Genomic DNA, 107897 nt, shown 5'->3' on the forward strand with positions numbered 1-107897 from the left:
ATAATTGCTGTGGCTCTTGACTTAATTAATCCGAAACATCTTAAAAACTGGTTTACTAATTGCTGCTACTGTACCTCATAACATCCGGAAGTGCTGTATTAGGAACAGGCAAGATGCCTGTTCCACGACATATTAAATTTTTGTGGGGCGGGCATCTTGCCCGCCCATGAAAGTGACAAATGGGATAACTGCGAACCTAATCTATCCTTTCCATCACAATTCCATCAACTATTTCATAACCCCAATTAAAATGTCGATTTGCCAACTGCTGGGCTATGTCATATTCGCCCAAATTGCAGAGTTCAACTAACTTTTGATATCCTTCATCTCTTTCTCGCTGCAATCTTGACCGCCGCAGTTTTTCTCTCTCTTCCTCAGAAGGATTTTGTCGCTCTTCTCCCAGCGGATTAATCTCGCTAATTCGTTTCATATCAGCCTCATTAAAAAGGGATTGATTCGACTATTTCACCGTCAACTATTTCGTAGCCCCATTCGGGGTTAGCACCGATTTGTTGTTCAACTATACTTCTGCCGAGAGGAGTTTGGTAAGCTTTTTGCAAAGAGAAAATAGTGGGGATTTCGGCTGCGGTTGGCAGCTCTTTTTGTTCGAGTTTTGCCGGTTCAGCAATTGTTTCAGATGTGGATTGATTGAGGGCTAATTGCGGCGCGATCGCCCCTAACTTCCGCATAACGCTATCCTTGGTGATTTGCGGTTTTTCGTTGAAGGAAGAGGGCAGATATGGTGTGTCAACGCCCTGGTTTTTGGCTTTGAGTGCATCATCGGCAAGGCGATCGCACTTTCGCAAAAATCCCTCCCACAAATCTTTGCCCAAAACCGGGTTTCTCAAATCAGCACGGGCTTTAGAGACTGCTGCTTCTAGCGGTTCGCCTTTGTGCACGTAATACTGAATTCGCTCCTCTTCAAAAGCAGGATAAGGCACTTCCGGTTCGATTTCCCAATCTCGCTTAACTTTCTGACTTTCTCCTAAAGGAATTCCGGCGATAAATTCCTCCCAAAAAGTCGAGGTTAAGCCTTTTGTCATGCTGTCAATAATTTTAAATGCCCATCCAGAAGGATTGCCAAATCCTAAGCTGTGCTCTTGAGCATATGCTTCTAAAGCTCGCTGAAAGTTGTGCAGTTCTTCTTGGGAATTCCAAGGGCCGCTAAATCGGTAATGAGGGGTGACAGCAACGGCTATTTGCTGGCGGGGTTGCCCGAAATATTTGTCGGTTTTAACTACATGATTTGGGGGTGATGTTTCGCGGAAGATTTCTACAGGGTGATTGTGACTTTCGCGGCTTATCTGTGTTATAATATCTGGCGGATTCGGTGTCCAAAAGTTATTAAGTTTTTCCTCGAAAGCATCAATGTCAGCCCAGAGTTCTAGGGTGTCCGTGTTGGGATTTGTTAATTTTTCTTTCAGGAGCGATCGCACTTTGAGCAGGCGTCTCGCGAGTTCTTGTTCTTCGTGATTTAAACCGGTGGCTTTTTCAATTTCGCTGCTGTTGGTTTTTACCCATTCGCCGGAGTTGGAATGTTGTGATTGCCATTGCAATAATTGGCAAAGAAAAATACTCGCCGCGACTCCGCCGGTAATTGTGGCGAGTTTGGGATAGTAGATGGCGGGGTTTCCTAGATTTCCTAAAAATATTCCTATTTTCATTGTGTATATTCCTAAGTCCCGTAATAGTAGGGTACACCTCGGCGCACCTTACCTCGACTAAACTAGCATTGAGAAACTTAAGATTTTCTTTAAGCTTCTGTCTATTCCTGACTGAATGGAGTTTCTAGAGTAAAAACGGGGATCGCTTATTCGATCGCCTGATTGACAGGACTGAGTTAAACGTAATAATAAATTATTTACTGTACAGCTTCTGCCAAAATGAATCCAGAACGCCAAGAGGCTTATTTGAACTTAATCGAGCGAGTGCTTACTTGTCCCAACGGCCAAGAACCAGAGGTTTTGAGCTCGCGTTCCGATTTAATTGATGCGGGATTTGTGCAAATGCTAATCCAGATATCGGCTTCAATGGCGCGCGAAGGTGACGAAGATACTGCTAATTTTTTAGTGCAACTTGCTCGTTTGCTGGGGAAATCTTTGGGTTTGTCGCCGGATTTGAGGCCGGCTGGGTACAGTAGTGCAAAGGGGTAGAGAAGAGTTGCGATCGCCTCGTTGTATCATGTTTTGAGAAATGAGGGCGATTCCCTACCCTTCGGGATAGCTTTGCTTCACCTAATTTTTAAATGCAGCTATGGCTTTAAAGTTTATATTCTAGAGGCTCGCAAAACTCATTCACCCCACTTTTAAATACATAAATAATCACCGAAGTTACCAAAATATCAGGGCAAATTTTTGCTGCCACTAAATCTCTAAATGCTGCATTCAATTGTCCGTTTGCCAACTCTTCTTTAACCTCGGATTTGCAGATAGCAACGCGGCATCTTTTGGCTAATCCGTCTAACCAATTTTCTGATATATTCGGTTCTTGTCCGGCTTGAATTGCTAGAGATATCGCTGCATCCTCGATGTTACCTTCGCAATCTTCGATTGCGTCTAGGGCTTTTAGGGCTTCGGGATATTCGGCTAATTGCGAGCGAAACTGGGCAATTTGTTGGGAGGTAATAATCATCATATTATTTTCCTGTGTTCTCTGCTGGCGGGACAAGTTTAGCAATTAAAGTTGATATTATAGCATTTTTTGGAGTGAAGGTGAAATTGGGAGATCGAACCTCATTACATTTTCAACTAATATTTTGGACTTCGCAATAGTCCGCCTGGGGTTGGAACCCGTGTCAAAGCTTAACTGTTTTTGCAGAGGACTGATGTTAAATGCGATCAATATCTGGCATTAACGCCCTAAGCCGCCTGATGTTTAAACCCATTTCAAAGCTTAACTGTTTTTGCAGAGGACTGATGTTAAATTAGATTAGTTTCGTCGATCCTTGACAAAAAGCAGCGCTAAAATAGGTTTGCAGAACTCATATTTCTAGGGAGTTGGGAAGAATGACAACCGTTACTTTAAACTTAGATACTGTCGAACTAACAGACGAACAGTTTTACCGTTTATGGCAGATGAATCGAGACTGGCAATTTGAACGAACTGCTAAAGGAGAAATTATTATTATGTCACCAGTAGGCGGAGTCAGCGGCAATTGAGAAGCAGATTTAATTACAGAGTTGGGCTTGTGGAACCGTCAAACGCAGCTAGGGAAAGTGTTTAGTTCTTCCACAATTTTTTGGTTGCCAAATAATGGCGATCGCTCTCCAGACGCGGCTTGGGTTAGCTTGGAAAGATGCTCGGCTTTAACAGAAGAACAACAAGAGAAATTTCCGCCAATTTGTCCTGATTTTGTCATTGAATTGCGTGAAGCGAAGCTATCCCGTTCCCCGCAGGGGTTCCCGAAGGGTAGGAAATCGCGCACAGACCCGCTGCGACCCCTTCAGGAGAAAATGCAGGAATACCTCAACAGCGGCTTGCGCTTGGGTTGGCTAATTAATCCTCAAGACGAACAAGTAGAAATTTATCGCCCTTCTCGCGAGGTAGAGATTGCACAGTTTCCTGTGAGTTTATCAGGAGAAGATGTCTTGCCCGGATTTGTCCTTAATTTGCCGATAATTTGATATTGCCTCAAATTTTTCCTGTTTCCAACTGTATTTTCTTGGGACAAATATCATCATCGTACCAACCAGTCAAAGCCACAGCCAAAGCATCCGCCGCATCATCGGGTTTCGGAATATAACCCAACTCTAACTCCCGCGCCACGGCCTCTTGCACTTCGGACTTATCCGCATTACCGCGGCCTGTCAAAGCTTGCTTAATTTGAGCCGGCGTAAACTCGAACAGCGGCACTCCACACTGCGCCAATACCAGTGTCAAAACACCCCGCGCTTGCGCTACCAGTATGGTATTTCCCATCTTGTAAAAAAACAATTTTTCGGCAATTGCTACATCTGGTTTAATCTCTTCAATTACCGCGTGCAAATCTTCGTAAATTGTTTTGAGGCGCTGTCCCATTTCTTGTTTTGGCATTGTTTTGATCACGCCGCAATCAATCATCGAAACAAAGTTTTCATCTTGTTTACCGGGGACAATTTGACAGCAAATTGCCCCGTAGCCGAGATTTGCTAAGCCGGGATCTAATCCTAAAATTCGTTTTTCCATTGCCAGAATTAGTAATTGGAAATGGGGAAAGAGGCATTAAAAATTTGGGAAATGTTTCCTCACCACCCATTACCAATTACCAATTATTAATTACCCCTCAGTTGTTTCTAGGCCGAATACCCGATCGAACACTTTAGTCACTTTATACCCCGAATCTATTGATTCTAGCGGGTCTTTCCGCAATCGGTGCCGCAAACACAAAGTCATCACCCGGCGAATATCGTCCACAGTCACCTCTGTGCGGCATTCCAAAGCCGTGAAAGCTTTCGCAGCCCGATTCGTCACCAAATCGCCCCGCAGCCCGTCTACATCCAATTCCGCGCAAACTTGGGAGATTTTTACCCGCAACTCTCTATCGATAGTTACCGATTTCAATCTTTCCTGGGCTTCCACCAACCTCTGCTGCAGTTCATCTTGTTCGCGCTGGTATTTCGCGAGAAACTCCGCTGGATTTTGGTCAAAACTCGATCGCTGTTCGACAATTTCCACTCTTAAATTCGGATCTTTTACAGTCCTAATTTCTGCGTGCATCCCGAATCTGTCGAGCAACTGCGGCCGCAATTCTCCTTCTTCTGGGTTCCCGGAACCGATTAAAATAAACTTAGCCGGGTGGCGGATCGAAATGCCTTCTCTTTCCACAGTATTCCAACCGCTGGCGGCCGAGTCGAGCAAAACATCGACTAAATGATCGTCGAGCAAATTGACTTCATCAACGTACAGAATGCCTCGGTTAGCTTTAGCTAAAAGACCGGGTTCAAAAGCTTTAACACCTTCTGACAAAGCTTTCTCGATGTCGATCGTACCGCAAACTCGGTCTTCGGTAGCGCCCAGAGGCAAGTCTACCATTTGAACTTTCTTGCGCGCGATTTTAAGGTCAGTTTGAGATAAAGTGCGATCGCGCACCTCATCGCTCATCAAATCTGGATCGCTGGGATGACTGTTAAAAGGATCGTCAGCCACCACCTCAATTTCCGGCAGCAAGTCAGTGAGGGCGCGGATTGTGGTAGATTTACCAGTACCTCGATCGCCCATAATCATCACGCCGCCAATTTTGGGATCGATGACATTCAACAGCAGCGCCAGTTTCATCTCCTCCTGGCCAACAATTGCAGTGAAGGGAAAAACAGGGCGGCGGGCTGGGGTAGCGGTAACGGTTGGTAGAACGCCCGCATTTAGGGTATTGCTGACTTCGGCAGTAGGACTCACAGGATAACTCAAAATATAATAATTGCTTGTTTATTGTGACATACAAGCGGACAACAGTCGATCTGCAGCCTTGAAATCCAAGTGCAGAGTTTGTGTGATTTCTCTCAAAACGCCGCCAAAAACAGACTATTTCTGAGACACAGAACACGCCAACTCTAAAATTTGTTGCTGACGTTCATCAGACAAACGTTCAACCATCGCAGCTAATAGTTCCGATACAGACAACCAACGCCTTTCTTTCGACTTCCAAACAACTAAAAACTGCTCGGTAGACAGAGTACACAAAACTATTGTTTCGCCAGAGCGGTCGCTAAATTCTATTTCGTAATTCCCATCATCATAACAATCTACAATAGCCCCTCTAGCACCTAGGTGTAAATTATATTCAGGCAATATTACTAACAATTCTACTACATCAAATACTTCTGGTAAGATCGTGCTTACCTCCGAACGAATAGTGTTACCAGTCTCGCCCTATTACTACCCGGTTCTACGATCCAAGCTGTACGGAAAATCTCCTGCCGTCCTGTCCTTGTATGCCCAGAATTGCCAATTCCACAGCATAGCGCTGTCCGTGTTTGTCATTTAGTCCTAAAACTGCTTCCGTATCAATAGTTTTAGTTAAAATATGTGCTAACAGTAACTCATAGTTTTATTGATACAATTCTAAACGACGCTGAAATATTACAGCTTGATGGCTACCGAATGGATTATCTAAATTAAGAGCATACTTTGTTAATTTCGATACTCGATAACGAGATGACTGACAAGTTCTTTTAGCTTCATGTTTGTTGAGATAACACTAAATTTAGCATCCAACAGATTAAAGAGCTGTTTTGGGAACCCGATCGACTTTCTATTTTAGCTCTAAGGTACAATAACTAATAACTAATGACTACCACTGTGGCTCGGAAGCCATCAAAGCAGTCGCAGCCTCGCTCGGTAACGGCTTAGCAAAAAAATAACCCTGACCGTATTCGCAGCCGATCGCCCTTAACCTAGCTAATTGTGCCGCCGTCTCCACACCCTCAGCAATCACATCCATACCCAAAGCGTGAGCCAGCGCCACAATCGTGCGGACGATCGCCACATTCTCCCCCTCGCTTTCGAGCTCCATCCGCCCCACAAACGACTTATCAACCTTCAAAGTATCCGTAGGAAAACGACTCAAATAACTCAACGACGAATAACCAGTGCCAAAATCATCAATTCCCAACTTGACATTAAGCTGCTTCATGTGCTTTAAAACCGCGATCGCCGACTCCACATCATCCATCACCACACTCTCAGTAATCTCCAACTTCAAACTATCGGCACTCAAACCCGTTGTTTCCAAAATCATCTGAATGCGATCGACCAAATCCGGCTGGGCAAACTGCTTTCCCGACAAATTTACACTCATAATTAAAGGCTGATCGAAATCAAACATTCCCTCCCAAAGCCGCAACTGCCAGCAAGCCTCCTCCAACACCCACTCACCCAGCGGTACAATTGCCCCCGTTTCCTCAGCCACCGGAATAAATTTCACCGGCGAAATCAAACCTCGCAGCGGGTGCTGCCAGCGCACCAAAGCCTCAAACCCAATAATCCTACCAGTTGCCAAAGATACAAACGGCTGGTAATGCAGCAAAAACTCCTGACGCTTCAAGGCCACCCGCAAATCAGTCTCCAACTGCAATCTCTCCACCGCCAAAGCGTGCATCGAAGCATTAAACACCTGATACCTTCCCGTTCCCAAAGCCTTCGCCCGGTACATCGCCGTGTGGGCGTCCCGCAGCAAGTGTTCCGGCTGTTCCCTGACAGTAGCAGGTTCGCCGCCCACCGCAATCCCGATACTTGCCGTCACAAACACCTCCTGCCCCTTCAAATCAAAAGGCAAAATTAAAGCTTGGTGAATGCGACCGGCCAAATCCACCGCACTGCCAACATCAACATTCCTCACCAAAATCGCAAAATCGTCACCCCCCACCCGCGCCACAGTATCCCCGGAGCCAATAATCGCCCTCAACCGCTGCACCACCGACATCAGCAGTTCGTCCCCCGCCAAATGACCCAAAGAATCATTAATCACCTTAAACCTGTCTAAATCCAGAAACAGCACCGCAAACAGATAGCTACGCCGGCCCCTAGTATTGGCGATCGCCCGCCCCAGACAATCCACGAACAAATCCCGGTTGGGCAAACCCGTCAGAGAATCGTGAAAAGCATCGTAAAGCTTTCTGTAAGCACTGACACCCACACCAGTCACCACCAAACCCAAAGTCGGCGACACTAACGGTACCCACCCACCCCCAGTAAAAATCCCATAACTAATCCCCAACAGTCCCATCAATCCCGCACCCCCAGCCAATCCCGCCTTCACAGGATGCTGAATCCGCCAAGCCAAAACCCCGCCAACCATCGCCCAAGCACCGTTCCACAAAATTTCCGCCCATTCCGGCCACACCCAAAAGAGCGATCGCCCATCCAAAACAGCACTCAATATTTGGCTGAGCATTTGCGCGTGCAGAAGCACTCCCGGCATTTTCGGACTTTGCTTTTTAACGGGACTGTAGGGCGTCAGAAACACGTCTCTGGTGCTCGGTGCAGTCGTCCCGATCAACACAATTTTTCCCTTAACCCAGCTTGGTTCAATTTCCCCCTTCAATACCTGCGTGATACTGACTTGTCGCGCCACATCCTTACCAGAACGGTATTTGAGCAGAATTTGGTAGCCTTTGGCGTCGAGATTTGCATAGCCGCCGCTGTGAGAAGTTAAAGGCACAAATTCTGCCTTTCCCCAGTTGATTTGGTGGGGATGAACAGAACTATTTTTCTGCTGTACTCTGTCTTTGAGATACAGCAAAGCCACTTGCACAGAAAACGATAAAGCAATCTTTTTGTCTGGTTGCGAGACTGAGAGCAAATTGCGGCGTACAACGCCATCAGGATCGAGCACGAAGTCGTTAAAACCGAGCCGATCGGGCGGTATCCCCGGGGGCGCAGCCACTCCCTCACTTTCTGAATCCCTCAATTTATAAATCGCCACAACATTCCGTGCTTTCAGCCCGGCCAGCAATTCTTTGTGTCCCGGCGCTTGAGGCAAATCCCGGTACAAATCCAAACCGATGACTTTTGGCTGATACTTTTGCAGTTTTGTCAAGGTTTGAGCGATCGCACCGTCGGAAATCGGAAATCTCCCCAAAGCTTGAATATCAGCCTCAGAAATTCCCACTACCAACAGTCGCGGATCGGGACCCGAATCTGGCTGCAAGCGCACTAACGAGTCAAAACTTCCCAATTCCAAGCTTTGCAGGCCTCCCAACTGCCGAATTCCCATATTCAGCAGCGTTACAGTCGCGCCCGCGAGCATTGCAGGCAAAATCCTGACCCGTCGGTTTTGAGAACTCAGGTCGAAGCCAGTTGCGACAGACATTACACAACGAAGATTTCGAGAGAAGTTGGCAGTCACAGAAAAAATATATGGGTGCAAATTCGCTCCGCACAAGTCTGTTCTTACAGAATTGAGCTTAATATGAGATTGAATGTAATTTTTTCAGAACTTGTGCCGCAACCGAGTTTCTTTAAGCTAATTACTCGATTTGGCAAAGTATTTCTCGAACGGGTACCGGGTTTTTGAAGATTTGCCGACAAATCCTGTCTTTCATTCGTTGTTTCCCCAAATTCGCACAAGCGTTAAAATTTAGTCGATCAAACTTTCAGGATATTTTTGAGATGATGGCGAATCAACTTCCGATTCCGGTGATTGTTAACGGTGCTGCAGGCAAAATGGGCCGCGAAGTAATTAAGGCGATCGCCCATGCTAGTGACATGACCTTATTTGGGGCTGTAGACCGTTCTCCTGAGTGCCTCAACGCCGATGCCGGCGAATTAGCCGGATGCGGCCCGTTAGAAGTTCCCATCACTGACGACTTGCAAGGAATGCTGGTATTAGCAGCTCAGGAAAAGCAGTTAGGCGTGATGGTAGATTTTACGCACCCTTCGTCAGTTTATGAAAACGTGCGATCGGCCATAGCTTACGGCATTCGCCCGGTAGTCGGCACTACCGGCTTGAGCAGCAAGCAAATTGAAAACTTAGCTGAATTTGCTGACAAAGCCAGCATCGGCTGTTTGATCGTACCCAATTTCTCGATCGGCATGGTTTTGCTCCAACAGGCCGCTGTCACAGCTTCTCAGTATTTTGAACACGTTGAAATTATCGAGCTGCACCACAATCAAAAAGCCGACGCCCCCAGCGGCACAGCCATTCAAACTGCCCAAATGCTAGCAGAAATGGGAAAAACATTCAATCCCCCCGAGGTGGATGAAACCGAAAAATTAGCCGGAGCTCGGGGCTCTTTAGCCGATGAAGGGATTCGCATTCACAGCATCCGCTTGCCCGGTTTAATTGCCCACCAAGAGGTAATTTTTGGTGGCGCCGGTCAAGTTTATACTTTACGACACGATACGAGCGATCGCGCTTGTTATATGCCAGGAGTCTTGCTGTCTATACGCAAAGTCCTTGAATTGCGATCGCTCGTTTACGGCCTGGAAAAAATCTTGTAGCCATTAATCATTAGTCATTAGTCATTAGTCATAAGTAATGGGAATTAATCTAACTTCTAACTTTTGACTTCTAACTTCTGATTTTTGAGCTCAACATCCATCCCTTAAATCTGTTAAATCCTTTAATATAATCCGCTTCCGAACAGACAGCCGTTGCATCCCGTACATTGCTCGTTGCCGAACTTCCTATGTTAATTCCCTTAACCCGTGAAACCTTTCAAGAACTAATTCCCGCCGTCGCCACCGGAGCGCAATATAAATATATCTGGGGAAAACCGCCAGATTTTTTGAGGCGAATGTTAATCTCTGCAGTCAGCGTAGTTTTCCTCCTGGTAGTCTACAACTTCGCCGGTTCCGATGTCGGGCCGCTAGTTTTAATCACCGGATTGATAGCTGGTTTGTACTGGCTGTGGGGGCCGATTTTGTGGGCGAGTTTGCGGAATGCAGAATGTCGCAAATATCAATACTGCGGTTTTTGGCAAGGACGAGTTTTGGATATATATATTACAGATGAAGTCACCAGTCAAGAAGAAACAGTCAATCAAAAAGGACAACTCGTAATAGTTGACAACCTAGAACCGCGAATTAATTTAGAAGTCGGCGACAAAACCGGATTTACTACTACACTTCGAGCTCCCTTGCGGAAAGATCACCAAGGAATTGCCCCCGGCCAAGCTGCTTTAATGTTAATTATGTCAAATCAAGAAGATTTAGGCAAAATTGCCAAAGTTTCAGATATTTATATTCCCAGCCGTGACGTGTGGGTGAGCGACTATCCTTATCTGCGTAGGGATTTGTTTGTGGAGATGAGTCAGCAAATTAAAAAAGGCAGGAAAAAAGACCGCGATCGCACTAATCAAAGCAGAGATGTAAAAAGGCGATCGCCCGCTGATTATTAATTAATAAAACAGACTCCCTAATCCACGTTCAAGATTCTATTCTGCGGTTGAAACCGCCCAGTCTAATAAAGAAGTTTTTAACGCGGATTTGGGATTAATTTCTGGTCGAAGGTCGAGTTTTCGGACGCCAGAAAAATTCAGACAGCTTCATTTTTGGTTGACCTAGCCGTTTACGCCACGCTTCCATATAAGTGTAAAATACCGGAGTAAGATACAGCGTTAAAACTTGCGAAAACAGCAATCCACCGACGATCGCAATTCCCAACGGACGGCGCGATTCGGAACCGCTACCAACTCCCAGGGCAATCGGCAAAGTTCCAATTAAAGCCGCCATCGTCGTCATCATAATCGGACGGAAGCGGACGATGCAAGCTTCGTAAATGGCATCAAACGCGCTTCTGCCTTCTTGGCGCTGTTTCTCGATCGCAAAATCTACCAGCATAATACCGTTTTTCTTGACAATTCCCACCAGCAGAATAATCCCGATAAACGAATAGAGATTGAGTTCAACCTGAAAGATTACCAGCGTTAACAGTGCACCAAATCCGGCTGACGGCAAACCTGACAAAATTGTCAGCGGGTGAATGAAATCCTCGTACAAAATGCCGAGAATTAAATAAATCACCACAATAGAAACCACCAACAACCAGCCTAAATCGTTAAAAGATTGGTTGAATACCTGGGCTGCACCTTGGAAACTTGTTGTCACTGACGGCGGCAAAATATCCTTTGCAACTTTCTCAATAGCTGCGGTTGCTTGACTCAGTGATGTGCCTGGAAGAGTGTCAAAGGAAATTGTAGCAGAGGGCAATCCCGTTAGGTGATTGACGGTTAGCGGGCCGACTGTTTGGGTGACATTTGCGATCGCACTTAGCGATATCATTTGTCCGGTATTCGATCGCACGTAAAGCATCGACAAAGCACTCGGATCGCGCTGATACTCAGGCTTGAGCTCTAACACAACCGTAAATTGATTGTTCGGAGTATAAATCGTCGAAACCTGTCCTGAAGCGTAAGCTGCGCTGAGGGTTTTTTGCACTTGTTGAGCACTAACGCCGACGGCTGCGGCTTTGTCGCGATCGACTTTAACTTGAAGCTGAGGCGTGCTCAGTTGCAAATCGCTATCCACACCGCGCAATCCCGGTAGCGTTTTGATTTTAGCTAACAATTCCGGCACCGCTTGACGCAGCGCTTGCAAGTCTAAACTTTGCACCGTAAACTGATATTGTGAATTTGTTTGTTGACCGCCGATCGGAATCGCAGCAGGAGAGCGTAAAAAAGCTTGTATCCCCGGAATTCCGCGCAATTTAGGAGTGAGTTGTTGGATGATTTCATCGGCACTGAGGCGGCGCTGCGATCGGGGTTTGAGCCTAATTGTGATGCGTCCGTTGTTCGCAGATGCGTTCGGCCCGCTCGCACCTACAGTTGAGTTCAATGCTGCGATGTTGGGATTTTTCCGAATAATATCAACCACTTTTTGTTGGTGAAGCAGCATATCTTCAAACGAAATATCTTGCGCTCCTTTTGTGTTAACCATCAGTTGTCCGGTGTCTTCAGTCGGAATAAAGCCTTTCGGAACCAGAACGAACAGATAAGCCGTAAATACCAGCAGAATTACAGAACCAATCAGCGTCATGAAACGGTATTTCAAAACAGGCTTTAGCGTCCATTCATATCCTTGCAGCAGCAGCTCGAATCCCCGCTCTGAAAGGTGGTAGAAGCGGTTTTTTGGGTGTTGGTGGGACGATTTGAGAAATCGACTGCACAACATCGGCGTGAGGCTCAGAGAAACAAATCCCGACACCAAAATTGCTACAGAAATAGTCACAGCAAATTCGTGGAATAACCGACCGATCAACCCGCCCATAAACATGATGGGAATAAACACGGCGACCAATGAAAGCGTCATGGAAACAATAGTAAAACCAATTTCTTTCGACCCTTTTAATGCTGCTTCTAGCGGTGCTTCTCCCATTTCTTGGTGGCGAACAATATTTTCGAGAACCACGATCGCATCATCCACCACAAACCCTACTGAAAGCGTCAGCGCCATCAGAGACAGGTTATCTAACGAGTATCCCAACTGATACATCACCGCAAACGTACCGATAATCGCCACAGGCAAAGCTAAACTCGGAATTAGCGTCGCTGTGAGGTTCCGCAAAAATAGAAAAATTACTAAGACAACCAGACATACCGACAAAACTAAGGAGAACTTCACATCGTCTACAGAAGCCCGAATTGATTGAGAGCGATCGTACATAATTCCCATTTCGATCGATTGGGGAATTTGTTGTTTGAGTGCGGGTAACATTTGCACGATCGAATCGACGATTTCTACAGTATTTCCATCGGGTTGAGGCTGCACGGCCAGCAAGATTGCAGGTTGATTTGTAACATTTTTATCGGTGTACAAATTCAAGACTTTGTTGTTCTGCACGTCGTCAATCACGTTTCCTAAATCTTGCAGCCTCACTGCTGCGCCATTTTTGTAAGCAACAATCAGCGATCGATATTCGGCTGCATTATTTAATTGACCGTTTACCTGAATTAAATAGCTTTTGTTATCGCCAGAGAGGCTTCCGGTTGGCAAGTTTACATTTCCTTGCGTAACTGCGGTTCTAACTTGATCTAATCCGATGCCCCTGGCGGTCAATTCTCGCGGATCGAGTTGAATCCGCACTGCATATTGTTTCTGCCCGTAAACCTGCACTTGCGCCACGCCGTCGATCGCTGAGATGGGTTGTGCGATCGTCACTTCTGCGGCTTCATCCACTTCTGCAATTGGCAGGGTTTTGGAGTACAAATAAAGGTATAGAACCGGCGCAACTGAAGGGTTAACTTTGCGGTAGCTAGGCGGTTTGGGCATTCCCGATGGCAATGAACCTGCGGCGGCGGCGATCGCAGCTTGTACGTCTTTAGCAGCAGAATTCACACTGCGGCTGAAGTCGAATTGTAAGGAAATGTTTGCGCTACCGGTGGAACTGGTGGAGTTAAACGAATTGAGGCCAGCTATTTCAGTGAACTGTCTTTCTAGCGGCGCGGCGACTGAGGATGACATTGTTTCGGGGGTGGCACCGGGTAAGCTAGCAGAGACACTCACAAAGGGATATTCAACGTGAGGTAAGGCGCTAATTGGTAGCAGAAAATAACTCATCAAACCGAAGATTAGGATGCCGATTGTGACCAGTGCGGTCATCACGGGGCGGCGGATAAAAATTTCTGAAAGGTTCATAATTATGAAGGAAGAAGGAAGAAGGAAGAGGGAAGAAGTTGTAGGGTGTATCGCCCTCGAAAATACTTAACCAAATATCGATAACCTTATGGCGGCGCACCTTATACCAGGTTTACTATCCTAAAAATATCTGCGTTAATCTGTGTTTATCTGCTTGACATCTGCGGTTTATGTATCAATCAAAGACTTATGCAATCTTGTCGATATTTAGTTGGGGATTGATCGCAGGCGACGCACCCTACGAATATTTTATAAAGGTTATTTTACCGTCCTCATTTAAACGAAAAAACTTTCCTAAACTTCACCTCATTGAGCTTTTTCCGCCACGATTCCATGTAGATGTAAAATACGGGCGTGAGATACAGTGTCAAAACTTGTGAAAACAAAAGTCCGCCGACAACAGCAATTCCTAACGGGCGGCGAGATTCCGAACCCGCCCCAACTCCTAGGGCGATCGGCAATGTTCCCATTAGTGCCGCCATTGTGGTCATCATAATCGGCCGAAAGCGCACTAAGCAGGCTTGATAGATTGCTTCCGCTGGTTTTTTGCCCTCGTCGCGCTGGGCTTCGATCGCAAAATCCACCATCATAATGCCGTTTTTCTTAACAATCCCTACCAGCAAAATGATGCCGATGAATGAATAAACGTTGAGCTCAACGCCAAACAACATCAGCGTTAATAATGCCCCAAATCCCGCCGAAGGCAATCCCGACAGAATTGTAATCGGATGGATGAAATCTTCGTACAAAATACCGAGAATTAAATAGATTACCAAAATTGCCACGGCCAACAGAAACCCTAAACTCGGCAGCGAACTTTGAAATACTTGACTCGCGCCCTTATAATTAGTAGAAATGCTGTCAGGGATTACCGATTTCACGATTTTGTCGATCGCACTATTTGCCGTTCCCAGCGCCACCCCAGGAGCGAGGTTGTAGGAAATTGTCGCAGCATTCATCCGCCCGACATGGTTGACAATTAACGGTGCAATTCCCGGAGTGATTTTGGCAAACGTTGCTAGCGGTACTTGTGTTTGACCGCCAGAAGCATCACTCGAATTACTGGCGGCTGTAGCGATGTAAAGCTGCATCAAAGCATTGGGATCTTTTTGATACTTTGGTTCGAGTTCCAAAATAACTTGATACTCGTTGCTCGCGCCGTAAATCGTGGAAACTTGGTAAGCGCCGTAAGCATTTCTCAGGGTGTTTTCAATTTGACTGGCAGTAATTCCTAATGCTGAGGCTTTGTCGCGATCGATATCAATTTTGATTTGAGAAGTCATCTGCAAATCGCTGTTAACATCCTGAATTTCTGGCATTGCTTTCATTTTGTCAACCAGTTGCGGGACGTATTGCCGCAGCGGTAAAACGTCAGAACTTTGCAGCGCGATTTGATACAATCCAGTGCTTTGTTGAGTGCCCAGCGGGATTGCCGGAGGATTGTGCAAGAAGACTTGAATGCCGGGAATCTCTGCTAGTTGCGATCGCAAATTCTGCACAATTTCATCGGCTCCCATCTGCCGCTGCGAGATCGGTTTCAGCCGAATAAACAAGCTTCCCGAATTTCCGGCAACTGCCGCCCCGCCGCCATTTGCACTCGCTCCTGCCCCGATATTCGAGTTAACTGCTTCCACATTCGGATCTTGGCGAATCGCGCTGACAACGGCTTGCTGGTGGCGAACTAATTCATCAAAAGAGGCATCTTGTGCAGCTTGAGTAATACCCGTGATTTGTCCGGTGTCTTGGCTGGGAATAAAGCCTTTGGGAACCGCGATAAATAGTCCAACTGTGACAAACACCATTGCGAATGACAAAATCATCGTGGTGCGGTGATATTTTAAAGCTTTCTTGAGGCTCCAATCGTACAAACTTAAAAAGCGATCGAATACATACTCTGAAGCTCGATAAAGCCGACTTTGATTGGCGTGATTTACCGGACGTAAAAAACGGCTGCACAACATCGGTGTCAAGCTCAAAGATACAAAGCCTGAAACCAAAATTGAAACTGCAATCGTCACTGCAAATTCATGAAACAAGCGCCCCAACAACTCGCTCATAAATAACATCGGAATAAACACCGCCACCAAGGAAAGCGTCATCGATAAAATCGTAAAGCCGATTTCCCTAGACCCGTTTAGCGCCGCTTCTCGCGGGCTTTCTCCTTCTTCTATGTGGCGGACGATGTTTTCGAGCATGACGATCGCATCATCGACTACAAAGCCGACGGATAGCGTCAGTGCCATCATCGACAAGTTATCTAGCGAGTAGTCCAATAAGTGCATCACCCCAAAGGTTGCGATCAGCGAAACCGGCAGCGCTAAGCTGGGAATGACTGTTGCAGACAGATTGCGTAAAAATAAGAAGATTACTAAGATAACTAGGGCGATCGTCAAAACGAGCGTAAACCGAACGTCGTCAACCGAATCGCGAATCGATTGAGACGCATCGTACATCACCCCAAGCTCGATCGAACTCGGAATCTGAGTTTTTAAGTTGGGCAGTAATTTTTGAATCGTCTCTACAACTTCTACAGTATTTGTTCCCGGCTGTCTTTGAATCGTGAGGATAATTGCGCGATCGTTGTTATACCAACTAGCAAGTTGAGTATTTTCTACGCTGTCAATGACTCGTCCTAATTGTTCGAGATAAATAGGCTGTCCATTTTTGTATGTCACGATTAAACGGCGGAATGCTGCTGCATCCTGAAGCTGTCCGTTTGTTTGCACCGTAAAGTTTTTATGGCTGCCGGAAAGGCTTCCTGTGGGTAAGTTGACGTTTCCTTGTTCGATCGCAGTTTGCACTCGATCGATGCCAATTTGCCGCGTTGCTAACTGCTGCGGATCGAGTTGAATTCGAGCCGCATACTTTTGAGAACCGTAAATCTGCACTTGCGCCACACCGCCGATTGTCGATAGCTTTTGCGCTAAATAGGTTTGTGCGTATTTATCAACCTCAGAAAGCGGAAGTGTTGGGGAAGTGAGATAAAGGTAAAGAATCGGCCCGTCGGCGGGGTTGACTTTGCTGTAGGTAGGCGGATTTGGCAAATCGTTGGGCATTTGGCCCGAGGCCGAGGAAATTGCCGATTCCACATCTTGCGCCGCATCGTCAATATTGTGGCTGAGATTGAACTGAAGTGTAATTTGAGTTTTGCCGCTGGTACTTGTTGAGGTTAGCGTATCGAGTCCGGCAATGCTGGAAAATTGCTTTTCTAGCGGGCGCGCCACCGATGCCGCCATCGTTTCCGGGCTAGCGCCGGGGCGGGATGCACTGACTTGAATCGTGGGATAATCGACGTTTGGTAAATCGCTAATCGGCAGTAAGCGATAACTCATCCAACCAAAAATCAGAATTGCCGCCATCACCAACGTGGTCATAATTGGACGGCGAATAAACGGTTCTGAGAGATTCATTAGTTATCAGCCTTTCTCAGGTAAATAAGGTACTCTTGGGCATGGGGCATGGGCATGGGGCATGGGGCATGGGGCATGGGGCATCGGGCATGGGGCATCGGGCATCGGGCATCGGGCATCGGGCATCGGGCATCGGGCATCGGGCATTTTGACCAAGAATTTCTTGATGGTACCCGCCACGTGATTTATCCGTGGAATCAATCCCAAATCGAAAATCGAAAACCCTCAAGCCCCCGCATTTATCCGTGGTCAATCTCAAATCTCAAATCTCAAATCTCAAATCTCAAATCGATACGATAGCCCTAGGGATTTTTGCGCGATTTCCATGACTTATTTCCCGATGAATTAGAGTCGCCGCCAGATTTTACATTAGTTTCTTTGGCTCCAGATGTGTCTGAATTATTATTGCCTTTAGTATTATCTGAATTATCTTTAGCATCCGCTGCGGTTTTAATGCGAATCTTGCTGCCATCAACCAGATTTGCTTGTCCGTCGGTGACAACTTCATCACCCGCATCCAGACCTTTTTGGATGACAGTTAAGCCGTTGATTGTATTGCTGACAACTACAGGCACATTTTCCACTGTATCGTCTTCTTGGGCGACAAATACGAATTGTCCGTTTGGCCCTGTCTGTACAGCTTGTGAGGGAACAACAATGGCATTGGGTTGTTGACTTAATGTTAGAGTTGTGCTAACAAATTGACCGGGGAATAGTTTTCCATCTGCGTTATTAAAGTCGCCAATCAGTTGAATTGAGCCTGTGGAATTGTCAACCGTATTGTTTACAAATGACAAGGTTCCCGATATCGGACGATTGTTTCCGGCAAAGGTGACATCAACTTTAAGTTTGCCGTTGTCCGCGTATTTTTGGATGTCTGGCAGGTTGGATTCAGGAACCGAAAAGGCAACTTGAATTGGATTAATTGTGGAGATTGTCACCAAGGGTTTGTCGGTGCTTGCTTGCACCACATTGCCTTCTGTCACCAGAATGTTTCCGGCGCGCCCGTCGATCGGCGCATAGACCTTGGTATAGGATGATTGCACCTGAGCATTTTTCAAGGCACCGCCGTCTGCACTCAACCCAGCTTGAGAACCCTCGATCGCAGCCCGATCGCCCTCCACGACAGCCCGAGCATTGTCAATCCCTACTAAATCGCTTTTCACCGCCGTCTCAGCATTCTCAATCCCCACGAGATCGCTTTTCACCGCCGTCTCAGCATTGGCGATCGCCACTTCATCTCCTCTGACGACTGCCTCAGCATTGGCGATCCCGATGCGATCGCTCTTCACCGCCGTCTCAGCATTGGCGATCGCTTGCTGGTCAAGATCGACCGTTGCTGCTGCGGCTCGGCTGCTGGTAGCGTATTGTTGGGCTTGATCTTGACTGATTACTCCTTGTTGGTAGAGGGCTGCGTACCGTTGACTTTGTGCTTCGGCATATTGGGCTTGAGCTCGATCCTTGGTCAAGGTCGCGATCGCTTGCTTGACTGCGCCTTGGTCTTTTTCCAGAGTCATTCTGGCTTGCTCGACAATTCCTTTGTCTTTTTCCAGAGTCATTCTGGCTTGCTGAACAATTCCTTGGTCTTTAGCAAGGGTCGCTTTGGCTTGCTCGACAATTCCTCGGTCTTTGTCAAGGGTTGCTCTGGCTTGTTCGACAACTCCTTCGTCTTTAGAAAGGTTGGCTGTGGCTTGTTGCACCTGTGCTTGGCTTTTTGCTACGATTCCTTGAGCTTGCTGGATCGAGGCAGTTTGAGAGCGATCGTCGATCGAAAACAGCAGTTGTCCTTTCTTAACTTCTTGTCCTTTCTTGAAATAAACTCCTGTAATCCGCCCGCTAGCTTGTGGTGTCACCGATACAGTAGAACTCGATTGCACGTTACCGATCGCTTGCAACTGTATTGGAACCGTTTTTTTCGTTACTGTTGCCACTGTCACCGGAGTTATTTGCAGTCTACCGCTGCGGCTCGGTTTTTCCGCTTTAGGAGCAGTCGATCGCGCCCAAACCAAAAATCCCAACCCACCCACCAGCAGCAACCCAAGCAGAAACAGCGCAATCCGCCCTTTCGCCAGCACCTTTTCCGTCGGTTGTTTGGCTGCAACACTTTCCGCCGGTTCGCTCTGGGGCAATGTTGGAGCTTCCTGAAAAACTTCACGGAGAGCGTCTTTTGGAGTTTCACTAACAATTTCTACGTTGTGCGTCGGTTGCTCGTTCAGCTTCAGATTTTCGTCAGAAACTTTAGGGCGAGTGCCATTCCGACTTTCACTAATAATTTCCTCGATCATCACAAACCTCTTTTGTAACTAACATCTTGCACTATTCTCAAAAACAGGCAAGATGCCTGTTCTACAGGAGATAAATTTTCTCGCTTTACAGGCATCTTGCCTGTTCGTAAAAGGCTTATTGACAATGGTGCAAAAGGTGAGCAACATCTCAGTTGTAACTAACATTTTGTATCATTTATCATTCTCAAGAACAGGCATCTTGCCTGTTCCACAACAGATCAATTTTCTTGTGGAGTAGGCCGGAGAACCCGCGCAAGTCTTGTATCAGTTACGCACTGCAAATTGCTCGATCGGAACGTTATTGCGAGCTTCTTTGAGACTGCTTTTGCCCCCGAGGATAAGCAGTCTTGAGAATTTCTTTAATTTTTGTCTTTTGTTCGGCGGTGAGATTTAGCTCGGACAAAGCTTTCCGCATTTTTTCACCTCCCTTGACTTTAGTTTCTAACTGTTGTACCTGCTCGGGCGTCAACACCGCTTCGACTTGTTTGCGAAGTTCCTCGCGTTTCTGTGCGCGTTCTGCATCCGTTGCTTTCGGTTGCGCTGAACTTGGAGTTGCAGTCGCCGCGACAGTTTGAGCAGTTTGAGTGGAAGCAGAATCCGCCTTCGCTTGGTCGGAACTTACTGGATTGGCCGCCGTCGTGTCAGGTTGGGTAGCTTCGGAGGCATTGGATTGCGTACAACCAGACAAACCGCCTACCAAAATTGCACCGACGAGAAGAAATGCTGGTGCGATCGTTGTTCTTTTCATGATTTACTGCCTCTAATTAACCTTAACCACCAAATCTTATAGGCTAAAATCAGCCAGCGCATGACCCAAGACTCCTAACTTGACCAGTCAAAAAGCACTTTGCGGTTGTGACTTTTTTCCTAGTCCCAAAGGCCAAAATCAGCCGAAAAGGCTCTAGCGCGATCGTTGGCCGCTTCGCTAAGCTGCTACACATATAAATTGTTTGTTATGGCAAAAGGGGACAGCGGGAGTAGGAGAGAGAGTGCGAGGGGAAGAGAGGGAGAGTCGGAGAGGGGGACAATTGCTTAATTACCAATTACCAATTCCCTCAACATCCATCCGTTAAATCCGTTACATCCGCTACACAATCCGTTGCCGAACTTCTGCCTTCTGAACATAAGGGGGTAACGTGTTTTTTGATTCCAAGATACCTTCTACAATTAGGTCAGCGCCCTTGCTTGAATCGCTCCTGCTTTTGATGGGGAAAAGTTCTATGATTCGCTTGACCTATCCGTCCTTTCGCTTGTTGCTTTATTTGGAGTGGCTGCTGCTGGCGACGGCGGCCTTGATGGAAGTGCTGCATCCGTTTCAGTCGGTCTGGTCGCTGCTGTTACGGGTTGGCGCGATCGCACTTTTCGGCGCGATCGGGTTGCGTTTGCCAACCGTTCGGTTAAGTAGAAAAGTTTTATTTACAGCCCTAGAATTTGGCTTGATTTTGCTGCCAATTGTCCACGAAGGGTTATCGAGCCGATCGAGCTTTTTGCTTTTTCTCGTCCTGCTGATGCGCAGTTGTCTGATCTTCCGTCAGCCGGGGCAGGTGACAGTCTTGGGTTTAGCCCTGCTGTCCTATAGTTCGCTACTGTTATTAAAACCTATTTTACCTGAAAAAGTCATTGCAACTGTTTGGGAATGGCGATTTAGCAATGTGTTATTATTTGGCTTGACATTAGTCTTCGCTTTATTGTTAATTAATGCGTTGATTGCAGAACGCCAAAGCCGAGAGCAATTAGAAATCGCTCACGATAAATTAGCCATAACTCACGAACAACTCCGCCATTATGCACTGCGAATTGAAGACCAGGCAACTTTGCAGGAACGCAATCGGATTGCCCGCGAAATCCATGACGGACTCGGACACACCCTCGCGGCTCAAACGATTCAGCTTAATAATGCCCTATTGTTCTGGAAATCGGAGGATGAGAAAGCGCTGGAGTTTCTGAAACAGGCGAAACAACTCGGATCGGAAGCTTTGTTAGAAATTCGCAAATCTGTTTCGGTGTTGCGATCAAATCCTTTGCAAGGATTGTCGCTTGAAAGTGCGATCGACAAACTTCTCCAAGACTTTCAGCGCATGACTGCGATCGAAGTTTCCAACTCGATTCGCTTACCAGTTCTGCTATCTCAGGAAATCAATACAGCACTTTACAGAATTGTGCAAGAATCGCTCACAAATATTCACAAACACGCTGATGCAACGATGGTGAATGTTGGATTGCAGCAGCACGCAGGACAGATTTATTTGTCGATTGCTGACAACGGCAAAGGCTTCGATCCCGCACAAAATACCACTGGATTCGGACTCCAGGGAATGCGCGAACGAGTGGCCGCGGCAGGCGGTCAATTTTCGATTTACAGCAAGGCTGGAAACGGTTGCCGGATTTCGGTTTCTTTGCCATCTCAAAATATCTAGGAATCAGCGGTTTAAACCGCGTCTATACAAACTTTTGTCCCTCTATAAGAGGCTGAAGAAATGATAATAAAGTGCGGTTTTCCCGACGCTAATTGATGCGAGGATTGTTATATGATTCGGATTTTGCTAGTGGACGATCGGCATATTATTCGCCGGGGAATCAAGAGTATCCTGGAATGCTATTCTGATATGCAGGTAATTGGTGAAGCTGAAAACGGACAGGAGGCGATCGACCAAATTCCCATCCTACAGCCGGACATTGTGCTGATGGATATTCGGATGCCCGTGATGGATGGCGTAGCAGCAACCGGGGCGATCGCCGAATCTTATCCCGATACAAAAGTGCTGGTTTTAACCACCTTTGATGACGATGAATATGTCAGCCAAGCAATGCGGCTGGGTGCAAAAGGCTACCTGCTCAAAGATACCGAACCCGACGAACTTGCGTTAGCCATTCGCGCTGTTTATAAAGGACACACGCAACTCGGCCCCGGATTGTTTGAGAAAGCCCTGATGACTCCTGCTGTAACTAATCCGACGGTTGTTTCTCCACCAGAATTAGAGCAACTCACGCCCAGAGAATTAGAAGTGTTGCGTTTAATAGCTTCGGGCGCGAACAATCGAGAGATTGCTCAAACCTTATTTTTGTCGGAAAACACGGTAAAGAACTATGTAACGAATATTTTGAGTCGGTTAAATTTGCGCGATCGAACTCAAGCCGCGCTGTTGGCTCATTCACTCTTCAATTAGGGACTTATTGATGCCTGAAAGTGGCAATCAAAGCCTTGCTCAGAGACTGATTCAGCCACTTTCTTACCACCCAATTTTTTCCACCCACCCATCCGCGCCAATAGCACACACAATCATCAACTGTTCCCCTCTTGGCCGTAAGCCTGCCAAGCCAAATCCACCAGCCCGTTAACAATAGCCACAGCCACCACCGCAGAGCCCTTGCGGCCCTCAATCCGAATGTGAGGAATCATCGAATCGTGCAGCCGCGACTTCGCCACGTCAACCCCCACAAACCCAGAAGGAGTCCCAATCACCAAAGCCGGCCGAATTTCCTCAGATTCAATCAAATCCACGATCGCCGACAAAGCAGTTTGAGCCTGGCCCACCACAAAAATCCCTTCAGGATAGCGTCTTGCCAAAGTTTCAATCCCCCAAGCCGCCCGCGTCCTTTCCTTTTGGGGGCGTGTCAAAGCCTCCATCGAACAGTAAACCGGATTCGCAAAGGTACTTTGGATCAGAGGCGTAATGCCCACCTGCACCATCGGCACATCTACCACGATCGTAGTCCGAGCAGCCAAAGCCGCCGCCCCAGCCTGCAAAGCCTGATCGGAAAAACTAATTAAAGACTTGTACTCAAAATCAGCAGTCGCATAAATCACGCGGCGGACTATTTCGTACTCCGCCGCTGAAAAACCGTGGTCGCCAATTTCGTTATCGATTAATCCCAGACTCTGGGCATCGCTTACGTGCCATTCCATTTGTTGGATAGCTGTCGCCTCTGAGTTGTCAGGTATCAGCTTACCAGCTTTTAGTCATTTGTTGACTGTTGACTGTTGACTGTTGACTGGCAACTGCCAACTGACAACTGACAACTAAGTTTCCGACGACGAAGAAGATTTGCCCAACACCGGAGTCAGGAATGCCACCAAAACTCCGATCGCAAAACCCGCCACATTCCGAACCACAGGCAACCAGTCAGAAGTCCGAGTCACCACCGGCCCAAGTCCGAAAGCGAAAAAAAGAATTCCCCACAGCGGCGAAAAAATCAGCGCCCACTGCCAAGCCACAACCTGTCCTGGCTTCCGAGGTTGAGCCGCAAAGCCGCAGATGACGCCGCCAACCACCGACGTAATTAACGTCAGAACCCACTGTTCCCTCGGCAAACCGGGAACCACGCGGCATCCGCCCTGACGCAAACAGCCTTCTATCGACTCCAAAGATTCAATAATCGCTCGATCTTCGCCATTGTCCCGCACAAAAAATTGATTACCGTAGCGGGTTTGCAGTTCCACCCAAAAAGTTCGCGGCAGCAGCGGATACAGCGAGTCGCCCACATTAAAATTGAGCAAATTGCCCCCTCGGGGGTCAGCAACTAGCAACACACTCTTGTCATCTAGCCCCCAATAACTTTTGACAGCCAAACCGGGCGTGCGATCGTACTGAGTCAGCACTCGCAATTTCCAACCGGTTTCGGCTTCAAATGCCTTTAAATTTTTTACCAAATTTTGTTCTTCAATATCAGTAAGGGCTTTAGCTAAGTCAATGATCGGCGTCTGAGTTGAAGGCAACAAATCGGGATTATTGAAAGCGTGGGCTGCAGGTGCGATCGTCCACACCGACAAAGCCAGAAAAAATGCGGCAACAGAGGCTAGAAATTTTTGCGGGAAAAGCTGTGACATAGGAACTTATAATCCGGGTCTTAATTGTGAATGCTAGCTGGCCGTCTTAACCAGAGGATAAGAGAAAACTCATATTTCTTTACAATTATTTACTTTACAGGAAGCCGAGACCAAGGGGAAGAGTTCGAGTAAGGAAAGTTTGGAATCCGTCTTGCCTCTTGCCTCTTGCCTCTTGCCTCTTACCTCTTCCTTCAGACTACAATTGAGATTTTGCCCCAACCCCTTCACAAAGACCCCGATCGCGATCGCTCACATTAGGATTAGTTCTCAGATAATCTCCCACCCAGTCACAGCCCCTCACCAGCAAATCGTCAAGATCCAAATTCCATAAAATCACCCGATTATCCCGGCCCGCAGAAGCAAGAACCTTCCCATCCGGGCTAAAACTCACACTCATCACGCTATCCTTGTGACCCGTCAAAGTTTTCAGCAAAGTCCCGCTGCGACTCCAAAGCTTCACCTTATGATCGTAACTGCCCGAAGCAACCAACAAACCATCCGGGCTAAAACCCACGCTAGTCACGCTGTCGCTAGAACCCTTCAGCAGCGTCGCCACCAAAGTCCCATCTACCTTCCACAGTTTCACGGAATTGTCGTAACCAGCCGAAGCCAGCATTTTGCCATCAGGGCTAAAAGCCACCCCCAACACAAAACTGTTGTGAGCTCCTTCAAAAGTTCTCAGCAAACGACCATCCCGATTCCACAGTTTGAGAGTACCGTCATCGCTTGCAGAAGCCAGCATCGAGCCGTCGGGACTGAAAGTCACTCCAGTCACCCAGCCTGTGTGTCCCGTTAAAGTTTTAATCAGCCTGCCGTTTCTAGTCCAGAGTTTCACAGTCTTATCCTTGCTCGCCGAAGCCAGAACCTCGCTGTCGGGGCTAAAACTCACGCTCATCACGCTGTCGGCGTGGCCGTCGAGAGTGAACAGCACAGAAGGCGAACACGGGAATAGCGGAGCCGAAGGACAAGGGAGAATATTATTCATGCCATCTTCTGTCAAACTCCACACCTTCACCGTTTTGTCGTAACTCCCAGAAGCAAGTAGCTGGCCGTCGGGGCTGAAACTGACGCTGGCGACTCTCTGAGTGTGTCCTTCCAAGGTTTCTAGCAAAACTCCCGTGCGGCTCCAGAGTTTGATAGTGTTGTCCGTAGAAGCAGAAGCCAGCCTTTGGCCGTTGGGGCTGAAAGTAACGCTTTGCACCCGGTTTTGGTGTCCGTCGAGGGTTTTGAGCGGCACGTCATCGAGTCGCCACAGCCTGATAGTTTTGTCAAAACTCGCCGAAGCCAAGGTTTTGCCTTCCGGGCTAAAACTCACCTGAGTAACTCGATCGGCGTGTCCCTCAAAAGTTCTCAGTAAGCGACTCTCTGGTTTAATGTTGCTAGCATCGGTTGGGCGTTTGTCGCCAACACCAGCAAGACTCCAGAGTTTGACAGTCCCGTCTGCACTTCCCGAAGCAAGTGTTTGACCGTCGGGGGAGAAACTGACACCAAATACCCACTTGCTGTGTCCCCGCAAAGTGGTTAGCAGTTCACCTTTTTTTGCTTGTGTTGAATTTTCTGTTGGTGGGTGTTTGAGTGCAGCGATGCTCCAGATTTTCACCGTTTTATCTTCACCCGCACTGGCGATCGTTTCACCATCGGGGGAGAAACTGACGGTGTAAATTTTCGAGGGTTGTCTGTTTTCGCTGTGCCATAAATTAGCGATTAACCTGCCGTCCGAACTCCACAGTTTCACACTACCGTCATCACTCGCCACAGCGACTATTTTGCCGTCGCGGCTGAAGCTTAGCCAATTTACGGGAGCAAATTGTTCGATCGTTCTCAGCAGCGTGCCGTCGGTTTTCCAAAGTTTGATAGTTTTATCTGTAGAGCCACTGGCGATCGTTTGACCGTCAGAACTAAAAGCAACGCTGGTAACGCTATTAGTATGCCCTTTGAAAGTTGCCAGCAAACTGCCGTCAGTTTGCCAAATTTTGACAGTTTTATCTAAACTTGCCGAGGCTATTGTTTTGTTGTCGGGACTGAACGCCACACAGGAGACACTGTTAGTATGGCCTTTGAAAGTTGCCAACAAACTGCCGTCGCGCCGCCAAAGTTTGACGGTTTTATCTACACTGGAAGAAGCTATTGTTTCGCCGTCTGGACTGAAGCTAAGACCCCAAACTACATCGCCATGTCCTTCCAAGCGGTTGCGTTCTTTGACTCCATAAACTGCCTGCTGGAGGGCAGCAGAAATCAGAATTTCGGTGTCTTTGAGAGTATACATTTGTTGGGAGTGTTCGATCTGTTTCCACTTTTTACCAGCTCTCAAACTTTCCATCATGGCGTCAAATTTGTTGTTTGAGAAATAAAGTGCTTCAGAAGCTGCTGTCAGGGTACTGATTTCGGCTCGCTGAGTTTGAGCGACAGCTAGCTGTTTTTGACCAACGGCCCGCCACCAAAAATTTACGGCAGCGATGGTGGAACTGGTTAGCAGCATGACGCCGATCACTGCTACTCCCAGCAGTTGTTTGAGAAAAGTATTGGCTCTGTAGAGCTGTGCTTGACTCATTTTTTTGTCTGCTTCTGCTTTGTGCAGTCTGGCTTCTAAGCCGAATCTTTGGCGGATTGGTCGCACTAAATAGTCGTGTACCAATTGATAGCGGTCTTCTGGCGCTTCCCGTAGCAAAAATAGCAAACCATGACCCACTAAAATATCTAAAATTAAGTCCAGGTTATCAGTTTTATTTTGTCGGTTTTCAGAGTCTTTTGCGAACTGTCGGTGTAAGGGAATTCGGCTTCTGCCGATCGCCGATAATTCGGTTTCCCGGGCCTCGGCTGGCTGCGGACCTGTCACTAACGAGAGTTCGTGTTTGGTTTTTATCAGGCGAACGCCTCTTTCATCTGTCAGGGAAAACAAGATTTTCCACGCTGCATCTTCGTTAACCAGACCGCAGTCAGAGATGACTCTTTCGAGCGATCTTTTCACTAATTCCGCTTTGGGATTGTCCCCCAATTGCTGGTATTGTGCTAGGCTGGTAATACCTTCTTCTTGCAGTTGCGCTCCTACTACCTGCAATTCGATTGGTCGCACTTCTTGCAGTTCGTCTGCTAAATCTTCTACGAAGGCATCGATCAGTGCCGGCTCTAAATAAAATTCCGCCCGTTCTGTTAAGTGTCCGATGACAGCCCGCGCGTCTTTGATAGAAAAACTCCGCAGTTGGTAACGGATGCTTTTGTCGAGAATATTATTGTTAATAGCGTCAAGATTTGGGAAGCGATCGCAATCTAGTAAGTAGTGCAAATAATCTTCGCGCAAGCACAGAATTATCTTGACATACGGCAAATTCAAGAACAACCGCAAAAAATTATAAAAAATTTGTCTTTGTGCCACTGAAGTGGAAACAAAGAAAAACTCTTCAAATTGATCGAAAATCAGCACTGTCAATAAATTATTTCTGGCATTTTCGCGCAACTGCTCTATAATAAAAGAAGAGACTTCAGAGCTGCGAGCAGGAATAACCGAGCAACTTTTTTGGTGGATTTCCTGTAGTCCTTTCGAGATTAATTTACTTTCCTCTTCGGCTTGTTTGTCGTACAGTGCGCTGTTCAAAGCATTTTCTAACTCCACCAGCCAGTCGGTGTAAACTTTGACTACTACGGGCAATGTATCGCGCGCGCCCGGAGTAATATTTTTCAAAGCTGGTACTAAGCCGGCATTGACTAGAGAACTTTTCCCGACTCCGCTGGGCCCATGAATAATAGTTAATTTATGGTCGTCCCTGCTAATTCTTTCTAGCAAGCTATTGATATCTGTTTGGCGCGAGTAAGCTGTCATTTCCGCTGCGATGGCAGCTTGGTTTTGAGCTGAGGGACCTGAAGGATTTACCGCTTGGCGCTGCTGCTGCAATTGGCTGGCTCCGATAAAAGCTCTAAATCCGTATTGATATTCGATCGAACGCTGGGTTTTTTTTATCCGAAACGCTTTAAGATACTCTCCCTGCTCGAAATAAACCGCTTGCAATTCCGTCAAAATATCGATGTAAAGTCGGGGGTCGTACTTCGGCTCGCTTTGAGATTGAGCCAACTCCAAAGAATGAACGGCAGCTTCCCACTGCCCTAGCTGTCGCAAACTTCTGGCTAAAAGTAAAAGATACGAACTCCTGTCGGATTTAGGATGTTGGATTTTAGATTTGGGTTCGTTAGTTAACTCGTTAGGACCCACAATTTCTGGATAATTTCCCTCAAACCCCAATCTCAAATCTTCAATCAGCAATCTCAAATCATTAGGCGTTTGATCCAAAATCGCCAAAGCCAACTCCGCTAGCTGGCGGGCTTGACTCCACCTCGACTGTTGCAGGGCAACTTCTGCCAAAAAGCCGTAATCTTGAGCTAGTTGACTGGGAGTACCGTAAGTGAAGTGCAACTGCAAAGAATTTTCAGCTAATGCTTGCAACTCTCCCCACGCTTTCAGGCGCTGCAGCACTTCTCCGAGGTGTGCTGTCACCTCAGCTACCAATTCGGGGCGTGAGGCAAGGGAGAAAGCGTTTCTAGATTGTTCCAGGCTAATCCAAGCTTGTTCCCAGTGTTGGCGGTTGGCTACCGGATTTCTGGCTGCTTGCAAGCGGTGACACAGGGCTATGTGAAATAGCACTATCCCTTCTCTCTCTAAAAATAGGATGTTGGGGACAGGATTGGACAATGAGCAGGAGAGGGTTTCTGGGTTTTCGGAATTTTCCCAGTTTGCGAGTTCCCAATTGCCAGTTTGATGCTGCCAAAATACTAAGCTTTCTTGGTAGTGAATTAAGGCAGTTTCGGTTTGGTCGCTGACATAGTAATCTCGACCGAGAACGAATTGCAGGCTGGCTTTGAGGGCGGGTTCTAATTCTTCACCGCGATTTTGTAAATCTCTTAAAGCTAATTCTAGTTCTCGGCGTGGCAAAGAGCCGATCGCCAAATCGAAGGTATTGCCCGGACTCAACGGCGAATACGAGTGGACATCTGATTGTCCTCGGTTTTGGGGCCCTGAGTTAAAAGTTAGAAAGCGTTCTCCAGGGTTCATTTCGCGCTCCAGACCGCGTTTTTCGCACGGGGTTTCGCAGGTCTCACAATTAGCGATGGTGCTGAAGTTGCTGCTGGCGAGTTCTGGATTAAGTTCGCCTATTTTAAATATAGTATCGGCCCGCCTAGCGAGGAAATTAATTAATTCGTCAACGCCCATTTCAAATTTAATGGTGGCAGCCGCCCAACTTTTGAAATCCGGGGCCAGACGAATCATTTTGGTCACGATGTCATCTGTTACCCACAAAATCACTGGGCAGGAAAAATTTTTGCGAAATTCGTCTCGCACTTGATTGGTAGAAGCCATCAGTTCGTCGATCGCTACTACTGTTTCTAAACCGAATACCATCAAAGCCGAGGCGGCACCGACAGGCGAGTACCCCTCCTGGAAAGTGCTTGCCTGCAGAGTAGTGTAAAGGGTTTTGACTGAAGCTGGCAGGACGATATCTTGAATTGAAACTGGGGACACTTCTCGCAGCCGCTTCGTTATTTGCTGCCGCAACTGCTCGTAGTTGCAGCGCACCAAAATTAGCGAGAATTGGTGTTGAGACATTGTGATTGACCTGACCAGAGTTTTGAGCGAGCGCTCGTTGTAGTTGGCAGTTTCTTGTACCTTAATTAGATCGGTCATGCGTGCACCTCTTTTGCATTAATCAATTACCTAACGCTCGCCAATCGTGACTGAAAGCGTATCTACTTAGACGTGGCCGTCTCTGTCTGACGCTTTATCTCTGTATAAATACGTAGTTTTCCGTACTTGTCTTATCAATACTTACATAGTTATTAGAGCCAATGTAAAGATATCATACCGCTCAATCTCAGAGAATGCTAGACTTCCCAATAAAAATTTAAGGTCACCATTAGATTTTTTGATTCAGCTACATATAAAGGACTACAGATCGTAAATAGGCAACTGCTAATTTAACGATCGTACCGACTGCTAGCTATTAGTAAACAAGTTCGATATATCTGTAGCAGGCATTTAAAACAACCGCAAAAAAAAATGTCGTCCGCGATGAGATTATGTGAAATTAAGAGCAACAGATAAAAACAGAAATAGGGGGTCTGACATTGCAGATACGAGAGTTGAGAGTGGGCAAAGTCCTTAGTGGTCGCAAAGTTTTACACGACAATAACATTCACCGCCTATAGCCAGCATTCAACAGAAATCAGCCAGGGGCAAAAACCGCTGACTAATTTCTTTATTGGATGGTAAGATTTCGGAGTTGTGAGCGATGAATTTTCAGTTAAATACTTTCTAATTCCCTCGTGGTTAAGGGTTCTTAGAGTCACGAAGCTATCTCACAAATCCAAACTATTTTGCTTCACAGCGCTGCAGCCACTCCTTATATTTTCTGGTTTCTGCTAGAGCTGGATTAATCCCAAACCAACGACCTTCTTGATCGCGGTATTCAAAGACAAACATACTTCGCAACAAGATTTGAGACTCTTCTTCGCCTGTTACACTTTGTCGCTTGACGACTTGAAACAGCAATTCCCATTCCAGGTCATTGATGGCTCCCAAAAGGTCATCGCGATATTCTTGAATGACGCTTTCGAGACATTCGCGAGAGAAGGGAGGGTCTTCGTGCTGTAAACAGCTATACAAAAGCATTAGTAGATTGCGAACGTGACCGCCACTAATCCGACAAAGCCGATCTAAAGTTTCGGGAGAGTCAAACACCTGGGAAATCAAATCGATGCGTTGATGGGGAGCAACTGCGGGGAAAGCTCTAGCTAATACTAGCTGCCGCAGCAGTGCCATTCCTTCAATGTGATCGTCGCCCGATCGCATTTGCACCGGTACCATCGGCATCACCTTTGGCTTCACTCCAAATCGACTGGCGAGGCGGCCGAAGTCGTTGGAAAAAATCAAAGTCAGGGGAATCGTGTAGACGACATGGCAATTAAGTTTTTTCAACTGTTCGCCGCGGTCTAAAAACAAGTATTCTGGCTGGGTGCGTCCGCTGGGTTTGAGGGAGGCATCAAGGCGATCGAGGTTGTCCACGATGACTGCGAGCCCTTTTTTGCCTTGCTGCTTGAGTTCGGTGTTAGCTTTGTTGAGGAGTTCTTCGTTGATCGACTGCAAAATGCTGTTGGTGCGGGGTTCGAGATATTGCCTGAGTTGCGATCGCAGTTTGGGAGAGTCTTTAGTTTTAGCAGTCACTCTAGCAATGCCCACAGATAACTCGGCTTCCGCTGACAAATCTATGGGAGTCTGCAAAAATTCTGCCACTTCTGCAAACAGATTTGTAAAATAGCTGGGTCTGAGTTTGATTTTAGCCGATTCCATAGTTTCGCTGACTTGGCGCGCAATGCTCAGCAAAATATCGCTGATATCTACATCCCCCATGTCTAAGTCTTGGGAAGACTCAAAGTAGACAACGCAAAAACCCTCTTGCTCTAACTCAGCTTTCAGTCGAAACAATTCCGTAGATTTGCCACAGCCGATATGTCCTGTAAATAGCTGACAGGTTGGCTCGTTGGGGGAGATGCGAGTAATGGTTCGCTGTAAAGATTCAATGATTTTGCCCCCACGCACGGAACCAAAATCAATGTAGTATTGATAATCCCCTGGGTCTCCCGCAACAAGGGTCTTGCTCGGGTTGCAGGCTTTATAGAATCTGTCTAATTCGAGTGCGATCACAATGGAAGCCGAATAAAAGTTAAAAAAGTTAATCGAAAGTCTAAACTTTCTTTGCCTGAGTTTAGTTTGATTTGTAACCTTTTGCACTGTGGGGTAATGCCCTAAATACCCAAAGAACCTGGATCTGGCAAGGGGTTTTCCCGGCGCTGGAATTGGGAATTCTTAATTAATAATTTTTTATTACTTAAGTGGATCAGTGATATTACTGATATTGGCAGGAGTCTGGGTAAATTTGTGGGGATCTGGTTAAATGGTAGGGGAAAACAGGGTTCAAGAGAGAGATTAAACAGTTTTGAATTTGTGCTAATCCTTAATTACTATATTGTCAAGACGTAGATGGCTAGTTTTGGAGCGGTTTCTCAAACAGAGTTAGGGCGCAGGCGCCAAAAGTTGCGGCAGCAAAGGCGCGCTCGATTGGCGGCTGTTGTGTGGCAAATGCTGGCAGCGAGTGCAATGGCTGGAGGTTTGCTGTGGTGGATTGCTCAGCCGGCTTGGTTGATTGCCCGATCGGAACAAGTGAAGGTGGAGGGCAATCAGTGGCTTTCGGACAAGGCGGTGCGGTCTTTGGTGCCGCTGTCTTACCCGCAGTCGCTGTGGGGGATTCAACCGCAGGCCCTGGCCGAAAAGCTGGAGTCCACGGGGCCGATCGCCAAAGCTAAGGTGACTCGCAACTTGTTTCCCCCTAGTTTGACTGTAGAAGTGGCAGAACGCCTGCCTGTGGCGGTGGCGCAGCCGACAGCGGTGTTGAGATCCAACAGCGACAAGGAAAAAGTGGGGTGGCTGGACGCTCGCGGAGGTTGGATGCCGTCGGATAGTTATACTGCTGTACGATCGCAGAATAGTTCGATCGGGCCGGGCAGCATTCCGGGAACGCAGCCTCAGCGTTCTTTGCCCACTTTAAAAGTCATCGGGCCTTTGGAACAGTATCGCGCCTATTGGCCGAAGTTTTACCAAGGACTCGGCGGCTTGACGGTGAAAGTGTTTGAGATTAATTGGCAAAACCCGAACAACTTGATCTTGAAAACAGAGATCGGTACCGTACACTTAGGGCCGTACAGTTCCAGGACTGCGGAGCAACTTAAGGTTTTAGACCGAATGCGACAATTGCCAAAACAGATAGATTCAAGCAAAATAGCCTACATTGACTTGAAAAATCCTGCTTCGCCGATCGTCCATTTACCAGAACTCCCCCCCAGTTTGGAGAGTTCCACTCCCGCACCCACTCGCGCCCAGAATTGATTCTCTGTCAACAGAAGGTAGAAGGTATCGATCGACAGGCAGAATTTTTGCCGCTCAGGATCGATACGCAGGGCTTGCAATCAGCACAGTTTTTGGATAGCGCCCCGCGTTTGGGGCTAGTATCCTTTTTTTTCCTTCTGCCTTGCTTACAACTGCCTTAATCCGGTCAAGTACCTGGATGGCGTCAAGCGAGGTCTGGGCTAGCGAGGTCGGCCAAATCCGAGATTGCTAACATTAAGCATCGACCAGTGTTAGTTTTTCGCGCAACTTAGCCTATAGTTGATTGTGAATTGGCGTTTAGTTAACAAGCTGTAATCTACTATCCCCGACTCTAATGAAGCTTAATAATAGACAGGGGTCTGACCAAGACAGTCCCCCTTCGGAAGAAGTAAAAAATTTTCCGGTGGCCGCAGATTCCGCCAATCCCTTTAGACGCAAGTCTGGTTATGTAAATGTAGATAGTATTGATATCGATCCTATGGTCAATCCCAAAGACATAATGCCCAGCAGTGCTGCCAAAATCAAAGTAATTGGCGTCGGCGGCGGTGGGGGCAACGCCGTTAACCGGATGATTGCTAGCGAGGTTTCTGGTGTCGAGTTTTGGTGCGTGAATACAGATTCCCAAGCTCTGGTTCTATCAAATGCTCCGAAACGCTTGCAAGTCGGACAGAAGTTGACGCGCGGTTTGGGGGCGGGAGGCAATCCGGCGATCGGTCAAAAGGCTGCGGAGGAATCTCGCGACGAGGTTGCTAATGCTTTGAATCACGCGGATTTGGTATTTATCACGGCCGGCATGGGCGGCGGTACGGGCACGGGCGCGGCTCCGATCGTGGCTGAGGTGGCTAAGGAAATGGGCGCCTTGACTGTGGGCATAGTGACGCGGCCTTTTACGTTTGAGGGACGGCGGCGCACCAGCCAAGCTGAGGAAGGGATTGCGGCTTTGCAAACTCGGGTGGATACGCTGATCGTAATTCCTAACGACAAGCTGCTGTCTGTGATTTCCGAACAAATGCCCGTACAAGAGGCTTTTCGAGTTGCTGACGATATCCTGCGCCAAGGGGTTCAGGGTATTTCTGACATTATTACTATTCCCGGTTTGGTGAATGTTGACTTTGCTGACGTGCGGGCGGTAATGGCGGATGCGGGTTCGGCTTTGATGGGCATCGGCGTGGGTTCGGGCAAGTCGCGGGCTAGGGAGGCTGCGATGCAGGCTATTTCTTCGCCTCTGCTGGAAGCTTCGTCTATTGAGGGCGCTAGAGGTGTGGTGTTTAACATCACTGGCGGTACTGACATGACGCTGCACGAGGTGAATGCGGCGGCTGAGACGATTTACGAGGTTGTCGATCCGAATGCCAATATTATTTTTGGAGCGGTGATAGACGAGCGGCTTCAGGGCGAAATTAAGATTACCGTAATCGCTACTGGTTTTTCCGGGGAAGTTTCCCCGCCTCCGACTCCGGGGCGGACGCAAAATGTTAATGCTCCTTGGCGGGCTGCAACTGTGCCGACGACTCCTGCTCAACAGACGCCCGATCCGAAAGCGAAACCGCCACAGGATTTGGGATTGGATATTCCTGAGTTTTTGCGTAACCGTCGCCCACCAAGATGATTTTAGATTTTAGATTTTAGATTTTGGATTTTGGATTTTGGATTGAATCTCCAATCTCCAATCTCCAATCTAAAAAATCGAAAATCTCCAATCTACACAATCGAAAATCTCCAGTCGAAAATCTCCAGTCGAAAATCTTCAATCGAAAATCTAAAATCTAAAATCCAAAATCTCCAAGGTTTGGCCGGGTTCGGGTTCGAGGAGTTGGGTGGAGAGTCCCGATTTTGCTAGTAAATCGCGAAATTCGGGAATGCTGCCGACCGATCGCACGAACATTGGTAAAATGCCTGTGGCTCGGATGTCTCCCGCCGCTGTAGGCAGGAAAAACCGAGGTTTCAGTGTTTGGGCGAGGCTGAGGGCTTCCGAAGGGCCGATGATGACTTGTCCGAGGAAGGGGAAGATTTGACCGATGACTGGGGCGATGGCTACGTCTACTGTGTCTATTTTCTGTTTTACTTTGTCTAATGGCGGCAGGTGCGGTTCGTAATAAAGTGTCTCGCCGCTGCTTAAGTCTTTGAGCAAGTAGCCGTTTTCTTCTTGTCCGGGCTGGATTTCGGCTCCGGGTACGGCTGTAATTTGTAACTTTTCTTGATATTTAAATTCTTGCCAATTAGCTAAAGATGTGATATTAGTGTAGCCTAAACTGCTGAGGACTTTGGCGGCGGTGGGTGAGGCGATCGCGGGAATTGTGCGATCGAGCTGTTCGAGTGTTGGTCTGTGGCAGTGGTCGTCTAATCCTTGGGAAATCAGGATGAGGTCGATCGGGGGTAAGCTGCTGGGAGTGAAGGCGACGGGGGTGTTGTGGTAGGCGGTGAACAGCCAGGGTTGACCGTAAAATACGAGGGGATCGACCAGCCAGGGATCGACGAGGATGGTTTGACCTCCGATGTGGAAGATCCAAGAGTTGAGGTCGATTCGGGTGATTTTCACTGTGGTTTGCAATAATTCTTTACATTTGGTTTAATCATAGCTAATTTTGTTTGGGAATTTTAACCGCAGATGAGGGCGGATGAGCGCTGATGAACGCGGATAAGATGGGATTTGTCTGGTTCAAGTTGGCGTTTATGTACGGTTGAAACAAGATGATTAAATCGAAGATTCCTGTGGCTTTGACTGTGGCGGGTTCTGATAGTGGCGGCGGGGCCGGAATTCAGGCGGATTTGCGGACTTTTGCGTTTCACTGCGTGCACGGTACGAGTGCTTTGACTTGCGTGACGGCTCAAAATACTTTGGGGGTGATGCGAGTTGATGCTTTGTCTGCTGAGGCTGTGGCGGCTCAAATTGAGGCGGTGGTTGGGGATATTGGGGTGGATGCTATGAAGACTGGGATGCTGCTGAATCGGGAAATTATGGCGGCGGTGGCTTTACAGGTGGAAGCTTTGGGAATAGGGAATTTGGTTGTCGATCCGGTGATGGTTTCACGATCGGGCGATCGATTGATTGATGAGGGGGCGATCGCATTTTTGCGGGATGTTTTGATTCCTTTGGCTGCTGTGGTGACTCCGAATCGGTTTGAGGCTCAGATTTTGAGCGGTTTAGAGATTTTTTCTCTAGACGATATGCGGGTGGCGGCGCAGCAGATTTACCGTTTGGGTGCGAAAGCTGTTTTGGTGAAGGGCGGCGGGATGGCGGGAGATTTGCGGGGAATTGATGTTTGGTTTGACGGTACGCGGTTGGATGTGTTGAAGACTGAAAATGTTGATACTGGGAATACTCACGGGACTGGTTGTACTTTGAGTGCTGCGATCGCCGCTAATTTGGCTTTGGGGAAAGATTTGTTTACAGCGGTGACATTGGCTAAGGATTATGTGACTACTGCTCTCAAATATGCTTTGGATATTGGGGAAGGCCAAGGGCCAGTAGGTCATTTTTTCCCCCTGTTGAAGTAAGAAGGAAGAGGGAAGAAGTCAACAGTCAGTTAGTTTTTTAATTTCTCTGGCGATAGGGCGATCGCCACCAAGTCTTCTATTTTCTTAATATTTGGATCGCCGGCTAAATAACCAATCCCTCGGTGCAAGTGCAGGCGAAACTGTTTGGCTAGAGTTTCTTTTTCTGTGCCTAAATTGTCTTGGTGACACCGCTGCTTGAGGGCCATTATCAGGATATCAGCCATGTCGCCACCGAAGACATCCCAGCTTAATTCGACGTTGCTGTCGCTGGGAATTGGTACTGGGGATGGGATGCTGGGCTCGGCGAGCGATCGGCAAAATCCCCACCTGCATAGAATATTCCACTGATCGATTTTGGTCGATCGTTTCAGTTTTGATAGTTGGTCTTTGCCTGTTTGGGATAGGCGGATGCGATCGACTGGTGGTTCCATGAGTTTAAGATTGTTTGGTATATTGTAAAAAGTGTTAATGTTGGGGAAGCAAAGCCTCTAAATAACCCGAAATATTTAACATTTTTTTACACGTCGCGACTTGATAAAAAGGGTGTTTTTGGGTATTATGATTGTAGTAGGATTTATCCTTAATAATGGGATGGTGGCAAAAATTTTATTTTCGCCACCATCCCATTATCCTATATATACTACCGCAACCCCAGGGCAAAGTCAAGGGGTTGCGGCTATTTTTTAGGGCTAATTTTTATTCCCAGAAGTAACCTTTTTCGACGGTGGTTTGGTGTTTGGCGGAGTCGTATTTGAGGAGGTAGCTGTGGGCGATCGCCTCTAATTCTTGGAGTTTTTCGTATTCTACTTTTCTAATTTCCGTATCGGTAGAAAGCAGGATGACTTGGTGGCTGGCCGAGGGAAAATAGCGTTCGACTAGGTTGTTTCTGTGGGAGGAGTCGAGGCGGCCCAAGGGAGTGTCGATCGCCACTGGCAATTGTCTCCCGGATACTCTAGCCAATCCCCACAAAAAGGCGATCGCCAGCAATTGTTTTTCCCCGGCTGAAAGTCGGTGTTTGGGTACCGGTTTGCCTTCTGGATCGTAAATGGAGAGGCTAAATGTTTGAGTGTCGATCGCAACTCTGTGCACGAGGTCGGTTTTGTGCAGCAGGTACCGGAAACAGTCGGTAATTTCTATTTCGAGTTTGTTGAGTTTTTTGAGGGTGAGTTTTTCTTTAAAGAGTTTCAGGGTGGCTTGGGCTTTGGCGATCGAAGCGATGACGTGTTGGCTGTTTCTGATGGTGATGTATTCGCTGCTGTAGTTTTCTAGTTCTTTTTGGTTTTTGACTAATTCTCTCTCTAATTCATCGACGCGGCGGTTGGCTGATTCCAAGGCTGCGGCTGCGATAGCGACTGCTTTTTGGGCTTTCCTGACTTCTTCCTCTAGTTTTTCGTAGGCTTCGGGGGAAGCTGCGGCTGCGAGTTGTCTGTCTGTAAAGTCGATTTCTGCTTCGATGCTTTTGACTTCTTCTATTTGATCGCGGGCTAGAATTTGCTGGGCTTTGATTTGGTAGCTAAGGAGGTTTTCTAGTTGCTGGATGCTGTTGTTGTCGGCGTTCATCCAGGGCGGGGCGTCTGTTCCGGCTTGCTGTTCGAGTTCTTGGTTTTCTTGGCGGATGAAATCTTTAATTTTATCTAGCTGTTGGGGATTTAAGGAGATTTCCGCGATATAGTTGAGAAGGCGATCGCTTCTTTGTTTGATAACATTTTGGGCAATCTTTGCTTGCTGCTGGCTGGCTTCTGTTTCTGCTTGAATTTTGGCTTCACTTAGCAAGGGCGAAATTAGGGCTAGCGGTAGCGTATTTGATGCCAATTCCATCAGGGCTTGACGGGTTTTTTCTGCCTGATTTCTGTAGTCGTTTAGCTTGCTGTCTAGCTGACTGCGATCGGCGGCAATTTTTCCGCCTTCATAAATAAATTTTTCTGATGCTTGTTGCTGATTTTTTTGAGCTTTATCTAATTCGTTTTTAAAGCTGGCTTGTTCTTGCTTAGCTAAGTCTATTTCATCAGTAATTTTCTTAAAAGTTTGTTCGATTTTTTCTAAAGCAGCCAAGTCTTTTTTGCCAGCAATTTCTTTCCGCTTGCGGCCGGCTAATATTTCTAAATCGACGGCGAGGCGTTCTGCAAGTTCCAAACCTAAAAGAGATTTAATCGCCCCGACGACAAACTCCGGCGGTGTTTCGAGTTCGGCGAGTTCTTTTACTTGTTCGCCGTCAAACAGAAATAGGTTGGATATTCCGACGGGCAAAAGGGTTTCGATGTATTCGTCCCAGGTGTTAGTAATTGCTTTGTCCGACCACCAATCGCTGACTATCTCGCTGTATATGAGAATGCTTAAGTTGTCTTTGATATCTAATTTTTTCCAGTATCTAACTATTTTGAATTGAGTTAATTTGTCGTCTTGGACTTGTTCAAATGTTAGTTCGACGCGCGTATCTTCTAATGGGGGAGTGTGGCGGTTGACGCATTGATTGAGAAAGTCGCTGTAGCTTAAATTGCCTCTGGTGGAACATTGGGCGCGGCCACCGTAGAGGGCGAGGCGAATGGCGTCCATGAGGGTGGTTTTGCCGCCGCCATTCATGCCGCCAAATAAAATGACTGGGCAGGGATTTCCGTCTTTTTCGGGGCGGAGATTGATGGTTTGGGTGCCTGCATAGGGGCCGAAGTTTTTGAGGACGAGTTCGAGGAATTGCATTGTAGATGTTGTCGGTGGTTGCTGATTTGTTTGGTAGGTACGTCAGCGATTGGGCTATCCATTATGTCGAGAATAATGATAGCTGACGCACCTTACGCAGGGGAAATTTTGATTTAACAGATTTAATCTTTGCTATTTTGATCTCCTACATCTGGAGTAGAAAATTTGATGTCTGCCCAAGATAGCTGTCTGCTTTGATTGCTATTGCTTTCGAGTTCTTCTTTAAGTTTGGCAATATCAACGGTATCGTTTTTGGCGGAACTGTTGGTTTGGGCGATCGCATCTTTGAATTGCTGAATTTTTTCCGTCGGATTTGCTTTAATATCTTCCACCGCTTTTTTTAAATTGCGTTGATAGTGGGCGTTGCCAATCGCTTCTTCCTTCGATCGCGAACTGGTTTCAAAGCATTTGTCCAAATCGCCGTAAATGCCTGTACGGCGGGGTTTAGTGTAGTATTGGCGTTCTGTATCAAGGAGTTTTGCCATCAATTCGAGGTGCATTTTGTCCTCACTGCAAATCTCTTCGATCACAGTCCATTCATCGCTACCGAGGAGTTTTCTTTCAGCGGCGGGACGGGAATCTTCAAAAGGTTCGCCCGTAACTTCTTCGTAAATCCGGGGCAAAGAGTCGTCAAATTCATGCTTTTCTTCCAGCCAAATTCGGCGGATTTCGCTAAGTTCTTCTGGGGTAATTAAGGTGATATCGCGCATTTCTAGGGGTGCGGTTTTGCGGACGTGGGTTTGTGCTTCCAGGACTCGTCTCAGCCAGTGTTCTCGCCAGAATTTGGTGTAGGGCCCTGGGATGGGTTCGACGGAGGTTGTGTCGTCGCCCATGTTGCGTTCAAACAGTTCTACTCTACCGTAGATGCGGCGGAAGTCTCTTTTTGGGTGATCGTCTGGAATGTCTAATTCGTTGCGAATATCGAGTAGAGGCTGCATCCATTCTTTTTCCTCATCGTTTTGAATCATTGCCTCCATTGATTTATCTTGACTTACCATTGTACAAACCCAACAGCCAAAGCGAGAATTTCCACAACTAGGAGTAGAAGTATCAACAACTAAAGGACATTCATTGTCGGCTGTTGCACCTCGATACATAGTTAGCAAATCTTTATTGTTATTTCCCCAAGGATTATCCCACTGCATCAAGTAAAGCCACACTTCATCTGTTCGCCAGTCTTCAATGGGAAGGTAAATATAAGAGTTAGGGCGAGTGGGATTAGCATTAAGGCGTTCGCTTACCCGCCACTCCCTATGTTTAGCCATATTTGCGGCGCGTTTAGCACTTTCAGCCTTGCGAGTACCTAGAACAAGAATTGCCTCGCCGCTAGTTCTAATTATTTCACGAATAAAAGAACCAGTTGGTTGTATTTTTAATCGTTCCGTACACCATCTAAATCGGTTTCTAGGTGCTGGGTATCCTTTACCTATTAAGCACGCCCAAAAGGTATCTTGAACGGCTGGATAAGTTAAATGAGTTTCTATTGGCATTCCCTGTTCTTGGGCTGCAACTTTCATCCGTTTTAGAGAATTATGTACTCCAGCAGCTACTATAGGGTTTTCTACCAGTGTATCATTTGTTAAAACATGAATTTTTTTGTGGCGTTTCTCAATTGGCAACTCTGCAATCGCATACCAAACAAGCTGTAGGACTGCCGAACTATCTTTTCCACCACTCCAACCGATTACAAGTGGGAGTTCATCTTGACAATAAAGCTCTTGAATTTCCTTTTTCAAAATTTCTATGTCTGCCATTAAATCGCCAATATTGCGGGGCGGAAATAGTGACATTTGTTGTAAATCATTCATTTTCTATATCTCCGTTTTGATTTTCCGTTTTGATTTTCCGTAAACACATTTTTGCGATGCCACTGAAGCGCATCTTTTCTCGGATAATATTGCTCGGAACTCGGCAAAAGAATAAGTTCGCCGTGAAACTCTTTCATTAATCTAGGGTAGGGTGAGTCCTCTTGTAAATCACTATCAACTATAATTTGATAACGATCGTCAACAGCAAACCATCCGCGATCGAATGCCCAATGATGATTTTTACACAATGATAGTCCATTATCTACTCTATTATCATAAAACTCTGAGAAGGGCTTGATATGTGCGCCATCTACAATACTTTGACTAAGTGAACGAGTTACTTTTAATCGACAAAAAGCACATCGGTAATCATACAAATGCACGATAGATTTACGAAAAACAGCCTCTCTAACCACAGATTTTTTTAAATACACATTTGGTTGTCTATCTGTATTACCCGATTCAATAGTATCTAATTCATCCAATGTTGAATTTTGAAAAGACTGGTTAATCTTTAAAATATCTTCAATTTGTTTATTTGTAGATGAAAACCAGACCGATATCAGTACATCTATTAATTCTTGGCGGGCATTCCTATCTTGCAAAAGACTAAATAGTTCATCGTCAATTATTGCACTATCAACAGCTTTTTTTAAGGTATTGATTGTTTGAGGTCGCCCTCCTTCATATTGTTCGCTAAATTTAAGATACCAAAATCTAGGTTCTTTATTTTTTAAGTGATAAAACGGAAGAGGAAAAGAATCACCCTTTAAAGGATTAGAAGTCAGCGCCGACCAATTTTTGTTGAAGGTGTTAATTAATTCCTCGGAAATGGTAATGTGGTTCTCCTTGATCAAACCTTGTGCAATTAAATCAGTTACAGACAATAGCAGTATTGGCTGATTTAGAGCATCTCCGCGTTGTTGTGTACGGTTGACATTAAGATTTGCAAAACAATTGCGATAATAAGCTAAATTTTTATATTCTGACTCCTGCCCCGTACTCACTGCTCCCTCCAGATATGATTAAATATAATCCAGTCTTAAATTTTACACGATTTTTCAAAATCTTTATCCATTGTGGCACGGGCGTCCCGTCTTTGCTGTATCTGCGGTTTGCAAACCCAACCGCTTTTTCAAATAATCAGTCATCCAACTAACACTCCCCCTCGACTTAGAAATCCCCCCTTTCAACAAAATCCCATTCTCCCAATCAGGATTAGAAATCGACCAATCAACCTGCTGCAAAAGGCTTAAATGTTCCTCCCAACTCTCAGGAAAAACCGACAGCAAAGCGGCCCCAACTTCCCCCAAACTTTCAAGCACAACACTGTGACAGTGTACGCAATCCCGGCGCATTTCCCCCGCCGCCACTTGCTTGTGCAGAACTAATTGCCAATCTGGAATAAAACTGCTAACCGCATTCCAATAACTAACCGCCAGTTGTATTTTTTGAGCAAGTTCTTCCTCTTTCTGTTCTTTTTTGGTGCGAGAACCAGAGGGTTTTGCCTGTTTGCTGCTCTCAATATTAGACAGCAAAGCCAGGATAGCACGATCGATCGCACTCAGCGCAAACAATTTGTGCGATCGCCCGTTCAAACTCCCCTTCTCCATCTCAGTCAAACACCGGAAAACCTCAACCTGCTTAACAACAGCCTTCACCACAAAAGCGCGATCGTGCCGGTCGTTGTAAAGTAGACTGAGTGATGCCTCCAAAGGAACTTGAAAACCGTTCAAATCAGCAAACATCTGCTGCGATTTTTCCAACCCAATATCGAGAAACAAAATCAGCGCCACCGTCTCATATCCCAACTGCGGATTTTCCCTCAAAGCCATCTCAAAAGCCGCGCGCCGATGCTGTCCGTCATTAATAGTAAACTTAGCATCCATCGGCACTCGCAAGCGACCGATTTTCCGTTCTTCGGCCTCATTTCCCACTGCTTCAAAAGTAATATCCGCATCAATCGAAGCAGCAATTGCCCCACAAGTATAATTTGTAGGATTCTTAACAAAATACTCAGCAATTTCTGGAATCCTAGCTTTGTTAAGCGCCCGTTTCGCCCGCATAGACGGCGGCAATTCTTCAGATTCAAAGGGAAACAATTTCGGCAAAAAACGCACCGGACACATCGACACGTAATATTCGCGACCCGCTTGAATTCCCCGGATGACCGGCAAAATGTATTCACAGGAAGGAGTAGACATATTTGTTTTGTTAAACCGCAGATACACGCCCAGAAATGCAGATGAATAACTCTTATCTGCGTCTATCTGCGTTCATCTGCGGTTTAAATAAAAAAACCATTGACATCTGCCATTAATTATGGTATGTAGCCGGGGTCTGTTTCCCGACAACTCAAGTATTTCACAATAATTTTTAAAAAACAAGAGTTGACATAAAATTTAACCAATGGTATTTTTGAAAAAATAACCTAATTATATAAAAAATTCCAATGACTACCAACCCAGCGGATGACCTCGCTCTAAAAATTTTAGAAAAAGAAAATAGCGACAGACAGGAAATCGCACTTTTATTAGATAATTATTTAGGAAAGGACGATCGCATTTTCGTACAAAAAACCCAGATGGGAAACAGCGAAGCATACATCGGTTCAGTCACCCTAGAATGGTTAGACTCTCGCGTCCGTTTCGCCTCGCAAATGCCGCTTTTCCGCCAAAAATTCGACCTCCAAACCAACAACATCGTCCGCGACGACGAAACCATTGACGAAATTATCCAGCGTCCCTTAGATTGGTCGCGCCAAGCAGCCCTCACTCAATATTTAGCAGCCCGAAAATCGCACAAATTCCCCGCAGTTTTAGTGGTCGTCAGTCCCCCGTGGGTAGACAATCCTTTAGCCGAGGAATGGGATAAAAATGGCGTAGCAACCAAATCCGCGACTGAATTTACATCCTTTGATAAAAACGAGAACTTAGGGCTTTTGAATGTTTCTAAAGAACTCTCGATTTTTGCCTTAGACGGTCAGCATCGGCTGATGGGAGTTCAAGGTTTAATGAGTTTAATTAAAACCGGAATCCTGCAAAGATACAACAAAAATAAAAAACCTGTCGGCGCTGCAATTACTCTAGAAGATTTAGCAGAAGAGTATCAAATTGACCCCGGAGAAGTGTATAAATTAGCTCACGAAAAAATCGGGATTGAGTTTATCCCGGCGGCGGTAGCGGGGGAAACGCGACAGCAAGCACAACGGCGCGTGCGATCGATCTTTGTGCACGTTAACCTAATGGCGGTAACGCTGAGTCAGGGACAGCTAGCATTATTGAACGAGGATAACGGATTTGCGATCGCAGCCCGAAAAATTGCCGTCACCCATCCCTTATTAAAAGAACAAGATGACAGAAACCCCCGCGTGAATTGGGACAGCGCCACAGTCGCAGCAAAATCAACAGTCTTAACCACATTGCAAGCGCTGCAAGATATGTCCGAACGGTATTTAGAATACAAATTCCCTCATTGGAAGCCGGAACGAAAAGGTTTAATTCCCATGCGTCCCGAAGATGAAGAACTAAAAGAGGGAATTGAAGAGTTTAAAAAATTGTTCGATCATTTAGCAACTTTACCCAGCTATCAAAGAATTGAAAGCGGCGAAGAGACGACTGAATTGCGCCGATTTAGTTTTGAAAAGCCACCGGGCGAGGGAAATCTTTTGTTCCGTCCAGTCGGTCAAATTGCTTTAGCTAATGCTTTGGGAATTCTAGTATTTAGAAAAAAACTTTCCCTGAAATCTATTTTCGACAAACTCCGCAGATTCGATGTCGATGAAGGATTTAGCCACATGGACAATCCTGAGTCTGCCTGGTACGGGATTTTGTACGATCCGAACAAAAAGCGAATGCTAGTTTCTGGAAAGGATTTAGCAACGAAGTTAATTGTATATTTGGTGGGTGGAATTCAGGACGATATGGAGCGAGCTCATTTGCGGCAAGCGGTAGCGGAGGCGAGGACTTTTGAGGATAAAGCTATTAGTTTTAACGGCCGATTTGTGCAGCCGCAAGAGGTAGGATTGCCGCCAGTGCTGAGCTAAGTTTTTCTTGGGCAAAGTCCACAGCGACGAAGACTGATAAAGCAGGAAGCAAATTGGTTTTGTATAATTGAATCTGCACCTTACCTAGAACCAGATTATGACCATCGCTGAACAGATTTACGCAATCGTCAAAACCCTTCCCAAAGACCAAGCCAGCGAAATTCTCACTTTCGCTGAATTCGTTTGTGCCAAGCACCTGAGCGCAAACCAACCAACAGACACCGTAGATGCGATTCCTTGGACTGAACTTGTTTTTTCCCTTGCTGGAACTTGGGAAAAAGATTTTCCATCCCTGGAATATATTCGTGCTGAATCTGGACAAGACATCCTGCGGGAGAGTCTGTAAATCTACGTTTTGGATACCAACACTTTGATCTACTATTTCAAAGGTCAAGGACAAGTTGCTCAAAACCTTGCTAATGTTTCTCCCCAGGAAATAGTCGTTTCTACGATCGTCTTTTTTGAGTTGCAAGTCGGCATTGCTAAATCCAACTCGCCAGCAAAACGTACCCAACAACTTCAGCAATTTTTGAGCAGAGTTAACGTTATTCCTTTCGATCGCGATGCTGCTCTTGCGGCTGCTACAATTCGCGCCCAGTTGGAGCAACAAGGTACTCCCATCGGCCCGATGGATGTTTTGATTGCAGGGACAGCCGTAGCCCTCCAAGCGACTCTCGTCACCCACAATGTCAAGGAATTTTCTAGAGTTTCAGAACTCGCAATCGTAGACTGGTATTGACTAAAAAACTTCTCACAATCTGGCTTCCTTTAACAAAATAAGTTCGGCTCCTACAGGCAAATGATCGGACTCTGTTGCCTCCAAAAGCGAACTCGATTTAGCACCCCAATGCTTTGAATACCAAATATAATCAATCCGAAAAACCGGATAATTTAATCTCCAATTTGACCTTTTTACCAAGAATTTAAGTTCCCAACCGCGAGGCCAGGTAAAACCAAACCCAAATCCAGATTTTCGGAAAGCATCTTGCATGACTTTCTGCACCCTGTCATAGTCTTGAGTTTCGTCTGTCATATTAAAATCGCCCGCGACAATTACTGGCAGAGTTTCTCGCTCAACTCGCTGCACTAAGTCTTGAATTTCAGGCGAACGTTTGTCATATTTGTAAACAGGAATTTTGAGAAAACGCCATTTTTTATAGAGTTTCAACCACGGCCCGGTAGCTTGCATATTATAAATCACTACTTCTTGTTCGTTAAATTTAATAATGACCCGCTGCTGCGTTTCTGGATGGGCGGCTAAGTGCAGTATTTCGCTAGATACAATCGGATATTTACTGAGAATTCCTACAGGGGGATTGCCAATTTGATAGGGGTAGTCTGCTTTTAACCAGGTGAAAACTCTTTCGGTATGTTTCCTAACGATTTCTTGTAAAAATATAATATCGGGTTTTTGCTGGTCAATCAGCTTAAATAAAGTAGGTGACTGAGTTTTATGCCAACTGAGGTTATGGGAGAAAATTTTGATGCTGGGCTGCGAATCTGTGATGTTTATGGGTGCGGGAGAAAAATATTTGACGTGCAGCCAACTTATTAGAAGAATGCAGGCGATCGCAGAAATAATAGTGAACCATCTTTTTTTGATAATTGACACTCCGATGATCGGAAGCAAGAAAATTGGGAATAAAATTAAGGGGCTAAAAGTGCTAATTAAGGCAATAATCCACAGTCTATCCCAAAAAAATAGTTTGAGAAGGAAATAGCAGATAATAAATGCTGAGTAACTGTAAGCAAGAAATTTTGCAGATTCCTTTAAGCATCTCTTGATTATATCTTTTGGGATGTGCTTCATTGGGAACCTATTAAAATAAAAACTTGCTTAAATCGAATTCTTCATTTGACCGATGTTGGTTGTCTCTTTCAGAAATCAAAACCAACAAAAGGCGATCGGTATAATCCGCGGCACCCCGCAACTCTTCTCGCAAAATTTCCAGTCCTCCGTTAGCATATTCTTCAAAAATTTGCAAGCGTTCTGCTTCCAATTGTTCGTCGAGATGGGAGAGAATTTGAGGATTTTTGGTTTCGGCGATCGCAATTAACTTAATCGCCATATCGTAACCCCTGGATACAAAAATATCAACATCTATCGCACCCGGTTCTCGTTTAGAAATTTCCCCCAAAGGCGATCGTTTTTTTCGCTGATTTCCCAAGGATGCGGCGAAAGCGATGACATCGGCGTAAGTCTGAAATGGCGCGGAGTTGTTATCCGATAAAGTTAATGATTTGACTAACTCGGCTTTATCTTTAGCAATTCTAATTTTGTTAACAGCCATTGGGATTAATATGTAATTTTTAACTGAGTAATTTGATTGATAGAGTAACCGCAGATTAGAGGCAGATAAACACAGATTAATGCAGATAATTTTCAGAATGTCCGCAACAACATAATTTTTTGTGCAAAACCTCCTCTTGCTTCCCGCCGCTTCATTTGTTCGTCCAAAAGTCGATCGCCCGAAATGCCAAAACTCGCCATCACCGCATCTATCACCTCATACAAATCCGCCAATTCCGCCACCAAATCTTCTTCATCAGCCGCCGCCGCTTCCCCCGCTTCTTCAATCAACTTCTGCAGCAAAGCTTGACGGTATTCTGCATCCGACAAAATTACAACCTCGCATTCATTCCCACTTTTGCGAATAATTTCAGGAATGCGATCGCGCACCAATTTATGATACTCTTTTTCCACGTCAAACTCCCTTCAACCTTGACTAAAAGTTTGAATTAACCAGCGATTAATTTCCCCGTCATCTTGCGTTTGACTCCGGTTCAAAGCTTCCTCAACTAACCGGATTTCCAGCCCCGGTAAAACCCGCGACTCTTGCATTCTCCCGCTACCTCCGCCATTAATTGCAAACGAAAAAACCTCCCGCGTGTTTGCACGTTCAACCCAATATTCACTTATTCCTGCGTCTTTGTAAAGCAACCGCTTCCCGCCTAAATCATCATTAAAAGAAGACGCCCCAATTTCCACTATCAAATTAGGCGGATCGTATTGATTTAAATCAACAGCATAATTGCTATCATCAGGAGGCACTCTTAAATCGGAACCAATGTAGTAAGCTAAATCAGGTTGAAACTCGCCGATCCCTGCTTTCCGAAAACTGGTGTTAGTAAACTGAACTACTCGGATATTTCTCAATGTTGCAAACAGAATAACTACACAGGCCATAATTGAATTTTGACGCGCGTGCAATGGCCCTACTGGTGACATTTCTACCCTCATGTGTTCTTGGTAGTAATAAAACTTGCCCTTTTCCCATGCTGAATCCTCAGCAAAATTTAGAAACTCTTCCCACGTCGCCTTCACCCAAATATCTGTTTCCAAAACCTGCGTAATTGCCGAATTAGAAGCCATAATCCACCTCTACAATTTCTGTATATTCAAATTCATTCGGACTGCGCTTAACTAAAGGATAGCGCGTCCCGCCCAGTTCGATCGCATCTTCTTCGCAATCAGCTTTCGGAGAATTGTACACAAGCACGTATTCCCTGCCGATGGAACTTTCCATCTCTTGAGCAACTTCTCCGCGCCACTGAGTTTTAGTTACCAAAACTACCAATTGATTCGCCAACTTCGGCAGCTTATTTGCAATTTGCTTGCGATAAATCTCGTCCAAACTCCCAAAGGGAGAATCCATCACAATTGGAAACGTACTGCTATCCGGGCCCATCAAAGTATTCTTTTGACTCCACTCCCGCACGCCCTCAATAATCCCGCCGATAAACGACAAACTGAGAATTTGATTTTCTCCTGTAGAAGCGGCCACTAAAGATTCTTTTCCCGACGTATTTTCTACTAGAGTCAGTTCGTATTTATCGCTCAACTTGGGGATATAAGGAGTAAAAGAAATTTGGCTGAAAATATCTTGCACCCGCTTTTCCAACTGAGAACAAAACTGTTTCTCTAAGCGCGATCGCACTTCAGTTAGGCGATCGATCGCATCCTGAGTTGCAGCAATCCGGCGCTGGGCTAATACTTGCCTTTGCTCGTTTAGTTGCTGCTTGTCGATTTGCTTGTCCAGATTGGCGATCGACGCCTTCAAACTCTCAATCTGCTGCTGGTTAGAGCCTGTTTCCCGGTGCAAATCGCCAATTTTTGCCTCAATTTCATCCAAGCGCTTTTGCAAGCGGCTGACATCGCCGTCAGGAAAATTTCGCAGCTTGTTGTGAATATCGTCTAACTGATTTTCCACCCGAGAAAGTTCGGTTCTGTCGCGGCTGATATTGCCTTGCTGTCGGTCAATTTCCTCCCAAAAATCAGCCACTTGTCTATCAATTTCATTTACCCGATCGCTAATCCGAATAGTTGTTTCTTCTACATCACCAACACCCGCTTTATCCATCCAACCGCTAACCTGTTGGCGAGACTCAGAACCCTCCACTAATTCCGCACCGCAGATACACCGCTGCTGCGCTAATAAATCTTCCAAAAACGGCCGCTGAATCCCCGAAAGCAACTCGCCTTTTTCTCGTAAACCTCCTACTATTAGTTGAAATTCAGCCGCCGCCTCTGACAGAAATACTCCATAACCCCGCATAGAAATTGAACGTTTGAGAGCATCTGTAGCTTGTGCAATTTGTTGCTTAAATAAACTTTTCTGACTTTCCAATTCGTCTCGCAACTTTTGTAAATCCGCAGCACCGCTAAGTTCTAACAAGTTACCATTAACTGCTTTTTTCAACTCCCCTTGGTTAACCAATTCCCGCTCGATTTCTACCTGTCTGCTTGCAAGTTGCTCAGCTTCTTGCTCAATTTTTTGCTTGTCTTTTAAAAGTTGTTTCGTTTCAGCATTACCAATTATATTTAAATCTGTCTCTAGAGATTTTTTTGCTTCTCCTAAATGCCGGAGCGATCTATTCAACACTTCCACCCCCAGCAACTCCTTAGTAGCTTCTGCAATTTCTGCCTTCTTGTCATAGCGGACAATTTGCTCGATGCGCTCCCCATCAAAAAAGAAATATTTATGTAAACTTTCCGGCAAAATCCGCCCGATAATATCATCTGGATGCTGATCCGGCTTCAGCCAGAGACCGTTATCTTTTGCTACACTCAGAAACAATTCAGCCTTGCCATGTTCTACAGTATTTTCACTTTTATAAGCACGACAGATGCGTTTTGCTTGGTAGCGCGTGCTGTCGTGTTCAAACACAATTTCCGCCCAACAACCTACGGCTTTTCCCATTTCCGACTCAGCCAGAGCGCGCTTGTTTACTAATTGTTCTTCTGCCGCAAAAGCCGCGCTAAATTGTCCGTAAAGTACCCACGTAAAGGCATTCATTAATGCCGTTTTTCCCGCGCCGTTATTACCGTGAATTACTGTAATGTTTTGCCTACCCCAAGCTACTTTAATTTCCGGAGTTTTGCCGTAAAATTGACGAAAGTTGCACAGAGTAATTGATATTAACTTCATACAATTGCTTCCTTAATTATTTTTAAAATGTCATCGTTAATGTGGCGGGGAGATCTCATGTACAACTTATCTTTTTCAATTTCCAATACCCGCTCAATAATTTGTCGAACTTCGGGCGGCGCGCTAGTAATAGGTTGTTGTACGTCGCTGAATTCCTGATGAGTTTGATAAGAAGAACGCTTTTCTGCTAAAATGCTTGTCGGTAAGGCTGCGATCGCACTATCTTCATATCTAAATGCCATAATCAGATTTTCATGCAGATTTTCAGTCATTTTTTTTCAAATATTAAAAACTAGCAACTCAAACTGCGCTCAAATAATTCTCTATTCTCAAACATAAACCGAACCTTAATAAATGTCAAATGTCTAATAGCCCGTAACGCTTCTGAAGTTGCAGCAATTTGACTCTAGCTTCCCCAGCATTGTCAGCTAAATCGGCAAATTCCAAGAACCGCTTCAACTCTTTTCGCAGCAAATTGCGCTCGACTTCTAAGGTTTCTCTGCCCAAATCTGGAGGCAAAACTATCATGTCAAATAAAGTTGCCCTTTCCTTCCCCGGATGCGGCCGCAAAATGCGTCCCCGGCGCTGAATAAACTGGCGCGGATTGCTGCTGCTTGCTAAAATTACAGCATTGCGAATTGCTGGAATATCAACGCCTTCATCCAAACACCGAATCGCTACCAAACCTTGCAATTCTCCACTCTCAAATTGCTGGCGCAATCGTTCTCTTTCTGCTAAAGGAGTTGCCGCAGTATAAGTGTTAACTCGGTAGCCTAATTCTGAACCCAATAACTTCGCGGTTTCTGTTAGCTGGCGGTGGTTATTTCGGCGCGCACTTCCTTCGATCGCACCGTCGCCGCAGTAAAATAAAGTGTGGGCTGTGTCGAGACGGTGAATCATTAATTCTCGCAAAGCTGTTAATTTATTAGCCGCTGCCCCAATTAAGCGAGCTCGCTGCATTAATAAAGTCGTTAAAGCATCGTTTTCTTCTACTTTTTCATCGCCCCAAAGCGCCCAGCCAATCTTTTGAGTTAAGCGGGAATACTTGCGGGTTTCGGCTTCGGTCAATTCTACTAAAATTGGATAGTATAAATAATGTACTAATGCTTTTTGGCGGATGGCGTCGGCTAAGGTGAGTTCCGGCTGCAAAACCGGACCGAAATAATCTAAAATAGCTTCGGTTCCCTCTTCGTCGAAATGCCTTTCTGGGGTGGCGGAAAGGGCGAGCCGCAGTCCAATATTGCGCGGCAAACTTTCTCCTAAACGGGGCGCGCCTAAGTTGTGAACTTCGTCTCCAATAATCAGGGTTTTTTCGGGGAAATAGCGCAGTTGCGATCGCAAACTATCTCCCATTAAGCTAGCATTAGTAGTGATGATTGTGAGAAATGCTCTATCGCCAGATCGCACTTGATACAAACCCGCAGCCAGCTTGTTTTGCCAACTGCGGGCGCTATCAAAAGCCAAAATAGGTTTTAAACCAAATTTCTCGGATTCGCGCGCCCACTGATTCACTAGGTGGCAGTAAGGGCAAATTACGAGCAGGACTTGCAGGTTAATTTTATTGTATAATTCAGTGGCGATCGCCAGTGCAGTAATCGTCTTCCCGCTACCCGTCGCCATCTTCAGCGTACCGCGTCCCTGATTCGCAAACCAATTAGCAACCGCCACTCGCTGATACTGTCGCAATTGCAGCGATGGCGGCATTTTCGGAAATCCAAGTTGCAAATTATTAGCCGTTGAGCGATTCACCTTTAAATGTCGTTAGATGCCAACTTACCCTGACTCAACTGTAACTCATTTCTAATTAAAACTTAACAGCTCAAACAAATTTGCCGCCGACAGTTGCAAATCCGACAGCACATCCAGTACAGGTAAAATATCTTCATTCTCTTTAATCTCAGGTTCCTGCTGCGGTTTAAAAACAATTACCAATTCTTCTTCCGGGTCAATCATCCAACCCAATTTAGTGTGATTCTTGAGGCAAAACAGAATCTTATTAATTACGCGAGTTGAACTTTGCTCCGGCGATAAAATCTCAATTGTCCAATCCGGCGCAATTTCAAACCTATTTTCAATCTTTCCCTGAGAATTCAGAGGAATGCGCGGCCACTCGAACACTGCTATGTCTGGAACAATAGAAATTCCATCAAAAGAGCAGCGCAATTCTGGAAACGCATAAGCTAACTTCTGCGGTTTGCCAACTCGATTAATAACAGATGGAAACTCGAATTGTAACGTGCTGTGTTTTCCTTGGGGCATAGCTTTTTGATAAATTTGACCGTCAACATACTCGCTAGCAGGCTTAGTCTCTGGCAATAGCAGAAACTCTTCCAAAGAAATCTTTAACGGAGACTGAATTGACGTTACCATAAGCCATTAACCCCTCAACAACTCAACTGGGCTATCAAAAATCTGCATCGCTGTCAGTTTCCCAATCAGCACAACTCTCCGATTCCACACCAGTAGGGTGCATCGCACAAACCAACAAATTTCCCCCGTAAACTTGACCGTGATAGTTGCGGCAACCGCGACAAGCCGGCTGCTGCGTCGGCGAAGGGTCTACATAAGTCACCATCGACAAATCTATCTCATCAAATTGCGGGTCGAAGTCGCGGCAAATTTCAATTATCGGTTCGATAAATTCATTAAATAAACCGTCAAATTCATTGAAATAACCGTCAATGTCGTTAATCAGATTATTTTGTACTTGTTCAGTAAACTCTTCCGACATTTTTGCCAAAACGTCCAGCATTTCGACAAACTCTTCGCTGATGTCGCTGAAAAAATGCTCTACTTCAGAAACAGCATTTTCCATTGCTCCAAAAAAATCTTTAGACCAATCTTCCATGAATTTGACAGTTGGCTATTACAAAATATTTTACAGACAGGTGCAGCCAGCCTCATGTGAAGTGCTTGCACCTACTTTCAATTCTATTACCTATTGCCTGAGATCCGTCCACATCCGACAGGGGAGATATTCAAAAAGGGAACTCAAGATTATTATCCTGAGTTCCCTTCATGCTTTACGCAGCGAGCTTTTTTTAGTTTAATCCCGCTTCAGCCGCCGCAATTCCTCTTGTAAATTCTGCACCTGTTCGCGGAGCTTGTCTACGCCGCCTGTCTCTTTAGCATCTTTTGCCGAGACATCTTCTTCCTCAGAAATAATTTCAATCCGTCGAGGTTCAGCGGGTTTTTCGTTCCCAGCCGATGCTACGGGGGGCTGCTGCTGAGCCTGTTGCACCATGTCATCAACAAAGCGGCGAGCTTCTTCCGTGGACATCTCGCCCCGCTTCACCAATTCGTCTGCCAGCTTTTGGGCTTCAGTGCGTAATTCAGTTAACTTGCTGCCAGCTTTTTCACCAGCGTAGGAAGCTAGCCCGACACCAAGGTACACTGCTTTTTGTAAAATATCTCCGAAACCAGGCATAGGAGCTACACCTCATAAAACTGGGTGAACCGGAGACCACGCCTATTACAAGCATCCCGTGTTGCTGCTACCTTCCGGTCCTGACAAGATTTGGGCGTTGGAATCGCGTGGGTCCAGTTCATATATGAGTATAACACAGTTATTTATTCTTCAACCACACACCAGTGATAAATTTCATAAATAACGCAACCGTTCTTCACCAGCGGGTCTTCAGCGACGATCGCCTTCGCCTCATCCATCGAACCCGCCTCAAACAGCAACATACCGCCGCCCCGCCGCCCCCAGTAGCCAGTTTTCGCTCGGTGTCCTTTAGAAATCAACTCTCGGACATAAGCTCTGTGAGCTGGCACGTATTGGTCAAAGACAGGCTTTTCGACAATTCCTTGCTCAATTTTGACAAACCAAGGCATTTTTATTTGGGATTTTAGATTTTATATTTTAGATTGGGAATGGGCGATCGGCAATGGGATCTAGGGCAAATGCTCTATATTCCATTTTGCACCATCCTTTCTTAACTGCGATGTTATCCGATGAACCAGTCAAAACAGCGATTTTTTATTGGCCTAGTGCCGCCTCCCGATATTGAACACCAGATTACTGAGATTAAACTATATTTTGCGGAACACTACAACAGCCGCGGTGCTTTGAAGTCGCCGCCGCACATCACGCTGCAACCTCCTTTTGAATGGTTAGCAGACGATGTTCCCAAATTAGAAGAAAGTTTGAACCAGTTTTCTGCAAACCGACTGCCAATTCCCCTTAATCTATCCGGTTTTGCTGCTTTCGCGCCCCGCGTCATTTACGCTGATGTTGTCAAATCGCCCGAATTGCTGGAAATTCACAAAGATTTGATGAGTTATTTGGAGACAAATTTGGGAATTGTCGATCGAGTTTCTCAGACTCGCCCATTTGTACCGCACATGACAGTAGCCTTTCGCGATTTAACTAAGGAGAATTTTCAAACGGCTTGGTTGGAATTCTCCGGGCGATCGCTCCACTTTGAGTTTACCGCTTCGGCATTAACTTTACTCCTTCACGACGGCAGCCGTTGGAACATCCGCAACCAATTCCCGCTTTCGGCCTAAACTCTCTCCCTTCTCTTTTTTCGTGTCCTTAGCATCTTCGGGGTTCGTTTTCCCAAAAAAATCTTATTAGCAAATCCCGATCGATATCATTTCCTCACTACAAACCTGTTAAAAATTAAAGTCAGCCACAACTTATCGATCGCTCTTATTCGGAGTTGCAAGTGCCACAGTTCCATAAACAGAAATTCCTGACTGTTCCAATATTTTAATTGCCGACTTAACCGTAGTACCGCTAGTGTAAATATCATCAACTAACAGCACTCGATCGCGCGGGAGGCGACGACGAAAATCTTTCCCCAAACCTAAAGCATTTTTCATTTCCGCTTGCCGCTGCTGTGGCGTCAGAGCGAATAAAGCCTGAGTATTTTTCACCCGCTCCAAACCGTGCCGCTGCAAAGGCAAACCAGTCACCTCGCAAAAACTTTCAGCCAAAAGTTCCGCCTGGTTAAAACCGCGCTCCTTGAGCTTTTCTTGATGCAGGGGAATCGGTACAACTGTTAAATTGTCTATAGCTAATTCCGGAAAACTCAGCCAAGCTTCTGCCAGCCAGCCGCCTAGAGGTTTCGCTAATTGCGGATTGCCGTCATATTTCAAAGCTGCGATCGCCCGTTTGAGAGCCCCGCGATACTCACCCCACACAAAAACACGCTGCTGTGAATTCCAAAATCGACCGGAATCGCTTAACTGACATCGCTGAAGTTGCTTGTGACAGTACAAACAAAACTCTCCGGCGGCTGGTCGCTGACAAAGAGGACAGTTAGACTTAAGAAATAGATTGAGAAAAGATTTGACTAATCCCGTCCATTGTCGCTTGTTCATCCTAAAATTGTCGTAAGTGATTAATGGGAAAAACTTTCAACTTCAATCAGTTTCCACGAACAGGCTCGCAGCGTGAAAAACCTCTACTGGTTAGACAAAATTAAACCTTCAGACCGAGATACAGTGGGAGAAAAAGCATTTTACTTGAGCTGTTTGCTCCAGAAAAATCATCCTGTTGTACCGGGTTTTGTCGTGCCGGCTACCACATTCTGGCAGTTTTTAGAGTCGATCGAGTGCCTAGAACCGCTGTTTGCTGACTGGCCACACTCTTCCCTGCACTTGAATGTCGATGAACCCAGACAACTGCAATCGATCGCCCGCAGCATCCGCCACCAAATCCTCGCCGGCAAACTGCCAGATTCACTGCTCTCCACCCTAGAGTCTGCTGTTAGTCAACTCAACTCACAGTCAAACTTAAACTCCACAGCCTTAATTTTTCGCCCTTCCCTGACTTCCTGGAACCCGAAAACAGTCGGCATTCTGGAATCTCAGGCAGTACGGGCAGAACCCGAAGCCATTGGGGCCGGACTCAAACGAGCTTGGGCAGAAATGTTCAGAGCCCGAAGTCTATTTTACTGGCAGCGGTGCGGCCTGCGGGTACAGCAAATCAATCCCGCAGTTTTGGTGCAGCCACTTCAAGAAGCGATCGCCGCGGGCGAGGTGAAAACAAAGGCGGGCGCACAGTGGGAAATCCAAGCCACCAGCGGTTTGGGATTGTCCCTCGCTAGGGGAGAAACCATCCCCGATTACTATCAAGTGCAGCCGGAAACAAGCGCGGTTAAATTCCAGCGGATCGGTTACAAAACATTAGCCTACAATCTCAAAGTCGGCGATGGTGAACCGAAAAAAAAACTGCTGCTGGGCAAGTTTGGTGCTTTTCCAATTCCCGATTCTCAATTTATAATTCCTGATTTTGCTGATTGTTGCGTGCAAGTTTTAGCGCTGGGAGAGGAAGCACAAACAGAATACGTTTTAGAGGAATCGCAACTGCAAGAAATCATTGAACTGAGTAAAAAAGCGATCGCAGAATTTGACTCAGATTTAATTTTAGAGTGGACGCTAAACCAGACAGCAAACAGCGGCGAACCGCAGTTTTATTTCACTCAAGTTCGTCTTGTGAAAGGGAAAAAAGTCGCGCCACTAAAGGAAAATTCGATCGCCCTCCCGCAGCCAAACTCGATCGCCCCAGCCCGAACTCCTGCCATACTCAGAGGTGTGGCAGCAGCATCAGGAAAAGCCGAAGCAATTGCCCAAGTTATGACTAATTCCCACCCAGAAAACGCGGAATTCTTAGCCGGAGGCATTTTAGTAGCCCGGACAATCGAGCCGAATTGGCTGCCTTGGCTGAAGGTTGCTGCTGGGGTGGTTGCGGAACAAGGAGGTATGACAGGTCACGGCGCCATTTTAGCGAGAGAATTGGGGATTCCCGCCGTTGTGGGAGTGACCGGGGCCACTCGGGCGATCGCCTCGGGCGATTCGGTGTTGGTAGACGGCGATAGCGGAGAAGTTTTTGCCCTCGCGCAACAGGATGCGATCCAGACAGCAGACAGCGGCCGACTTCGGGACACAGCAAAAAAGACAGATATATACAGTACAGCAGCGAAAATGTCAATAGCCAAGCACCAATCTTCTACCTCCGATCGATCGTCCAATTGGGCGCCTAAATCTCAACAATCTGAGTCTACTCAATATGTTTGGGGCCCACCAACGGCGACTCAACTGCTAGTTAATGTCAGCCAAACAAGTTCGATCGACCGCCTCAAAAATCTGCCAATAGACGGCATCGGATTGCTGCGATCGGAATTAATGGCATTAGAAGCTTTGGACTGTCAAAACCCCAAAACTTGGCTACAAGACGGCCGCCAATCGGAATTTGTCGATCGCATGGCGGATTGCCTCAGCTTATTTGCGGCTGCCGTTTCGCCGCGGCCAATATTTTATCGATCTCTCGATTTACGCGAGTCGGGCGACCACGGCAGTTTCAGTTATACCTTTGAACCGGAATTATTTGATTGGGAACTCTGCGTCCTTCAAAAAGTCTGCGAGTCAGGCCATACGAATGTTAATTTAATTTTGCCTTTCGTGCGATCGGTTGACGAGTTTATCTACTGCCGCCAGCGCTTAGAAACTGTTTGGAAAAACCGCTCAACCGACTTTCAGATGTGGATTATGGCGGAAGTTCCTTCGGTGTTATTTTTATTGCCAGATTACGTAAAAGCAGGAGTTCAAGGAATTTCCATCGGCACCAACGATTTAACCCAATTGCTGTTAGGAATTCACCGCCACTCCGACCAGGTAGCAGGTGCTTTCAACGGGCGCGATCGAGCAGTGATGAGGGCGATCGAACAATTAATCAAACAGGCCCGGGCCGCCGGCATTCCTTGCTCAATCTGCGGCGACGCTCCCGCATTGTATCCCGATACAGTTGAATCCTTCGTGCGGTGGGGAATTTCGTCTATTTCGGTCAATGTCGATGCTGCAGAACAAACTTTCAGGGCGATCGTCCGCGCCGAACAGCGCCTACTCCTAGAACTCGCTCGATCGATAATTAACAATTAACCACTTCCGGACGCACTTTGCCTGAGAAATCCGGTTTCTCATCTCAATCATACCTTTGGCAAGCAGCCACCCCCTCAGAAATCCGGTTTCTAGACAACCCGTGTCTCCCAGACTATTCACAACTACAGAAACCCAGTTTCTAATTATATAACAACCGCCCAGACGGTGAGGACATTTTTAATCGATCAAACCCTTGCTTTTATTGCTTCTTCCTTCTTCCTTCTTCCTTCTTCCTTCTTCCTTCTTCCTTCTTCCGACTTCCATCCGTTATATCCGTTACATCCGTCGAGCGAATCCCTTGCCGAACTTCCTTCTTCCTTCTTGCGCTATCAAAAGGTTTGATTTTAAAGCTAGGATAGAAATATCACCAACTCTTGACCCGAAGGTACCAACAGTGAAATCAAAAATTATTGCAACCGCAGCAATACTTGCCGCCCTGGGCTTTCTGCATCCCCATCCAGCATTATCTCAACCTGCAACTGACGGTGGCACCAAACCCGGATTCTGGCAACCTCAAGCGCAGGTTGACAATACTCGCAACATTACCCTCAGACTGTTAAATGAAACGGGATTAAACTTAGAATACGGTCCATCAGGTGCCAGCTTGTCATCCTTGCCCGTCGGAGCCAGCAAAAACATCGTTGTTCGCATCAGCAATCGCACCGGCGACATTGCCAATATTCCGATTAATGCCACAGGAGGAACCGCAACTTTGAAATACGACTATAACGTTGACTCGCAGACAAACATTGTGACGATTCGCATCACCAGATCAGACCCCCGCACTAGGCAAGACCGGTCAGTTTATATTGATGAAAAAGGGCGAGTTTACTCTTTCTAAGACTAACGCTCATCAACCCGGTTTCTCCTGATAAATTTTGCTTTTAGCAGCGAGGTATCGCGGAAGAAATCGGGTTTCTAGATTAGCGTGCATAAATTCAGTCTTTCTCAAACAGTTATGAATCAAGTGCAGCCCACAAAAAATCGATGTTTTTGTGCAGCGGATTTGACATTTCATCCCCAAAATCAACTGCTGCTTGCAATTGGGCCCTAGTGGCGCACTGGTGCATCAGGTGGGTTTCGAGAGGATGTCAACCGCCGCATCGCAGACTAATATCCGTCGTTTCTCTTGATACTTGCGCCTCGATTTCCCTCTTCTTTCGGTTTAGCTTTGTTCACTCGCAAGGGGCGCCCCATCCACTCTGCACCGTCTAATTCGGCAATTGCAGCGTCTTCTTGGGCATCCTCCATCATCTCAACAAATGCAAAACCGCGCATCCGACCGGTTTCCCTGTCGGTAGGCAAGACAACTCGCTTGACTGTGCCGTATTCTGCAAATACTGCTTTCAGGTCTTCTTCGGTGGCGCGGTAAGACAGATTTCCAATGTAGATAGTCATGTCGATCGAACTGAACTTGTTGTGCTATACATAATAACCTTTTAATTTAACTGTCAAGTGCTATCTAGCATACAACTGGGCGATCGACTCTGACTCAAAGGGTTTGCCACACTGAGCAACCCTTTGTACTGGCTGCAATAGTTAGCTTAATCAAAACTCATATCGTCACTCATCCGCAGGGCGAGTCAGGATATGAGTTTTGGGGCGGCGAGGAATCGCGCCCCTGAACAATACTTGATTTTAATTAGAGCACTGATGGGTGGACGACGAATCACAAAGCATCTTGGGAAACATAGCGACTAACAAGGTATAATATATTAAGTTGCTCTGGGCAACGATCGTTGATATAGCAGTTCTCAACTTTCGTGAGGTACTTCCCAGTTAATTACCAATTCCCTATTTCTTCAATTCTTTAATCTAAATTTGTACTTGATAATTGCTATACACATCTATATAGCCCTTTTAGAAAAGATACTTCAAACCTCCCCAGCCCTTTCATATAGGGGGATATCTCACCTTCAATACTTTGGCAAAATTGGGAATGGGAAATTGGAAATGGGGAATAGGGAAAATTTTGTCCCCATCTCCTTAATCGCTAGTTTAGGATATTAATTTTCTCAATTAAACTAAAGATGTAAGATTTAAAGCAGCTTTGTTAAGTGTTTGAGTGCCAATTCGACTTTGGGTAATACCGCTGGCTGTTTCCGTTGCTCCTTTATTCAGAACATTCATCGCATCTACCACTTGCTCAATAGCGATCGCCTGCTGTTTGGTATTCAGATAAATTTGCTGACTGCTCACAACTACACTGTTAATAGCATTAGCAACATTGTTAAAATTATCCGCCGTACCTTCAGTCAATTTTAGGCTATTATCTAAAGTTTTCTTTCCCTCATCTGTTACCATCACTGTTTTATTAATGGAATTCTTAATACCGTTGATCAAATCATTAATCTGATCCGACGATTTTTTGCTTTGATCTGCCAGTCTGCGAATTTCCGTCGCCACCACCCCAAACCCCTTTCCTTGTTCTCCGCTGCGTACTGCTTCCACTGTAGCGTTAATTGCCAGCATATTAGTTTGATTGGCCAAATCGCTGACTAAATTGGTAATATTAGCAATCTGATTGGTTTGCTGGCTCAAATGTAAAACTTGATCGGCGATCGCTCCGACTTTTTCAGTCAAACTCAACATTCCCTGCTGGGTTTTATGCACTACTTTACTGCCTTCTGCTGCCAAGTTTAAGACATTACTGGCATTCTCAAGAGCTGACTCGGCTTGCATAGCTGATTGCCTCGATGATGCGCCCAATTCATCCATGGTGGTAGTTGTTTGATTAACAGAAGCAGCTTGTTGTACAGCAATACGTTCCTGTTGCTCTATTGTCGCAGCGATCTCGGTAGAAGAACTGACAATCATATTAATAATACCTTTCACGGCCTTATCTAAAGGTTTGGCGATCGCTATGCTTAAAGCTATGCCTAGAATAATAGCTATTAGCGGTCCAAATGTCATACCTAACAATACAGCTACTTTAGTATTATTGCTATCATTGTATGCGGTTATATAAGCATCATCGGCTTGCTTTCTGTTGGCTTCAACCACTGCTAAAGTGGTCTTTTCTGAATTAATAAATTTAAAGCGAATTAATTTAGCTTGCTGCCTAAGTTTATTCAAAAGATTACTAGCTGTCTTGGCTGTTGCCATTTCTGGCGACTTACTTTTACCCTGATTAATTAGGTTTAGCTGCAAAGCCAAAGGATTCAAAATTCCCACTTTTTCAAATTCTTGATTAATTCGCAGGAATTCTCGATCTTCCTGCTCCCACTCCTCCCAATACTTAAGCATTTGTTGATAGAGTGCGTCTTCCTCTGAGGTACGTGGAGTGGCTTCGTATGCTTTAAACCCATCTTTAATTTGCTGCCAAGCCTTGTCCATTCTGTTTAAGGCATCTTGCCTTTCTTCTTGACTGAGTGCCGGATTAATTAGCGCTCTCTCTGATGACTCAATTTGGGTTTGTCCCTCGTTTATTTTCAATAAAGCTTCAATACTCGGTAAGTTATTGTTACCGAGAGTCTCTATGTGGTGACTGAGATTAGATGTTGAACTCCATCCTACCCAGGCAACGAAAAATACTAACAGTCCCATCATTAGAAATGCACTCACAAGTCTGGTTTGTAAATTCATTTGTCTTAACATACTATTTCTGCTTCCTTCTACTACAGTTATCCTCGCTGAACTCATGAACAGAGCTTGTATATTATAGCTTGTCTCAGGTAGAGCCAGTACCGATTAGGATTTTTATTTTGATATTTTACCTTATAAAATCAGTAATTACTTAATAAGTAACTCCTAAGCCTGAAAGTCGCTATCGATTTTGGTTGACGACGCAGTTACGGTAGCTTTTTGGTGGTCGTGATGCTGAATTCATTTTTATAAACCCCTTTAGTCTACAGGTTAAAACCTGGCTTTACACAAACCAAGCCTGCAGACGCTAACTCTAAAAAGTGGTAGGATTATAATTAAGTTAGGAGTACACAGATATAGGCTTTGTGACACAGATGAGGTATCATAGTGCTGACGTATTCATAACAGTAAAATAGAAGATAAATGAACTCTAATGCGCTTAATAGTCACAGCATCACCATAAGTGGAGGGGAAGTCCCCTCCACTCACAGCAGGTTTATTCGCCCATCGCAAATATCATAGATTACTAGCAATGAAAGCTGATTATATTGATTTTAAACAAAAAATTATCGACGTTTATCTTTAGGTAAGCAATTTCACAAAAATTCATAGCTAACTGTTTGGGAGAGTTCTCAGTTTTGTCAAAAAAAAGATTACTTAACCAGGGTTATAAAACCAAAAATATTTTTCGGCGAGCTAATTTATGCAATTATGTAAAATCAAGGCAGTACAACTAATAATTTTAGCGCAGCTTGTTGAAAATAAAAACAATTAAAATTTTGAATAACTTTCCTTTAAGTCTATCAATAAAAGGTTTAATGGCGATACCTAAAAGGAAAAAATGTGTAAAATATTTTCACAAACATTATACTACCTAATAGTCAACTTTTTTCTATAAGTTAAGTTAACTTAAGAAGGAACATAATACAATTACATTTAGAGCATTTTACAATCCGGTCACCTACATAAATTATAAAAAATGCTTTGGTAGTGATGGATAAGCATCGTACAAATAGGCAAAATAAGTAAATAAATTAGTCAAGAAAAAGGGCTAAAGTAATAATATACTTTTCGCCCCCTTCGCCCGATTTCTCACAAACCTGAGAAGTTATGGTTAAAACTTAAATATATTTTCAGTTTTATCAAAACAACACATTATCAATAATTAGGAAAGGCGATAGAGTTTGCATTCCGTCAACTTTCTCAGCAAAATATTTGGAACTGGTTTACATACTGCTGTTATTGTACTTCATCTATCTGAGAAAGGCTATACGGGAATCGAAAGTGTCTAAGTGTCTGTCCAGATTTTTTAGCGGACACAGAGAAATTCAGTCTAGCCAAGTGTGCAAATCCGGTAAGAGAAAAACGCGAAAAGCCAAACTGTGATGTTTGGAAGCCCACGCCATAACTGTAATCAGTTTGGCGTTGGGAGGATGTTACTGCTTTTCCTTAGTCGATCGAGATTGACTGAGGCCCCGTGCTTTTACCGTTGGTGGGTTCGGCTGGGGGAGTATTGTAGGAAGTTGAACCAGCTTGCTCGTCGATCCAGCTTTTAACGGGATCTTCGTGAAGGTTGAGTCGAAGCAGGCCAGATAAAAATCCGCCCGCGAAGGCGATCGGCTGTTCGATCAATTCTTTCGCCATTGGGATGAGTTCGTCGAGGAACATTCAAGAGTCTCCTTGTGCTGCAGGGGTTCTACCTTAACTGTATCGTTTGTACTGCGATGCTGGTAGCGGCCTACAAAAAACCCTGTTTCCAGCGCTGAAGATGCGCGATCGGGCAATTTTTCGGCTAATGACTTACAATGCTAATTAAATTGCTGTAAAAATTTTATGTGCCGTTTGCTTGGCTACCTCGGGGAGCCGATTTTACTCGATGCTATTCTGTACAAGCCGGAACATTCCCTAATTGTGCAGAGTTACGATCCCCGCGAAATGACTTCTGGCCTACTCAATGCTGACGGTTTTGGTATTGGTTGGTATCACCCGCACCTAGATACTGACCCGTTTACCTATAAAAATGTACAGCCAATTTGGAGCGACGTTAACCTTCCGAGTATCAGTCGATACGTCGAATCTGGATGCGCGATCGGATATGTTCGCAGTGCAACTTCAGGACAATCTGTAGATTTGAGCAACTGTCAGCCGTTTCAGAACGATCGCCTGCTGTTCGTACACAACGGCTTCGTGAAGAATTTTCGTCAAACTCTTTACAGACCAATTCGCGATCGACTTAGCGATACCATTTATCAATCAATTAACGGCACTACAGATTCCGAGCATATCTTCGGTTTGTTTGTCAATGAATTGACAGCAGCAAATCTGACTCTAGAAGCTGCTTTGCGAAACTCACTGAAAACTTTGGCAGAGCTAGCAAACTTTCACCAAGTAGAATTTTCAGCTAATATAATTATCAGCGACGGACACCAGCTCGTTGCCTCTCGCTTTGCTTCCCAAAAAACCCCTCCTTCCCTCTATTGGCTGCGAGACGATTTGAATTTCCCTAATTCTGTCATCATTGCTTCTGAACCTTTATTTGCTGGCAATTGGCACGAGTGTCCAGTCCAGAGCATTATCAGTACCGGAGTAGAGCGTGATATCGAAATCTATCCAATCTTGTAGAGAGGCAATTTATCGCGATTTGCAGCAGTGTCGCAACGGCACTTTCAAGCTATTTGCAGACATCGATTATGATACTTTTTGCCGCCAAGCTCATCCTGATTTCAGTCCAGTTGGCTGGCACTTAGGTCACATTGCTTATACGGAGGATTTGTGGCTGTTGCAACGATGTGCTGGCTTGGAACCAGTCTTTCCTCACTATCACCAACTGTTTGCTGCTGATATTTTGCCGAAAAAACAACGGGTTTTTCTGCCGACGTTACCTGAAGTTGAATTATATCTGGACGCGGTGAGACAAAAGGTGTTAGATTATTTGGAAGTAGCGCCGATCGACAAGCAAGAACGTCTCTGGCGGTTTATTATTCAGCACGAAAGCCAGCACTGCGAAACTGTTGCTTTCGTGTTGCAAATGCACAGGAAGAAGGAAGAAGGAAGTTCGGCAACGGATTTGGTAACGGATTTAACGGATTTCCGGGACGTAACTGATAGAAGGAATAAGAAAGAGGGAGGAGTAATTGCCGATTACCAATTACCAATTACCGATTCCCCGGCGATTGAAATTCCGGGCGGAGAATTTTACATGGGAAGCGATGCTGCTGAGGCTTTGGATAACGAGCGATCGCGCCACCTGTGTTATTTAGAAGCATACTCAATCGATCGCTATCCGGTCACTTGCTGTCAATACCGAGATTTCATGGAATCCGGCGGGTATCAAAACCCTGATTGGTGGTCAGCGGACGGCTGGAAATGGCTGCAAGGCGAAGCCGTCTCTCAACCGCTTTACTGGTCAGAAAATCCAGCTTTCAACAACCATCCAGTTTGCGGTGTCAGTTGGTACGAAGCCGAAGCTTACTGCAACTTTATCGGCAAGCGTTTGCCATCGGAAGCCGAATGGGAAAAAGCTGCGAGTTGGAATGCCACAAATCAAACATATCGCATCTATCCTTGGGGAGAAGAACCGCCAAACGGCAGCCTGTGCAATCACGGCAATAATATTGCCAATACCTCGCCAGTTGATGCCTTTCCCAAAGGAGCAAGCGCGATCGGCTGCTGGGATATGTTGGGGAATGTTTGGGAGTGGACTGCTTCAACCTTTGACGCCTATCCGGGATTTGAAAGTTACCCTTACAGGGGATATTCTCAAGTTTATTTTGATGGAGAACACCGGGTTTTGAAAGGGGGTAGTTGGGCTACTTTTCCGCAGGCACTGCGATCGACCTTTCGGAATTGGTACTATCCGGGCGTGCGGCAAATTATTGCTGGTTTTCGCTGCGCTAAGTAGTTCGCTATGTCATTATAACTACTATCACATTTGTTCATATTAAGGATTTGAGTCATCGGGCTTTTCAGATTAACAAATTCCTTAATACTTGTCTTATAAAGCTTATTTGACGAACATCAAATAAAGGGCTGGAGAGCGAATTGGGGACAAAACTGGTTTGTGAAATGCCCAACTTTTTTCCATGTAACAAGCTCAAGTAAAACAAGTTTTGTTAATTATTTAATAATTTTTGTAGACAAATTTTAAGTTTTAATTGTGGATGCGATCGCCATCCGGTGAGAAAATACAGAACAGAGATCGGTATGAAAAATCTGACTTGAGCGCGATATTTGGCAACGTGACTGCGTGCTATACCGATATGTGCATCTAAAAATTACTTTATGAAATCCCCAAGACTGTCCGACACGACAAACTCAGCCTCAACGAAAGAAAACCGACTGCACTTAGAGCGACTGGTGAGCGCTGCGGCACTGACACCCGCAGAAATCAATGCTGGCAGCGATGTAGTTAGCGGGTTGACTCAAACCCCCAAATCCCTGCCTCCCAAGTATTTCTACGACGATCGCGGCTCAAACCTGTTCGAGTTGATTTGCCAGTTGCCGGAATACTATTTGACGCGCACTGAGACGGCTATTTTGCAGCGGTGCGCGGGGGCGATCGCAAATTTAACGGGCCCCTGCGAAATTGTGGAACTCGGCAGCGGCAGTTCCACCAAAACTCGGATTCTCCTTGATGCTTACAGTCAACTGGAGTATCCCCTGCATTATTTGCCGATCGACATCAGTCCTAGTATCCTAGAAAGCAGCGCTTGTCAACTGTTGGCAGATTATCCGTCGCTCCAGATTCACGGACTTGTCAGCACCTACGAATTAGCCTTAGCTAAAATTGCACCGTCGCCGTTGCCAACCCGAATGATTTGCTTTCTCGGCAGTACCCTCGGCAATCTCAACGCTCAAGAATGCGATTTGTTCTTCTCGCAAATTGTCGGTGCATTGCAGCCGGGAGAGTATTTTTTGCTGGGAATTGACTTGGACAAATCTAAGGATATTTTAGAGCCTGCCTACGATGACAGTCAAGGAGTAACGGCAGCATTTAACTTGAATATGCTGCGACATTTAAATCGAAAATATGAGGGAAATTTTGATTTAGGACAGTTCGAGCATTGGGCTTTTTACAATCAAGAGGAATGTCAAATTGAAATGCACTTAAAAAGTAAAAAAGCGCAAACAGTTCAGTTGCGTTCTCTTAATTTAACGGTTGAATTTGCAGCGGGAGAAACTATCCGCAGCGAAATATCGCGCAAGTTTAATCTCCATACTGTAAAGACAGAACTTTCGCAGCGTGGTTTAATGCCGGTGCAAGTTTGGACAGATCCAAATCAGTGGTTTGGCTTGATGCTTTGTCAGATGTCAGATGTCAGTTGACAGTTGACAGTTGACAGTTGACAGTTGGCAGTTGGTAATTGCCAATTGCCAATTGTTATTTGTTATTTGTTATTTGTTTTGAATATCTCCCAATAATCAGTAACTACTGACTACTGACTGCTGACTAATAACGTTCGCGAGCGGGGACAGCACTATGACTACTGACTACTGACTAATTAACAAATCGGCCGCTGTCCGGGTTTGACGGCGTGAATGTACTCGCTGCCCGATGTCGGCCATCCCCGCTTATAATAAGCTTCCTCCGGCTTCCCCCAGCCCAACTGCAACAAAATTTCTAGAAAATCCAACTTTTCCCACTTCGAGAGACTGGCCCATTCTGTGCGCTGGGCTATAGCCTCTACATCAACCGGCTCGATCGATCGAAAATCCTTCCCGCTGTTAATGCTTAAATACAAATCCATCCCGGCTGTTACCTGCTGCCAGAATTCCAACATAGCAATCTTAGCTGCCTTCAACGTAATCAAATCAACCGGTAGAGCTATTAATTCGTCATCCACTGCCGGATAGCGTAGAGTATTGCCTTTAACCGCCATTTCCCGCCAGACAATCCCAGAAACTTGATGTTCCCGCTGGTATTCGTGTACGGCAGCCTTAAAATTTTGATAAGCAGTGAACTTCTGAACTCCCTCAGATTTGAGAAAGCGGTCAATCACGGGGTTGCCTGTAGCAGGAGTTTCAGTCAAGTTGAGACGCCGCCCATGCAAGCAGGCTTGGCGCTCTTCTTCGAGGATTTTAATGAGTTCCGCCGTGCTGTAGACCTTGGACATCTTTATTATTGAGGCAAAATCAAGATATTGGCTGATATTCGGCTGGTTTTCTCAACTAATCTTCGGTAAAGATATTTTTGCTGTTCTGGGCAATATTCAGTTTTGCCGTTATTCTAACTTTTCTTACTGCTTAATTCTAGTTTGATAGTTTATACCAATTTTTTATGAGGTTGCATAGAATCCGATCCCCCCTAGCCCCCCTTAGTAAGGGGGGGACAAGATTCCGATCAAAGTCCCCCTTCTTAAGGGGGATTTAGGGGGATCGAGATATGTGCAACTTCACATTAAATTGGTATTACAGGAGTCGAACCGCGAAATCCCGACAGCCTCTTAAAGAAAGCAGTTAAGAGGGTATCGAATCACGAACTAGAGTGGGAACTGCATCGCAGACGTACCTGGCGGGATTTTTCGCCAAAAACAAAGCCCCCTCCAAAGAGGGGGCAAAACTGATTTAGAGGTTTGGGAGTTTTATTTGATGGGTCGATCGAACAACTGGAAAAAAAAGCAGCATTCGCACCTGCCGTCAACTACCAAAACTCAAATTTTCAGTGTCAAAGCTTAGTAGCGTCGTGAAGAGCGATCGTTGTCGCCCCAGCCACCGCCGCCGCCCGAAGAGCGTTTGTTGTTGTTTTCGCGAGGTTTGGCTTTGTTGACTTTCAAGTCGCGGCCCATCCACTCAGCACCGTCTAGAGCTGCGATGGCTGCTGCTTCTTCTGCCTCGCTTGCCATTTCCACAAAAGCAAAACCCCGCATCCTGCCTGTTTCCCGGTCCACTGGCACTTGGACGCGGCTTACAGTACCGTACTCGGCAAATACTTCGTTGAGGTCGTCTGATGTTACCTCATATGAAAGATTACCCACGTAAATCGACATAAAATCTCCAGAATCATTAGGGTGCAGAGACTTAGATTCGGAGAGACGCTTGTAAATAAATACCAACAAACTACGCAACCGAATTTAATTCTTGGGAAACCACTATAACATGAAGCCAGCAGAATCAGCAATTGGCTGTGATAATTTTCAATTTTGGGGGCGATCGGGCAATTGGCAACCGAAAGTATTCGTGATAACTGACATCTTACACTCTGGGCGTCATGCGCTTGGTTTCTTGCTGCGCGATCGACCTGATATCTGAGATTTTTCGTCGCTGTTACCAGGTTGATTGGGTCTGATTGAGAACAGTGCCTGAGATTCACTTATAACTAACATCACGCACTGTTCTCCCTGGGCAAGCATCCTCCCCCTTCCCCCAGAGATAAATGTTTTTAGCCCAGGATTAATCTTCCGAGTCAATCTCCCCTCTTTCATCTCCCGTTTCTCATCGCCTCCGATTTAGCACCAGAGAATAACGGTTCCCAAATAATTATCAAAAGAGTTATTAGCCATATCTACGCGCATTTTTTTATACATATATAGCAATCCTCGCATCATTTGTGAATTTCTTACTTCCTCCCCGAACTCGCGGGGAGGGTGGGGGTGGGGTAAAAAAATTACGACTCCTGCAAGGATTGCTATCTAAATATAATTATTTCAATAAGATTTCCATTTTATTCATTTTGTAAGGCTTTATGTAGTTTCTCTATTTGCTCTTTCTCTAAGATGATTCTCGGCTGTCATTTTTACACTAATTGCATGAAGTTTGTTTTCGATTAGACCGTATTTAAATGCCTAAAAGCTTATGTCCTGGGAAAGATGCGATCGCTCTCCTACCTCCCTAGCATTGTAAAAGTTGAAAGCCCACAGTCCACAAAGATTGTCTGGTACAGAGAAAAGCAAGTCTAGACAAACGAGCGTGAAGCAGTAACAGAGGATTTTAGATGGTTATAAACAGTTCGTTGACCCGGCCCTTGGCTGTCGTGACGGGTGCCTCTAACGGTATCGGCTACGAACTCGCCAAACAGTTCGCTCAAAACGGATTCGATCTCCTAGTCACCGCCACCGGAGCGAGCATCAATGAAGCAGCTCAAGCCTTTGAGAGGCTCGGTGCCAAAGTCGAGACAGTGGAGGCAGACCTCGCTACCTACGACGGTGTTGAGGCGCTCTACAACCAGATAAAAGTGACTAATCGGCCAGTGGATGCGATCGCAATTAATGCCGGTGTCGGCGTCGGGGGCGACTTTGCCCGCGAGACAGACTTGAAGGACGAACTAAATCTGATTAACCTCAACGTTGTCTCGTCTGTGCATTTGGCTAAACGGGTAGTTAAGGATATGGTCGATCGGGGCCAGGGACGGATTCTATTCACTTCCTCAATTGCCGCCCTAATGCCCGGCCCGTTCGAGGCAGTCTACGCGGCATCTAAAGCATTTATACACTCTTTCTCAGAAGGGCTGCGTAACGAGTTAAAGGACACAGGCGTCACCGTTACCGCGCTGATGCCAGGACCGACGAATACCAATTTCTTCCATCGGGCGGGAATGGACGACACGAAGGCGGGCGCAGACCAGAAAGACGACGCGGCCGAAGTTGCCAAGCAGGGCTTCGAGGCGCTGATGGCGGGTAAGGACGACATTATCGCCGGTTCACTCAAGACAAAGATTCTAGCCAGCGCCAGCAAAGTTTTGCCTGATACCGTCAATGCCGAAATGCACCGCCGGCTTACTGAACCGGGTTCTGCTAACAAATAATTCGCGCCGGTCTTACTATTCTTATGTGCACATTTAAAGAAAGTAAACATCGCAGATAATGGCAAGGTTGCAGCCGATAAAAGCGTGTTTACTTCTCCCGGTAGTGACGATTTAGCGAAGTTTTCTCAGGCGTTCATCGATGACATTATGCAGCATCGGCATTGGATGCGAACTGAGGAATAAATGGTTCCCGCCTAAGTAATTTAGTGCAGCACATTTATGCAAATTTATCATCTCAATTGTGGCTGTATGTGTCCCATTGGAGGGGCGCTTTTCGATGGCTTCAGTCGCGGTTTGACGGCTAACCTCGTATGCCACTGTTTGCTCGTTGAAACGAATCAGGGACTTGTTCTGATCGATACCGGTTTCGGATTGCGGGATATCGAGTCGCCTTACTCCCGGCTCAGCCCGTTTTTCGTCCATTTTAATAACATCCAGTTCGATCGCCAGTACACGGCAATCCATCAAATTGAACAGCTCGGATTTTCACCAAGCGATGTGCGCCATATTGTGCTCACCCACCTCGATTTCGATCATGCCGGTGGTCTAGAGGATTTCCCGGAAGCAACCGTACACGTCATGCAGGCTGAAATCGATGCCGCACAGGATCGGCACGGTTTCATCACAAAAAGGCGCTATCGTCCGGGGCAGTGGGATGAAGTCAAACGCTGGAAATACTATTCGGCGGGTGGCGAACCTTGGTTCGGTTTTGAAGCTGTCCGCGACCTCGACGGGCTGCCGCCGGAAATTTTGTTAATCCCGTTGGTGGGGCACACGCGCGGTCATGCTGGCATTGCCATTGATACACCCGATGGCTGGCTTCTGCACGCAGGGGATGCCTATTTCTACCGACACGAGATGGATGCCGCTAACCGACGCTGCACACCCGGTTTGCGCGCCTACCAATGGATGATGGAGGTCGATCGCAAGGCTCGGTTGCTCAATCAAGACCGGCTGCACGCCTTATCGGTGCAGCATAGTAAAGATGTGCGCGTGTTTTGCAGTCACGATGCTATTGAGTTAAAAGCCTTCACTGCCGGGTCTAGGAACTCTCAAAACTAGAAATTTCATCATTTTTTTGGTAACAGATTCTGATGGTTCGATCGACCATCGGCGTATCCAAGGCTTTTTTGTCCGCGACACTGGTCCGATCTTTTTCTACAACATCTCATGGCAAGGGTATCAGTATAAAAAAGGTTGAGGGCTGACAATTTAGAGCCGGAAAGCTAGTTCAAAGTCCAAGGCCCGGAGGGGAACAAGCTCAAATTTTCCGTACACGATCGCAAATGGCGATGCAAGGATTTTGTGCTATTTTACCTGTTTATCTTGCACTCTTCCACCTTTTTTTGCTAACACCCTCCATACAGTGTTTACTTGGAAAACTAATTCAGCAAGCCCTAATTATGCTCAGGATATTCAGGCGGATATAGCAATACTAATTGTTTGGGGAATTAGATTTTTTTATTAACCGCAGAGGGCGCAGAGAACGCAGAGGAAGAGAGAAGAGGGAAGTTTTTTTAGTTTTAAGTTAAATAAATAGTTCAAGCTTTACGCCAGCGCGGTCTTACGAGGAACAAAGCAATTTCAAAACTATTTGTCAATTTCCCCTTACCACTTTCCTGACATCGCGCCCTTGAGTCTCAATTCTTCTCGACTGACTAGAGCTTCGTAGTAATCGGGTTTGATTTCGAGGGCGACTCCGTAAGAGCTAATAGCATCTTGAGTTCGCTGCAATTTTTGCAAAACGTCGCCCCGCTGCGCCCAAGCTTCCCAGTTGTCTGGCTTGAGTTGAATCACTTGGTCAAAAGCGACGAGTGCTTGGGAATAATTCTGCATTTCCCCTAGGATCAAACCTCGCTGTACCCAGCCTTGATAGTTGTCCGGCCAGACAGTAATTGCTCGATCGTATGATGCTAGAGCTTGTTCGTACTGCTGCAATTTTGATAAAGCGTTGCCGCGTTGCAACCAAGCTTCAAAATTGTCTGGCACGATTTTTAGTACGCGGTTGTAAGCTGCGACGGCTTCTTCGTAACGCTGCAATTTTTCCAGCGCTGCGCCTTGCTGCAAACCTACTTTTGATGTAATTTCTGCTTGTGAAGTCAGAGAGATTACTTTATCAAAACAGGCGATCGCTTCTTCGTATTGCTGTAATTTTTCCAGAGCTTCGCCTCGCAAGTTCCAAGCTTCTAGAAAATTACCTTCAATTTGTAGGGCATTGCTGTAAGCGATAATTGCCTCTTTGTAGCGTTCCAATCCTGCTAGGGCGATGCCTCTACCCAGCCAAGCTTCGGGGAAATTTGGATTAATTTGAATGGCTTTGTCAAATGCAGCGATCGCCCCTTCAAAATCTCTCGATTCTGACAAGGTTTGACCGCGCCCGATCCATGCTTCGGGATAAAAAGAATTAATTTGAATTGCCCGATCGAAACAAGCAATTGCCGCGTCGGCCCACTGGTGTTTGAGGGCCATTCCTTTATAAAACCAAGCTTCGCAGTCGTTGGGTTGCATTTGCAGTACCCGATCGTAAGCTGTCACCGCTTCTGCATATTTGTGCAATTTTGCTGAAGCAATGCCGCGATTGAACCAAGCCAGACTATTTTGTGGTTGCAGTTGAATGGCGCGATCGTAAGAAGTTACAGCTTCAGCGTAGCGTTCGGCTTTCATCAAAGCCAAACCTCGGTTCAGCCAAGCTTCCCAATTAGTCGGGACGAGTTTCAGCGCGCGCTCGAAAGCCGCCACGGCTTCAGGATAGCGCTCCGCTTGAACCAACACGTTGCCTTGCCGATACCACATGGCGGGCAAATTCGGATGAAGTTGGGTTGCTTTCTTGTAACAGGTTGCGGCTGCATCCCACTGCTGCAATTCCTCTAAAACTCTGCCCCGCTGATACCAAGCTTCGTGCTTTTCTGAATTGATTTGAATTGCGGTGTCGAATGCCGCGATCGCTTCTGAGTGATTTTGCAAACTTAACAGCCCTGTGCCCCGCAGCATCCAAGCCCAGTATTCTTCGGGATTAATTGCTGTAGCTCGATCGGCGCAGGCTACGGTTTCTGCGTAGGAGTGCAGTTGCTTGTAAGCTTTGCCCAGATTCAGCCACGCCCTGGCCCAGTCCGGCTTAATTTGAACCGCTTTTCCGTAACAAAGCACTGCCGCTTCGTACCTTCCCGATGCGTACAATCTATTGCCCCGATCGTAATCGGGAAATGCTGCAAAAATTCTTAAAATCGGCGGCAGCAGGGCTGGCTGGGGGTTTGAGGAGTTTTCGGGAGCCGAAGTCGAGAGGTCTGGCATACGCCTTTCACATAAAAATTTAGTGGGATAACAAGCTTGCGGTCTTATATATTAACTTATGCTTTTCTTAATATCGCTGCTGTTTTGAAACAAATTTAGCATATCAGGCTTGGTGCGACAAATCCTTTTTACTTAATTGGAGTAGGTATAAAATTATGCACCCTTCTCACTTTGGGTACACCCCTGTAAGATACGGTCAGTCGATTTTCAATTTTCGATTGACCGAAAGCATCGAGGACACAAGCACATATGCCCTAATTCAAGTTTAAAACCAAATTTAAGATGCTAGAGTTGCACACGCTTTTAGATTTCACTGACTGCGATTGGGAGTCGATCGACTCGCAGCCGAATTATTGGTACGAAGGCCGATGTCCTCAAAGTGGCGAACTGCTGAGACTGCCGCGCACTCGAATGTCCGAGGATCTCGCGCGGGGTTTGATGCAGTACCTGGCGGCTGACGATTCCTACGATCGCGAAGGGAAGATGTACGGCATATTACTGGTGGAGATGCCTTCGGGGGAACAGGGGATACTCAAAGCATTTTCCGGGCTGCTGAACGGTTGCAGCATTGTTGAGGGCTGGGTGCCACCGATTCCGGGACGAGATCGTGTTGCTTGCGAGGAAGCCCGCACCTTAACTCAATTGGAGGCGATGAAACAGGAACTTATTGCACTGAATCAACTCCCGCAGCGACAAGAGTATGAAGCCTTATTTCGGGAGTTTGAAGTGCAAATGCAAGTATTGAGCGATCGGCATCGCAATTGCAAGCTGCTGCGAGACGAAAAACGCCAGTTACTGTGTCAAACTCTCGCAGCAGAAACACTAGAAATTGCCCTGGAACAACTGAATCAAGAAAGCCGTTTGGAGAAAATGGAACGCAGGCAATTAAAACGGCAGCGGGATGAAACATTGCAGCCGCTAAAACAATTAATTGAAGCTGCCGATGGGCGGATGCGGGCGCTGAAACAGCGGCGAAAAGAACTTTCCCGCGAACTTCAAACGCAAATGCACGCAGCTTACACTCTGGTGAATTTTTTGGGAAAATCTATCTCGCTATCCTCATTGATGCCAACCAATTCTATTCCCACTGGCACCGGCGACTGTTGCGCGCCAAAATTGCTCCACTACGCGGCAGTACACAATCTGAAACCGCTGGCAATGGCTGAGTTTTGGTGGGGGCCGCCATCGGGGGATAAGATACAGGGAGAATTTTATGGTGCTTGTGGCGATCGGTGTCAGCCGTTGATGGGTTTTTTGCTGTCAGGATTGGCTCAAAATCCGATTGTTTCTAATATAAATGAGGGTTTGACGGGCGGGCTAGAAGCCCAACCCCTACTCCCCACAAGCAATAATTTTTATTGTGGAACGGGCATCTTGCCCGTTACGCAAATGCTACCCATTATCTATGAAGACAAATGGTTGATTGCAGTCAATAAACCCTCTGGTTTGCTGTCAGTTCCAGGTCGTTATCTGGAAAATCAAGATAGTGTTTTCAGTCGTTTGCGTAACTTGTTACTGGATAGTTTAAATTTGACAGTCGTGCATCGTTTAGATTGGGAAACATCGGGGATTTTGCTATTGGCGCAAGACAAAGAAACTAGCAGTCAACTCAGGCAGCAATTTGCAAAAAAGCAGGTTCACAAAGTTTATGAAGCGGTGCTTTCGGGTAGTGTAAAAATGGATGCGGGGACGCTCGAACTCCCACTTTGGGGCGATCCAGAAAATCGCCCTTACCAGGAAGTCAATTGGGAGTGCGGAAAACCCAGTGTTACTCGCTTTCAGGTAATGGCGAGGGAGGGAAATTGCGATCGCGTCGAGTTTTTGCCGCTGACGGGACGCACTCATCAATTGAGGGTTCATGCAGCGGATGTTCGAGGGTTGGGGATACCGATTTTGGGCGATCGACTTTACGGATGTCGGGCTGCTGCGAATCGGCTACACTTGCACGCGCGGGAACTTTCGTTTGAGCATCCGCAGTTGGGAGAAAAGCTGCACTTACAGGCAGAAACACCATTTTAAGCTAAGGGCGATCGGGCAACGAAGGATAGTTGAGCAGTAGGAATTACAGATAGAGGCAGCACATATTTATTGTTGGGTAATCGGAGCAACAAATCGGGGAACTTCAGGTTAAGTTGTCACCCATGAGTAGAGCTGGGAACAAGCTAATTATTACTGATTACTTCTTACTTCTTTTATATCGCATTACTCGGAAATCTCTGCTTCAAAACAGGCATTACCGGACAAGGTTTTTGCTCCTGTAAATTCTCTGGTTTGTTCCAAGTAAAAGGCCCTTTTTTCTCCGCCGCCATCCACAGCAAACTTTTTGCTCGCGTCATCGCCACATACAGCAGTCGAAACTCTTCTGCTGTTTTCAAATAACCTGCTTGTTCCCAGGCTTCGCCTAGATTTGGTAAAGGATATTTTTCGTGCAAACTTGCTCGAATTTGTGCTCTCGCTACCTCTGCTAAAGTGAAATCTCCTAAAAATCGGGCTTGCGGCAAAACACGCAAATTTCCGGGGATGGTTTGTTCGTGCAGAAACGGCAAAAATACACAATCCCAATCCAATCCTTTAGCTTTGTGCATGGTAATAATTGTTAGTTGACCTTTGCTGGTATAGCGTTCTTCTATTTTGTCGTCTGCATCCACAGGTTCAAATCTTTCGGAACTGACAATTTCGCTTAGTACATCCAAAATATTACGCATTGAATTGTTGCCGGCTGTTTGGATTGCTACCCGTTCTGCTAATTTGTCGGCGGTGGCTAATTCTGTTTGATCGTATTGCAGCGCTAAGGCTAAGAATGAAATGATTTGGTAGGGTGGCAGTTCTAAGCTAGCTTGCAGCAAACCGCAGCAAAAATAGCGGCATTTGCGAACGGGGTCTGACTGCTGCGGGTCTAGCGGGCCTGGGTAAAGGAATTGCTCGGGGCTAGTGGCAAAAGCATTGTAGTCTTGTTTGGGGATCAGTTGCCGATCGCTCAAAATCTTTAAGGCTGCTTTCAGGTAGTCTGGAGAGTGCGGGCGATCGAGGAATTGCAGCAGTGTTAAGATTTCCCAAGGTACTTGAGAATGTCTGTCCCGCTCTCCCACATCCTCAATTTTAATCCCGTATTTCCGCAAATCAAAGCTTAATCCGTGTTTTTGAGGATTTTCCAGGACTTCTTTAATAAACTTACCTTGTTTGTTTTCCCGCACCAAAATAGCCATCGATTTCAGATTTTCTAACGGCAATTTGGCATTATTTTCCCCCTCCCTCGCTTCTCCCCCTGAATCGATATCTTTGCCATCCCTGCCAAAATCAAAATCTGTGGGTAAAAATTCCTCAACTAACTCAATTACCCGCTTGCCAATTAACTCAATTGTATGGTAAATATCGCGGGGAGTATGCAATTCTAATCCGCGACCAATGGGAGCCGGATTTGCATTCTGCTGCGGGTCATGGCTGGGGACTGGCTTAATAGTTTGGTCGCGAAAAGGCTGTTCGGTTCCCGCTAATTTCGAGCTATTTACCCATTGCAACATAAAGTTAGCTGCATCGATAATCACCTGGGTGCTACGGCCGGCGCCGTCCATTGTCGCTAACTTATTTTCCACTTCGCACCGATCGCAAAATTGGTTAAAATAAATCGGGTCTGCGGGAGTGAAAGTAGAATTAATCGCTTGATTTGGGTCGCCAACTCTGATAAAATTGGGAGGTAAAGTAGGATGATCGGGATCGATCGCCAATGTTTCCAAAAGCCGAGTCTGCAAAGGTGTAGAATCCTGCGCTTCGTCCTCAAAAACAGCAAATACTTGCTTTTGCTCGATCGCCCTCGCCTTCGGATTGTCCAACACCCGCAAAGCGGCTAAAATCATCTCGTCGTAATCGATAAATTCCCGACTCCTCAACAAAGCCTGATATTTTTGATATAAACCCCCAGCTACAGCTAAAATCTCATAACCGTCCCCAGTATCGAGAGCGTTCATTTCTAACAACTGTTCGGGAAATAAACCCGAAGATTTCGCCTCGTGAATCACAGTTTTCGCTACCTGCGGCAAAATTTCCGTCCGCAAAACCGATTGCCGCCGCAGCCTCTCCGTTTCCTCTCCGTCGAATTGCTGTCCTTCCAACAAAACTTGATATCGGCGGGGATTTTCCGCAATCCAAAGTTCTACACAGGTGCGAATTAATCGGTGACTTTGAGTTGGAGTAACTAAGGTTGAATTTTCTAAATTTAAACCCGACAAATCAGGATGCCGCATCGCAATATTCAAAGCTAAACCGTGCAAAGTGTGCACCGCAAAACCGCCTTGAGATAAAGACAATTCTGCCAATCTTTCCCGAATTTTAGTTTTAATATTAGCAGCAGCCGATCGCGTAAACGTCACGACAATTAACTGGCGGCGGCTGTGAAGCTGGTTGCGGGCGATCGCAATTGCCGACGCAGCAGCCATTCCCGTAGACTTCCCGGCCCCCGGAACTGCCGAAACAGCAAGGGGGCCGCCTTGCCAATCCGCCATGTCCTGCTGCCCCGCACGCAAGCTTTCGCGAATTTTAAGGCAAGCTTGTTCTCGCAAAACTGCCGCAAACCCTGATTCTGAAAGCGCTGAGGCTACATCCGGGCGATCGATCTGGGTTGTCGATCGCATAAAATCAGTATCAAATTCATCTGTCATGCGATTTTAGATTTTAGATTAGAAAAATATTTGTGGGATTCAGCATTTTCAAACGGTATCAGAAACCTACTTGCTTTAGTTGCGATCGCCTCTGCGCAGAACCCAAACCGTCATTGCGCCAACATCGATCGACCTACATCTGCGGTTAAAAATCCCCAAGTATTCAACCTCTACCGTTTCCATTTCGGTATCGGCTAAACTAACACTATCTATTGAAGCTTAAATTGAAACCAGCATAAAATTCAATACCCAAGCCTTTTTTATAGGAATCACCCAAATGGAAACTCACCTCAAAACCAATTCGCCCCCGCTCAAGCCAAACCCAAACCCAGCTAACCAAAGCACAACTCGTTTTGCTGTGGCGTTATTCTTAACTTTATCTTCAACCATTGCTTTGCCTAGCTGCGGATCTCCACTGCCCAATGCTACAGGCGGCGAAGCTTCATCTAGCATCCGTGAAAACCAAGTTCCCGCATCGGCTCCACCACCCCCACCCGCAGCAGAGCCAGCAGCCCAAAGGTCAAAAGCTCCTGGTTCATCAAAAAAAGCAGCAGAAACTCCAGCAACCCGTCCCCAACTGATTAAAAAAGCCGAACTCAGTGTAGTTGTCAAATCTATTGACGCCAGCACTAAATCTGTTACTAATATTGTCGAAAAACAGCAAGGCGATATCTTGGGTTTCCAAAATCAAAAGCCGCCGGATTCGAGTGTCCGCCAAACGGCGTCTGTGGAGATTCGCGTGCCTCAAGAACGTTTAGAAACGACTTTAGAGGCTTTGGCAAAACTCGGAACTGTCGAGAACCGTTCTCTGACGGCTGAGGATGTTACCGATCAATTAGTTGACAGCGAGGCTAGGCTGCGGAACCTCCGCAAATCGGAGGAAATGGTGTTAAAAATTATGGAGCGATCGGGCTCTGTCGGCGACGTGCTCAAAGCTGCTCAGGAGTTGAGCAATATTCGGGAGTCGATCGAACGCATTGACGCTCAGTTAAAAAGTTTGCGAAATCAAGTAGCCTATTCGACTATTAGCTTAACTCTAGAAGCAGCAGTATCTGCTCAACAAACTCCCGAACCTTCTCTAGGTTTGCGGGTACAGGAAACTTGGGGGAAAGCGACTCATTCTGTGGGCGAATTGACGCTCGGTTTGTTTGCTTTGGGTATTTGGCTGTTGGCTTATAGTCCTTATTTTCTGTTAATTGCGGCTGCGGTTTACGGCTTTAATCGATTTAAGAAACAGCATTCTAATCCGACCACTCCAGAACCGAAACCGCCTCAGTAGTGAGTTGTTCGTTGTCAGTTGTCAGTTGTTCGTTGTTATTAGCTTTCCAGTCAACGGTCAACAGTCAACAGTCAACAGTCAAGTGACTAATCATCAATTTGCCATCCATCTTTGGTATAGTCTTCATCCACAATCTTTTTGGGACGCATCACCAGAACAACTCGCCCCAAAATAGGAATATCCGGGGATTGTTCAAACCAGTACAATTCTAAATTGCCAGCGTTATCGGCGAGGAAATAACTCTCAGCATCCCACTGTCTTTGGGCTCGATCGGCAATAATCAAAACTTCTTCAACTTTGCCTTGCAGCGGTACCGGCAATCTATCGCTCATTTCCAAAACAGCCACCGGATCTTCAGCGTTCAAAATTACTTGCCATCCGGGAATCGCCACCCAAGCTCCGGCTCCAGAAAATTTTACCATTCGGAACGGCTCGATTTCCTCCGGCAAAGGCACTGCCAGCAAATCTGTCGTAGAAAGCGGCAATTTGCCCACAACCGGGACAATCCGGGGCAATTGTTCCTCGGTATCGAGTCGGTAGACTGGTAAGCGGGGCGCTTCCCTTCTCGGAACTACCGTAAAATCGACCAGCAACTGCTCGATTTGCGCCCTAGCGGTTTGGCTGCTAGCTAATTTTAAACCGCGAGCAATTAAGCGCGATCGCTCTTGCAAATCGCTTTTCTGTCTCGCTAATTGCCAGCATTGGTAAGCCATAGCATCGCCGGGAGTGTCTGTGAACCCTTGAGGGAGACTCCCGAAGTGCGAAAACTCCTTGATTGCTTTAGCAACTTGGCGAGCATCGTCAACATCCAAATTGTGGGTTAGCATCAAAGCAGCGGCCCCGGCCCGCTCTACTTGAGAGAGAATCCGAAACTCGTATAAGATATCGCTACCTTTTTTCAAGAAGTGCGATCGAACTTCCTCTGAAGCCCCAGCATTTACCATGCTGGTGTAAACTTGGGCTGCGACGCTTACTTGATTTTGCTGAATTGGCTCAAAACCAGTTTCTTCAAAAATCCTTTGAGAGTTGTAGCCAGCTTTTAGGAGTGCAGTGCAGGCTTGTCCCCACTCTACCCAAGTGCCTTCTTTTCGGCGGAGCGATCGAATTAACTTTTCGGCATCCACAGCATTTGTGGAGGATGCAGATGCAGGAGGGGATGAATCTTGCGGTGTATCAGTCATAATTGAATCAAAAACTAGCGCTAAGTTATGTGTGATTGGATACCGGCAAGGCTCGTGTCGCGGCAGAGCGATAGATTAATAGTAAGTGAGTTATGAGACTATTGTTACAGAATAGTTGCTCGCCTAAATTTACAAAGGGGAGTTTATCGTATTGTTATGGATAATGCCATTTCAGAGCTCGATCAAATTAAACGCCAGCTCATGACCCTACACAGACCGAAAAAGCCCAAAATGCTGGTAGTAGACGACGAACCAGACAATCTGGATTTACTCTACCGCACTTTCCGACGAGATTTTAACGTGCTCAAAGCTGAGAGCGGAATTCGCGCCTTGGAAGTCCTCGGCATCGAAGGCGAGGTCGCCGTCATCATTTCCGACCAGCGGATGCCCGAAATGAAGGGAACGGAGTTTTTGAGCAAAACCGTGCCGCAGTTTCCGAATACGGTCAGAATTATCTTGACTGGTTTTACGGACATTGAAGACTTGGTGGATGCGATTAACTCAGGACAGGTTTACAAGTATATCACCAAGCCTTGGGACCCGAACGAACTGAAAATGGTGGTTCAAAAGGCTGCCGAGACTTATGAAATTCTCAAGCAGCGAACTGAGGAATTGGATCGCGCCCAAAATCAAATACAACTGTTAGCAACAATCATGCAAACGGCTGTGGATTATCCGAGTTTGGAAGCAAGTTTAGACCCAATTGCTACTGCTATAAGTGATAATTTTTTGGCGGACTATTGCATTTTACAACTGGTGGAAGAAAATGTTTTAATACCGCTCCAAGGCACTCACACCACGGGTTCAACTGTGGAAAATTGGCTGGCAGATGACCCTCTGGTTCGAGAAGCAATTAGCTCTCAAACTATTCAGGGTGCTGTGAATATTGGGCTCGACACCGCCCTAGCTAGTCTGCCGCACTATCAGAACTCAGGCATTCAAGCTCACCTGAGCATCCCAGTGATTCACAAAGGTCGATCGATCGCCCTGATTTCCATGCAGTGGAAGCAACCTTGTTCCCTGCGCCCCGACGAACTCACAACAGTTCACCTCGCCGCTCAAGAAGTTGCTTTGGTATTGACGAGTTTTCAGGGTCATTAGTCATCAGTCATGAGTCATCAGTCATTAGTCCTTAGTCGGCTCTAAGTCTTGAGTTTAAAATGATAGCAAACCAATGATTCTCGACAAAAGCTCACCGCTCGCTAACAAATAAAAAAGCATTAATGACTGGCGACAGCATGACATGAAAGCACGGATTAATTATTTTTTCGGCTGATAAATTACCAATTATCGATCACCCATGAAAAATTAGAAATGACTAATAACCCCGAACAAATTAAAACTATATTTAATCGAATAGCACCAGTTTACAATCAATTGAACGACTGGTTGAGCTTTGGGCAACACCGAATTTGGAAGCAAATGGCGGTGAAATGGAGCAGTGCCGGCCCCGGAAATACTTGTTTAGACTTGTGCTGCGGCAGCGGGGATCTAGCTTTGCTGCTGGCCAAACAAGCAGGGCCGACCGGTTGCGTATTTGGAGTAGATTTTTCCGCCGAACAATTGGCCGTGGCGGCCAGGCGCGATCGACCTTTTCTCACCCCTATAAGTCCCATTTCCTGGGTAGAAGCTGATGCCCTAAACTTGCCTTTTGCTGACAATTACTTCGACTGCGCCACAATGGGTTACGGCCTGCGTAACGTGACTGATATCCCCCGCAGTCTTCAGGAATTGCACCGCGTGCTCAAACCCGGTGCCAAAGCAGCTATTCTCGACCTCCACCGCCCCAGCAATTCCCTAATGCGGAGCTTTCAGCAGTTTTATCTAGACACTCTCGTAGTGCCCATTGCTCAGCAATTTGGTATGACTCAAGAATATGCTTACATTAATCCTAGTTTAGAAAAATTCCCGATCGGCCAGGAGCAAGTAGCGATCGCCCGCCAAGCCGGATTTGCCTCCGCCACCCACTACCCCATTGCCGGAGCTATGATGGGAGTATTGGTATTAGTCAGTTGAGTGTTGACTGTTGTCAGTTGACTGTTGTCACTTGTCAACAGTTAACAGTTAACAATTCCCAATTCCCAATTCCCAATTCCCAATTCCCAATTATTGATGAATCCGTCTGAAATTTGGCTGTTGTTGGCCCCACCTGTAGTGGGAGGAATTATTGGCTATTTCACTAACGATATAGCTATCAAAATGCTGTTCCGCCCCTATCGAGCTATTTACATCAAAGGGCGGCAGTTGCCTTTCACTCCAGGCTTGATCCCCCGCAACCAAGAGCGCTTGGCAAAGCGAATTTCCGACACAATTATGGGTTCGCTGCTGACGCCGGAGGAGCTGCAAAACTTAGCGCGCCGCCTCCTGCAAACCGAGCGGATGCAGTCAATAATTCTTTGGCTGTTGCAGTTGGCGCTGGATCAGGTAAAAGCAGACGCAGAGCAAAAAACCGCTAAAATTCTCGCTAACATTCTGCGAGATTTGCTGGGGGAATCTGTGCCTCGAATTCTCAAAGTTTTGGCGCGCCGGGAAGATTTTTTAGAAGCTCAGCTAAATCAAATTTTTGACCAAGTTTTGCTGGAGATTCAGCTAACGGAAGCTCAGGCTGCTCAGCTTGCTGAGTGGTTGTTGCAGGTAGTAATACCCCCGGAAGTGCTGCGGCAAGCTTTAATCGACTTTTTGACGGATCGCAATATTTCGATCATCGATGAAGGGTTTCGAGAAAAAACCAGCGGCACTTATTGGGTAGTAGCAAATTTGTTTGGTTTGCGAAACACTTTAACTCGGCTGCGGACTTTTTGTCTGGATGACAGAGAAGCGACAAATCAGCGCTTAGCAGAGTTAACTGTTTCTTTGGGAATTCGCGGGCGAATTCAGGAATGGCTGCAAAATTTGTCGATGCAAAATTTACCGGTTTCTACTGTGAGACAGTTGCGAAAAACTATGCGCGACAGCGTTCGCAGCTACGTTCAGCAGCGGGGTACAGAGGTACTGGAGGGGTTGAGCAAATCTATTGATTGGGAAAATATTTCGCGGTTGATTCTCAATCGATTGCAAACTTCAGCGGTGATGAGCGCTTCCCTGGAAATTGTGAGCAAAGAACTGGCTTTGGTTTTAGAGCGCTATTTAGAGCGGGATTTAGAAAATATTGTAGCTCAGGCTATCCCGATTTTGAATATCGACCAGGTGATTGTCGATCGAGTAAAAGGTACTTCTCCTGAAGAGTTGGAGTTAGCAATTCAGGGAATTGTCCAAAGCGAGTTGCAGGGAATTGTAAATTTAGGAGGTCTTTTGGGTGTTTTTGTCGGCTGTTTGCAGACAGTTGTGGTTTGGATTCAGCGGTGATTTATTTCGGCAGTTGTGAGATATTTGTTGTAGTATAATATTCGCTCGACTTGCGAACACAGTACCAAAACCCCCGTTTTTCGGCAGTATTTACACCGTCAGCCAGAGGATTTTTGGTAGAAACGGGGTTTTTGTCGCCCAATCCTAATTTACCTATTTCCTACATCTATGCCAGCCCCCAATTCAGACGATCGCACAAACATCCCAAAAAACCCGCGCAACCTCAGCCGCCAACAATACGAGCGTTTAACCGCAGAAATGGCCACTCCCTACCGGCCTCTGCGACAGTTTGTTTACGTAGCTTGTGGCGCTTCGGGCTTTATCGGCGGCTTGGTTTTCCTCGCTAAAATTGCCTCGGGCCGGGAAATTGGTTCTGCTTTGCCTAATTTTGCCCTCCAGGTCGGAGTTGTGGCCCTGATGGTGTTCCTGTTTCGCTGGGAGCAGCGCGCCGAGGGTCGATCCCCGAAGTCGAAGTAACAAAAATTTACATATCGAGACAAAAATCTATTTCAGGCAAGGAAAAGTTAGAAATATAAAGAAATTATTATGAAATCCTGGTTTGCCAGCGATCCCTGTAATTATAATTATGTGGCTTCAATTGGGGTCAGCAAATTTAAAGGCCCTAATCATAAACCGCTTGTCATTCGTTCAATTGGGGTCAGCTTTCATAAAGACCCTAAATATATAAAATAAATTTAAGCCCAGCGCCAGCCTTCACTGATAGAAGAGCTGGCGTTCGGCATTTTGCTAGGAGCGGGAGATTGGGAGAGAGAATCAGTAGGGTGCACACCCCGCACAGGGAGGCCAGTACAAGCGCCCTGAACCTAGTTTTTTTGCCTAGCATCCGATATAGGTAATACCAGTTCCCGAAATCATGCAACTGTAGACCCGTGTTCAAAACCACGATCGTCATCAGTCATTCGCAAATCTCAAATCTCAAATCTCAAATCTCAAATGGTATAAGTGCTGGGGCGATAGAATAATTTGGTATTTCCCGAAGACCTTAGCCTGTGCAGTAACTAATGAGATGTGTCAAAGTCTAAGTAGAAAAAGATGTTGGGAGGTTTTACTATGGGTCGATCATTTTTCCAAGGGCGGTGGACGTTATTTTTTGCAGCAGGCGCGGGAATTGTATTTTACAGCAATGCTGCGGCGGCTGCCGAAAAGGTAGTGCTCAAATACAGTGCGATCCGAATGACTTTACCCGTCAGCGAATTAGAAATTTTTGCAGAAACTGGGCAAATGTCGCCCGCGTTAGAAATGCTGCTGGGAAAGGCAAAAAAAGACCCGGAAGCGGTTCGCAACAGTCTGACGAGACCGGTAAAAGTCAGTCAAAGCTTTTTGGATCGGACGCTTAACAGCAAGGTTGGGGAAATAATTCTCGATGAAGTCGGTCAGGTAATTAGCACTCCTTCTGGGAATGCAAATCGAGAAGCATTGCGCGAGGCCTTGGTGCTGTCTGCAACTAATGATAACGAGATTACACTTCTGGAAGCGATGAAGAATTATCCTACTCCAGAAGTTTATGTTGAGGGCGATCGCTTAGTTGAAGCTTACGGTAAACTTGTAGCTTTGTCAGAACAATTGGGCGGCGTTTCAGAACGACTGCAAGATATTTTAAATAAGATTCGCCTGCCTAGACTGTAGTTGCTGTTGTGAAGGATGGTTGATTGCTTCTAGCGATCGCACAATGTTTCTGAACCTGCATCAATTACAGGGGAGTTACATTTTTTTGTGCAAAATTTGCCTAATTTTGACAGGACTTTAAAAAAAGAATGCAACAGTAGACAAGCTTCAAACCTAACGGGAATCAGGCATTCTCAAACCTAAAATCTAAAATCGTATAAGTTGGCTGTAAAAGAAGTGTCGGGATAAACGTTCCATCCTTTACACAAATTTCAAATAAAATATATATATTTTGATCCATAAAACTCTGTAAGTGAAAAATAGGGAAACACCTTGTGTATCCCCCATAAACTGAAATACGATCGGGTGGACATTGTAGATTATCTATCTTAAGATATATCAACGCTGTCAGAGTCAGGCGCTTGGGAAAAACCACGGGTAATTAGTAAGCTCGTGCTATAAAAGACACTATTACGCAACCTATACGCCAAAACTCTTGACTAAAAAAAGTTGAAAAAAGGTGAGAGACTGTATTAATTAACAGCACCTCAATTCCCAATAAAACCGTACTTGCCAAGATAGCCTAGTTTCACTATACCGACGGTATTTACTGAGTAACATTAGCAACATGAACTACAATCCTATTCGTTCAAAAGACCGTTTCTTGGTTTTCGGTGCTCCGGCGATCGAAGATGCTGAAATTCAAGAAGTGGTGTCAACCCTGAAAACAGGTTGGTTGGGTACTGGCCCGAAAGTCATGAGTTTTCAAGACGAATTCAATGCTTACAAGGGTTCCCAGTACGCGATTGCAGTCAATTCTTGTACGGCGGCACTGCACTTGAGCATCCTCGCTGCTTCGTTAAAACCGGGGGATGAAGTCATTACTACTCCAATGACTTTTTGTGCCACCGTTAATGCGATTATTCACGCCGGGGCAACACCGATACTGGCGGATGTAGATCCGGTGACAATGAATATTGACCCGGCTCAAGTCGCAGCTAAAATAACTTCAAAAACTAAAGCCATTTTGCCTGTTCACTTCGCAGGTCGTTCCTGCGATATGGATGCGCTGTGCGAGATTGCTCGCCGTCATAACTTGAAGTTAATTGAAGACTGTGCTCACGCGATGGAAACAGAGTACAAGGGGCGGAAAGCAGGCACATTTGGCGACTTCGGATGCTTCAGCTTTTATGTTACCAAAAATATCACGACGGGTGAAGGAGGAATGATTCTGGTCGCCAGTCAAGAAGATACCGACAGGCTCAACATTTTAGCGCTGCACGGTATGAGCAAAGATGCTTGGAAGCGATTCGGAGACTCGGGTTACCAGCACTACGAAGTGGTGGGAGTCGGTTTTAAATACAATATGATGGATCTGCAAGCTGCGATCGGCATTCATCAAATGAAACGAATTACTCCTTATTGGCAGCGACGGGAGCAGATTTGGCAGCGCTACAACGAAGCATTTGCGGATCTGCCCATTACTTTGCCCGCCAACCCCGAACCGGATACCATTCATGCTTATCACCTGTACACCATTCTGGTAGATGAAGCCAAAGCAGGAATCAGCCGCGACGAGTTTCTCAACGCTATCAATGCGGAAAATATCGGTGTCGGCGTACATTACATGAGTATGCCGGAACATCCTATCTATCAAGAAATGTTTGGATGGCAGCCGGAAGACTATCCGAATGCTGCGTACATTGGGCGGCATACAGTTAGCTTGCCGATTTCGGCAAAATTAACAGATGCAGATGTGGAAGATGTAATTGCGGCTGTTAAAAAGTGTTTGGCAATCGGCCAAGCTAAAAGTCTAGTTTTAGCAACAGCAGACTAAAGTCGTTAAATCGGTTGTCATTAAAACATCCTAGCTGTTTTTTAGAAAAAGCAAGTAGGATGTTTTTTAACTCCCCAACGCTTTGTTAGTTTTTAGCGCCTTGGCAGTCATTTTACTTAAATGTTATCGTTTTACAGTACAATCACTCTCAGGTTACTGAATCTGCTTTTAAATAAAACAAGATAAAACAAGACAGCTCTATAAACTGAGCATTCCTCTCCTATGTGAATAGGCTTCTTGCCAAATTCTTTTTTATCACTTTATTAAGCTGAGCAGGCGGGACGCCCCCCACAAAAAATGACTCGTGTGAATTGGACAGGAGAACCAGTCCAAGTTATTATTCAAGAGGTCTAATTTTTAGATGAAAGCAGACAAAATTGAGTTGATTAAAAATTAATGCTATGTTAAAACTTAGTGCTTTATTCCCATTTCATTGTAATAACCGAGCCATCAGCCACGTATTTTTTTCAGTGTGCAAAGAATGGCAAGGCCCTGATCTGAAGGCACTTATGGTTGTCCCGAGTTGCGATCGCGAGTGCCGCAACTCCAATATAGTTGAAGCAATTCCGTCATTTCTGACACCATTGTATTACCGCAGCCCTAGTGCTCCCAGAATTAAGGCAGAGAAGCGTTTTATCAAAGAGCTCAAAAATTTTGATGTTGCCTACTTGTGGCCCGGTACCTCAGTAGATACTGTAAAGAGCGTTAACAAGCAGAGTAAGGCGATTTTTTGGGAGCGAGTTAATAATTCTCAAAGGCAAGCTAAGAGTATCCTTGACGATGCTTACTCTCGCTTGGGATTGCAACCTCAACACGACATTACCCCAGAGAAAATTCAGAGAGAAGAGCAAAAACTCAAGGAAATTAACTTTCTGTTTTGTCCTAGTCCGATAGTACTAAAATCGTTTCAAGAAGCCGGAGTTTCTGAAGAGAAACTGCTTTTAACCACTGAAGGTTGGTCGCCAGAGCGTTTTCCCAATTATCAATCCCCAAAACCGCCTTCAGAGGAAGTTAACGTCCTTTTCCTAGGTTTTGCCTGCGTCCGCAAAGGGGTTCACCTGCTCTTGCAGGCTTGGGAGCGAGCTGGCATTAATGGATCGCTGACAATTTTTGGCAAACTCGAACCGGCGATCGCTCAAACTTGCAGGGATTTGCTGAAACGTTCTGATGTAGTTTACTTTGATTATGCTTTAGACTACAGTTCTGCCTATCGCCAAGCTGACTTTTTTGCCTTTCCCAGTCTTGAGGAAGGTAGCCCACTCGTCATCTATGAGGCAATGGGTCATGGTTTGCCCATTCTTGCTTCACCTATGGGAGGAGGTGGTGTTGTGCGTGATGGCATTGAGGGCATAATTCTTCCTCCCTACGATACTGACGCCTGGGTGGAGGGACTGCGAAAACTATCTAATTCTCCTGATTTGCGGGCTAAAATGGGAGCCGCCGCCCGTCAGCGAGCTTTGGAGTTGACATGGCCACAAGTTGCTGCTAGGCGCCAAGAGCAGATCCTGCAGAAAATGAACGCAAAATGAAAAATAGGCGTTGCTTAATCAGGGTATGAAAAAGATCGGTTGAAAATCCCCAAGCTTTGTCGATACTGGTTTCTATGACTGGCATATTTAGCCTTTCATACCGTAAATCAGCAACGCCGAAAAATAAATAGGGCTTACGGTGTAAAAGGTTTGTAATCAGATTGATGTGGATGGTTTGATGTACTGCCACTGTAGCACTGTTAATTTTATTTTTGTTCAGCATTCTTATAAAGAATTTTGGCAATAGCCCAGTCAACAGATAGCAGCCGCAGTCTCTCTGTCTGGGGGTTTCAGGCTAATTTTCTCTTGAAATCTCTGAAAGTGCGTGGCCAGTAGGCTGCCGAAATTAATCCGCACTGCGTAAGCAGAAATACTGTCCCCTGCAATTTGATGCCCGAAGTTCAGCTCGACACTCACTCTAGACACTCACATAGCATATTGGAGGGGATGCCAGCAGAATTGGCCTGTAAAATTCACAAACCGTGGCCATATTTGGTTTTATGGTACTCAATAAGCCAAAGTTTCTAAAGTTTCCCGCAGATAAGAACGAACTTGCTGATCGATGGTGGCATTTTGCTGCTGACGCTCAAAATTGAGTTCTAGCTGCCAGCGTTGAAATCCTGAACTTGCGCCGATCGCGGATTTGAGACTGCCCCAGATTTCAGAATCTTCGCACAGCTCGATCGGCTCTGCGGCTTGAGGTTCTTCTGCAAGCGGTAGATAATTCGCCATATTTTTATACCTCTGTTTTAATCCCTTGTAAGGATTGAAAGGTGACCTTGACACTCTCTATTATAGATTCTTCTCTCCAAAGAGCCAACCTAAAATATCCACAACCTGCGGTTAAAAATTAAATATTAAGACTATTAATAATCTCTATCCGAAGAGGGGCCTTGCCTATTTTTTTCACAGCATACATCTGTACAAATTAAAGTAGCTTAAACTACAATTGTCCCCCTCTTAATTTTTTCTTTCACTTTTTTTCGCTCCAGTCTTCGGGTAGAGATGTAACGCCGTTGTTGTCAGCAGGTGTTGGGTTGACAATACTGCCGACTGACAAGTTCCCTATGCCGGATGCTGGCCCAATTGACTCTGCGGGTGCAGCCACAGCGACAGTTGTCTCGGCTGCCAAAGCCGGCAAAAGTCGATCGACTTGCCAAGGCGCGATCGTAAAATCCTGCCGAATTTTTTCTAAAACATGAGGCTTTGTCGCTGCAAATTCTAATTCCGGCGTCAGCAAAACCGCCATGACACTAGCAGATACCTGCAAAAACAAATTGCTGGCTAAAAAAGCAGCAACTGCCAACAACAATCCAGCCCACCGCCAGGAAGGAGGAAAGGGAGCCACCGAAGCCGCCAGGGGGGCCCATCGGTAAAGCTGCCACAAAATTACTGCCAGCAAAACAGCTACAAAAAGAGCGATGCCTTGATTTAACTTAGTTTTAAACCGAGTCAGAAGCCGGTGCTGCACAGAAGTTAAATTCTGCGGTTTTACTGCCACAACTAAAATACTAAAAATGTAAAAAGGGCGGAACCACTGCATCCACAGCACAGGAAAAATACCTGCTACAGCTACTAAAAATATTTCTAACCAGACAGGGAGCAGGGGAGAACCCACTGCGAGTCCCAGCAAGCACAGTCCCAGGAAAATCGGCAGTGTAGCAGCCCCAGAAAGGTGAATCCACAAAAAAGGATCTGACCAAAAAGAACGCACTTTAAATAATTATGAGTTATGAGTTATGAGTTTTGAATTTTGAGAGTCTGGGACGCACTCTTGACCCAGAAACCAGGTGCGAAGAGTACATTTCTAACGGTCAAACCGAGCGTTTTGGGAGGAAACTCGGTTGATTTGCGTAAGTCTTATTTTAGTTTTAAATTTTGAATTTTCAGCAACATCCAAGATAATTATGACCTTGTTAATTGCTAACATCTTTGCTTTTATTGCTTCTTCATTCTTTCCTCGATAACTAAAATCTTCTTCCTTCTGCTACTAAGTTAAAAACCCAAGTTGCGAGTGATGAGTTTGGGAGTATTGAGTGAAGAGAAGAGTTGCGAGCGATCGGCAATTTGGTTGCGATCGCTCCAAAATTCTCTTCCCACTCAACACTCACAACTCAAAACTATTGAGAGAGAGTCCGGCGTTTAGTAACCATCCGGTAGGCTTCAATCATATCCCCCTCCGCCCAGTCGCTAAACCCGCTCAAGGAAATGCCGCATTCAAAGCCAGCATTGACTTCCTTGGCATCTTCCTTCATCCGTTTTAGGGAGTCGAGGACACCTTCGTAAACGACATTGTTGCCCCGGCGCACCCGCACCTTACAGTTACGGATGACTTTGCCAGAGAGTACCATACATCCAGCCACAGCCCCGCGACCGATCGCAAAGACAGCGCGCACTTCGACTTGACCCAAAGGTTCTTCCACCAATTCGGGTTCCAGCAGGCCTTCCATAGCCCCTTGAATGTCATCCAAGAGGTTGTAGATGATGCTGTATTCCCGCACGTCTACCCCCGCTTGGTCAGCCGCGAGGCGAGCGTCGGTGGCGAGAGTAGTATTGAACCCAATAATTACAGCATTACTGGCTGCTGCGAGGTCAATATCCGTTTCAGTAATTTCCCCAGGAGCAGATAGCAGCAGTCGGAGTTGAACTTCTTTTTGAGGAAGTTGAGTCAGAGCGCCGACAATTGCTTCGAGGGAGCCTTGGACATCTGCCTTCAAGATCAAGTTTAGTTCCTTGAGAACGCCTTCCTTAGCTTGTTGAGAGAAGCCGCTGAGGCTGATCCGGCCGCCTTGCAGCAGGCGGGAATCTCGTTGAGAGGTAGCTCTTCCAGAGGCGATCGCCGCAGCTTCTTTTTCGTTTGCGAAGACATCAAACTCGTCTCCGGCGCGAGGAACTTCCCGCAGCCCCAGCACTTCCACCGCGAAGGATGGAGTTGCTTGCTCTACGCGATCGCCCCGGTCATCGATCATGGCGCGCACCTTGCCCAAAGCCGAGCCTGCGACCACAATATCGCCCACTCGCAGAGTACCGTTCTGCACCAGCAGAGTTGCCACAGGCCCCCTTGCCTTGTCGAGGTGAGCTTCAATCACCGTACCCTTAGCCGGTCGGTGCGGGTTGGCGTTGAGGTCTTCCATTTCCGCCACTGTCAGAATCATTTCCAACAGCGTATCCAGGTTTTCGCCTCGGATCGCGCTGACTGGAACCATAGTGATATCGCCGCCCCAGTCATCTGCGACCAAGCCGTACTCAGTAAGCTCTTGCTTCACCCGTTCCGGCTGAGCACCCTCCTTGTCAACTTTATTGATAGCCACGACAATTGGCACTTTCGCCGCTTTCGCGTGGCTGATCGCTTCAATTGTCTGGGGTCGCACGCCGTCGTCCGCCGCCACCACCAAGATGGCGATGTCCGTAACCCGTGTTCCCCGAGCCCGCATCGCTGTAAAGGCTTCGTGACCGGGCGTATCCAAAAATACCACCTGCTGGCTCTTGCCTTCGTGTTCCACATCCACGTGGTAAGCACCGATGTGCTGGGTAATCCCCCCAGCTTCTCCCTGAGCCACCTTGGTTTTGCGGATCGAGTCCAGCAAGGTAGTTTTGCCGTGATCCACGTGGCCCATAATCGTTACAACTGGCGGACGGCGTTCGAGGTATTCCAAATCCGCTGCATCCAGCATCTCGATCACTTTGATAGCTGGGGCTACTTTTTCTGGGGTTTCCACCTCTACGCCCATTTCTTCGGCTACCATCCTCACCGCTGGAATGTCCAGGGTTTCGGTAATATTTACCGCAATTCCTTTAGAGAAAAGCCGCTTAATAATTTCGGTTTCGGGAACAGCCAGACTAAGTGCTAGTTCTTGAACGGTCATCGGCCTGCTCAGCAGCAGCTTTTCTGGACGTTCTACCTTAGCTTCGGCTGTTTTGCCCCGGTTGCCGCGTCCCCCGCTCGAACCCGAAGAAGAACTTTTATCGTGAGAAGGGCCTGGTCTCTTATTTTTTCCGCTGCTGCCGGGTGCGCCCGGAGTTGGTGTTGACTTGGGTGCTGCTTGTCCCTTCGCTTTAGCTGGGCGGGCTAGGGACAGGCTGACCGTGACTGGTGCTGGCAGATCCAAGCCGTTTTCTAAGTCATCGTCATCCTCGTCTATGGGTTTGAGGCGAGAACGTTTTGCCTTAACAGCCTTGGCAGCTTTTGCCGCATCTGAGTTTTCGTCATCATCTTCTTCCCAAATGACTGATGTCTTTTTGGCAGGACGAGGAAGAGTTGGCCTGCTGAGGAGAGGAATCTCCAGCAACGGCGTATTATCTTCTTCATTGTCATCCGTGTCATCCCCTGCGGCTCCGGTGTCACCGCCGCGGCTACGCAGCCCGGTAGCTGACGTTGCGGGGGCAAGGCTCCGGCGCGGGCCACCCGGCTGGGGTCGATCTGCCAGTTGAGTTTTGACTGGGCCACCAGCGCCTTCCCGGCGCGGTCTTTGTGCGTCGCGAGATTCGGTAGCAGATCCCGGTGCTGGTCGGCTGGGGCGACTCGGTTTAGCCGGCGCTTCCAGAGTTTCTGAATGTTGTGATTGCTCTTGCTCGGTTTTGGCAAGTTTGAGTACCGGCTTGTTTCCCAGACTTTGTGGGTTACGGCTAGCCGACTCGGACGCCGCTCTGACTGGCGGCGACGTGAGTTTTGCCGAAGGCGCGGGAGGGGCGATCGGCGGTTGCGGGATGCGATCTGGAGCCTTTTCCGACGGCGGTTGAGGTGCCGCAGGTGCCTGAGCCTGGGCGGTGGTTTCCGGGGCGATCGCACCTACATTTTCCGACACTTCTGACGGAGCTGCGGAGACTGCGACATTTGGCTTCGACAGTACAGGTCTATTGATATTCGGTTTAGCTGGAGGCTGGAGTTGTTGAGCTGCAGGCGACTTGGGAGGAGTTGCCACGGTTGCCGCGGGCTGGTTTTTGTTCTCCTCGTTGCCTGCAGGCTGGGAGGAAGCACCAGCCGGCCGTACTTTTGGACTGCGTATTTCTAAAATTTGCTGCTTTTTTTGTTGGTCGTTAGGGTGAGGGCCAGATTCTCTAGATGGCGCTGCTGCTCTTTCGGGTGGAGCTGGCTTGCCGGGGGAAGAGTGGCTACTGGCTACGTATTTTTCCGCCGTTTTGCGAATGCGCTCTGCTTCGGATTCTGTAATTGTGCTGCTGTGGCTCTTGACTGAAATATTGAGCCGCTCGCATACTGCCAAGATGTCTTTATTATCCAAATTTAGTTCCCGTGATAATTCGTAAATTCTTACTTTGCCGTTGTTCATCCACTCTGCCCTCTTTTATGCCAACCAGTTTTTACATTGTGATTTTTTGTGCTAATGACGACATCATTCGGTGTGATTGATTCAGTGTCAGGAATCGGGGTTGCGGTACTCTCTCAGCAATTTTATCTAGAAAGATGCAACTCGCTGAAGTCTGCGGTTGAAGAATTCTCAAGTCTGTTTGGCAACTTGGAACTCCGAAGTCTGAGTTTTGGCAAAACCCACTCTCTCAAGCTTCAAAGTTTGCCTTTCCACCTTGAGGATACCTCTGCTAGTACCCTACCCTTATCTAATCTGACACAAATCTTTCCAGACTGGTGGGCAGATCGGATTGGGGTTTTATAGCTGGCGCTACCGGTAATTACTGGTAGGGCTGCCAAGAGGGTTTATACAGTCGATGCCGAACTATTGTCGGTTTTTCATCCGGGTGAGCCAGAGTAAGATGTACAGTCAGATGTGGCTAAACGCTGCCAAAGTGTTTGGTACAGTTCGTCAGACACAGGCGCTTTGAGCGATCGCCCAAGTCGATTTTTTTTCTGAGCTGCTTTGAGGCATTCTGTTTCCCGACAAAGGTAAGCAGAACGGCCCATGCCACGATCTAATTGTACCTGATGAGAAGGATAGAGCCTGACTACTCGCCAAAAAGCTTCCTTAGGAGCTATTTTTCGACAACTTGCACAGCACCGGTAGTTCGGTTTCATTTCTTGTGAGAGGGGGAGTAGGGGGAGAGAGGGGATTAGCGGACAAGTCCTGCTTGTGTCCCGAAGAGAGAAAATCTTATGACAAGGACTCAGAAGAAAGAATTCAGAATTCAAAATACGCTATGCCCCAAGTCAGGGGCAACAGTCACGGAAAAAATTTTTGCGATCCCCGATTTTAATCGGGGACTTTCAACCTCGATCCTCCATCCTGTCGCACAGAACCCATTCTGGATTCTGGCTCCTGAATTCTCAATTCTTCTTCGGTAAATGTCACAGTTTTTAGACTGCGGCTTCGGTTTCCTCCGTGGCGGCTGCCTCCTCTTCCTCAAATTCTGCGGTTTCCTCGTCGCCGTCGTAGTCCCCCGCTTCGTCAGCATCGTAGTCGCCTGCTAGTTCTTCGAGCCTAGTTGCTTCTGCTGCCAATTTGCTGTCTTCGGCCGCGCGATCGTACTTAGCAATATCTTTGATATCGATTTTCCAACCTGTTAGGCGGGCTGCGAGGCGGACGTTCTGACCTTCTTTGCCAATGGCAAGACTGAGTTGGTCTTCAGCGACCAAAATGTGAGCTCTCCTGCCTTCTGGAGCAACTAAACGCACTTCATCTACTCTAGCGGGACTCAGAGCGTTAGCAATATAAGTTGCTGGGTCTGGAGACCAGCGGATCACGTCGATTTTTTCGCCGCGCAATTCGTTGACTACTACCTGAATCCGCGATCCCCGCGCTCCGATGCAGGCTCCTACGGGGTCTACGTCGCGATCGAGAGTATCAACTGCTATTTTAGTCCGGGGGCCGACGTGCCGGGAGGGCGGATTTGCCTCCCTGGCTACGGCGACAATCCTCACCACCCCGTCTTCTATTTCTGGTACTTCGTTAGCAAACAGGTAAACCACCAAACCTGCGTCGGCTCTAGAAACAAGTAACTGCGGCCCACGAGTTGAGCCTTCGCCTACCTTTTTGAGATAAACCTTGAATGTAGCGTTTGCCCGATAATTGTCGTTGGGCAACTGTTCGCGCTTAGGGAGTTCGGCATCTACTTCTGGCTGACCGAAGCTGCTGGTAACTGCTAAAATTACCGACTGCCTCTCAAACCTGAGCACTCTGGCTTGAAGAACAGTTTCTTCTAAATCTTTAAACTCTTCTTGAATCATTTTGCGCTGTTGGTCGCGCAGTTTTTGAGCGAGAACTTGTTTGGTCTGGATGGCGGCCATGCGACCAAATTCTTTTTGATTTGGTGTTACGTCTACGAGCACAATGCTGCCAGGCTGAGCTTCCGTGGCTACTTCTTGCACTTCGGAAAGTGAGATTTCGTGATCGGGATTGATGACTTCTTCGACAATAGTTTTGTTGGCTAAAACGCGGAAACCTTCTTGTTCGGCATCGAGTTCTACATCAAAGTTGTCGAAGTATTCTTCGCTGAAGTGATCGAGTTTTTGGGTACGGCGGTAGCGTTCGTATCCTTTGAGCAGGGCTTCTCGCAAGGCTGCTTGGACTGCGTGTTTGGGTAAATTGCGTTCTTTGCTAATACCTTCGACCATTTCTTTTAGTCCGGGCAGGGGAACCATTGACATATAAAACTCTCCTTTTTGGCTGTGTAATAAGTAACTGGTAATCGGTAATTCGTACTTGGAAATTTTCAAGAAAAAGTGATGACAGAGGAGTGATGAGTTACTGAATAGGATTAGGGGAACTCGGTGCTGTAACAATTTATTTGTTATTCCTATTCAACCCGCTGCTACAGATAGGATTGTTAAAAATTAACTCGCAGCCAAGCGTTTTCAGCTTGCTGCGAGGCAATCTCAAAACTCAAAACTCAAAACTCAAAACTTAAAACTCAAAATTTCCCTTTAAATCTCCTTTCCTTCGTCTAGTTCAACTTTGACAATCTGAGGGCGGGGAATTTTAACCTGTCGCCCTTTTTGATTGAGATAAACCGCTGTTTCATCCCGGCCCAGGAGTAGTCCTTTCCACTCTTTGATTCGCGAGTCCGGTTCGGTGGTTTTGGCTGTCACGGGGAAACCTTTAAAGGTAATAAATTCTCGATCGCTGCTGAGCAATCGGGATATTCCGGGACTGGAAATCTCTAGCACGTAGGCATCGGGTATGATGTCGGCTGCCTCTAACTCAGCATCGAGGGCTGTGCTCATGCGCTCGCAGTCGGCTAAACCAGTGTCTTGTTGGAGGTTGCGGATGTCTACCCGCAAGACGGGAGGATTTTGGTTGGTGTGAAACACTGCTCCCACTACTTCCAATCCCAGTGTTTCCGCAACGGGGGTAGCTAAGTCAATGATTTGTGGGATTAGGGGATGAGTCATATCGAATACTTAAGTTAAAACTCCTAAACTCGGACACGGGCAAGGAAAAATTTGGTGTTGAGATTGCTTGGCTTTGAGGTGGTTTGATTAGGTGGCTGCGACTTTCGTCTTCAACTTTGGGACTTACCCAACATCCCAGCAGGGGATCTCAAGCGGGGGGGTACCCCTACTAAATCAGTCCTCAACTTGCAAATCAGACGCCCTGAGCTCTTTTCCTGCGACTAATGCAACAAAAAAAGTGGGCTTGACCCACTCCTAGGTAAAACAATTTCTTCCAAGAAGTTTGAGGGCTTCTTCTTGATCGAAGGGAGGCCTCACTTCTCAGTTTAGCTCGATCGCCCGCCCGGTGACAAACCGATCGCCATCGGGGGAGTGTCCGAGGGCAGAGGGTGAGAGCTGACAGAGGGAATGAGGACGACTTCATCACCGTTTTGGAGTGGGGCGAGGGCCAATTCCTGCTTGATACCGAAGCCGGTGCGATCGCCCCTCGAACAGTGGGGAAGTGGCACTCAGGCCTTCTAGGGCTTGCGATACGGGAGTTTCTTTGGGAAATTCTAATTTCAGTTCGGACCAGCCCTCTGCTTCTTGATAGGGGGTGAAGAGCTTGACAGTGAGGGTGATTGGTAGATTAGACAGGGGCGATCGCAAGATTAACGATATATTGACAAAACAGCAAAACTAAGATTAACCCTCAAAAATCCCCATTACTAATGCTGAATTGGAAGCTCAATTACAAACTCTACCCCCCATTCGGGCGAGGAAATGCAAGTCAGCTTACCACCATGTTTTCGTTCTACGATCTCACGGCTAATAGACAAACCTAAACCTGTCCCTTTACCTACTGATTTAGTAGTAAACATCGGCGTGAATAAATGCTGCATTACTTCCTGAGTTATGCCAACCCCATTATCAGCAATCCGAATCACCACTCGGTCATCCTGAAGCATTTCCGTGCAGATCCGAATCTGTGGAGTGTCATTGCTCTGTTTCTTTTCCCCGCACAGCGGACAACTGATCGTAGACTCTTCTAAAGCATCAATTCCATTCGCCAATATATTCATAAACACCTGATTTAGTTGCCCCGGATAACACTCTACTAGCGGCAATTCCCCATACTCTTTAATCACTGCAATTCCTGGGAAACTTCCTTTAGGTTTCAGTCGATGCCCTAAAATTAATAAGGTACTATCTAGCCCATCGTGAATATTCACTGGCGTTAGTGCCGATGTATCCAAGCGAGAAAAATTACGCAGTGACTTAGAAAGATTGTAAAGTCGCTCTGTTCCTACCGCCATTGAATCAATAATTTTGGGCAAATCTTCAACAATAAAATCTAACTCAATCTCCTGGGACTTATCCTCAAGTTCTGATGTCGAAGTAAAGTTGTGCTGGCAAAGCCGAGTCATCTCGATCAAATCTGCAATATATTCCTTAGCAATCGGAATATTATTGGATATAAAACTAACTGGATTGTTAATTTCGTGAGCTACCCCAGCTACAAGTTGACCCAGACAAGCCATCTTTTCACTTTGAACGATTTGCACTTGAGCTTTTTTAAGATTATCCAAAGCTTGAGAAAGTTCAGCCGTTCGTTCTTCCACCCGTTTTTCTAACTCCTGCGCGAGCTGATGTAACGCTGCTTCTGCTGCGAGCCTTTCTTCTATTTCCCGTTTGAGGAGCAGATTTTGATCTGCAAGAATTTTAGTAAGAGAACGCAGCTTTAAATGGAGGTTGACGCGAGCTAACACCTCCTTTTGTTCAAAGGGCTTAGTAATGTAATCCACAGCCCCTAGATTAAAACCTTTGACCTTATCTCCTACGTCAGAAAGAGCCGTCATAAAAATTACCGAAATTTCGTTAGTCAACGGACTTGCCTTCAGCCGATGACAGGTTTCAAACCCGTCAATTCCTGGCATCATCACATCTAACAGAATCAAATCAGGTTGACTATATTCAGCCTGTTCGATGGCAGTTTCGCCATCAGTTGCTACCAATATCTCCCATCCAGAACCCGCTAAAGCTTCAGAAAGCACGTCCAGATTGCTAGGATTATCATCGACGATTAAGATGCTACTTGTTTCCATATTTGCTGCCTTCATTCTTTTTCTATTCTGTGGGATGTAATAAACTCTTTTATTTTTTTGACTTGATAGCCTTGGGCTAACTGGCGCAGCTCAACAGCAAAGGACACAAATTTCTGATCCAATTTCTCTATGTGCTCAGTGCGCTTCACAATTCCTTTCACGTTGCCTCTCATCGCCAGTTCAAGTAGGAGTTCAATTTCTCCTGGCGGGGGAGCAACTACAGAATTGGATTCAGAAAGTGATTGAGGATCAGAGGAAAATGGAATATTGCTGATTTTTTCATTTTTTCGTTCGTCATATATCCATTCAAGTTTTAAATACTTTTGCAACATCTCAAATAGCTCTTCTGCCTGCACTGGCTTACCGAGAAAATCGTTGGCTCCCCCCTCCAAACTTTTATGTTGATCGGTAGCAAATACACTGGCAGATGAAGCAATGATTGCCACGTCTTTATAGTGTGACAAATTTCGGATACGGCGCATCATCTCAAAGCCATCTAACACTGGCATCACCAAGTCAGTGATAATCAAATCGAACTGAAACTCTTCTATTTTTTCTAAACCTTCTTGACCGTTTTTAGCTTCGGTTACTTCAAAGCCGAGGGGTTCCAGCAGATTCACAATGACCGAGAGGTTTTCCCATTTGTCATCCACAACCAAAACTTTCTGCTTTCTACCTTGGTAGCCAACCAGCTTTCTTTGCTTGGCAATCGTGGCTGTATTTGCCCAGTCTGCCGCTTCCGGTAAATCTAAATCTAGCCAAAAAACACTGCCTGTTCGTGACTGACTTTTTACTTGAATCGTACTACCCATCATTTCGACAATTTTCTGGCTAATTGTTAAACCGAGTCCGGTTCCTTCCGCCTGACGATTGCTGTCTCCTACTTGTTCAAAAGGCAAAAATATTTTTTTTAATTGTTCTGGTGTCATACCAACGCCAGTATCTTCTATTTGAAACCGAATTTTGTGAATTGGTGAGGCTACCTTTTGCCGATGGCTTTGTACCTTTTCACCTGTCCCTTTTTCCAGATGTTCTATCTTAAAAGTCACTCGTCCACCATCGGTAAACTTAATTGCATTGCTCAGTAAGTTAATTAGTACCTGTCGTAAGCGTTTCTCGTCAGCGTAGATGCCAGCAGGCAGGTCAGAACTGGGTTGATAAACAAAAGCAATTCCTTTTTGTTCGGCTCGGATGCGGCAGATTTCTGCGACTCCCTGCAAAAAGGAAGGAAAATGGAAATCTTTCGCGTATAGTTCCAATTTCTGGGCTTCTATTTTAGCGAGGTCTAAGATGTCATTGATCAGGGTTAGCAGGTGGGAGCCACACTGGTGAATAATACTGATGCCTTGGAGTTCCTTCGGAGCCATCGTTTTTGAGCGTTCTAGGATTTGAGCGTATCCTAAAATTCCATTAAGTGGTGTTCTCAATTCGTGACTCATATTCGCTAAAAATTCACTTTTAGCTTGGTTGGCACTATCAGCGATTTGTTTGGCTTCCGTGAGTTCAGCGGTGCGTTCTTCTACTCGGATTTCTAGCTCGGAATTGGTCTTGGCTAGCGCCTCAAAGGATTCGCGCAACTGTTGTGCCATAAGGTTGAAAGACTGCCCCAGAACTTCTAGTTCTTCTACACCTTTTACCTGCACATTTTTCTCTAAGTCGCCACTGGCGATCGCTCTAGAAGCTGCGCTCAAATGGAGAATCGGGCTGGTAATCCAGCGTGCGGTTAAGATTCCCAAAACGGTAGCCAGCGCCAAGGCTCCGAAACACAACAAAATGGTAGTCTGGGTATTGGCGTTAATTTGATCCATGAAATCGCTTTCAGGAACTACGACGACGATCAGCCAGTCCAATCCTCGGCTATCCTGAAAGGGCATAACTTGGAGAAATTGCCGCTGGCCGGCGATCGTAAAATCTAATTGCTGAGAGCTATTAATTTTAGTGAGGTTGCCAAAGTGTTCTTTTAAATGCGCTGTTGTCAGCCGAATTAAATCATCTGTGCTCTCTAAAGCATTCAGGCGATCGAGCTTGTCATTGTTGGTGATAAATGCTTCTTTGAGAGTTGAACTGGCTACTAGGAGTCCAGAACGTTCCATAATGAATGTTTGTCCTGAACGACCGATGTTTAAGCTGTGCAGGAAGTCACTGAGGAAAGAGATCAGAAAATTAGCAACGAATACCCCGCGCAGTTCGCCACTTTCGTCATAAACAGGATGTCCGGCAGGAAGCGAGAGGGTTTTCTGACCTGTAAGCGAAAAAATTTCGCTCCATGTGGGCTTGCCTAAGCGTACACTGTCTTTATACCATGAACGGGTGAGTATATTGTAGTTGCGGGAGACTTTTAACAGCTTCGTTTGATTGCCTTTGCTATCAGATTCATAAATATGAAGTTCATTTCGATGCTCTTTGTCTGCTATTTTAAAAACTACTTTGCCATTCTCTTGGCGTTCAATGGCAATGAATTCTCCAGTTTTAGTAGCAAAACCCATATTGGGCAGAGAAGGAAAGGCTTGAATTTGCTCCCACAAATAGCGCTCCGTACTCTCCAAATCGTCTGGATTTAAGTATCCTAGTCGAATGGCATTGGCATTCAGTTGATTGACGCGAGGGGCTGTGTCTAGGTAAGTGTTGAGCTGCTGCTGGATGCGGGCCGTAATTTCACTCCGCAACTGGCTAGCAACTTCGTTGACTGCTTTTTGCCCGTTGCGTAAGGAGAGCCAGCCAGTGAGTCCGACGGCAGCAAAGATTTGCACGACGAATGGCAATACTAAAATCAGGCGCAGGGACACCTTTTTTTTTGAACGGTTTGACAGGAAAGTGGTTGGAGAGGTCTGTGACATTGATTGGTGTTACTCCGGGGGTAACGAGTTGGCTGAAAATTTTCAGTGGATTTAGTGAAATGAGGCTGAGGAAATATATATTGAAAAGAAATTTATAAGAGTTAGTGTAAATTTTTAGAAAGTAATTTACTTGAACAAGCATTGCTACTTACGTATTTTCCCTGAAAGCTTTATAATTATAGCTGACTTAAAATGCTGACGCGCCTTATTTTTTATAGCCGTTGTAATTTTTTATCGCTTACCAAAGCAGTTAGAAATCCTATCTAATAGATTACCTCGTTTAGAGATATTTGTAGTAGTTTTTAACTTTACTTTACACAGTGCTACTAAAAAGTATAATTTCATCAAACTTACATATAAAGTGATATAATATACGTCTAAAAAAAATTGACCTTTCTCGCTAAAAAAATGACACGCAGGCCGCTGAGAACCGTAACGGCGGTCTAACTCACTACCGCGCTGAAGATTTGATGCACAACCCTGCAGATGACTCTCGTAGAGAATGCCGATCGCAAATGAAACTTTACAATTCCCGCAAGTTTCATTTGCAAGAGTTACAGCAGGGTAATTGCTAATTGCTAATTGGAGAAGAAAAAAATAAGTAGAGCGCTGGAGCAGAGGGGATTATAACAGAGGAGAAAGCTGAGGCTATTCTTTTAATTCTGCGACACTATCTCAGCTTAATAGTGAATTTGGTATTAGAGGTGAACACATGGCTGGCAAGGATTTTAAGGTTCTTCAAATCCGAGAGGCTAGGGTTTGTCATCAGTTGATGTAAAGGAGAGATATAGCCGACTAGAAGGATTCGCTCGGCATGACAAGTCGCCGTTATGCCCTACGGGATTAACAGTGGGAAAGGATCGAAGATTTGTGGCGGCGACGTGAAGGTGATGTGGGTGGGACAGTCTGCTTACAATTGGTTATTCGTGGAAGTGGTCTTGTACCGCTACCAAGGGGGCATCACCTGGGGAGACTTGCCCTAACGCGGGGCTATCCGTTGCAATTCTTTGGCTTGTTCTAAAATTTTCTCGAAGTCTTCTTCGCTCAACCGCTGAATGTAGTTGATTTTAAACTCTTCTAGGAAGTCGCACAGCAGCAGTTGTATTTCTTGCCAGGTTTGCTGCTGTTGCAGTTCCGTTCCTAAAGCTTGCCCGAAATGTTGGACTAGCTGGCTGGAGAGTTTGATGCTTATGGGGTCTTCGCTGGCGATTTTGAAGGCTTCGTAGGCATCTTGGGGGCCGAGGGTGGCTAATTTTGAAAGTTCTGCAACTAATTGCTCTGCTAGCTGTCGAGGCAGGTTTCCCAGGCCGGGTACTTGCTTCCATCCTTCATACAGGGGGGATTGTTTGAGGAAGGTTTCAATATTGTACCGGAGGAGGGCTTCTAGGTCGGGTTGGAGTTGCGGGAGGACTTTGTAGACGGTTATTTGGACTAGATGGGTGGCGATCGCTTCTATTTCATTGATATTGTTGATGTCTAGATAGCGCTGTTTTTTAGATTGAAATAGTTGACGAGCGAGTTCGCCTGTGGTAATTGATTGTTGCATCTGGTTGATGAGTTGAATTACTACAACTTCGGTCAATTCTTGGGCGAAGTTGGCGACGAAACCTCGGCTGATTTGGGTGCGTATGGGTTGGAGATCTGGCATTTTGGCTTGGTGGATGCGAATTGTGACGGGTAATATTCGCAACAGGCGCCAGAATGGGAGCAGCAGGAAGATGTCGTACCATCGCCAGAGCATGGCTGCTCGCCAAGTGACGCTGCGGTGACGGCGGCCGATCAAGTAGGTACGGGCGAGAAATTCGATCGCGAATATGGCAATGAATGGCAGGTCGATTTGCCAGAATTTATCGGTAAATTCGCCGTTTTCTCCGATCTCGCGGTAATAGTTAGTGGCGATTAATGGCTTGATTTTGGTGTCAAACCACTTGATTTCTTTTTGCCAGCCTTGTTTGTTTAAATAGTCAGGACTCCAGAATGTTTGGAATGATTTTTTAGCGGAGTCTTGCGGATTTGGGACGCGATCGCGCATCCGGTCTTTGATTTTTTCTAGGGTGCCGCTTTTTGATGCTACTCGAAAGGGATCTTCGTCGATCATTTTCGCGCTCAGATTGTTTATTTCCTGCAATTTTGCTGCTACTTGGGGAGAGGGCAACCCTGTTTGCACTACTTGAATTTTTAACTCTTCTAAGGTTTCTAGATATTGCTGGGTGTCTCGGTGGGGTTTAATTCCTTTAAATGGGTCGTATACTTGAGTTAGAACTGGCAGTTGCCGGAGGTAGAAATCTCGACCGGGGACGTAAGTTATGTCAAATAATACTAGACTTAAATTTCCTAGGGCGACCAGTGCCATGAACCGCTCGAACCATGGTACTTTTGGTGATTTTATGCGGGAGTTTGGAGTGGGAGAGAGCTGTAGTTTTGGTGTCACTGGCGATTCCTAATTAAGTAGACCGATCGAATTAGATATAACTGGTAATAGCTGAAAAAAGGAAACAGGGAAAACTGGCTAAGTGTCTGGTCTGGCTCGGATTGCGTTCGAGGAAGCTATTATTGATTTTAACGTGCGTTTGTTGGGGATTTTTGGATTGTTAATTATGCCTGGTTAAGTTAAAAATTATCCGGGTAAGATATTAAAGTAGATCGAACTTGACGGAAGCTGTGGCTCCCGTTAGGGTGCTTCTCTCTGGCAATAAAATTATATCTCAGGCGGAATCCTCAGTTTTTTTGTCGTTGCAGAACTCACGGGGCTGGTAATAAATTACTATTTCTGTTTGATCTGGTGGCTCTTTGACCGCTAAATCAAATGTTTTGCACGGAGCGGAGTCTAAGGTTAGATATGGACTTCGAGTTTGAGGTCCAACCCTCAAGAGAGTTATACTTGCTCAGGGGCAGTCTGGTGAGAGCGCCCCCTCCGATGGCGAGGGTGGCTGCCGTCTCCGTAAGGTTCGAGGTCTTGCCTCTACAAAAACCAGCTCGCGATCGGACTCTTGAATAATATAAAACCCTGAGTATAATTTTGTTCGCATTTTTTTAATATATGACATACTGCCTTAATCTCGATTGCCCAAGAGACAAGCGTCAGAACCCACCAGGCACAAAGTATTGTCTTAATTGTGGTTCAAAGCTGCTGCTAAAAGACCTTTATTCAGCAACTGAGCCGCTGCGCGATGGGGGATTTGGTAGGACTTTTCGAGCTGTTAATCATGGAAAATTTGAGGAATTGTGCGTGATAAAACAGTTATCACCCCCTCAAGAATTTCAGCGGAAGCCCGGTCATTTTAAAAAATACGTTCGACTGTTTGAACAAGAGGCAAGGCGGTTATACGAACTGAAGCACCCGCAAATTCCTCAGTTAATTTCTTATTTTGAGGAAGATGGACGCTTGTATTTAGTCCAAGAGTTTATTGATGGCAATAATTTAAAGGATGAGTTAGATAACTACGGTGCTTATAGCGAAATTAAAACTTGCGAACTGCTGTTAGACTTGTTGCCTTTATTGAAGTTTGTTCACGACAGAAATGTAATTCACCGCGATATTAAGCCTGAGAATGTGATCCGCAGATCTCGCGATCGTAAGTTAGTGCTGATAGATTTTGGGGTTTCTAAACAGGTAGTAGCTGCTGCTCCGACCAAAACAGGAACTAAGTTGGGAACTCCCGGCTACGCGGCTCTTGAACAGCGTCACGGTAGGGCTGTTCCTGCTAGCGACCTTTATAGTTTGGGGGTGACTTGCATCCGCTTGCTGACTTCTGTTATGCCTTACCTGGATATCTATGGGGACATTCACGATGACCTTTACGATCCACTTGAAGGCCGGTGGCTTTGGAGAGAGGCTTTGCCAAAAGGAACACAAATTAGCGAGGATTTAGGCCGGGTTTTGGATAAGTTGATTCAGGAATATGTTAAAGATCGTTACAAATCGGCTGTGGAAGTTCTGGAGGCTTTAAAACCTCGTGTTGTTGTTGTCCCCGTGCTGGAAAATTCCCAGCAGGCAACTGTTGTTAGTCATTCTGTTCCTACTCAACCTGTGACTCTTCCTCCGCTAGTTTCTGTGAATTTAGAGTCGGAAAAAGGTATTGATTATTCTCACTTGGCAAGGCTGCTGGCTGCTAAAAATTGGCGGGGTGCTGATGAGGAAACTTCTGTGAAAATGCTGGAGGTGATGCAGCAAATTTCACGGGGTTATTTGAGCGAGGAAGATATTAGGAAGTTTCCAGCTAAGGATTTGCAGACTATCGATCAACTTTGGGTGCGGCACAGTCACCGCAGATTTGGTTTTTCTGTGCAAAAGGGTTTGTGGCTAAAGTTGGGGGGAAAGCCTGGTGTTTATGATGCTACAGTTTGGGAGAAGTTTGGCGATCGAGTGGGCTGGCGGGTTAACAACCAGTGGGTATACTATTCGGAGCTGAATTTTACTTCTAAAGCAAAGCCTGGACATTTGCCGGGGGGGACTGTTTTTGGGTGGGAAGGCGGGGTTTTGTGCGGTGTTTTGGGTTTGGGTGGGATCTGGTTTCTGCTGTCGCGGCGGGATTTGTAAAGGGAAGGTAGAAGGTAGAAGGCAGAATTTATTAGTTAGGCTGCACCCCAAGCGAAGTCGAAGTGTTAGTCATGAAAGAGTTTTGAGTTGGGAATGGCTCTCCTGAGTTTATGGTGTAAAATGTACCTATTAATACATTTACCGTTATGAGCTTCCATTTAGACTATCTATTAGCCTTGCCTGGAGTCAGGGTTGAAACTTGTACTC

At 46.2% G+C, this 107897-nt stretch carries 84 protein-coding genes, 1 other RNA gene and 2 pseudogenes; 33 read left to right on the forward strand and 54 right to left on the reverse strand.

Going from position 1 to position 107897, the window contains the following annotated elements; all coding sequences use genetic code 11:
- Positions 1-196 precede the first annotated feature (196 nt).
- Together QUA53_RS12795 and QUA53_RS12800 are read right to left on the reverse strand one after the other, a co-directional pair.
- The gene (locus QUA53_RS12795; RefSeq protein ID WP_333096052.1) at positions 197-430 is read right to left on the reverse strand and encodes a hypothetical protein; all 234 of its coding nucleotides are present in this window, start codon (positions 428-430) and stop codon (positions 197-199) included.
- Positions 431-440: 10 nt separating this feature from the next.
- Entirely contained in the window at positions 441-1664 is a 1224-nt protein-coding gene (locus QUA53_RS12800) for a hypothetical protein (protein ID WP_333096051.1), read from the reverse strand.
- A 219-nt stretch (positions 1665-1883) separates the two neighbouring features.
- Between QUA53_RS12800 and QUA53_RS12805 the strand changes: the two genes are divergently transcribed.
- A complete protein-coding gene (locus tag QUA53_RS12805) occupies positions 1884-2153 on the forward strand; it encodes a hypothetical protein (RefSeq protein WP_333096050.1) in 270 nt (89 codons plus the stop codon).
- A 106-nt stretch (positions 2154-2259) separates the two neighbouring features.
- Here QUA53_RS12805 and QUA53_RS12810 read toward each other — a convergent pair whose 3' ends face one another.
- On the reverse strand, positions 2260-2634 hold the full coding sequence (locus QUA53_RS12810; RefSeq protein WP_333096049.1) for a hypothetical protein: 375 nt from the start codon (positions 2632-2634) through the stop codon (positions 2260-2262).
- A 371-nt stretch (positions 2635-3005) separates the two neighbouring features.
- Between QUA53_RS12810 and QUA53_RS12815 the strand changes: the two are divergent.
- A pseudogene (locus QUA53_RS12815) lies at positions 3006-3623 on the forward strand (Uma2 family endonuclease).
- Between the two features lie 7 nt (positions 3624-3630).
- Here QUA53_RS12815 and ruvC read toward each other — a convergent pair.
- The 6 genes from ruvC to QUA53_RS12835 form a co-directional block, all read right to left on the reverse strand.
- Entirely contained in the window at positions 3631-4164 is a 534-nt protein-coding gene (ruvC, locus tag QUA53_RS12820) for a crossover junction endodeoxyribonuclease RuvC (protein ID WP_333096048.1), read from the reverse strand.
- Between the two features lie 90 nt (positions 4165-4254).
- A complete protein-coding gene (gene bchI / locus QUA53_RS12825) occupies positions 4255-5370 on the reverse strand; it encodes a magnesium chelatase ATPase subunit I (RefSeq protein WP_333096047.1) in 1116 nt (371 codons plus the stop codon).
- Positions 5371-5496: 126 nt separating this feature from the next.
- A complete protein-coding gene (locus QUA53_RS12830) occupies positions 5497-5826 on the reverse strand; it encodes a DUF4926 domain-containing protein (protein ID WP_333248894.1) in 330 nt (109 codons plus the stop codon).
- On the reverse strand, positions 5811-5885 hold the full coding sequence (locus QUA53_RS29215) for a hypothetical protein (RefSeq protein WP_445305234.1): 75 nt from the start codon (positions 5883-5885) through the stop codon (positions 5811-5813). The genes QUA53_RS12830 and QUA53_RS29215 overlap by 16 nt, the downstream gene beginning before the upstream one ends.
- Positions 5861-6010: a hypothetical protein gene (locus QUA53_RS29220; protein WP_445305235.1), complete on the reverse strand. Its 150-nt coding sequence runs from the start codon at positions 6008-6010 to the stop codon at positions 5861-5863. The genes QUA53_RS29215 and QUA53_RS29220 overlap by 25 nt, the downstream gene beginning before the upstream one ends.
- Positions 6011-6265: 255 nt before the next feature.
- Positions 6266-8785, reverse strand: coding sequence for an EAL domain-containing protein (locus QUA53_RS12835; protein WP_333096046.1), 2520 nt, complete (start codon positions 8783-8785; stop codon positions 6266-6268).
- 302 nt (positions 8786-9087) lie between these two features.
- On the opposite strand from QUA53_RS12835, the gene dapB reads away from it, so the two are divergent.
- Positions 9088-9915 (forward strand): 4-hydroxy-tetrahydrodipicolinate reductase, encoded by an 828-nt coding sequence (dapB, locus tag QUA53_RS12840; protein ID WP_333096078.1) that lies wholly within the window; start codon positions 9088-9090, stop codon positions 9913-9915.
- A 188-nt stretch (positions 9916-10103) separates the two neighbouring features.
- Positions 10104-10814 carry a phosphate ABC transporter permease gene (locus tag QUA53_RS12845; RefSeq protein ID WP_333096045.1) on the forward strand — a complete coding sequence of 237 codons (711 nt, stop codon included), beginning with the start codon at positions 10104-10106 and terminating at the stop codon, positions 10812-10814.
- Between the two features lie 94 nt (positions 10815-10908).
- Here the strand turns inward: QUA53_RS12845 and QUA53_RS12850 are convergent, their stop codons facing one another.
- The 4 genes from QUA53_RS12850 to QUA53_RS12865 all read right to left on the reverse strand — a co-directional run bounded on the left by QUA53_RS12850 (position 10909) and on the right by QUA53_RS12865 (position 20492).
- The gene (locus QUA53_RS12850) at positions 10909-14049 is read right to left on the reverse strand and encodes an efflux RND transporter permease subunit (RefSeq protein WP_333096044.1); all 3141 of its coding nucleotides are present in this window, start codon (positions 14047-14049) and stop codon (positions 10909-10911) included.
- Between the two features lie 272 nt (positions 14050-14321).
- A complete protein-coding gene (locus tag QUA53_RS12855; RefSeq protein WP_333096043.1) occupies positions 14322-17459 on the reverse strand; it encodes an efflux RND transporter permease subunit in 3138 nt (1045 codons plus the stop codon).
- A 302-nt stretch (positions 17460-17761) separates the two neighbouring features.
- Positions 17762-19744, reverse strand: a complete 1983-nt coding sequence (locus tag QUA53_RS12860; RefSeq protein ID WP_333096041.1) for an efflux RND transporter periplasmic adaptor subunit — start codon at positions 19742-19744, stop codon at positions 17762-17764.
- A 298-nt stretch (positions 19745-20042) separates the two neighbouring features.
- On the reverse strand, positions 20043-20492 hold the full coding sequence (locus tag QUA53_RS12865; RefSeq protein ID WP_333096040.1) for a hypothetical protein: 450 nt from the start codon (positions 20490-20492) through the stop codon (positions 20043-20045).
- Positions 20493-20964: 472 nt separating this feature from the next.
- Here QUA53_RS12865 and QUA53_RS12870 point away from each other — a divergent pair, with 472 nt between their 5' ends.
- Complete coding sequence (locus tag QUA53_RS12870) at positions 20965-22161, forward strand: sensor histidine kinase (RefSeq protein ID WP_333248882.1); 1197 nt, start codon at positions 20965-20967, stop codon at positions 22159-22161.
- Positions 22162-22272: 111 nt separating this feature from the next.
- The gene (locus QUA53_RS12875; RefSeq protein WP_333096038.1) at positions 22273-22911 is read left to right on the forward strand and encodes a response regulator transcription factor; all 639 of its coding nucleotides are present in this window, start codon (positions 22273-22275) and stop codon (positions 22909-22911) included.
- 116 nt (positions 22912-23027) lie between these two features.
- Here the strand turns inward: QUA53_RS12875 and QUA53_RS12880 are convergent, their stop codons facing one another.
- From QUA53_RS12880 to QUA53_RS12895, 4 genes are all read right to left on the reverse strand, one after another.
- Positions 23028-23651, reverse strand: a complete 624-nt coding sequence (locus tag QUA53_RS12880; protein WP_015179019.1) for a precorrin-8X methylmutase — start codon at positions 23649-23651, stop codon at positions 23028-23030.
- A 114-nt stretch (positions 23652-23765) separates the two neighbouring features.
- A complete protein-coding gene (locus QUA53_RS12885) occupies positions 23766-24572 on the reverse strand; it encodes a TPM domain-containing protein (protein ID WP_333096037.1) in 807 nt (268 codons plus the stop codon).
- A gap of 196 nt (positions 24573-24768) precedes the next feature.
- Entirely contained in the window at positions 24769-30243 is a 5475-nt protein-coding gene (locus tag QUA53_RS12890) for a WD40 domain-containing protein (protein WP_333096036.1), read from the reverse strand.
- A 684-nt stretch (positions 30244-30927) separates the two neighbouring features.
- Positions 30928-32259, reverse strand: a complete 1332-nt coding sequence (locus tag QUA53_RS12895) for a P-loop NTPase fold protein (RefSeq protein ID WP_333096035.1) — start codon at positions 32257-32259, stop codon at positions 30928-30930.
- Between the two features lie 336 nt (positions 32260-32595).
- On the opposite strand from QUA53_RS12895, the gene QUA53_RS12900 reads away from it, so the two are divergent.
- Positions 32596-33498, forward strand: coding sequence for an FtsQ-type POTRA domain-containing protein (locus tag QUA53_RS12900; protein WP_333096034.1), 903 nt, complete (start codon positions 32596-32598; stop codon positions 33496-33498).
- A 334-nt stretch (positions 33499-33832) separates the two neighbouring features.
- The gene (gene ftsZ / locus QUA53_RS12905; RefSeq protein WP_333040673.1) at positions 33833-35107 is read left to right on the forward strand and encodes a cell division protein FtsZ; all 1275 of its coding nucleotides are present in this window, start codon (positions 33833-33835) and stop codon (positions 35105-35107) included.
- Positions 35108-35257: 150 nt separating this feature from the next.
- On the opposite strand, the gene QUA53_RS12910 is transcribed toward ftsZ, so the two are convergent.
- Positions 35258-36037: an MBL fold metallo-hydrolase gene (locus QUA53_RS12910; protein WP_333096033.1), complete on the reverse strand. Its 780-nt coding sequence runs from the start codon at positions 36035-36037 to the stop codon at positions 35258-35260.
- Between the two features lie 152 nt (positions 36038-36189).
- Here QUA53_RS12910 and thiD point away from each other — a divergent pair, with 152 nt between their 5' ends.
- Complete coding sequence (gene thiD / locus QUA53_RS12915) at positions 36190-36996, forward strand: bifunctional hydroxymethylpyrimidine kinase/phosphomethylpyrimidine kinase (protein ID WP_333096032.1); 807 nt, start codon at positions 36190-36192, stop codon at positions 36994-36996.
- A gap of 29 nt (positions 36997-37025) precedes the next feature.
- Here thiD and dndE read toward each other — a convergent pair whose 3' ends face one another.
- From dndE to dndB, 5 genes are all read right to left on the reverse strand, one after another.
- On the reverse strand, positions 37026-37427 hold the full coding sequence (gene dndE / locus QUA53_RS12920) for a DNA sulfur modification protein DndE (RefSeq protein WP_333096031.1): 402 nt from the start codon (positions 37425-37427) through the stop codon (positions 37026-37028).
- Between the two features lie 265 nt (positions 37428-37692).
- Positions 37693-39690 (reverse strand): DNA sulfur modification protein DndD, encoded by a 1998-nt coding sequence (gene dndD, locus QUA53_RS12925; protein WP_333096030.1) that lies wholly within the window; start codon positions 39688-39690, stop codon positions 37693-37695.
- Positions 39691-39812: 122 nt separating this feature from the next.
- Entirely contained in the window at positions 39813-41498 is a 1686-nt protein-coding gene (gene dndC / locus QUA53_RS12930; protein ID WP_333096029.1) for a DNA phosphorothioation system sulfurtransferase DndC, read from the reverse strand.
- Complete coding sequence (locus QUA53_RS12935; RefSeq protein ID WP_333096028.1) at positions 41495-42505, reverse strand: HNH endonuclease; 1011 nt, start codon at positions 42503-42505, stop codon at positions 41495-41497. Before QUA53_RS12935 ends, dndC begins: the two co-directional genes overlap by 4 nt.
- A 63-nt stretch (positions 42506-42568) precedes the next feature.
- Positions 42569-43702 carry a DNA sulfur modification protein DndB gene (gene dndB, locus QUA53_RS12940; RefSeq protein WP_333096027.1) on the reverse strand — a complete coding sequence of 378 codons (1134 nt, stop codon included), beginning with the start codon at positions 43700-43702 and terminating at the stop codon, positions 42569-42571.
- A gap of 248 nt (positions 43703-43950) precedes the next feature.
- Between dndB and QUA53_RS12945 the strand changes: the two genes are divergently transcribed.
- From QUA53_RS12945 to QUA53_RS12955, 3 genes are all read left to right on the forward strand, one after another.
- Complete coding sequence (locus QUA53_RS12945; RefSeq protein ID WP_333096026.1) at positions 43951-45543, forward strand: DGQHR domain-containing protein; 1593 nt, start codon at positions 43951-43953, stop codon at positions 45541-45543.
- A 97-nt stretch (positions 45544-45640) separates the two neighbouring features.
- Positions 45641-45889 (forward strand): DUF2281 domain-containing protein, encoded by a 249-nt coding sequence (locus tag QUA53_RS12950; RefSeq protein ID WP_333096025.1) that lies wholly within the window; start codon positions 45641-45643, stop codon positions 45887-45889.
- Between the two features lie 9 nt (positions 45890-45898).
- Positions 45899-46282 carry a type II toxin-antitoxin system VapC family toxin gene (locus QUA53_RS12955; protein ID WP_333096024.1) on the forward strand — a complete coding sequence of 128 codons (384 nt, stop codon included), beginning with the start codon at positions 45899-45901 and terminating at the stop codon, positions 46280-46282.
- Between the two features lie 12 nt (positions 46283-46294).
- Here QUA53_RS12955 and QUA53_RS12960 read toward each other — a convergent pair whose 3' ends face one another.
- The 12 genes from QUA53_RS12960 to QUA53_RS13015 form a co-directional block, all read right to left on the reverse strand.
- Positions 46295-47155 (reverse strand): endonuclease/exonuclease/phosphatase family protein, encoded by an 861-nt coding sequence (locus QUA53_RS12960; protein WP_333096023.1) that lies wholly within the window; start codon positions 47153-47155, stop codon positions 46295-46297.
- Positions 47156-47363: 208 nt separating this feature from the next.
- Entirely contained in the window at positions 47364-47834 is a 471-nt protein-coding gene (locus QUA53_RS12965) for a DNA phosphorothioation-associated protein 4 (RefSeq protein ID WP_333096022.1), read from the reverse strand.
- 92 nt (positions 47835-47926) lie between these two features.
- A complete protein-coding gene (locus QUA53_RS12970; protein ID WP_333096021.1) occupies positions 47927-48247 on the reverse strand; it encodes a nucleoside triphosphate pyrophosphohydrolase in 321 nt (106 codons plus the stop codon).
- Positions 48248-48259: 12 nt separating this feature from the next.
- Positions 48260-48916 carry a Uma2 family endonuclease gene (locus tag QUA53_RS12975; protein ID WP_333096020.1) on the reverse strand — a complete coding sequence of 219 codons (657 nt, stop codon included), beginning with the start codon at positions 48914-48916 and terminating at the stop codon, positions 48260-48262.
- Complete coding sequence (locus QUA53_RS12980) at positions 48906-50972, reverse strand: AAA family ATPase (RefSeq protein WP_333096019.1); 2067 nt, start codon at positions 50970-50972, stop codon at positions 48906-48908. Before QUA53_RS12980 ends, QUA53_RS12975 begins: the two co-directional genes overlap by 11 nt.
- The gene (locus QUA53_RS12985; protein ID WP_333096018.1) at positions 50969-51244 is read right to left on the reverse strand and encodes a hypothetical protein; all 276 of its coding nucleotides are present in this window, start codon (positions 51242-51244) and stop codon (positions 50969-50971) included. Before QUA53_RS12985 ends, QUA53_RS12980 begins: the two co-directional genes overlap by 4 nt.
- Positions 51245-51329: 85 nt before the next feature.
- Entirely contained in the window at positions 51330-52676 is a 1347-nt protein-coding gene (locus QUA53_RS12990; RefSeq protein WP_333096017.1) for a DNA phosphorothioation system restriction enzyme, read from the reverse strand.
- Between the two features lie 96 nt (positions 52677-52772).
- Complete coding sequence (locus QUA53_RS12995) at positions 52773-53342, reverse strand: Uma2 family endonuclease (protein ID WP_333096016.1); 570 nt, start codon at positions 53340-53342, stop codon at positions 52773-52775.
- Positions 53343-53376: 34 nt separating this feature from the next.
- Positions 53377-53820, reverse strand: coding sequence for a hypothetical protein (locus tag QUA53_RS13000; protein ID WP_333096015.1), 444 nt, complete (start codon positions 53818-53820; stop codon positions 53377-53379).
- A gap of 198 nt (positions 53821-54018) precedes the next feature.
- Positions 54019-54399: a phasin-related domain-containing protein gene (locus tag QUA53_RS13005; protein ID WP_333040711.1), complete on the reverse strand. Its 381-nt coding sequence runs from the start codon at positions 54397-54399 to the stop codon at positions 54019-54021.
- A 23-nt stretch (positions 54400-54422) separates the two neighbouring features.
- Positions 54423-54519, reverse strand: an RNA gene (ffs, locus tag QUA53_RS13010) — signal recognition particle sRNA small type.
- Positions 54520-54542: 23 nt separating this feature from the next.
- Positions 54543-54809: a YciI family protein gene (locus QUA53_RS13015; protein WP_006632991.1), complete on the reverse strand. Its 267-nt coding sequence runs from the start codon at positions 54807-54809 to the stop codon at positions 54543-54545.
- A 120-nt stretch (positions 54810-54929) separates the two neighbouring features.
- On the opposite strand from QUA53_RS13015, the gene QUA53_RS13020 reads away from it, so the two are divergent.
- Positions 54930-55484, forward strand: a complete 555-nt coding sequence (locus QUA53_RS13020; RefSeq protein WP_333096014.1) for a 2'-5' RNA ligase family protein — start codon at positions 54930-54932, stop codon at positions 55482-55484.
- A 132-nt stretch (positions 55485-55616) separates the two neighbouring features.
- Here QUA53_RS13020 and QUA53_RS13025 read toward each other — a convergent pair whose 3' ends face one another.
- Positions 55617-56303, reverse strand: a complete 687-nt coding sequence (locus QUA53_RS13025) for a ComF family protein (protein ID WP_333096013.1) — start codon at positions 56301-56303, stop codon at positions 55617-55619.
- A 72-nt stretch (positions 56304-56375) separates the two neighbouring features.
- Between QUA53_RS13025 and QUA53_RS13030 the strand changes: the two genes are divergently transcribed.
- Both QUA53_RS13030 and QUA53_RS13035 read left to right on the forward strand, forming a co-directional pair.
- Positions 56376-58862 carry a putative PEP-binding protein gene (locus tag QUA53_RS13030; RefSeq protein WP_333096012.1) on the forward strand — a complete coding sequence of 829 codons (2487 nt, stop codon included), beginning with the start codon at positions 56376-56378 and terminating at the stop codon, positions 58860-58862.
- A 394-nt stretch (positions 58863-59256) separates the two neighbouring features.
- Entirely contained in the window at positions 59257-59703 is a 447-nt protein-coding gene (locus tag QUA53_RS13035; RefSeq protein WP_333096011.1) for a hypothetical protein, read from the forward strand.
- A gap of 269 nt (positions 59704-59972) precedes the next feature.
- On the opposite strand, the gene QUA53_RS13040 is transcribed toward QUA53_RS13035, so the two are convergent.
- From QUA53_RS13040 to QUA53_RS13050, 3 genes are all read right to left on the reverse strand, one after another.
- A complete protein-coding gene (locus QUA53_RS13040; protein ID WP_333096010.1) occupies positions 59973-60260 on the reverse strand; it encodes an RNA-binding protein in 288 nt (95 codons plus the stop codon).
- A 621-nt stretch (positions 60261-60881) separates the two neighbouring features.
- Positions 60882-62459 (reverse strand): methyl-accepting chemotaxis protein, encoded by a 1578-nt coding sequence (locus QUA53_RS13045; RefSeq protein WP_333248886.1) that lies wholly within the window; start codon positions 62457-62459, stop codon positions 60882-60884.
- Positions 62460-63896: 1437 nt separating this feature from the next.
- The gene (locus tag QUA53_RS13050; RefSeq protein WP_333096008.1) at positions 63897-64115 is read right to left on the reverse strand and encodes a hypothetical protein; all 219 of its coding nucleotides are present in this window, start codon (positions 64113-64115) and stop codon (positions 63897-63899) included.
- Between the two features lie 165 nt (positions 64116-64280).
- On the opposite strand from QUA53_RS13050, the gene egtC reads away from it, so the two are divergent.
- The 3 genes from egtC to egtD all read left to right on the forward strand — a co-directional run bounded on the left by egtC (position 64281) and on the right by egtD (position 67772).
- Positions 64281-65069 carry an ergothioneine biosynthesis protein EgtC gene (gene egtC / locus QUA53_RS13055; RefSeq protein WP_333096007.1) on the forward strand — a complete coding sequence of 263 codons (789 nt, stop codon included), beginning with the start codon at positions 64281-64283 and terminating at the stop codon, positions 65067-65069.
- Entirely contained in the window at positions 65041-66348 is a 1308-nt protein-coding gene (locus QUA53_RS13060; protein ID WP_333096006.1) for an ergothioneine biosynthesis protein EgtB, read from the forward strand. Before egtC ends, QUA53_RS13060 begins: the two co-directional genes overlap by 29 nt.
- Positions 66349-66728: 380 nt before the next feature.
- A complete protein-coding gene (egtD, locus tag QUA53_RS13065) occupies positions 66729-67772 on the forward strand; it encodes an L-histidine N(alpha)-methyltransferase (protein ID WP_333096005.1) in 1044 nt (347 codons plus the stop codon).
- 176 nt (positions 67773-67948) lie between these two features.
- Here the strand turns inward: egtD and QUA53_RS13070 are convergent, their stop codons facing one another.
- Together QUA53_RS13070 and QUA53_RS13075 are read right to left on the reverse strand one after the other, a co-directional pair.
- A complete protein-coding gene (locus QUA53_RS13070) occupies positions 67949-68560 on the reverse strand; it encodes a hypothetical protein (protein ID WP_172191765.1) in 612 nt (203 codons plus the stop codon).
- Positions 68561-69118: 558 nt separating this feature from the next.
- Entirely contained in the window at positions 69119-69433 is a 315-nt protein-coding gene (locus tag QUA53_RS13075; RefSeq protein ID WP_333077113.1) for an RNA-binding protein, read from the reverse strand.
- A 109-nt stretch (positions 69434-69542) separates the two neighbouring features.
- Here QUA53_RS13075 and QUA53_RS13080 point away from each other — a divergent pair, with 109 nt between their 5' ends.
- From QUA53_RS13080 to QUA53_RS13090, 3 genes are all read left to right on the forward strand, one after another.
- Positions 69543-69695, forward strand: coding sequence for a hypothetical protein (locus QUA53_RS13080; RefSeq protein WP_333096004.1), 153 nt, complete (start codon positions 69543-69545; stop codon positions 69693-69695).
- A gap of 721 nt (positions 69696-70416) precedes the next feature.
- Positions 70417-71187 carry an SDR family NAD(P)-dependent oxidoreductase gene (locus QUA53_RS13085; RefSeq protein ID WP_333248889.1) on the forward strand — a complete coding sequence of 257 codons (771 nt, stop codon included), beginning with the start codon at positions 70417-70419 and terminating at the stop codon, positions 71185-71187.
- Positions 71188-71508: 321 nt separating this feature from the next.
- Positions 71509-72249, forward strand: a complete 741-nt coding sequence (locus tag QUA53_RS13090) for an MBL fold metallo-hydrolase (protein ID WP_333096002.1) — start codon at positions 71509-71511, stop codon at positions 72247-72249.
- A 546-nt stretch (positions 72250-72795) separates the two neighbouring features.
- Here the strand turns inward: QUA53_RS13090 and QUA53_RS13095 are convergent.
- Entirely contained in the window at positions 72796-74478 is a 1683-nt protein-coding gene (locus tag QUA53_RS13095) for a tetratricopeptide repeat protein (RefSeq protein ID WP_333096001.1), read from the reverse strand.
- Between the two features lie 282 nt (positions 74479-74760).
- On the opposite strand from QUA53_RS13095, the gene QUA53_RS13100 reads away from it, so the two are divergent.
- Complete coding sequence (locus QUA53_RS13100) at positions 74761-76497, forward strand: pseudouridine synthase (RefSeq protein WP_333096000.1); 1737 nt, start codon at positions 74761-74763, stop codon at positions 76495-76497.
- Between the two features lie 173 nt (positions 76498-76670).
- Here the strand turns inward: QUA53_RS13100 and QUA53_RS13105 are convergent, their stop codons facing one another.
- On the reverse strand, positions 76671-79133 hold the full coding sequence (locus tag QUA53_RS13105; protein WP_333095999.1) for an ATP-dependent helicase: 2463 nt from the start codon (positions 79131-79133) through the stop codon (positions 76671-76673).
- Between the two features lie 277 nt (positions 79134-79410).
- Between QUA53_RS13105 and QUA53_RS13110 the strand changes: the two genes are divergently transcribed.
- Entirely contained in the window at positions 79411-80412 is a 1002-nt protein-coding gene (locus QUA53_RS13110) for a DUF4349 domain-containing protein (protein WP_333095998.1), read from the forward strand.
- Positions 80413-80498: 86 nt separating this feature from the next.
- On the opposite strand, the gene QUA53_RS13115 is transcribed toward QUA53_RS13110, so the two are convergent.
- Positions 80499-81593 carry a RuBisCO accumulation factor 1 gene (locus tag QUA53_RS13115; protein ID WP_333095997.1) on the reverse strand — a complete coding sequence of 365 codons (1095 nt, stop codon included), beginning with the start codon at positions 81591-81593 and terminating at the stop codon, positions 80499-80501.
- A 156-nt stretch (positions 81594-81749) separates the two neighbouring features.
- Here QUA53_RS13115 and QUA53_RS13120 point away from each other — a divergent pair, with 156 nt between their 5' ends.
- The 7 genes from QUA53_RS13120 (at position 81750) to QUA53_RS13150 (ending at position 89930) form a co-directional block, all read left to right on the forward strand.
- Complete coding sequence (locus tag QUA53_RS13120) at positions 81750-82694, forward strand: response regulator (protein ID WP_333095996.1); 945 nt, start codon at positions 81750-81752, stop codon at positions 82692-82694.
- Positions 82695-82907: 213 nt separating this feature from the next.
- A complete protein-coding gene (gene ubiE / locus QUA53_RS13125; RefSeq protein WP_333095995.1) occupies positions 82908-83609 on the forward strand; it encodes a bifunctional demethylmenaquinone methyltransferase/2-methoxy-6-polyprenyl-1,4-benzoquinol methylase UbiE in 702 nt (233 codons plus the stop codon).
- A 96-nt stretch (positions 83610-83705) separates the two neighbouring features.
- Positions 83706-84938, forward strand: coding sequence for a DUF445 family protein (locus tag QUA53_RS13130; RefSeq protein WP_333095994.1), 1233 nt, complete (start codon positions 83706-83708; stop codon positions 84936-84938).
- 168 nt (positions 84939-85106) lie between these two features.
- Positions 85107-85415 carry a DUF3493 domain-containing protein gene (locus QUA53_RS13135; protein ID WP_333057719.1) on the forward strand — a complete coding sequence of 103 codons (309 nt, stop codon included), beginning with the start codon at positions 85107-85109 and terminating at the stop codon, positions 85413-85415.
- A 594-nt stretch (positions 85416-86009) separates the two neighbouring features.
- Positions 86010-86585: an alpha/beta hydrolase gene (locus tag QUA53_RS13140; RefSeq protein ID WP_333066676.1), complete on the forward strand. Its 576-nt coding sequence runs from the start codon at positions 86010-86012 to the stop codon at positions 86583-86585.
- Positions 86586-87192: 607 nt separating this feature from the next.
- Positions 87193-88401 (forward strand): DegT/DnrJ/EryC1/StrS family aminotransferase, encoded by a 1209-nt coding sequence (locus tag QUA53_RS13145; RefSeq protein WP_333095993.1) that lies wholly within the window; start codon positions 87193-87195, stop codon positions 88399-88401.
- A 509-nt stretch (positions 88402-88910) separates the two neighbouring features.
- A complete protein-coding gene (locus QUA53_RS13150; protein WP_333095992.1) occupies positions 88911-89930 on the forward strand; it encodes a glycosyltransferase family 4 protein in 1020 nt (339 codons plus the stop codon).
- Positions 89931-90437: 507 nt separating this feature from the next.
- Here the strand turns inward: QUA53_RS13150 and QUA53_RS13155 are convergent.
- From QUA53_RS13155 to infB, 3 genes are all read right to left on the reverse strand, one after another.
- Positions 90438-90662 carry a hypothetical protein gene (locus tag QUA53_RS13155; protein WP_015178993.1) on the reverse strand — a complete coding sequence of 75 codons (225 nt, stop codon included), beginning with the start codon at positions 90660-90662 and terminating at the stop codon, positions 90438-90440.
- 241 nt (positions 90663-90903) lie between these two features.
- Positions 90904-91617 carry a low-complexity tail membrane protein gene (locus QUA53_RS13160; protein WP_333219254.1) on the reverse strand — a complete coding sequence of 238 codons (714 nt, stop codon included), beginning with the start codon at positions 91615-91617 and terminating at the stop codon, positions 90904-90906.
- 433 nt (positions 91618-92050) lie between these two features.
- Positions 92051-95218, reverse strand: a complete 3168-nt coding sequence (gene infB / locus QUA53_RS13165) for a translation initiation factor IF-2 (RefSeq protein ID WP_333095989.1) — start codon at positions 95216-95218, stop codon at positions 92051-92053.
- Positions 95219-95272: 54 nt separating this feature from the next.
- On the opposite strand from infB, the gene QUA53_RS13170 reads away from it, so the two are divergent.
- Positions 95273-95560 (forward strand): hypothetical protein, encoded by a 288-nt coding sequence (locus QUA53_RS13170; RefSeq protein ID WP_333077133.1) that lies wholly within the window; start codon positions 95273-95275, stop codon positions 95558-95560.
- 74 nt (positions 95561-95634) lie between these two features.
- Here the strand turns inward: QUA53_RS13170 and QUA53_RS13175 are convergent, their stop codons facing one another.
- The 6 genes from QUA53_RS13175 to QUA53_RS13200 all read right to left on the reverse strand — a co-directional run bounded on the left by QUA53_RS13175 (position 95635) and on the right by QUA53_RS13200 (position 103150).
- On the reverse strand, positions 95635-95916 hold the full coding sequence (locus tag QUA53_RS13175) for a YlxR family protein (protein WP_333066666.1): 282 nt from the start codon (positions 95914-95916) through the stop codon (positions 95635-95637).
- Between the two features lie 279 nt (positions 95917-96195).
- Positions 96196-97485, reverse strand: a complete 1290-nt coding sequence (gene nusA / locus QUA53_RS13180) for a transcription termination factor NusA (protein ID WP_333095988.1) — start codon at positions 97483-97485, stop codon at positions 96196-96198.
- Positions 97486-97761: 276 nt separating this feature from the next.
- Positions 97762-98229 (reverse strand): ribosome maturation factor RimP, encoded by a 468-nt coding sequence (gene rimP, locus QUA53_RS13185; protein ID WP_333095987.1) that lies wholly within the window; start codon positions 98227-98229, stop codon positions 97762-97764.
- 326 nt (positions 98230-98555) lie between these two features.
- Positions 98556-98738 (reverse strand): hypothetical protein, encoded by a 183-nt coding sequence (locus QUA53_RS13190; protein WP_333095986.1) that lies wholly within the window; start codon positions 98736-98738, stop codon positions 98556-98558.
- Between the two features lie 198 nt (positions 98739-98936).
- Complete coding sequence (locus tag QUA53_RS13195) at positions 98937-100328, reverse strand: response regulator (protein ID WP_333095985.1); 1392 nt, start codon at positions 100326-100328, stop codon at positions 98937-98939.
- The gene (locus tag QUA53_RS13200; RefSeq protein ID WP_333095984.1) at positions 100325-103150 is read right to left on the reverse strand and encodes an ATP-binding protein; all 2826 of its coding nucleotides are present in this window, start codon (positions 103148-103150) and stop codon (positions 100325-100327) included. The genes QUA53_RS13195 and QUA53_RS13200 overlap by 4 nt, the downstream gene beginning before the upstream one ends.
- 859 nt (positions 103151-104009) lie before the next feature.
- Here QUA53_RS13200 and QUA53_RS13205 point away from each other — a divergent pair.
- Positions 104010-104130: pseudogene (locus QUA53_RS13205) on the forward strand (IS5/IS1182 family transposase); the annotation flags it as partial.
- On the opposite strand, the gene QUA53_RS13210 reads toward QUA53_RS13205, so the two are convergent.
- The gene (locus tag QUA53_RS13210) at positions 104130-105581 is read right to left on the reverse strand and encodes a hypothetical protein (RefSeq protein WP_333095983.1); all 1452 of its coding nucleotides are present in this window, start codon (positions 105579-105581) and stop codon (positions 104130-104132) included. The pseudogene QUA53_RS13205 and the gene QUA53_RS13210 sit on opposite strands and share 1 nt — an antisense overlap.
- Positions 105582-106190: 609 nt before the next feature.
- Between QUA53_RS13210 and QUA53_RS13215 the strand changes: the two genes are divergently transcribed.
- Entirely contained in the window at positions 106191-107690 is a 1500-nt protein-coding gene (locus QUA53_RS13215) for a GUN4 domain-containing protein (RefSeq protein ID WP_333095982.1), read from the forward strand.
- Positions 107691-107897: the final 207 nt, after the last annotated feature.

It is taken from the genome of Microcoleus sp. Pol12B3, assembly GCF_036701355.1.
GTDB lineage: Bacteria > Cyanobacteriota > Cyanobacteriia > Cyanobacteriales > Microcoleaceae > Microcoleus.

Excerpts from the sequence above, each read along its gene's own strand:
- egtD (WP_333096005.1), top strand. The coding sequence starts at position 66,729 with ATGAAATCCCCAAGACTGTCCGACACGACAAACTCAGCCTCAACGAAA.
- QUA53_RS13025 (WP_333096013.1), bottom strand. The coding sequence starts at position 56,303 with ATGAACAAGCGACAATGGACGGGATTAGTCAAATCTTTTCTCAATCTA.
- QUA53_RS13040 (WP_333096010.1), bottom strand. The coding sequence starts at position 60,260 with ATGACTATCTACATTGGAAATCTGTCTTACCGCGCCACCGAAGAAGAC.
- dapB (WP_333096078.1), top strand. The coding sequence starts at position 9,088 with ATGGCGAATCAACTTCCGATTCCGGTGATTGTTAACGGTGCTGCAGGC.
- QUA53_RS12880 (WP_015179019.1), bottom strand. The coding sequence starts at position 23,651 with ATGGAATGGCACGTAAGCGATGCCCAGAGTCTGGGATTAATCGATAAC.
- QUA53_RS12855 (WP_333096043.1), bottom strand. The coding sequence starts at position 17,459 with ATGAATCTCTCAGAACCGTTTATTCGCCGTCCAATTATGACCACGTTG.
- QUA53_RS13070 (WP_172191765.1), bottom strand. The coding sequence starts at position 68,560 with ATGTCCAAGGTCTACAGCACGGCGGAACTCATTAAAATCCTCGAAGAA.
- QUA53_RS13155 (WP_015178993.1), bottom strand. The coding sequence starts at position 90,662 with ATGGCGAATTATCTACCGCTTGCAGAAGAACCTCAAGCCGCAGAGCCG.
- QUA53_RS13075 (WP_333077113.1), bottom strand. The coding sequence starts at position 69,433 with ATGTCGATTTACGTGGGTAATCTTTCATATGAGGTAACATCAGACGAC.
- QUA53_RS12945 (WP_333096026.1), top strand. The coding sequence starts at position 43,951 with ATGACTACCAACCCAGCGGATGACCTCGCTCTAAAAATTTTAGAAAAA.
- dndD (WP_333096030.1), bottom strand. The coding sequence starts at position 39,690 with ATGCAATTCCTCGAACTCGTCCTCAAAAACTTCGGCCCCTATGCAGGC.
- QUA53_RS13000 (WP_333096015.1), bottom strand. The coding sequence starts at position 53,820 with ATGGAAGATTGGTCTAAAGATTTTTTTGGAGCAATGGAAAATGCTGTT.
- QUA53_RS13110 (WP_333095998.1), top strand. The coding sequence starts at position 79,411 with ATGGAAACTCACCTCAAAACCAATTCGCCCCCGCTCAAGCCAAACCCA.
- QUA53_RS13145 (WP_333095993.1), top strand. The coding sequence starts at position 87,193 with ATGAACTACAATCCTATTCGTTCAAAAGACCGTTTCTTGGTTTTCGGT.
- ubiE (WP_333095995.1), top strand. The coding sequence starts at position 82,908 with ATGACTAATAACCCCGAACAAATTAAAACTATATTTAATCGAATAGCA.
- QUA53_RS12995 (WP_333096016.1), bottom strand. The coding sequence starts at position 53,342 with ATGGTAACGTCAATTCAGTCTCCGTTAAAGATTTCTTTGGAAGAGTTT.
- QUA53_RS12985 (WP_333096018.1), bottom strand. The coding sequence starts at position 51,244 with ATGACTGAAAATCTGCATGAAAATCTGATTATGGCATTTAGATATGAA.
- QUA53_RS12875 (WP_333096038.1), top strand. The coding sequence starts at position 22,273 with ATGATTCGGATTTTGCTAGTGGACGATCGGCATATTATTCGCCGGGGA.
- QUA53_RS12890 (WP_333096036.1), bottom strand. The coding sequence starts at position 30,243 with ATGACCGATCTAATTAAGGTACAAGAAACTGCCAACTACAACGAGCGC.
- QUA53_RS12795 (WP_333096052.1), bottom strand. The coding sequence starts at position 430 with ATGAAACGAATTAGCGAGATTAATCCGCTGGGAGAAGAGCGACAAAAT.
- QUA53_RS12860 (WP_333096041.1), bottom strand. The coding sequence starts at position 19,744 with ATGATCGAGGAAATTATTAGTGAAAGTCGGAATGGCACTCGCCCTAAA.
- ftsZ (WP_333040673.1), top strand. The coding sequence starts at position 33,833 with ATGAAGCTTAATAATAGACAGGGGTCTGACCAAGACAGTCCCCCTTCG.
- QUA53_RS13100 (WP_333096000.1), top strand. The coding sequence starts at position 74,761 with ATGCTAGAGTTGCACACGCTTTTAGATTTCACTGACTGCGATTGGGAG.
- QUA53_RS12850 (WP_333096044.1), bottom strand. The coding sequence starts at position 14,049 with ATGAACCTTTCAGAAATTTTTATCCGCCGCCCCGTGATGACCGCACTG.
- QUA53_RS13080 (WP_333096004.1), top strand. The coding sequence starts at position 69,543 with ATGAAGCCAGCAGAATCAGCAATTGGCTGTGATAATTTTCAATTTTGG.
- QUA53_RS12800 (WP_333096051.1), bottom strand. The coding sequence starts at position 1,664 with ATGAAAATAGGAATATTTTTAGGAAATCTAGGAAACCCCGCCATCTAC.
- QUA53_RS13045 (WP_333248886.1), bottom strand. The coding sequence starts at position 62,459 with ATGTTAAGACAAATGAATTTACAAACCAGACTTGTGAGTGCATTTCTA.
- dndB (WP_333096027.1), bottom strand. The coding sequence starts at position 43,702 with ATGTCTACTCCTTCCTGTGAATACATTTTGCCGGTCATCCGGGGAATT.
- QUA53_RS13135 (WP_333057719.1), top strand. The coding sequence starts at position 85,107 with ATGCCAGCCCCCAATTCAGACGATCGCACAAACATCCCAAAAAACCCG.
- QUA53_RS13140 (WP_333066676.1), top strand. The coding sequence starts at position 86,010 with ATGGGTCGATCATTTTTCCAAGGGCGGTGGACGTTATTTTTTGCAGCA.
- QUA53_RS12975 (WP_333096020.1), bottom strand. The coding sequence starts at position 48,916 with ATGGCTTCTAATTCGGCAATTACGCAGGTTTTGGAAACAGATATTTGG.
- QUA53_RS13020 (WP_333096014.1), top strand. The coding sequence starts at position 54,930 with ATGAACCAGTCAAAACAGCGATTTTTTATTGGCCTAGTGCCGCCTCCC.
- QUA53_RS12965 (WP_333096022.1), bottom strand. The coding sequence starts at position 47,834 with ATGGCTGTTAACAAAATTAGAATTGCTAAAGATAAAGCCGAGTTAGTC.
- QUA53_RS12980 (WP_333096019.1), bottom strand. The coding sequence starts at position 50,972 with ATGAAGTTAATATCAATTACTCTGTGCAACTTTCGTCAATTTTACGGC.
- QUA53_RS13050 (WP_333096008.1), bottom strand. The coding sequence starts at position 64,115 with ATGTTCCTCGACGAACTCATCCCAATGGCGAAAGAATTGATCGAACAG.
- egtC (WP_333096007.1), top strand. The coding sequence starts at position 64,281 with ATGTGCCGTTTGCTTGGCTACCTCGGGGAGCCGATTTTACTCGATGCT.
- QUA53_RS13215 (WP_333095982.1), top strand. The coding sequence starts at position 106,191 with ATGACATACTGCCTTAATCTCGATTGCCCAAGAGACAAGCGTCAGAAC.
- thiD (WP_333096032.1), top strand. The coding sequence starts at position 36,190 with ATGATTAAATCGAAGATTCCTGTGGCTTTGACTGTGGCGGGTTCTGAT.
- QUA53_RS12885 (WP_333096037.1), bottom strand. The coding sequence starts at position 24,572 with ATGTCACAGCTTTTCCCGCAAAAATTTCTAGCCTCTGTTGCCGCATTT.
- QUA53_RS12865 (WP_333096040.1), bottom strand. The coding sequence starts at position 20,492 with ATGAAAAGAACAACGATCGCACCAGCATTTCTTCTCGTCGGTGCAATT.
- dndC (WP_333096029.1), bottom strand. The coding sequence starts at position 41,498 with ATGAATGATTTACAACAAATGTCACTATTTCCGCCCCGCAATATTGGC.
- QUA53_RS13175 (WP_333066666.1), bottom strand. The coding sequence starts at position 95,916 with ATGAAACCGAACTACCGGTGCTGTGCAAGTTGTCGAAAAATAGCTCCT.
- QUA53_RS12805 (WP_333096050.1), top strand. The coding sequence starts at position 1,884 with ATGAATCCAGAACGCCAAGAGGCTTATTTGAACTTAATCGAGCGAGTG.
- nusA (WP_333095988.1), bottom strand. The coding sequence starts at position 97,485 with ATGTCAATGGTTCCCCTGCCCGGACTAAAAGAAATGGTCGAAGGTATT.
- QUA53_RS13150 (WP_333095992.1), top strand. The coding sequence starts at position 88,911 with ATGGTTGTCCCGAGTTGCGATCGCGAGTGCCGCAACTCCAATATAGTT.
- QUA53_RS12810 (WP_333096049.1), bottom strand. The coding sequence starts at position 2,634 with ATGATGATTATTACCTCCCAACAAATTGCCCAGTTTCGCTCGCAATTA.
- QUA53_RS12845 (WP_333096045.1), top strand. The coding sequence starts at position 10,104 with ATGTTAATTCCCTTAACCCGTGAAACCTTTCAAGAACTAATTCCCGCC.
- QUA53_RS13005 (WP_333040711.1), bottom strand. The coding sequence starts at position 54,399 with ATGCCTGGTTTCGGAGATATTTTACAAAAAGCAGTGTACCTTGGTGTC.
- QUA53_RS13195 (WP_333095985.1), bottom strand. The coding sequence starts at position 100,328 with ATGAAGGCAGCAAATATGGAAACAAGTAGCATCTTAATCGTCGATGAT.
- QUA53_RS13200 (WP_333095984.1), bottom strand. The coding sequence starts at position 103,150 with ATGTCACAGACCTCTCCAACCACTTTCCTGTCAAACCGTTCAAAAAAA.
- ruvC (WP_333096048.1), bottom strand. The coding sequence starts at position 4,164 with ATGGAAAAACGAATTTTAGGATTAGATCCCGGCTTAGCAAATCTCGGC.
- QUA53_RS13095 (WP_333096001.1), bottom strand. The coding sequence starts at position 74,478 with ATGCCAGACCTCTCGACTTCGGCTCCCGAAAACTCCTCAAACCCCCAG.
- rimP (WP_333095987.1), bottom strand. The coding sequence starts at position 98,229 with ATGACTCATCCCCTAATCCCACAAATCATTGACTTAGCTACCCCCGTT.
- infB (WP_333095989.1), bottom strand. The coding sequence starts at position 95,218 with ATGAACAACGGCAAAGTAAGAATTTACGAATTATCACGGGAACTAAAT.
- QUA53_RS13130 (WP_333095994.1), top strand. The coding sequence starts at position 83,706 with ATGAATCCGTCTGAAATTTGGCTGTTGTTGGCCCCACCTGTAGTGGGA.
- QUA53_RS12900 (WP_333096034.1), top strand. The coding sequence starts at position 32,596 with ATGGCTAGTTTTGGAGCGGTTTCTCAAACAGAGTTAGGGCGCAGGCGC.
- QUA53_RS12835 (WP_333096046.1), bottom strand. The coding sequence starts at position 8,785 with ATGTCTGTCGCAACTGGCTTCGACCTGAGTTCTCAAAACCGACGGGTC.
- dndE (WP_333096031.1), bottom strand. The coding sequence starts at position 37,427 with ATGGAACCACCAGTCGATCGCATCCGCCTATCCCAAACAGGCAAAGAC.
- QUA53_RS12950 (WP_333096025.1), top strand. The coding sequence starts at position 45,641 with ATGACCATCGCTGAACAGATTTACGCAATCGTCAAAACCCTTCCCAAA.
- QUA53_RS13115 (WP_333095997.1), bottom strand. The coding sequence starts at position 81,593 with ATGACTGATACACCGCAAGATTCATCCCCTCCTGCATCTGCATCCTCC.
- QUA53_RS13120 (WP_333095996.1), top strand. The coding sequence starts at position 81,750 with ATGGATAATGCCATTTCAGAGCTCGATCAAATTAAACGCCAGCTCATG.
- QUA53_RS12990 (WP_333096017.1), bottom strand. The coding sequence starts at position 52,676 with ATGCCGCCATCGCTGCAATTGCGACAGTATCAGCGAGTGGCGGTTGCT.
- QUA53_RS13015 (WP_006632991.1), bottom strand. The coding sequence starts at position 54,809 with ATGCCTTGGTTTGTCAAAATTGAGCAAGGAATTGTCGAAAAGCCTGTC.
- QUA53_RS12870 (WP_333248882.1), top strand. The coding sequence starts at position 20,965 with ATGATTCGCTTGACCTATCCGTCCTTTCGCTTGTTGCTTTATTTGGAG.
- QUA53_RS13170 (WP_333077133.1), top strand. The coding sequence starts at position 95,273 with ATGACGACATCATTCGGTGTGATTGATTCAGTGTCAGGAATCGGGGTT.
- QUA53_RS13105 (WP_333095999.1), bottom strand. The coding sequence starts at position 79,133 with ATGACAGATGAATTTGATACTGATTTTATGCGATCGACAACCCAGATC.